Raw genomic sequence first — 115,343 nt, forward strand, 5'->3', positions numbered from 1 at the left:
GGTATTTCCGTCTCCAAAATCCCATTCCCATGATGTTGGGTTGTTTGCAGACAGATCTGAGAAGATAACAGCATCTCCCTGGTTAATGGTTGTTTTGTTTGCTGAGAACTCAGCAACCGGCACCAATGAGTTAACGGTAATATAATTGGTTTTAGTAATTGTATCTGCAGCAACACTATTGGCGACTATCAGTTGCACCGTATAAACTCCGGCTGTTGCATAGGTATGATTAGGATTTTGAACAGTGCTGGTATTTCCATCGCCAAAATCCCACAACCATGATGTTGGATTATTGGTAGACTGGTCCGAGAAGCTAACAGCATCTCGCTGGTTAATCGTTGTTTTATTAGCGGAGAACTCAGCAACCGGCACCAATGAGTTAACGGTAATAAAATCAGTTTTAGTAATTGTGTCTGCTCCAAAACTGTTGGTGGCTATCAGTTTTACGGTATAAACTCCAGCTGTTGTATAAGTATGAGTTGGATTTTGAACTGTACTGGAATTTCCATCTCCAAAATCCCATTCCCATGATGTTGGATTGTTGGTAGACTGATCGAAGAAGCTAATGCTACTACCTTCATTTATATTTTGTGTTGAAACATCGAAATTTGCTACAGGAAGATAGTTTGTTACATCAAAAATAAGGGTATAAGTTTTGTCTCCATCAGGTATGTCATGAATGGTTTCTGATACAATTTCTCCTGAATACCCGATAAAAGTAAGGCTGTCACCGGTTCTGTATTCAAAAGTGTTGTATAAATTACTACCAGATTTGATTTTATAATTCGTTATTGGGGAGTAGGAATTGTCAATCAATTTTAAATCGGCTGTTCCACTGCTTTTGTTACAAATTAACTTTGCTTTTAGTCGTAAATTTGGTGAATAGATCGTTAAAAAAAGCACTCCGGTTACATTAGATTCTAAAAATAATTTATTCTCCCCAACGCTAATAAAATCATTCCATTCCGCTATTTTCCTGCCATTTACAGAAAAAACGTTAATTTGCGCCCGTTCGTAGAAATTCGAATTAAAGATAATGTTAGCTGAATTGTCGAAGGGATTTGGGTAAACAACAATATTATTGTTTTCCTGGTCATCTAAAATTTCCAATGACGTTATTAAGATTGAAAAAATATTGCCGCTAACCAACGTATCTGTACCATTGGTATTGTTAATTATTTGAACGCTATCAATAGTTAATGGTGCATTATTAAAACTGTTTTCTCCCAAAAATGTTAACGTTATATTTTGACCAAAAGCGTGAATATTACAAATGGCAAATAGGATTGATAATAGTAACAAGTGTTTCATTTTTTGGTCGTTTAATGTAACATGAATGGTATACTGGATACATAAATCATCTTCTGCTATTTTGTCCAGATGATTTTCCTACTATGGTTATAAGTTTCATTTTTTATATTGATGATATAAACTCCCGGTTTGCCTGAGAAGCGAATCAAATTGTTATTTCCTTTGTAAATCTCTTCCGAAATCAGGATGCGTCCGGAAATGTCGATAACATTTACGCGAGCAGGTTTCTCTTCCGTGGAAATCACTTGAATGTAATCTTGTCGGGTGTTTGTTCTAATTTCAAAAGGATTGTTAAGTGCTACAACATCGGCACTGGTAGCTACATTACTACTGGTATGCAGAAACAGTTTCTCTGAATTTTTATATTCATCAGTATAGACAAAAGAATATTCATTTCCTTCTTTTAAGGAAGTAAAAGTTCCCTTCACTTTATCTTCAATGGTAATATGGCATTCTTCCGGAAGATTAAATGCTGCTGAAGTAAAATTGACTTCAACTCCTACCTGAGCATCAAGTCCCAATGGGATCACTAAATTATCGTAGTCAGGTGGCAGACATTGAACCGAAAAATCGACCCCATTATCGTCAACCAGTCTTGTATAAAGCACAAAATCGGGATTTGCTTTGAACATACCTGCATCGTAAGTTACGTCAAGACCAGTTGTCATTGATGCATTAAAGGTTACCAGTGTATTGCTAACGCTATTGCCGCCGGTTGCAGTAAGTTTTATTGTTGGCCACCCATTGTCTTCCGATTTTAATGGTATGGAGGTTTGATGAGCTTGCATCGCTTTTGAAATGCTAAAACTTCGGGAACTATTGTCTTTTGCGCGCACAAAAAAACCTTGACCTGCTTGTATGTAGTCCTGATTTAATGTGCCGTCTGGTGTTCCTCCCGAGTTGTTGATTATAACATACTGTCCGGACGAAGGATCCCATAAGTACAGGCCTGCGAAATTCGGATCCATATTTTCAACATTGGCATCTGATAAAAGACGATCAGTACCCGACGCAGCGTTGGTAGCAGCTACGGATGAAGTAAAAGGATTTCCCAATAAATTCCATCCTTTATTTACATATGAAATGGGGATATTAGAAATGTCACTTAAATTTATTTGTCCCGAAAAAGATACATAACCTGAAGTTTCACGTAGTGTCGAGTAGCCTTTGCCCAGCGTAAAGTTCATGCCCGGATCTATTGACGGGTAGTTGTCCCAATTGTCATTTTCTTCGATATAACTTGTAATTGCGTATTCTGATGAATTGGTGGCAATATTATTTTCTGTTGCAGTAGCCCATCCCCAAATATCCTGACCGGAAACCGGTGAGCTTATTAAGTGCCAGTTTGGATCACCGGATATATATTTTTCAAAGTTTATGGTTGCTTCAGACTCACCTTTAATTATCATTGAGCCGGAACTTGATTCGCTCGTGGAACTTACTGTAACAGTACCTTGATTAACTAAGTTGCCATTTACCGTTAATTCTCCTCCTCCGGTTATTGTTAAGTTACCACCCGGTTCAACAGTTAGATTTTTACAAATTACACCACTTGTGTTGATAACAGGATTAACGGCAGAATCAGGAATCAATGCATTGTCAAAAGCCGAAGGAATTGTATCCAATTCCCAATTGGATTTGGTAAACCAGTCATCGTCGGTTAAACCTATCCAACGGGTGGTAGGCGTGAATCTGTACAGTAATCCGTCATTAATGTAATCTTCCATATTGGTAAATCCAATTTCTTTATCAACAGTAAAACTATATGTTGGCTCTGGCCCGGGCGTTATACTCATAAAACTATAATCGCGTTCATCGTTTAACCCAATGTTTATTCCCGCGTCAGAAAACGACCACCAACTGTTTACCGATTCATCATCACCATATCTGAATTCGATTACATTTGTTCCTTCGTATAACCATACCTGGAATTTCAAGTGAAATCTTTCATTTTCATCCAACCAAAACGTCAGATCATTGAATTCGATTTTTAAGATTCTGTTACCTGCCGATCCGGTTAACTGGTATCTGATACTTCCGCCATCGTTAATTATAAAATCATCCCAAAGCGGAGCAATAACAAGCTTTCGATATGCACTTTCAAAGTAGTTCCAGAATAAATCTTCATTCCATCCAAAATTTTCATCCAAGGAAATAAAACCATTTGCGCACACTTTAAATTTTGTGTAGGGTTTATAGTTATATATAAAGGTAAAACCAATGGGAAGAGCTTCGGAGAGGCCGTCATCCCATGCATCATATTCAATATCATTGACAAATAATTCAATAGGAGGGGTGTTCAGGGTGTCGTATGTATTTCCCGTGCTATATGAGAAAGTATATAGTGGTTGTGCTTTCATACAAAGCGGAAAGAGTAATACAAGTATGATTAGGAAATGACTTAAATACGGTGGCTTGTTTTGGAATATTTTTACGAAACTTTCCATACACAAAGATTTAGTTATGGGTTAAAACTTTTTATAAATTTCGATTGGACTAAACTGAATATAGAGTTAGACCACTTATTTTTTATCTGATATAATTTAAGGATTATAAACGATTTTGCAAAAAATAACTTCTTGATTTTTAGTTTTGTACAACTAAGTACAACCGTGTTTGTGCCTGAATCATGGCCTTTTGGTCAGTATTGAAAATAGATATTGAAAAGAAACCGGAGAATGTTTTATTCCGGTTTATTGATCTTTTCTCTTCTTTTATTTAGTATTGAGAGGCCTGTTTGCTGTTGAATTTTTCCCTGATGTAAAGGAGCTGAATTTTTATACCTTGTCGGTAAATCAGGGCATAAAGGGCATGGATGTACCGCTTTCATTGAAAGAAAGATGCCATTGTATTTCTGAATGTTATAGCACAAATCCACTAAAGCATAATGAATATAGAATAAACGCTTATGAATTCTTTTTTCGTTTTACGCCACGTAATGGCTCTGCTTCCAACGGATTGTCCGGCCAGTGGTGTTTCGGATACCGTGCTTTTAACTCCTTTTTTACTTCGAAATAGGTGTTGGTCCAAAAGCTGTTCAAATCATCGGTTACCTGAACCGGTTTAAACCCCGGCGACAAAAGATGTAGTAACACTTTTACTCTTCCATTGTTAACGGTTGGCGTGTCGAGCAAACCGAATATTTCCTGCAGGCGAACAGCCAGAACCGGTGCTTCACCTCCTGGGCCATATTTTAGCTTGACATTTGATCCGCTTCGTACTTGAAGTTTCTCCGGTGCAAGTTTATCCAATAATTGCTGTAGTTCATAAGGTAGGTGATTTTGCAGCACTTTCTTCAGGTCTATTTTTTTCAGGTCTTCCGGCTTTTTTATAGCATTAAGGTAAGGCGAAAGCCATTCGTAGTTGGTTGTTAGCAGGTGGCTGGTACTAACATCAGGCCAATCATTCGCTGTGTCCCAATGCCTCAGACTGATTATGCGGTTTTGCCATTGTTCCACTTCCTGATTAAAATCGAGCAGCCAGGCACCTTCTTTTTTTACGGCATCAGAAATAGCCTTTATTTTCTGGTCGATATTATAATCCTGTAGCGGTTTTTGTTGCAGAATTATACTGCCAATTCGTAATTCTGCAAAAGCTGAAAAACCACCTCTTTTTGTATCCCAACTGATGGATTCAACGGTTTTAACCATCGGTGCAAGATCGCGTGGATTTAGTGGCGATGCCAAGAATATGCGGCCAACACCATCGCGGGCATTTATACTTGCGATCGACAGCCAATCTTCATGAGCAAGGTCGTCTTCGTGCCCTGCTGCAGCGATATTGCCGTTAGCCAGTTTGAACTGAGCATTGTTACCCGGAGTTGCGTGCGCGATTCGTTCAGGGTAGGCGTAAGCCAGCAATAAACCGGTCTCAAACGGATCTGTTGATGAATTGTCTTCATCAATATTGAGCATTTTCCGGTATTGCGCCGAAATTTTGGCAATATGTTTCAATCGTTTGTTTTTTAATGTCCCGCTGCGATAGCGTCGCAAAGCCTCAATACGCAGATTTATATCGATTCCGGCGTCGCGTTGTAAAGGATCGCGTTCTTCCAAAATAGCAGCAATATCGCATGCCAGTGCCGTTAAATCATCGTTTTGCGCCAGAAGTAACATGTGTGCCAGTCGCGGATGACATGGGAGTCTGTGAATCGCTTTTCCGTGTTCGATAATCTTTCCGCCTTCAATGGCATCCAGTTGCTCCAGCAGTTCATTGGCTTGCAGAACATGGCCTTTGGGTGGGGGAGTCAGCCAGGTTAATTTATTGATATCGTCAACGCCCCATTTAGCCATTTCCAGTGCAAGCGAAGCCAGATCAGCTTCCTCAATTTCGGGGGTGCGGTGTTTATTCAGGCGATGATGTGTGGCCTTTGTCCACATGCGGTAACAAACACCGGGGCCAAGCCGGCCGGCGCGTCCGGCTCTTTGGTCGGCCGAATCTAAAGTTATTTCCACCGTTTCAAGACGCGATAAGCCGGTGTTGGGATTAAATTTAAGTGTTCGGCTAAAACCACAGTCAATCACCACTTTAACGCCTTCAATGGTTAAACTGGTTTCGGCAATGGAGGTGGCGAGAATGATTTTTCGTCGTCCTTCGCGGCTCGGCATTATGGCAGCAAACTGCTTTTGCGGCGTTAACTGCCCGTAAAGCGGATGAATGGCAATTCCTTTGTGTTTGTTTCGTAAAATGGCCTCAGTATTTTTAATTTCCGCTTCGCCGGGCAAAAAAACCAATATGTCGCCATCGTGTTTTTCAACTGCTTTTGTAACTAAACGACTGGTTAACTCAGGAAGAAGTTTTAGGTCATTATCGCCTTCATAATGAATATCGACAGGGTACTGACGTCCTTCACTTACTACCGACGGTGCGTTAAGCAGTTGCGTTAGTTGTGGCATATTTAGCGTGGCCGACATGATCATGATGCGCAGATCAGGACGTAAAATTTGCTGTGCTTCGCGCGACAGGGCCAAAGCCACATCGGCAAAAAGACTGCGCTCGTGGAATTCATCGAAAATAACCATACCAATACCTTCCAAGGCATTATCGCTTTGCAGCATACGGGTTAAAATTCCTTCGGTAACCACTTCCAGTTGAGTGGATTCACTAACGCAATTATCAAAACGTATGCGGTAACCAACCCGTTTACCAACCGGCTCGCCTAAAAGATCGGCCAGGCGTGTGGCAATAGTTTTGGCTGCCAGACGACGTGGCTCAAGCATGATGATCTTTTGCCCGTTCAGCCAGCTTTCTTCAAGAAGCACGAGCGGAAGAACCGTACTTTTTCCGGCTCCGGGAGGCGCATGTACAATTAAGGTGTTTTCCTTTTGCAGATGTTGCTTTACCTCGCCGATAACTTCAACGATGGGCAAATTGGTTGTATGTGGATCGAAACTCAATTTCTCAGATTTTACTGTAAACTGCAAAAGTAGGGCGTTTTTATAAAACAACAGCGGATGAATAAAAACTCACCCGCTGAATAGTATTTATTTTTTGCGAATTAACCGGCAATTTCAATGCCTACAGGGCAATGGTCGGAGCCCATAACTTCGTTTAAAATATATGCTTTTTGTACATGCGGAATAAAACTTTCGGAAACGAGGAAATAATCGATTCTCCAGCCTACATTCTTGCCACGCGCTCCGGCACGGTAACTCCACCATGAATATTTATCGGTAACATCGGGGTAAAAATGGCGGAATGTATCAACCAGCCCGCCTTGCGTAAAGCGGTCCATTCCATCAATTTCTTCCTGCATATAGCCTGCTGATTTATTATAATTGGGTTTAGGTCGCGCCAAATCGATAGGGCGGTGGGCCACATTAAAATCGCCACACACCACAACCGGTTTAGTTTTTTCCAGGTCTTTCAGGTAATCGAAAAATGCCAGGTCCCATTCCTGGCGGTAGTCCAAACGCTTTAATTCGCTACCCGAGTTGGGTACATATACAGTTACCAAATAAAACTTTTCATATTCCAAACACAAAACACGGCCTTCCGTATCGTGAACTTCAATTCCCATATCGCGCGAAACGTTTAGTGGTTCTGTTTTTGAAAGGATTGCTGTTCCCGAGTAGCCTTTCTTTTCGGCCGAATTGGAGTAAATATGGTAGCCATTTATTGGCGCCAGCGTTTCAGCAACCTGATCATCCTGCGCTTTGGTTTCCTGCAAACAAAGTATGTCGGCATCCATTTGTTTAAAATCTTCATAAAAGTTCTTTTTGGTAACGGCACGAATTCCGTTTACATTCCACGATATGAGTTTCATTTCTTTTCTTTCAAATTAATATTTGCGGTTAAAATACTAATTACAGTTAAACCGGGGAAGAGTTCAAAATAAAAAGCAATAAAAAACCCGGACGAAAGCCCGGGTCAGAAATATACTATTTCTAAATTTTTGGAGTATGCTAAATTGTATTCGTTAGAACGAGAATCCAAGTTCCAATTCAAACTGGTTCATCTCAAGTTCAATCATTTGATTCGGAACCATGTTACCTTGCATTGCCTCTGTTGGGTCGAAATCCATTGGGTTGTAGCCTTTAGTACTTCCATTCATTGCATAATTTATGGCCACATGAAGTTGATTTCCGCTATTTCCAACTTCTTTAGAAAGCCCAAGTGCTAACTGTTTTTCAATTACACCAGGTGCAAGAATATTAAACATTACTTCTGATGAAGGGATTGGATTATCGCCAATTGAGAAACCTGCACGGAATTGCCAGGTATCAACTCCTGCGTAGTTAACACCAACTTTGTATACCATAACATCTTCCCATCCAAAACCAGAGCCATTGTCAGAACCCAGTGGAACATGGTTTGGATTAGGAGTGTAAGTTCCGTCAGGATTTTGGAATGCCGGCATCAGTTCGCTAAGATTCATCGGATTGGCAATCGACTTAACATCGCTGTACATAATCGACTTTACATCTCCCATAACGGTAAGATCCTCGATTACTTCCCACGAAAAACCTACAGTCCAGCTTGATGGGATATCAAAATCACCTTGCTCGGCAAATAAACCAGCGTAGTCGTCAAACTCGCTCATAAATACTTTCGACTGGTACATGGCACCGATAGCAAAATTATCAGTTATGTGTCCCATATAGCCAATTTTGAATCCGTATCCAAAACCGCTGTCAGTTCCATTTCCAGATAAAGCATTAGCATCAGCAGAAAAACCATACTGACCGAAAGTACTTAAACCTTTTGCCTCAAAATATTGATAGGCCAAAACACCTGTAACACCAACACTGTGGCGTTCGCCCAATTTTACAGAGTAACTAATATTACCAAACATTTGAGCCAGGTTAACGCCTGTTGTTGTTTCACTTTGGTCTCCGAAAGTTTGCGTAGGATAATCCGTGTTCATACCACCATTTCCGAATAAGGCCGCAGAAATACTGGAATTCTCACCAAGCATCCAGTTGGCACCTGCCGAAGGCATTAAAAACAGTCTGCTGTCGCTTTCAACTGTACCCGGCATTAAACCGAATGTACCTGGCATACCCGAAGGAGCTCCTGTTACGGTGTACTGTCTGTTCGGATTAAAGAAGTTAACTCCCAACTGGTATTCCGTTCCAAGGAACACGTTACCTGCAGGGTTTCCGTTTATTAACGATCCCTGGTAAAATGCAATACCGGCACCGGCCAATCCTTTATTAACTGTGCCATAGCCTACACTAAAATAACCATCGGTTGCAAATGTTTGTGAAGTAATAAAAAGACCAGCTACCAGAACCAGCAAAGCCTTTAGTTTTAAGTGTTTCATTTGTAATAATTTTTTGGTTTCGGTAGAACAGAATCAGGTTGTTAGTAACAGATATAATGATTTTATGTTTGTTATTGATTCGTTTACCTATTAATATTATTCAATAAAAGCTCAAAGATATTTCTGAAATTATTTTACTATTAAGAAGTGCCTATGATACATATCATAAGGGTAACATTGATGGGAAAGTCACGTATATCGGATGAAAAGCTAACCTTTTACATTTTGTTACAATAAGTCGCCTTTGGGTTAACAAATCAATAAAGAATTGCTGTTTTTAGGTTAATTCCGAAATTTCATTCAATCGATGAAACTTCAATTCTATATTTTTGTTTAAGGACTAGAAATATAATTATTATGAATAAAAAATCCGCTTCTTCTAAACAGACGAGAAGAGATCGCCGCGATATGATTCAATACATTAATCTGCAGTTGGCTTCTCTTGGTCAGCCTACGTTTAATGATGATTCAGACTCGGGCACTAAATATGCCAATTCTAGATTTCAGGAATTAACCGAAGGCCTGGTAAAAAGTTTCCAGGAAAAATCGCGCTTACTAAGCGAGCACATGTCTCCGGCCGATGAACGAATTCAGAATTTTATTGATGATTACCTAAAAGAGCTTGAATTTAATAAGCCTTATCGTTTGCCAAATAATACCCTGGTGTTGAACCAGAAAAAGATGGCACGCGAGCTGAGTTTGCCACCCAATGGCAATGAGTTTAAAAGCGATTTGTTGAGTTCGTACCGTTTAAAACAGGGTATTCTGAATAATCCTGCCAAGGATAAACGAACAACACAGGGAACTTTCCATATTGTACGTGGTGGACTTCCGGTACCTGCTGATAAAAAAGAAGTGCCGAAAATTACTTTTGCACACCTGCTGCATTACGCACTAAAACCTACCGATGAGTTAATGACTTTGCCTTTTACATCGGCGCAGGATGAAAAAGCAAAAGTGATGGTGTCGTTGTTGTTGCGCCCGGTTGTTTGTCCTGAAGTGCCCGGTATTGTTAGCGAAAAGAGTATGGAAGTGCGCTTTTTTGCACCGGGAAGTTTGGTGAGTAACCTCGACTTTGTTGAAACCATTTTTGGTAACGCCGGCGACCCGAACCTGGCTGTAAACGATGCGGCACTGGATGTTGAGCACTGGACCGGCCACACCGGATGTATAATTTTAGCACCACACCTAACTGCGCTTAAGAAAAAAGATGTTGGTCTGCCGCATTATGATGATGCTTCGGAGCGTCAGAAACGCGACGGCATGTGCTGGAAAGACGAGAATGAGTTGTATAATGATGGTTCGGCATTTAAACTTACTTGCCGCGATGAACGCGGGGTAGTGGTTACGATTATTGCGGATAATTATTACGGCTATTCGAAAAAAGAAATTAAAACACAGATTAGCTATTCGGCCAACCTTTATGGATTGGTGGAGGAAGAGCATGCAGGTGGTGCCATTGCTTTCCCGCGTGGAAATATGAGCGACAGTGTTTTTGGAACCAATTTTACCAAAAAGTTCGATCAGCCTTATTCTTTTGAGGAAGCGAAAAAGCTGCTCGGAAACCGAATAGAGTTGCAGGAAGGAAACTTCGCCATAGATAAAAAATATCCTGATGTGGTTTACATTCCTGAGAACGCCGACATTGATGTGGAGAAAAGTTCGGTAAGCTGGAAATACAAAAACAAAGATTACAGCCTGAAACTTTCGCCGAAAAAAGTTTACGTTCATCCTACCGGGCATAAATTTCAGTTGGTAAAACATCCAACACAAGCCATGTGGCGTATAATAGACACCGCACCCGAAGGAATGTTCTGCCATAAACCAAGTACGGTTTCAGGAGGTGGAAAATCAGAGATCTCCAAATCAATGCAGAATGCCATCAAATACGGGTCGTTCTACATCGAAAACCTGGAGCAGGTTGAAAACATGGTGGATGAGATCATTAATAAAGATTATTCTAACCGTTGGAAAAAGGTGCGTCCGGATGCCGATCCGTCACGCTCGTTCCTGAGTAAAGAACGTACCTTGGGTTCGGCGGTAAAATTATTAACGCCGTCTGATCAATACAGCGACGAGTACAATAAATTCTTACAAGATCTGCCTGACAATGTTCGTACGCTGGCCTTTTTCGTTAAACGCCATTACCGCGGTAACGAAGAAAAAGGATTAAAATGGCGCGAGTTATTTAATGTGGAAATTGTAAATGGCCGCCCCGGAAATGTGTTGCGCTACAAGCACAACCCAATTACAGCCAGCTATGTGCGTATCGGATTTAACGAAGAAGGACGCTGGTATTTACACAAACTGCGTTCTGATTTTGTTCCGTCGATGAAAATTCAAACCGAGGATGATATTTCGGCAACGATTACTGTGCCGTCAAACCGTTTGAAAGATTTGAATAAGGAATACAACAATCCGAGTGTAAAACTGGTTGCCAACTGCGAGAGTTACTTGTTCCAGCGCCCGGATGAAGCCGTAATAAGAGGTTACGATAAAGAAGCCGAAATGGAAATTGTGGATAATAACACATTCCTGACGAATTACGAACCGCTAACCCGCGAGAATGCTATAGAGCTGATTGAAGAGGCCATTAGTTTTGAGAAATATACCAAGCCGGTAAAAAACTTCATTAAAGAAGTGGCTGAGAGCGATAGCGATAAATACTTCGTTACACCTTCGCATCCGCGAATTGTCGATGGTGAACCAACTAAAAACCCGCGTTACCTGCAACGCAATATATTTAAAGAAGAAACACAAGACTCATACCTCGGAGAAATAGGTGTGCGTTTGTTCCGTAAAATAAAAGATAAAGATCCGGTAGTTTGGCCTGTAAACGCTGTATTGCCCGGACGAAGAAACAATCCGGTTGATAAAAAAGCAGGAATTCGCCCGCTGGCCGTTTATAATCCAATTCATTACCAGGAGTTGCCTGAATTGTTTATGGATTTTGTTGCAAGTATTACCGGAAAGTCGCCATCAACAACCGGTGCCGGATTGGAAGGTGCCCTTACCAAAGGGCCTTTTAATATGCTTGTGCCAACCACCGATTTGAATAACGCCTTGTTGTCGTACATTCTTACCGAATACCAGGGATTTAGTTCGGCAGCAGGTTATATTGGCTCGGAGAACCGTTTCGACCACGATATCAGTATTCTGGTTCCTGAAATCTGGGCACGTTTGGTTCCTGAAGATCGCGATCCGAAGAAGCTGATTGAAAATGGTTGCTTGGAGAAACTGGAGGACTTTGAATACAATGGGCAAAAAGTACTGGCCAGCCGTTTAGGCTATCGTATTACCAAAAACTTTGCTTTCCGTTGTATGAACCGTTTGTTTGATGAGCCGCTGGCGGTATTTAACGAGCGCATGTTAAAGCCTGAACTTCAGGGAATGGATGACTATGTTGATGGTATTAATAACATCACCGAAGCCATGCAACGAGCTGCACTGCCATTCTTTGAGGATGGAAGTGTTGAGTCTGCTATTCCGCCGCTGAAAGTGTTGCTGCATGTTATGGCTTATGGCCATTACGAAGGCAAAGATATCAGCGATCCGGAGCTGCGTAAACTTTTCGTAAGGGAAGAGGTACTAAAAAGCGACTGGTATAAAGCCCGCCTGAAACTAAAGCAAGACAAGGATATTGCTTTCCTTGTTGAGCAAATCGGTTACCTCGAGGACTTTAAAAACAACGAAAATAACGCTGCGCTGGTTGCCGAAATGGATATTGATGGTCGATTGGCAAAAGCAAAAGAGCGCCTGAAAAATGTAGAATCGAAACAGTACCTGAAAGATTTGGTTGGCACTATCGGTGCTGATCCGCTGTGTAAGTAAGAGATAGATTCTTTTATTAAAATAGTTAAGGTTCCGTTTGTTGATACGAACGGGACCTTTTTTTGTGCCTGCTTGTAAACATTTGGCAGATTATTGTGGTTATTATTCCGTAATTAAACTCCATTAACTAAATAGAAATGAATTCAAGAAAACTCTCGATCATTACCGGAATCAGCTACCTGATCATATTTTTTGCGGCCGTTTTTGCCAATTTTGTTATGTTGGAGTCGCTCAAACAAAATCCACTTGAAACGATCAGGCTTGATCATATGTCTGTGCGCTTTGGCATTTTAGCCTTTTTAATTACTGTGTTATTTGATGTGGTTGTGGCGTGGGGACTTTTTGGTTTGTATCGCAAGCATAAATTTACACGTTTAAGTACTTATTTCCGTCTGATGCATGCTGCAATAATGGGCGTTGCGGTATTTGCGCTGGTGCTTACTTTAAAACTTGATTCTGCAGATGAGATTTTATACCAGGTAGATGTGTTCGAAATTATCTGGCTTATTGGGTTGTTCTTTTTTGGTGCACATTTAATTCTTCTTTCCAATATCATACAAAAGCCAAAGTGGATTGCAGCATTTCTTTTCATTGCCGGAATAATGTATATGGTTGATACAACAGCACATTTTTTGTTGCCCGATTACGCCGATTTTGCCGGAATATTCCTTGCTATGGTAGCTGTGCCAAGTATTTTGGGCGAAATGGCCTTTACGGTTTGGTTGCTCGTAAAAGGCGGAAAGGACAAGGAGAAAGAGATTGAGAAAGATTGAATAGAGATTGAATATAGATTGAATTAGATTGATAAATTGTAATTTTTGGTCGTTTATCTTTTCTCTGTGAAACTCCGTGTATTCTTTGTGGACCTCTGTGGTAAAAAAAAATATCCAAAGCTCCTCCCATTCAAGCATTCCTCATTAACTCAATTCCTCATTTGCCAATTTGTCCTTCAACTTCTTCATAAGGTTATCTTTCTGAACCGAAGCCCCCGAAATCTGTTTCACCAACTCTTTTTTAATATTTTCAAAAAAAAAAATGTAACTATCCGTTTTTAGCTTTACTAAATAGGAAAAAACACTGAAAAGTGACGAAAGAAGAGAAATTTAACACGATTGTATCTGAGAATGGCGAGCGGATCCGCAACATCTGCAGGTACTACAATTCTAATGTCGAAGATCAGAAAGACATGTACCAGGAAGTGCTGGTAAATATCTGGAAAAGTCTCGACAGCTTCAGGGGCGATTCGGCCATGAGTACCTGGGTTTACCGGGTGGCTGTAAACACGTCGTTAACCTTTACCGGAAAGGCTTTTAGACACATGAAGTTGATGGTTGACAGCGACACCACAAACCTGAACTCCATACTTGACGATGAAAATCTGAAACAAAAACTGGCCGAAGAAAAGTTACTCGAACGTATGCAACTTGAGCTTAATCAACTGTCGGTAATCGATAAAGCATTGATATCGCTGCTACTCGAAGGACTGTCGATGAAAGAGATTGCCGAAGTGATTGGTATTACCGAGCCAAATGTAAAGGTGAAAATCCATCGTATTAAATCGCAATTAAAAGAAAAGCTGAAAGGAGAACAATTATGACCGCACACGAATTTGATACTAACCTGAGTAAATTAACCGGGAAACTGAAAAAAGAAGACAGGCATTATGCCACAATTGTAAAAGTGGTACAGATTTTTTACTGGATTTTTATACCGTTATTTATGGTAAAAACTGCGGTTGAGTATACCAACTCGCACGAAATTAGCGATATAATCAGTGGAGTTGCCCTTATTTTGGGATTTTTGTTCATTGCACTTTCTTTCCGAAAACTTTATAATGAATACCAGTATGTTGATTATTCGTTGCCTACGCTCGAAATGTTGAAAAAAGCAGTCTGCCGTTACCAGCCTTTTCAGAAAAGGGCATTGGGGATTTTACCTGGCCTTTTGCTAATGGATGTGGGTTTAACTTTCGAATGGATGGGTGAAGGCAAATCGGTGCTCGATTCCCAGCTGTTCTTTTTAGGAGCAATACTGTTTGGAGTGATAATTGGGCTTGTGATCTGGTATTTCAAATACAAACCCTTGCGCGATAAGATTCTCCATCTGGTCAGGGAAATTGAGCAGTAAACTAAGGGCGCGATTTTTTATTATTTGAGGTAATTATCATTCTAACCTTGGGTAAAAGCCTTCTACCTCAGGTAATAATCATTCTCCCCTTGGGTACAGGCCTTATCCCCTTGGTAAAAATCATTCTACCCTTGGTTACAGGCTTTCGAACTTAGGTAATTACTTCGCTACCCTTGGGTAAAAGCTTTCTACCCTCGGTATTACCCTTGTTACCCTTGGGTATCGTCCTTCTTACCTTGGTAATAATTATTATTCCCTGGCGCAGGATTGTTTTGTTTAAAATCCGGCAGCCTGCCCGTCTTTTCTTGATTCAGACGCTCCGAAAAATACTTTGTTTTCTTTGTCCCACATAATAGCCTGGTAGCCGCCGTAAGGTCCCAAAGCGTATCCAATCCGGTGTCCTTTGCTCATGAGTTCCCGAATGGTTTGGTAGTCAAAACCGCTTTCCAGTGAAACACGGCCCCCGTCGTTCATTTTTTCACCTGTTGGCTGGCTCGATCCATCGTGGCTTATACGTGGCGCATCACCGGCTTCCTGCAGGTTCATGCCAAAATCGATCAGGTTGCAGACGATTTGTACATGCCCTTGTGGTTGCATGGCACCGCCCATCAATCCGAAACTAATATAAGGTTCGCCATCCTTGGTAATAAAGGCCGGGATAATGGTGTGGAACGGACGTTTGTGTGGTTCGTAAACATTCATGTGGCCTTCCTCTAAAGCAAATAGTTCTCCTCGGTCTTGCAAAATAAATCCCAATTTTCCGGGAGTCATTCCCGAGCCCATTCCACGGTAATTACTTTGTATTAGCGAAACCATATTGCCGTCTTTGTCGGCAGTTGTCAGGTAAATCGTATTTCCCTGTTCAAGCTCTCCGGCAGGATAGGAGCGGGCTGCACGGTTTTCATTGATCAACGCTGCTCTTTCTTTTCCGTATTCTTTCGAGATCAGTTCATCGATAGGAAGATCGTTAAAATCCATATCGGAATAATATTTTGCTCGGTCTTCGTAGGCCAGCTTTTTGGCTTCAATAAAATGGTGCATGTATTCAGGAGAGCCAAATCCCATGCTGGCAATATCATAATTCTCCAGGATGTTTAACATCTGCAATACCGCTGTCCCTTGTCCGTTTGGCGGAAGCTCCCAAACATCATAACCACGGTAGTTGGTAGAAATGGGCTCCACCCATTCCGAACGATGGTCTTCAAAGTCTTTCATGCTTAAAAAGCCACCTTGTTCGCGCACATATTTTACAATTTTCTCGGCGATTTCGCCTTTGTAAAACACATCGCGGCCTTGCCCTGCAATCAGTTTAAAAGTGTTAGCCAGATATGGATTTTTAAATACTTCTCCTTTTTTAGGTGATTTTCCATTGGGCATAAAAATCTCTTCAAAACCCGGGTATTGACTTAAAAAGGCACTGCGCCCCCAGTAATAAGCAATAAGTTCGGTTACTGGAAATCCATTCTCGGCATACGAAATAGCAGGATACAGGACTTCTTTCATTGGCAGACTGCCAAATTTATTATGGAGTTCGAACCAGCCATCAACACAACCTGGAACTGAAACCGGAAGTGGCCCGTGCGATGGTATTTTTTCGTAACCGTTTTCTTTAAAATAATCAAGCGTTAAATCGTAAGGCGAGCGTCCGCTGGCATTTAAGCCGTATAGTTTTTTTGTTTTTGCATCCCAAACAATGGCGAACAAATCGCCGCCCATGCCGTTTCCAGTGGGTTCTACCAATCCCAGAACAGCATTGGCGGCAATGGCTGCATCGATGGCATTGCCGCCGGCTTTTAAAATATCAAGTGCCGCTTGTGTGGCCAGAGGCTGGCTGGTGCAAGCCATTCCGTTTTGTGCGATTACCTCGCTGCGGGTGGCAAAGTTGAGACCTGTAATACGATCTTGAGCGAACAATTGAATCGTTAGAACAAACGATAAGAGTGATAGTGCTATTTTTTTCATGTTGTGAAAGAATGATTTATACAAAAAGCTTATTACGAATGCTCTAATTTAAGAAAATTTTATTGCATCAATTTCTTGTTTATTCAGGCTAAACTATGAACTTTAAGCCCTGAACGATGAACTGAAGTATGGAACGATTTCTCTCGCAATGCGCTAAATTTATTTATCAAAAACATCAAAACGAGTTAAAGGATCTTTGTGTGGTTTTTCCTAACCGCAGAGCCGGCGTTTTTTTTACTCATTATTTGCAGAAAACTGTTGATGGTGCGGCGATTGGCCCCAATACGACTACGATAAATGAGTTGATGGCATCGTATTCTTCCATGCAAAAAGGCGAGAAGCTGCAGCTGATTTCTTTGCTTTATGATGTGTTTCTGAAGAACACCAAAACCACTGAAACCTTTGATGAGTTCTACTTCTGGGGCGAAATTCTGCTGGCAGATTTTAATGATATCGATCGTTACCTGGTTAATGCCAAAGATCTGTTTACCAATGTTTCTGATCTGAAAGAAATAGAATCGGTGTTTGATTACCTCACCGACGAGCAGAAAAAAGCGCTGGAGCAGTTTTGGGGAAGTATGGCCGTGGTGGATAAAAAAGGTTTCAAAGAAAAATATATATCGATTTGGGATAAGTTGTATCCCGTTTATCAGGATTTTAAAAAGCAGCTGGCCGAAAAACAATTGGCTTACCCCGGAATGCAGGATCGGGAAGTGGCTGAACATCTGGATGACGAAAAAAAGAGTTTCCCGTACAAAAAATATTATATCGTAGGCTTGAATGCACTGAATGCCTGCGAAAAGCGATTCTTTAAGCATCTGCAAAGTTTGGGAAAGGCAGAGTTTTTATGGGATTACGATGAGTCGTATCTCAACGATCAACAAAATGAAGCCGGCCATTTCTTGAGAACAAACTTGGTGGAATTTCCGCAGCCTGACGATTTTAAGTTGGACGTAACATGTTTTAATCATCGGAAAAATATGAAAATGGTTGCTGTTTCGTCGGTTTACGGGCAGGCGCAACAGATTCCTAATTTTCTGGATGAAACAAAAAAGTCGTACAAAAAAGAGTTTGACAATACCGCGATTGTGCTTGCCGATGAAAGTCTGCTGTTTTCGGCGCTGGGTGCCGTGCCGGCGAATATCGATAAGGTAAATGTTACGATGGGGTATTCGGTGCGAAATTCGGTGGTTTACGGCTTTTTAATGTTGCTGGTAACGCTGCTGAAGAACAAACGAAAAGAAGGCGATAATTCTGTGGCTTATTACCGCTATGTTACCGATGTGCTGAATCATCAGTTGTTGGGCGATACCGCGAGTGATGCTGCAAAGGCATATATTAACCAATTAAAAAATTACAACCGAATTACGGTGCCACTTGCCGAGATTGATTTCTCGCCATTGCACAAACAAATATTTACGCTTCCGGAAAAAACGGCGGATTACAGTTCGTACTTCTTAAATGTGCTTGCCGCATTTTATGGTCATTTAAAAGATAGTGAGATTGATAATGCAATGTTGCTGGAGCTTATCTATTCTATTTATCAGGCCATTGAAAAGCTAAAAGCCGTTGTTAATGACGTGTTGAGTGAGCAGCAGCGGGAAATTAGTGAGGCTGTTTATTTCCGATTGTTTTCGCAGTATTTGGGGCAGGTTTCGGTAGCTTTTGAAGGCGAACCGTTAAGTGGCATGCAGGTAATGGGAATTTTGGAAACCCGCTGTCTGGATTTTGAAAACCTGATCATTCTCGGGTTGAACGAAAATAAATGGCCACGAAAATTCACAGCACCGTCGTTTATTCCTTTTAATATTCGTTTGGGATTTGGATTACCGGGTATCGATGAACAGGATGCCATGTATGCCTATTATTTTTATCGTCTTGTTCAGCGTGCAAAAAATATTACGGCTACCTACAGTGTTGTGAAAGAAGGAATCGGAACAGGAGAGCTAAGCCGTTACGGTTACCAGTTGCAGTACGATTCAGTGCATAAACCTGCTATGCTGAACCTAGATTTTTCGTTTTCGAATGATCCGGTAGAGGAGATTCGCATAAAAAGTTCGAAAGAAGTAGTGGCGAAACTGCTGGCTAATAATTCCGAGGATCACCCGCTTTCGCCAAGTGCGATAAATACATACCTGAATTGTAAGTTGAAATTTTACTATCAGTATGTGGTTCGTTTACCGGAGCCTGAGGAAGTGAAAGAAGAAATTGACGGCGTTGTTTTTGGTAATATTTTTCACGATACGCTTGAAGAGCTGTATAAGCCGTATGTTGGTAGGGTTGTTGAGAAAAGTAATATCGAGAAAATTCAAAAAGACCGTGTGTGGCTGGAGAACGAGGTGACCAAACAGATTGCCATTCACTATTTGAAAAAGAAACTTCCGTTAAAAGGCGAAATTAAGCTGGAAGGTAAAACCTTGCTGATTTTCGAGAATGCTATAACCTACTTGCGCCAACTTTTGAAAATTGATAAGGAAATGGCGCCATTTACCGTTGTTAGTCTGGAACAGCGCTACAAACGTTGGATACAAGCCGGCGATAATAAAATATGTGTTGGTGGAATGATCGACCGTGTTGACCGTGCTGATGGCGTGACCCGGGTGCTCGATTATAAAACCGGAAATGTAAAAACAACGCGTTTTAAAGCGGTTGACGAGCTGTTTGAAAGAGATGCAAAAGAGCCGAAAAAGGAGATTTTGCAGGCTTTGATCTATTCGTGGGGATTGGCAACAGAAACAAATGCCGCAGAAATTCAGGCGGCTATTTACCCTTTGCGCAGTTTATTTGCCGAGAATTTTACGGCGGCAGTGCAAATGAATTACAAAGATTTTTTCTTTGACGAAGTAGCTGAAGAATTTGAAGGTGAATTGGCCGGTTTAGTTTCCGAAATCTTTTCGGAAGATAACGAATTTGCACAAACAGAATACGATAAAAAGTGCGAGTATTGTGCTTATCGCGGAATTTGCAGAAGGTTTTGATAAGCCTGAAGCACGAAGCTTGAAGAGAGGGCCTGAAAACTGTTTACTGAGACTGTAAACTAATAAACGGCCAACCAGTTAAAAATCTTTTCCGTTTTCTTGTAAATGCTTTCGTAATCTTCTTCGTCGTCGTATTCAAGAGTGATGGTAGGTATGTTGCGTTCAACACCGCAGTAAGTGCCAAACGATCCGGGAGTAGGGTATCCCAAGTCTGCAATTACCGGATAATCACAAAATTCCGAAATTTTCTCAGCCAGTTCTTTTGCCGGGCCATCGTAGTTCACACATTTTAATGGTGCATGGAGTGTAAGGATGATGTCGGGTTTTAATTCTTTCAATATCTCGGTCATCTGACGGGTTGTAAGTTCCGATGCCGCATGTGTTCCCGAGTAAAATTCATCTTTTTCCGTTTCAATCCAGTTTTTTGTGGGGTAGTTTCGGTTTAAATCCACACCATTTTGATTTACACGAACGCCGCGCTCTTTGCCCCAATGATTTAAACAGGGAATAAAAAACAAATGATTTTTTGTGTCAGACAGATTCCCGTTTTCAAGATATCTGTTGATTACATATTCTCCCTGAGGTTCCTCCCCATGAAAAACGCCAATTATCAGAATATTTTTAGCTTCAGTATGGTTCGAGCTTCTTTTAATTACCTCAATTGTGTTGAATGGTGCTGTATTTGGCATAAATTAATCTTCTCCTAAATACTTTTTGTATAAGTCGGGACGCAATGTTTTAGTTCGTTCAATAGCTTGGTCGTGTTTCCAGTCATCAACCAGTTTATCATTTCCGCTGAGTAGAACTTCTGGTACTTTCATACCTTTATATTCAGCCGGACGTGTATAAACGGGCGGACTCAACAGGTGGTCCTGGAACGAGTCGGTAAGGGCGGATGTTTCGTCGGAAAGTACTCCTGGCAAAAGGCGAACAACAGCATCAGTAATTATTGCTGCAGCAAGTTCGCCGCCGGTTAGCACAAAGTCTCCAACCGATATTTCTTTTGTAATATAGGTGTCCCGAATTCGTTGGTCGATACCTTTGTAATGTCCGCAAAGAATGATTAAATTTTGCTTTAGCGAGAGTTTATTGGCTTCCTGTTGGTCAAAAACTCCTCCATCAGGTGTTGTAAAAATTATCTCATCATAATCGCGTTCGGCTTTTAATGTCTCAATCGCTTTTTCAATAGGTTGAATGGCCATTACCATGCCTGCGCCCTTGCCAAACGAATAATCATCTACTCGTCGGTGTTTGTCTTCCGAATAATCGCGTAAATTATGAATATGTATTTCTGCCAGCCCTTTATCCTGTGCCCGCTTAATGATTGAATGACTAAACGGACTTTCAATAATTTCCGGTAAAACTGTTATAATATCAATCCTCATTTCTGGAAAAATTTTGCGCAAAGGTAATAACCTGAATTCAATTCTAAAATATTCTCACAGAAAGTCATAATTGCGTCAGATTTGTATTTTATTTTTTGCAGGAATAACGGGTTATTTCAAAAAAATTAAAATGCATAGATGGCGTAAGAAGGACTTTCTTTACAGGCTTTGCTCTTTTTGCCATAAACTTCCCCCAATTTTCTTGAATTATCTCGATAGTACTTCGAAAACCGGTGGAAGTTTCTGACTATAAATAGCTAAAGCTGTGACTTATTTTAGAATTGAACTCAGGTTAATAATATTTTCAGCTTTGATTGATCCTCATTAAACATCTATAAAACTGAACAAAGTGTCAAATAGGCATGATTTAAATAATAATTCGGTCAATATGACATTGTGTTTATGGTCAAAAATGATAAGATCGGCAGAAAAAGTTTGTTGGAACAGGAATTGATTTATGGCATGCAGTAATTTGAAAACAAAATTTTAAACAAGAATTTAAAATATTAGGAGGAAAAGTCATGAATTTAGTAAGATTTGAAAACCCACGTTACAACGTAAACAGAACTTTAGTTGATGAATTATTCAACAATTTCCTGAGAAACGATTACCACGAAAACTACGTAAATAAATGTGGTGCATCGCCCGCAACCAACATTTTTGAAACAGAAAAAGAATTTAAGATCGAAGTATTGTTGCCAGGTTTCGTAAAAGAGGATCTTCAGCTAAATGTTCACAAAAATGTATTGACCGTTAAGGTTGAAAAAGAAGAAAAGGAAAACGACGAGGTTTACAAATATGCACACCGCGAGTTTGGTGCAAAAAATTTCGAAAAGAAATATCGTTTGCCAAAATCGGTTGATACTGAAAAGATTAGCGCAAAATTTGAAAATGGAATTTTAAACATTGAACTTCCGAAAAAGGAAGAAGCGCTTAAAAAAGAGCCCGTTGAAATTAAAGTGTCATAATTGGTTTTTAGAGGAAAGTTAATAACGCAGAAGCCTGTTTTTGTAGAAATACGAAAGCAGGCTTTTTTATGTGTATGTGGTAGAGTCGAATTTCAGTGAACAATTGAAAGTATTAGTGTATTGAAAATAAAATGGCGGGAACCAATCAATTCTGGTTCCCGCCATTTTTATACAAGAGACAATTAATTATTCTTCAAAACAATACAGGCTTTCAAATCCTCTTAAAATAAGTTGGTTATCAACAAATACCGGCGATGCATGGAAGTCGTCATCAAGTTCGTTTGAGGCCAGGATTTCAAAATCCTCACCGGCTTTAATAACTAAACAGATTCCTTTCGCGGCAATGTAAATTTTTCCATCGGCTCCCGAAGGAGATGAAAAAATAGTGCTTATTCCTTCCAGTCTTTCTTTGGAGTAAAGAACGCTTCCGTCTTTTGCATCAAGACAGGTCATCACTCCATTGTTTGCACGTAAAAAATAAAGCTTGCCATCCATCAGCAGAGCACATGGCGTATAGGGTGTATCCTGGTTATATTCCCATATTATTGCGTCAGTTCCGGTGATATCGCCACTGGCTTTTGTTAAATCTATTGCCTGCAGAGCTGCTCCTCTAAAGCCACTCGTTACATACAACATGTTATTTTCAACCATTGGTACCGGTATTACATTGCCGGTCATTCCAGTTGACGACCATAAAACGTTTCCGTTCTCATAATCGTAGCTCCGAATTGCTGTTGTTGCACTGGTTATTACCTGAGTTTTTCCGTTGGCCTCCACAACAAAAGGTGTCGACCAGCTGGTGGGTTCGTCGCGTTCCATTTTCCAAATGTCGTTACCGTTTTTTTTATCAACACAATATATCCATGAGTCACCTTCATGATCCCATTGTATAAAAAGCCGGTCTTTGTAAAGGTATGGCGATGCACCATCGCCAAAGTTCATGCGCTTTTCCATTGTTCCGAAATCGCGTTTCCAGATAATATTCCCTTCGAAATCAAGGCAGTACAGTCCAAACGATCCGAAGTAGGCATAAATCATCTCGCCATCGGTACAGGGTGAATTCGAGGCCCAGCTGCTTAATTCATGAATTTTGCCTTGAGGAAGATCGGTGGCAACCGTTTTTTCCCAGATAATACTACCATCGTTTCGGTTCACCAGAACTACGTTAAAATTGTGATCGACATTAGGCGAAACTTGCGGATCGGCAGACGAATCAGTTGGAACAGCTGTTAAAATTATGATCTTGTCCTCGTAAACAATTGGTGTAGCGTTTCCTCTGCCAGGTATTGCGGTTTTCCATTTCAGATTTTTGGTTTCATTGAAATCAATCGGGGGATTTGCTTTTACCGCCACACCGTTGCCCAGCGGGCCTCGCCATTGCATCCAGTTATCGTCGGCCTGAGGTTGTGCTTTGCTCGTTGAAACAGCAAAAAGAAAAAGAAGAGAAAATAGAATGAACTGAGATTTCATGGTAAAAATTTTTGGTTTATTTTGATTTTGACTGAAAATACACTTTTTAGTTTAAAACCCTAATCGCTTTCTACTTCAAAACTGTTTACGGTTTCAAATTGCCAGATTTCCATCACCTGCGAAACCGCAATTTCGTAAGGTGAATAATTTCGGTTTAACGAAACCAGTAAGAATTTTTTATCTTTTAATCGTTTGTAAACCAGCTTAAAAACTACACCATCATCCTGAGTTACAACAATGCAGGCTTTGCCATCTTTAATGTTGGTCCAGTCTTCGGTAAACGAACAGGTTACCCACGAGTCTTCTTTTATGGGCAGCATCGAATCGCCCTGAATTTGGAAAGTGCGGTATGTTTTGTCTTCCGGAAGAAACGGGAGTCTGAATTTGGGTAGCGACGCAATAAAATCCAAATCGCCATAGCTGTTGGTATAACCGGCCTGTGCCTTTACCGGAACCATTTCAATGTTTTCTTTGCCTTCTTTATCCACAGAGATCGTCAGTAGCCGGAGTTTTCGTCCGGTAACATCTACATCAAATCCTTTTTCTATTTGCGAAAGTTGTTCTTCCGACAAAACTTCCAGCCGGTATTTTATCAGTGCATCGAGCGATACATTAAAGTACTCCGATATTTTTATCAGCACCGGAAAAGGTGGCTGCACATTTTTTTCGTACCCGGAAAGGGTAGTACGCGTTAATCCCAGTTCGGTTGCCAGATCCATTTGCGATCTTTTGCGCCGTTTACGTAGGAATTTTAGATTGTTTGCGAAATGCATAGTTTCTTGTTTTGCGCCATGCTTTAGCTTGGCGATAATAATTGACAATTAAAACAGGCTTTAGCCTTTAAAAACTTTAAAGCCATAAATTTTAATGAACTCCAGATATTCTTCCTCCCAGGTTTTCTTTTTATGATGGCTTTCCTGTGTATGAATATAATTTACAACTCTCTCTATTTGTGATTCACTTACACTCACCGCAAAGTATTCTTTTTGCCAGCTTAGTTTTATGTGATTAGAAATATTCTTGTTAAACCAGAAAGATGATTCCCCCTTTATTAATTGCATAATTTTCTCAATGGTTTGATCATTTTCAACCGAAAAAGACAATGTACATGGTTATTGTACCCTCCAACAGCTTCTATTAGTATCTCTTTTTCCAAAGCATTTTTGTGGATATGCTCAAAAAGAATCTTTCTGTTCTCTTCTGAAATTATTGGTTCCCGGTTTTTTACTGCCCAGACAGCATGAATCCAAATTTTAACGTACGACATAACTTAAGATTAAAGGCTAAAGCCGTTTCTGTATTGTATCTCATAATCACCGGGCTAAAGCCGCGGTGCAAAATTTTCTTATAGTGGTAATTTCCTTTTTAGCACCATGCTTTAGCTTGGTGTAAAGAGACTGTTCAATCCAAATATGGCTTTAGCCTTTAATCGCTTTTTGCCAGATTATCAGCTTTTCAAACTTAAATTCCATAATATATATCTTAAAGGTTACACTTACTAAAAACTTCCGTCTCCCGACTTCGGTCTTCAGACTTTTATTTCCAAATATAATAAAAAATGACTAAATTATAGTCGAAAAATTGACGAAAATATCGACATTTTGAATCGAAATATTGTACATATTGATCTGGACACCTTTTTTGTGTCGTGTGAAAGGCTGATGAACCGCGAGTTGATTGGCAAACCGGTGTTGGTTGGAGGTACCAGTGGACGGGGAGTGGTGGCAGCCTGCAGCTACGAGGCGCGACAATACGGTGTACATTCGGCCATGCCCATGCAAATGGCGCGCCGGCTTTGTCCCGAGGCCATTGTGGTAAAAGGAAACAGCTCCATTTACAGCAAATTCTCCGATGAGATAACGGATATAATTAAAGAGGAAGCACCGCTTTACGAAAAATCATCCATCGACGAGTTTTATATCGATGTAAGCGGAATGGATAAATTTTACGGCTGCTACAAGTGGGCACAGGAATTGCGCCAGCGCATTATCGATCAAACACATTTACCCATTTCTTTTGGGCTGTCGACTAATAAAACGGTCTCGAAAGTAGCCACCGGCGAGATAAAACCCAATAATTTTCAGCAGATTGAATACGGGCATGAAAAAGAGTTTCTGGCGCCGCTGCCGGTGAAAAAAATTCCGATGGTGGGCGATCAGACTTACAAAATGCTGCTGAGTATGGGAATCCGTTATGTGAAAACCATCCAGGAGATGCCTATCGAACTGATGGACAAAGTGATGGGAAAGAACGGAATTGTGCTGTGGAAAAAGGCGCAGGGAATCGATAATTCGCTGGTAGAACCTTATCACGAGCGAAAATCCATTTCGTCGTCGCTGACTTTTGAGAAAGATACCATTGATGTGCAGGCGCTGAAAAACCTGCTGCTGGCCATGGCCGAAAAACTGGCTTTTTACCTGCGCAACGGAAACAAATTAACGTCGTGTGTTACGGTAACCGTGCGTTATTCCGATTTTGATACCCGCACCCGGCAAAAGCGCATTCCGTACACTTCACTCGATCATACGCTTATTCAAACCACCATGGAACTTTTTGATCAGCTGTATACGCGCCGGGTTTTGGTGCGGTTGGTGGGCGTGCGTTTTAGTCATTTGGTGGGCGGAAGTTACCAGATGAAACTGTTTGAAGACGATACCAAACTGATAAATCTGTATCAGCGCATGGATAAGATACGCAACCGCTTTGGACAAAATGCAGTGCAGCGCGCCTCAACCATGGGAACCCGTGGTATCGGACAAATGAGTAATCCGTTTAACGGCCAGCCACCGGTAATTCCGGCCCACAGGAGGATGTGAAAGAAGCTGGAAGCACGAAGTTAGAAGACTGAAGAAAGCCGACAGCATGAAAGTAGCAAGATTGATTGTAAGAAAGATTGAAAATAGATTGAGATGATTGAAAAGATTGATGTTGGGAACAAGTACCCTTCGACTACGCTCAGGGTGACACTGGCTGATTTTGCATACTGCTATTTTGCCAATTGCCTATTTCTTTTGGGATTAGATTGATTCTTGAAGCTTGCAGCTTGAAACTAATAGCTAAAAACTCGTAACTAAAAATGCTACTAAATTGCCATACCTATTACAGCTACAAATTCGGCACGCTTTCCATCGATGAGTTGATTGATGAAGCTACCGGGAAAGGTTACAGTTCGCTGGTGTTGACCGATATCAACAACACTTCGGCAATCATCGATTTTATCCGCCGTTGCGAAGGAAAAGACCTGCGTCCGGTTGCAGGCATCGATTTTAGGAACGGAGCACAGCAACAATACATTGGCATTGCCAGAAACAACAGTGGTTTTCAGAAGCTAAATGAACACCTTACCATGCATTTGCATGAAGAAGCTGATTTTGCGGAACGAGCTCCGGAAATGGAGGATGTGTATTTTATTTATCCGGTTGGGAAAGTACATCCAAAACTGTTGCGCGAGAATGAATTTATCGGTGTAAAAGCAACGCAGATCAGCAAAATATTTGGCGACCTACGCAACCACCGGGAAAAACTACTTGTGTTGCAGCCGGTTACTTTTCGCAATAAACGCGACTTTAATATCCACCGGCTCTTGCGCACGATGGACAACAATACGCTGTTGAGCCGCCTGCCCAAAAGCGAAGAAGCCAGTCCGGATGAGATAATGTTTCCGCAGGAAAAAATACGGGACGTATTTCGCGATTTTCCGGATATTATTGAAAATACGCAGCGCCTGATTAACAGTTGTTCCATTCATTTTACCTTCAAGAAAGCCAAAAACAAAAAGTGTTTTACCAACTCGCCCGAAGAGGATTTCGAATTATTGACAAAGCTGGCGAACGAAGGATTGAAGTATCGTTACAAAAGTCCTTCGGAGGCTGTGGTGGCGCGAATGGAGAAAGAGCTGGCGGTGATTCGTCAGATGGATTTTGCCTCGTATTTTCTCATCAATTGGGACCTGGTGGAGTACGCCCGCCGCGAAGGTTGTTATTATGTGGGGCGGGGAAGTGGTGCCAACAGTATGGTGGCCTACCTGCTTCGTATTACCGATGTCGATCCCATTGAGCTGGACCTGTATTTCGAGCGTTTTATTAATCCTTCGCGGCAGAGTCCGCCTGATTTTGACATTGATTTTGCTTCGCGCGACCGCGATCATATTACGCGCTACATTTTCGAACGGCATGGCTGGGATCACACAGCGCTGGTGGGAACTTACATCACATTTCAGTACAAATCGGTAGTTCGCGAGTTAGGAAAGGTGTTTGGTTTGCCTGCGCATGAAATTGAGAAACTGCAAAAGGTAAAAGATTTCGGTAGTCTTGATGAAATCAGTCGGCTGGTGTTGCAGTACAGCAAACTCATTCACGGTTTTCCGAGCCATTTAAGTGTACACTCCAGCGGGATATTGATTTCCGAAGAGCCTATCAGTACCTATTCGGCTACTATTATGCCGCCCAAAGGTTTCCCTACTGTTCACTTTAGTATGCTTGAAGCTGAAGACATTGGTTTTGCCAAATTCGATATTCTGGGACAGCGTGGTTTGAGTAAAATTCAGGATGCCATTCAGTTGGTACAGGAAAATGCAGGTGCTGAAATTGACATTCACGACCTGAAAACGTTTAAGGAAGATCCACAAATAAAAGAGCTCCTGAAGCGTGGAAATACCATCGGGTGTTTTTATGTGGAATCGCCGGCCATGCGTATGTTGCTGACTAAGCTGGAGGCCGACGATTACCTGCGTTTGGTGGCAGCCAGCTCGATTATTCGCCCGGGTGTGGCACAAAGCGGAATGATGCGCGAGTATATTCTGCGTTACCGCGACCGCAGTCGTTGTGTGGCTGCCAAAGCCGAGGCTCCGGAACTTTACCAACTGCTGGAAGAAACCTTCGGCGTGATGGTTTACCAGGAAAATGTGATAAAAGTAGCGCATCTTTTTGCCGGGCTCACGCTCGCCGAGTCGGATATTTTGCGCCGCGGTATGTCGTGGAAATTCAAACAACGCAACGAGTTTGGAAAGATCAAGGATAAATTCTTCTCCAACTGTGCCGAACGCGGTTATGCCCACGATTTGGTAAAACGTGTGTGGGAGCAGATCGAGAGTTTTGCCAATTACGCTTTTTCCAAGGGGCACTCGGCGTCGTATGCGGTAGAGAGTTTTCAGGCGCTGTTTATAAAGGCCTACTATCCGCTGGAGTATATTGTGGCCACCATCAATAACGGCGGTGGTTTTTACCGCACCGAATTGTATGTGCACGAGGCACGTATGCATGGGGCAACGATCTTCCCGCCCTGTGTTAACCGCAGCGAAATGCAAACCGTGATCGATGGAAAAGTGATTCATCTTGGCCTGGGATTTTTAAAAAGCCTGGAAACGAATACGATAAATGCGGTTTTGAACGAGCGTTACCGTGGCGGTTATTACCACAGTTTGCAGGATTTCCTGGAGCGTGTGCCCATTTCGCTGGAGCAGCTGAGTATTTTGATCCGGATTGGCGCCTTTAATTTTACCCGCAAATCGAAAAAGGAATTACTGTGGAATGCACATTTTATTCTGTCGAAATCGAAAAAAACGGCGCCCGAGCGTACTTTATTCAAGCAGGAAGTGAAGGAGTTTAAAATTCCGGAGTTGTACTATCATCCGTTGGAAAATGCTTACGATGAAATTGAACTGCTGGGATTTCCGGTTACCTGTTCACCTTTTCATTTGCTGGAAAATATGCAGTTGCCGCCAACCACTGCCGCCGATCTGGCCTTTCTGATTAACCAGAACGTGGCAATTGTAGGAAGCCTGGTGCATGTAAAACGTACCCGCACCAACGATGGCAAAAGCATGAGTTTTGGTGTGTTCATCGATTTTAAAGGGCACTGGATCGACACGGTGCAGTTTCCCGAAATTGCCGCTCGTTACCCGTTTTCGGGAGGTGGCTGCTACCTGATAAAAGGAAAAGTGGTAGAAGAATTTGGCTTCCTCAGTATTGAAGCCACCCAAATCTACCGTTTGCCCAACGAAAATATGGAAGAACCGTCGACACGGTTAAAAGCGCCGGATAAAAGTAGGTTATTGGGGACAAATTATGTATAGAATGCGGATGTAGCAGGGAAAGTAGAATGATACATTTTAAAGAAGTGCGTTTAAACTGTTCTTTTTATTGTTGAAAACAAATTGTTAGTTGTAGGGTTATGAGATGGGGAATATGTACCTAAAAAACATATTTGAATTTATTGAATATTCGAAGCTATTTTATTTCATAGCTTCTAAAAAGCTGGCAAATGATAAATGACCAAATCAAAATATCAAAGATAGTTCAGAGTCGACATATTAAACCACAAGGTAATTACTACTCAATAATTTGGATTAGAGGAGCTGTGAAAGGAATACTGATTAATAAGGTTTTATATGAGAATATAGCCAATACCATGTTTTTTCTAAATCCCAGTTTCGAGTGGGAAATAATTAAAGAAAATGAAGCTCAATCAAGCGGATATATTATGTATCTGTCAGATCCTATTATGAATCAGCCAGTGTTAAGCAGACTTGAAATAAATGTGGTTAGAATTCTTCACTCCGATACAGTTCATCGGGCACAACTGGCTCCGGGTATAGAAATTAGGGTGCAAGCAGTTTTAGAGATGTTGGATGAATTATTAACCACAAATCTAAATCACAAAGAGGATGCAATAATGGGGCTCGTTAACACTTTCTTTGTATACTGCGATGGGCAATGCAATATAAAATCGCCAATAAGCAAACACAGCAGTAAAGCAACTTTGGTTTATAAATTTAAAAGACTCCTTAGTGAAAATGTTACCGAACTTCAAAAAGTTAACGATTATTCTGATAGGCTAAACGTATCATCAACCTATTTAAACGAGAGCATTAGAGAAGTGTTGGGAGTGAGTGCAAAAAGCCTGATTATAGAACAGCTTGTGATGCGATCCAGGCATGCATTAAAATTTACCGATAAAAGTTCAAAAGAAATCGCTTATGAACTGGGGTTCTCCTCTCCTGAATATTTTACTGCTTTTTGTAAAAAGCATATTGGTTACTCTCCTTTGGAGTACCGAAAATTATAATGATTTCCATTTTCTAAGATTTTACCCCGAAAATTACATTTACATACCTTATTGTCTTTTTATCTTTGAATAGCGCAAAAAGATAAATTAAAACACGTGAAAAGAGTACTCTTTATTGGAATTATTATATCTAAATAGTAAAATTATGAATAGAAAGACATTTATTAAAAGCACAGGAATTGGTTTAAGTTTAGCAATGTTTCCTGTCTTTTCTCACGCAGAAGTAAATTCAGATAAAAATTCAACATCAAGCAAACTCGATCCCAAAATAGTTCGAAATGAAGATGGGGAAATTCTTAATGTAATCGGAGATATTCAAACGCATAAATTGCTCGGAAGCGATACAAATAACCAAATTGTTGAATGGGTTGATAATGTTGAGCCCGGTGTTGGTATACCGCCACATATTCACACAAAAGAAGATGAAATTTTTCGTGTGATAAAAGGGCAAATTGAGATAATGGTTGATGGAAAAATTACAGTTTTAAATGCTGGTGATGTTGCTTTTGCCCCCAAAAACTTATCGCACTCATGGAAGGTGGTAGGTACAGAAAAAGCACAAATGATAACTAGTGCTTTTCCTGCAGGTATTGAAAAAATGTTTAACGAACTGTCTAAACTCCCTCCAGGTCCGCCCGATTTTGAAAAAGTTGCAAAAATATGTGCAGACCAGGGAATTACATTTGTTTAATATAAGTGCCTCTCAGTAAGGTTTTTAAATACAAAAAAAACGGTTCAATTAGTTGAATAAATCCTGAGTTTTTAATGCCGGAACTAATTATATGAATAAACTGAACCACATCAAAAATCTGAAAATCTTTAGCACTTTGAAATTACCGGCACTTCGCTGTTGAAAAGTCATGTAAGAGTGGACAATAATTTTTCCTTTTTCCAATTTCTTCTAACTACATTTGAGTTCGTCAAGATATTGTGAAACTTAAAAAATAGGAAAGATTGATTTGGGAGTTGGAGACTTTTCTTCAGACTTCTGTCTTTGGTCTTCCGGCTAATTCAAATGAAGGCTGTTTATTACGAAGAATTTCAGGGAAAAGTTGATATCAAGGAAGTTCCCAATCCAACGGTTTCTCCCGATAGTGTGATCGTTAAAGTTGGAGCCACCGGGCTTTGTCGCAGCGACTGGCACGGTTGGATGGGACACGACCCGGATATTGTTTTACCACATGTTCCGGGGCACGAATTGGCAGGAACAATTGCCGAAGTTGGATCGGAAATCAAAAACTTTAAAGTTGGCGACCGCGTTACTGTTCCCTTTGTAAGTGGTTGTGGATGCTGTCCCGAATGCCAGACGGGTAATCTGCAAGTGTGTGATAATCAGTTTCAACCAGGATTTACTGCCTGGGGATCTTTTGCCGAGCTGGTGGAAATAAAATACGCCGATATTAACCTGGTACATTTGCCCGGTGAGATTGATTTTGTAACAGCTGCCAGCCTGGGGTGCCGGTTTATCACCTCGTTTCGTGCGGTTATCGACCAGGGGAAAGTTACAGCCGGACAATGGGTAGCAGTGCATGGTTGTGGGGGAGTAGGTTTATCTGCCATAAATATTGCATCGGGTGCAGGCGCCAATGTAATTGCCGTTGATATTGATGATACAAAATTGCAACTGGCTAAAAAGTTAGGCGCAAACATTCTGATCAACGCAAAAGAAACACAGAATGTTCCGACCGAAATTATAAAAGTTACCGGTCGCGGAGCTCATCTTTCCATCGATGCGCTGGGCAGCCAGGAAACCTGTTTTAATTCCATTTCCTGTTTGCGAAAACGGGGAAAACATGTGCAGGTTGGTTTAACAACTGCCGATCATAAACACCCAAAAGTGCCAATGGATAAAGTAGTGGCTCACGAAATTGAAATTCTTGGAAGCCACGGTATGCAGGCATTTCGTTACAGCGCAGTATTCGAAATGATAAAAGCAGGCAAGGTACATCCTGAACTCATGTTGGGCAAAACTATTTCATTGGAAGAAGCACCTGAGGCTCTGGTGAATATGAACAACTTTGAAAATCTGGGAGTTACTGTGATTGATAAATTTTAATTTGCGCTTATCCGCTTAATCTGCGAGAAACAAAATGGAAAACCTAAAAATTACCGTCATACAACCCGATATAATCTGGGAGAATCCAGACGCAAACCTGAAAAAATATTCGGAATGGTTTGATAAAATTAACGAGACAGACGTGATCATACTTCCTGAAATGTTTACCACCGGTTTTTCAATGCATCCGGAAAAGTTAAAGGAACAAATGGATGGCCCATCTATAAAATGGATGCAGCAAGTAGCTTCGGATAAAAATGCGGCTGTGGTTGGAAGTCTGATCATCGAAGAGGATGGAAAGGTGTATAACCGTGCGATTTGGGCATTTCCTGAAGGTAAAACAGAAACGTACGATAAACGCCACTTATACAGCATGGGGCAGGAGCATTTGCATTATACGCCCGGAAAAGATAAATTGATTGTTGATTATAAAGGCTGGAAATTCTGTCCGCAAATTTGTTACGACCTCCGTTTCCCGGTTTTTGCAAGAAACCAGGAAGATTACGATGTGATATTTTATATTGCCAACTGGCCATCGCCACGGCATCATGTCTGGAAAAACCTGCTCATTTCAAGAGCTATTGAAAATCAGGCCTATTGTTTTGGTGTTAACCGTGTTGGAACGGATGGTACCGGTTTAAAATATCTTGGCGATTCGTCTTGTATTTCTCCAAAAGGATTTGCCGAGTTTATGGGAGAAAATGAAGCGGTAAAAACCTTTGAAATTTCCTATTCTCAACTTCACGATTTCAGGCATAAATTTCCCTTGCTTTCCGACAGGGATAACTTTAAAATTCTATAAGACAGCTCCTTTTTCGTAATTCCCACACAATCTATAACTAAAAATATAGTTCTGTAATAAACAGTAATACAGTCTATTGAGATGCCATAGTTTTAAATAACTAAGAATTTAGTTTGTAAACTAAAATATTAGTTATATGTTTGTTCAAGTAACGGATAACTGAAAAATGGCCATACAAAAGATGTTGTTTTTACTATTAATGAACGGTAAACTTTAGAGTAATAACAAAAATCTGATGATTATGGAATGTAAAAAGACACAGAGAGCAGATCTGGAAGGAAAACGAAACACCTTCTTTTTAGTTGGTTTAGTAGTTGCGCTGGGAACCATGTTACTGGCTTTTGAATGGACAACGTCGCCCAAAAAAGCAGATTCCCTGGGAATGATTCAATCGTTTGAAATAGAGGAAGAAATTATTCCCGTAACACGAGAACCGGAGGTGAAACCACCGCCGCCGCCGCCACCTCCTAAAGTAATTGAGGTGTTAAATATCGTTGACGATGATATTGAAATTGAGGATGAACTTTTAATAGAGGACACCGAAGCTGATGACGAAACCATTATTGAGGTGCAGCCAATAGTGGAAAGTATGGATGAAGAAGAAGAGGCCGTTGATGAAATATTTGTGATTGTGGAAGAGTCTCCGGAATTTCCGGGCGGTACCAAAGCCTTGTACCAGTACATCAATTCGCATGTACATTATCCGGTAATAGCACAGGAAAATGGAATACAGGGAAAAGTATATGTAAAATTTGTAGTAGATGAAAACGGAAAAGTTAACAATGCAGAAGTGCTGCGACCTGTAGATGCGTCGCTGGATAAAGAAGCACTACGCGTAATAAACAGCCTGCCTCGTTTTAAACCCGGTAAACAACGCGGTAAACCTGTTAAAGTGTACTACAATGCGCAAATAACATTTAAGCTGCAGTAAGCAATTTTAAAATAACCACTAATAAAAAGAATTATGAGAAAATTTGTTTTAATTATCTTGGGTTTGATGCTGACAATGAGCGTATTTGCCCAGGAGGACAATAAGGAAAAAGGCGTATTTCAAGTTGTTGATGATATGCCCGTATATCCGGGAGGAGATATGGCTCTTCGAAACGACATTGCATCGTTGGTAAAATACCCGGTTGTCGCTAAAGAAAATGGTATACAAGGTAAAGTCTACGTTTCTTTTGTGGTAAACAAAGAGGGAAAAATTGAAGATGCAAAAATAGCACGCGGTGTTGATCCGTCGATTGATAAAGAGGCATTGCGGGTAATTAATGCGCTCGACAAAACCTGGAAACCCGGTAAAGAAGACGGAGAACCGGTTAAGGTAAGCTACACGGTGCCTATTAAATTTGCCCTTGGCGAAGATAAATCAGACGAGAAAAAAACATACTACGGAGAAGGGGAAAACAAGGTATATTATATTGTAGACGAGATGCCTCAATTTCCGGGTGGCGACGAAGCGCTTAGAAAGTACATTGCCAATGCAGTCACTTATCCGGATGTGGCCCAAAAGAACGGTATTGCAGGAAAGGTATATATTTCTTTTGTTGTTGAAAAAGACGGTACGGTAGGTAATGCCCGTGTAGCACGCGGAGTTGATCCATCGTTGGATAAAGAAGCATTGCGTGTGGTAAAAGCTTTGCCAAAATGGAAACCCGGAGTGGATAAAGGAAAGCCTGTTCCGGTTGAATACACTGTTCCGATAAATTTCGCTTTACAGTAGCAGTGTTATTTAAACTGTACCTAAAAGAATAGTTTTTTAACTAATTTTTTAGGTACAGTTTTTGTAGTTTAGCAAAAATCATAAATAAACGAACAAAATGAAGGAACTTACCAAAGCCGAAGAGCAGGTAATGCAGTTACTCTGGAATCTTGAAAAAGCATTTGTTAAAGACATTATTGAAGAAATGCCTGTTCCGAAACCCGCGTACAATACGGTTTCTACAATTGTCCGCATTTTAGAAAAAAAAGGTTTTGTGGGGCACAATGCTTACGGTAAAACCCACGAGTATTTTCCTTTGATATCGCGAAAAGAATATACCCGTACGTTTATGAAGAATTTTATGCGAAATTATTTCAGTGGCTCATTCCAGGAAATGGTTTCGTTTTTTGCCAAAGAAGACAACATGAGTTTATCGGAACTGGATGAATTGATGGAGGATGTGAAACGCGATATAGAAAACGAAAACCGGAACACCGATGAATAATTTGATAAACTTTATTATCGAGTCGGGGATAAGCCTGTCGCTGCTGGCGCTCATTTACGTGCTGTTTTTACGTAAAGAAACATTTTTTCGTTTAAACCGGCTTTTCCTGCTTTTTTCCATTTTGTTTTCCGTCATTCTGCCATTTCTGCATTTTCGGGTTTACGCCCCTCAATCAAACATGCTTGCCGAAGTTACTGTAACACCATACCGAAATGTTTTAGAGGCAGTTACCATCTACGGTCAGGATCTTTCAGGTGCTATGGTAAATTCAATCAGTTCAAGCAAGATTATCATACTTATTTATCTGTTGGGATTGATATTCTTCCTTGGAAGAATGATTTTTCGGATCATTCAGATTTTAATGATCATCTCGAAAAATGAGATGCAACACATTGATAATTATCGTTTTGTGTTGGTTGATGAAGAAATCAGTCCGTTCTCATTTTTGGGTTATATTTTTATAAATCCGGGCATGAAAAAACAACCGGGTTACGAAAAAATGGTGACTCACGAAATGGAACACATCAAACAAGGGCATACATTCGATGTACTTATTCTTGAGATTCTTACCGTTTTTCAGTGGTTTAATCCTTTTATGTGGCTGTTAAAACGTGCAATTCGCGAAAATCACGAATATTTGGCCGATCATGCGGTACTGAGTTCAGGTATAAGTTCTGCTCAGTACAAACATTTGCTTTTAAGTCAGGCGGTTGGTATGCAGTTGGAAATTGCCAATAACTTTAATTCATCGTTGGTTAAAAAAAGGATCCAAATGATTTCAAAAATCCGGTCTTCAAAATTGGCCAACCTGAAATATATATTGGGATTTGTTTCGCTGCTGGCTTTGGTTATAATTTTTGCCTGCGAACAAAAAGAAGCACTTCAGGTAACTAAGGTTGAGGATAGTAACGAACGAAAAGTTACGGTTCGATTGCTTGATGATGGGATGAAGCTGGAGGGCAGCCAGGAAGATCTGGAATTGTTACATGCCATGCTGAATGGAAAAAGTAAATACGAATTTGATACCGATAGTACCGGATCAGTTTTTTTGGTAAAAAGCAAAGAACAAGAGCCGCGCCAGCTTGAGGAAGAAGATCAGGTATTTTTTATTGTTGAGAATATGCCGGAGTTTCCGGGGGGCGATCTCGCGTTACGCAAATACATTGCCAACTCAATTAAGTACCCGGAGATTTCTATAGAGAACGGAATTCAGGGCAAAGTTTATGTAAGTTTTGTGGTTACAGCCGAAGGCACAATTGCTAATGCTAAAATTGCCAGGGGAGTTGATCCGTCGATAGATAAAGAGGCACTGCGTGTTGTAAATACTTTACCAAAATGGAAACCCGGATATCAGCGTGGCGAGCCGGTTAATGTGAGTTATACCGTGCCAATTAATTTTGTTCTTCAATAACCTTTTGATGAATTAATACACCTCTTCAACCGATAACACTATTGAATAAATAAAAATTATGCGATTTAAAATTTTAACCCTATTGATTATTATGTTTTGTGCAGTTAGCAGTTCAATGGCACAGCGCAAAATTGATTTACTTTTAATTGAAAAGAGCTACGATAAAGCACTTCAGGAGATCGATAAAGAGTTGGTTGCAAATCCATCGGCCGAATTGTATTATAAAAAAGGTGTGGTGTATAAAAACCTGCAAAATTACCAACAAGCGTTGGAGGCTTTTATGCAAGGGCTTCAGTACGATGCCAATAATATTGTAATGCTGGAAGAAACGGCAGAGTGTTTTTCCATTTTAGGCAACAACCGCGATGCTATAGCTTTTTACGATAAAGCGCTGCAGGTTGAACCAAATAACCTGGCTATGGCCGGAAAACTCGGACGCGTTCATATTAACCTTGAAGATTATAAAACTGCTTACAATGTTTTCTCCGGTATTTATGAAAAAGACTCGTCCAACGTTTACTGGAACAAGCAGTTGGCTTATTGTTCGTACCGTGTTTTTCAGCGCGAACAGGCACGCGATCTTTACGAAAAAGTGCTTGAGGCAAATCCCCGCGATCATGGAACTTACATTAATCTGATACACTGCTATAACTGGAAAAAAGAGGCCAACGAGATAATGGCTACTATCGATTCTGGCCTGGTACAGTTTCCGGCTGATAAAGAGTTACTGTTTGAAAAAGCGATGTTTTTTTATAAAACAAAACGTTATGGCCCTGCAATGTTGCAGTTTGAAAAATACCTGGAACAGGAAAAACAACCGGCTTTTGAAACATTGATGAATTACGGCATTAGCACGTACTTTGCCGGGCACGAAGAAAAAGCGCTCGACATATTTGGCGACTTAAAACTGCTTAGTCCGAATGATCCGCTGGTGATGTACTACCAAAGTTTATGCAACCGAAAATTAAATAATTTCGAGGACGCTATTGAACTAATGACTTTTGCCATTGAAGCAACGGTACCTGATTATGTGTCGGAAATGTATCATCACCTGGGGCAAATGTACGGACAGCAACGACAGTTTAAAGAATCGATAGAAGCATTAAAAAAAGCCTACGAGCTGAATCCGGGAAAAACCGAAGTTCTTTTTGAAATTGCAACTACCTACGAAGAATACAATTCCAATAAAACGCTGGCAATGAATTATTACCGGATCTATTTGACCGAATCGGGTGAAGCGGCTAAAAATGCGATTTACGCACTTGACCGAATTGAAAAATTAAAAGAGGATCTCTTCTTTGAAGAATAACCGGGGGAGACACAGTTAAATCTCGCCGGTTTTTTCGCGAACCAGGTTGGCCAGTTGAACCCTGCTTTTTACTCCTGTTTTGGTGTAAATCCGATGATTGTGATCTTTTACGGTTTGCAAGGTGATAAACAGTTTATCGGCAATCGCCTTGTTTGATTTTCCGCTGCAAATTTCCTGAATGATTTCAGCTTCGCGTTTCGATATTTCGAAAAAGTTACAAAACGATTGAAAATCCATATTCTCATTTTCGTTTGCCGATTGATTTTTAAGGCGAACAATTGCCGGAAGTGCCAGGTTGCATGCAAATAAAAAAATTAAGGCAATACACGTAGAAATATACCCGAACCGGTTAAAAAAGAACATCACGCCTGAATAAAGTAAGGTACTGCCAATAATAATCAGTACCCGATTTTTGTTGAGTCCGCTTTCTTTTAAAATACCGGCATCTTTTGTTTTTCTGAAAAACGGTAACAGAAAAAATAAATAAACGATCAGGTTTAGCAGTACTAAAATTCGTACAACAAAAAGATCTGCATTATCAGGCACATCGATAAATTCTTTCTGAATAAGAAAAACCAGGGCAAAAGCCAACACTACAAAAGTAGGAAAGAAGGTAAAAATGAATGTTTTTGTTAGCCGGCGTCCGTTGCAATTGTTGGCAAACTTTAAAAGCATAAACCAACTTACCACCATAAACGGAATTCCAATAATGGGTATAAAAACGGCTAACTTGGCACTTAATGCATCGCTAATATCTAAATCCGCAATTACCATCCGCAAACTTATATTTCCCCAAACGCCATAAAACAGAAAGGAGAAAAGAAATATTTGCTGATACAGCAAAGTCGTGAAAATTGGCTTCTTGTTCTGCTGGTATTGCTGATAGGCAAGCATAATTCCCAAAGCCGATATTCCGGCCGAAATAATAAATGTAACTGTGTATGCTAAAATTTTAATCCACATAAAAACTACTTAAGTAGTGCATTGCAATTTTACGCACTTTGCCCGTGCAGCGCTAACTACGAAAGTAGTGAAATTACTAAATCCAACTTTAGTAGGAAGGATTTTTTTGAGATATACAGTAGATTTGAATAACAATTACAAAAAACAATGTTCAGGCGCCGAAAGGTGCCACTCAGAAAACAGAAAACAAAAACATTAAAAACAAAAACAATGGAAAGCTTAAAGTATTTTAATTTGGGACCATCGGCAGGTGGAAGTTTTAGTTACGCCTGGAGAAAAATGTTTGATAAATCATTCCTGACACTTCTGGTAGCCGTTATAATTACGGGGCTACTTAATGGCCCAGGATTTGGTTTTAGAGGCGAATGGAATGGAGGTGATTTTAATAACATTGGCCTATTGCTATTCCCAATAGCATTATTTGCATTGGCGTATGGTTTTTTATTTGTGCCTGTAATTAAATACGGCGAAAAAAAGCTGTTTTTAGCCGCCATGAGAGACGAAGAAACCGACCTAAAAGTAATGTTCGAAGGTTTTAAAACACAGTATTTAAATATTGTTTTAGCCAACTTAATTGTAGCAGCATTGGTAACGGTCGGAATATTTATGCTGGTAATACCCGGTATAATTGTGGCATGCCGACTGGTTTTTGTACCTTACCTTGTAATGGATAAGCAGCTGGATGCAATGAAAGCTGTTGAAAAAAGCTGGCAAATGACACGCGGTTATGGTTGGACCGTTTTTGGAATGGCTATTTTATCGTTCTTCATCATAATTGCCGGATTAATAGTGTGTTTCGTGGGAGTCATTTTCTCACTTATTTGGGTTCATGCTGCATTTGCAACACTTTACGCATCTATTGACGGTGAAAAAGAAGACGACAATCCAATCCCGATTTTAGGAGTTAACGAAGTAGAAGAATAAAAAACAAAACATGTTCAAGTTCAGGAGCCCGGATTTTTCTGGGCTTTTTGTTTTTATATAATTTCGTTTGTGTATTTTGGCATTTCATTTCCACTGATAAAATGAAGAAACTACTTTTATTACTTCTGGTCTTGACAACTTATGTTGTTCATGCTCAGTATTTCGATACGGGGCAAGATCCGGCGTCGTTGAAATGGCGCCAAATTAATACCACCAATTTTCAGCTGATATATCCCGATTATTATGAAGACCAGGCACAGATTCTGGCTCAAAAGCTGGAGATGGTTTACGATTTCGGAAGTTATTCGTTGAAATACAAGCCGGGAAAAATATCGGTAATTCTTCATACACAAACGGTGCAATCGAACGGTTTGGTGGCTTATGCCCCAAAACGCTCGGAGTTTTATACCACGCCGCACCAGGCCATTTATCCGCAAGATTGGTTGGAACAGCTGGCTTTGCATGAATTCCGGCACGTGGTACAGATCGATAAATTAAATGCCGAGTTACCAAAAATCATAAAAATTATATTGGGCGAGCAGGGAACGGCTTTATTGTTTGGAGCTTATCTGCCGTGGTGGTTTATTGAAGGTGATGCAGTGGTAACAGAAACAGTATTAGGCAACTACGGGCGCGGACGTTTGCCGTCATTTTTGGTGGAACATCAGGCGCAGGTGGTCGACAACAAAATATTTTCATACGATAAAGCTTACCTCGGATCATTCAAAGATTACATTCCCAACCACTATCAGCTGGGTTATTACCTGGTGGCTGGTTCACGAGAACGATATGGAAGTGATATCTGGGAGAAGGCCATAAAAAGAGTGGGCAGAAAACCTTTTTCGATCACTCCTTTCAACAGAGCTTTAAAGCTCGAAACCGGTTTAGGAAAGGTTCGGCTTTACGAATCGATATTTGACAGCCTCGCAACCGAATGGAAAAATAATGATACAAAATTCGTAGCCGATCCATCAAATCAACTTTCGAAAGAAAATAAAAGATATACGAATTATTTGTACAAACACTGGCTTAACGATAATGAAATAATTGCCTACAAAACAGGCTTGAATGTAGTTCCTTCATTTGTAAAGATCGATACAAAAACAAATAAAGAAAAGCGCGTAACAATTCCCGGATATATTTTTGAAGAGTCGGTAAATTTCAGAGGAGAATGGATCGTTTGGGCAGAAAAAGTACCTGATGTTCGCTGGTCGCACAGTGGACTTTCGCGAATTCGGATCTTAAATGCAGCTACAAAAAAAATGTATTCTGTTGCTCCTGAATTTAAGGCATTTGCTCCGGCACTTTCACCCGATTTAAAAGAGGTAGCAGTTGTGGAAACCGATTTTTCAAGTTCTAATTATTTAACGGTTTATGATATCTCGAGTGGAAAAATGAAATTCCGCTTCCAGACTGACAATAACAATTATTTCTTTTCTCCGGTTTGGTTAAACCAGCACGAATTAATATATGTGCTGCTGGATGAGAACGGAAAACATATAGCAAAAGTGAATCTGCAAAATAAGGAGCAAACTTTGCTTCCGGGAACAGCGTTGGGTGAGATTAAACAATTACAGGTTTCAGGAAACAACTTGTATTTTATTAGCAGCTACTCAGGCAAGAATGCCCTTTATATGTACGACTTAACCAGCTCTGAAATTCAACAAGTTTACGAACCTCGTTTTGATGTTGCTTATCCGGCGATAGGCCAAAGTGGAACAATTGCACTTAGCGATTATACAGGTGATGGTTTTCGGATTATTGAATTTCAACCGAAAAATGCATTACCGTTAAACGAGATTTCATCAGGCAACTGGCCATTGGCCAATACCATGCAACAGCAAGAGCCGGGCATTGTTGACTTTTCGAGTGTTGATAGCACTAACTTGTTCGCTTCGCAGACTTATAGTAAAACAAAACATCTGTTTAATTTTCATAGTTGGGCGCCTGTTTTTGTAGATCCCGACAACTATGAGTTTTTGCCCGGTGTTAGTCTGATGTCGCAAAATAAGTTGGGAACAGCTTTTACCACTTTGGGATATAGGTGGGACACCAGCGAAAAAACAGGAAATTTTTATGGCCGGTACACATATAAAGGCTGGTTCCCTGTTTTTGATTTTGAAGTAACTGGAGGTAAACGGGCATCGCAGTATTGGTTGATTCGGGAGTACCAAAACCAGGAAGGACAGGTGACAAAAAGAGATACCACGCTTCAGGATTATAAATGGAATGAAACGAATTTTAGTGCCAATATGCGTATTCCGTTAAATTTATCGAGGGGAGCATTTACGCGCTTTTTTCAACCTGAAATTGAATACCAGTTTACTCGCTACGGAAAAGAGGAGTCGACACCCGACGAGTTTAACACTGGCGATTATCAATCGCTTTCGTACCGCTTATATTATTACCAGCTTCTACGAAGAAGCCATCAGGATATTTATCCGAATTTTGGCTTTGCATTAGAAGGGAACTTTCGCCACTCGCCATGGCAATCAACCGAAATGGGGCGTTTGACTGCCGGCGCAGCCACGATGTATCTTCCCGGCCTTTTGAAAAATCACGGCATTCGTTTGTATGGAGGATTACAAGAAAAAAGTTCCGGTAATTTCTTTGGTTTTTCTGATGCGATTCGTTTTCCCCGCGGATGGACAAAAATAGAAACCGAACAATTACAATCCTTATCGTTAAATTATGCACTGCCCCTTAGTAATCCCGATTTAAGTATTGGCGGACTTACCTATGTGCGCAGAATAAGTGCAACGTTTTTTGCCGATTACGCTAATCTGCAAGGAAGCTACCATGGTGGAGAAACTCCAACAAAATTTAATGTAGATATTTCATCGTATGGTGTAGAGTTGTTGGGCGATGTTAATTTCCTTAGATTTTATGCTCCGGTGAAAATAGGAGTCAGAACTTCCTATCTTAAAGAACTGGAAGATTTTGGTTTCGATTTCTTGCTGTCTGTTGATTTTAATTCGTTATAGCCAAATTGTAAAAAAAGTATTCTACAAAATCCTAGTTTTTTAAGTAATTGATTTGAAAAAGTAGAAATTCATCGCTATTTATTCTATTTGCTCGTTTGTTTCATTTTCTTCTATTTTTCTCTAAGTGGTTAAATTATTGGTATTTATATCGCAAAATGGCCGTTTTAAAGCTTTTGAGAATTCGTCAGACCTTTGTTTGTGTGTAATGATGCGTAAATATTTACTGCATTTGACGCAATAGCACCAAAATGAAAAGGACAGGAGCTGTTTTAAATCGCTTAGCCGATGAAATTGAGTTTTACTAAAGTGTTAGCGAAAATATACCTTGTCAATAAACACTACATCAAAGCGATTGGAATTGTTACTACAACTTAGTGTCCACTTGTAAAATTTACAAATATATCTTAAACGTAGAATAATAATGTAAAAACTATTTAATACTAAAAGTATACATATGTTTCATGTTTGATTTTTTGACACACTACAAATGTTTTACATGTGTAAATCAAATCTCAGAATTTAGTACTTCATTTTTGAATTGAAATCAGGATGCAATTGTATATATGTAACACGAAATAGGGTAATGTTTAAATAAATAAAGACTAAATATACAAAGTGAAAAATTGTTGTCAATATTTGCTATGTATAAATATACACAAGATGCAAATCTATTTTTAAATCTCTATATCAATGAATTACAATAATCATATAAAGTAGTTTAGTATCAAAGTTTGACAAAATACACTATTAGTGCTTTATTGTAGCAACATCATCGTATTACATATTGATATCCTGTTACTTATGCGGTTTATATGAATTGGTTTATCGGCTAAATTAAAGGTTTTTGCAAGTAATTTCGTATTTACATTTTATGAAAAGTAGTTGTTATATTCGAAAAGAATATTTACATTTGTTTTTGAAGTATACACGAAGTCTGTTGGACGCATGACAAATGTATCTTTGCAACACACCTTAGAAAATGAAAGACCGAATTAAAAATTTTATCGAGGTAAAAGGAATTTCAGCCGGAGAACTGGCTGCTGTTCTGGATGTGCAACGATCTAACATCTCACATATTCTTAATGGAAGAAATAAACCAGGTGCTTCATTTATTGAGAAGCTACTACTGGAGTTCCCTGATTTAAACGCTCGCTGGCTACTCACGGGTGAGGGAGATATGTTTAGTGGACAAGTAACACCGGATAACAGTCCGCAACAAAAGCTACCAATAGTTGAAGAAACTATTAGACAGCAACCTTTGGCTGAACAGCCAGTGAAGAAGAATATAATACCGGAGGAGAATATTGATAAGACAATCTCGGCTCTTGATAGCGAAATAGATAAAATGGTTATTATATACCGTGATGGTACATTTAATATATATAAGCAACGCTAAGAAATTATTGAAGAAATGTATTAAGCAAGGCTTATAAAATTATATAATGCATTTACGTGCATGAAGTATATTAAATACAGATAGTTTAAAAAAGGATTTTACCCTATAGTTTTAGTTATAATTAGAATAAAAGCACTTGAATATTATATGTTGTAGAGAATTGTAATCGTTTTTACAAAAAGGTACTTGACCTCCAAACGGTGGTTAAACCAGAGTAACAAAGAGGGCTGTAGCAATACAGTCCTCTTTTGTTTATATGTAAATTTACCAAATATATAAATATAGTTTATATTTGTAACATGGTTAAACTATTGACATTCAATTGCCGAATAAACAAAAGTAAACTTTTTACAAAAATAAAATAAAAAAGATTTGCATATGTAAATTAATAGTTTCATATTTGTAACAGCAAAAGTAAACAACAATACGACAGGATGATTAAAACAATATAGATTCAATTTACAAACCCAATTTAAGTTGATAAATCCAGAAGTCGCTTGGCCACTAGAAATAGTGGCCATTTCTGGTTTATAAGAGTATGTTTTTTTCAAAATGAAGTTAAATGTAAAAAAAGTAAAGTATTATTTTGTAAATGTAAATTTTATTGATACATTTGTATACACGTAAACAAAGACCCTTATTTTTTACCTAATTTAAATATAACATAGAAGGCCGTTATTCAACGGTCTTTTCTTTTTGTATCAATTCATGGCGCAAAATTCAACGATTATTCTATTATCTTTGCGGCAAAATCAGAATACATGCCAAAAAAGTTTGTTAAAGAATTCACCGTAATTGAAAATAGCGCGCTAAACGCTACAAACTTTCTTATCAAAGTACAGTCGGATACCGAACTTCCGGAGATAAAACCAGGACAATTTGTAAATATTGAGATAAAGGAAGCGGAAGAGATCTTTCTTCGCAGGCCTTTTTCAGTGTTTGAAGTGGATTACGAAAAGAATGTAATCTCGATGATCGTTAAAATACTGGGGCGGGGATCGCGTAAACTAACAGAGATTAAAGCAGGAAGTAAACTAAGTATGGTTTATCCACTTGGAAAAACTTTTACGTATCCGTCAGCAGACGATAAAATCTTGCTGATTGGCGGTGGTAGTGGTGTTGCGCCAATGCTTTTCTTAGCCAAAGAATCGGGTTTACCGGTGGAGAATGTTGACATTTTACTGGGTGCACGATCAAAAGAAGACCATATAAATGTAGATAGTTATAAACAGTATGCGAATTTACATTATGCATCAGAAGATGGTTCGCTTGGTGAAAAGGGATTTGTAACACAACATTCGGTATTTACCAATAACTTAAATATATACACTAAAATATATGCCTGTGGCCCGGATGGAATGATGCGTGCCATTGCAAAAGAAGCAAAAGCGGCTGATGTATTTTGCGAAGTATCGCTCGAAAACCTTATGGCCTGCGGTTTTGGCGTGTGTTTGTGCTGTATCGAGCCAACCACGAAAGGAAACCTGTGTGTGTGTACTGAAGGTCCGGTGTTTAACATTAATGATTTGAAATGGTAGATTTAAAAGTAAAATTACACGATATAGAATTTAAGAATCCGGTAACACTGGCGTCGGGTACCTGCGGATTTGCACGCGAAACAGCTGAATTCTTTGAACCAGGCTTGCTTGGAGGTTATTTTCTGAAAGGTACAACGCTTAAAAACCGCGATGGTAATAACTACCCGCGAATGGCGGAAACACCTTCAGGTATGCTTAATGCGGTGGGTTTACAAAATAAAGGCATCGATTACTTTATTGAAAACATTTATCCTGAGATTGTTAACTATGATACACAATTGATTATAAATGTAAACGGATCTACTGTTGAGGATTATATTGCATTAACCGAAAAAGTTAATGAACTGGATAAGATAAATGCCATTGAGTTGAACATCTCTTGCCCCAATGTTAAAGAAGGCGGAATGGCTTTTGGTGTAAGCTGTCCGGGAGCCGAAATGGTTACCCGCGAGGTTCGTAAAGTATACGACAAAACGCTTATTGTAAAATTGTCGCCAAATGTTACCGACATTTCTGAAATTGCCCGTGCTGTAGAAGGGCAGGGAGCAGATGCTGTGTCGTTGGTAAATACCTTTTTGGGAATGGCCATCGATGCCGAAAAAAGAGAACCACTATTATCTACTATAACCGGCGGATTATCCGGTCCGGCAATAAAACCTATTGCATTACGCATGGTGTGGCAGGTTGCCAACGCGGTTAAAATTCCCGTTGTTGGAATTGGCGGAATAATGACTGCTTCCGATGCTATTGAGTTTATGCTGGCAGGAGCTTCAGTTGTTCAGGTTGGTACAGCAATATTTAAAGATCCGATGATTCCGGTGAAGATTGTTGAAGGCATTGAAGATTACTTGAAACGCCACAATATGCAGTCGGCCAGTGAATTAATCGGTGCTTTACAAGTGTAGTATACATTTGGTTCCGTATACTTCTGTATATTACTTTTGTCATTCGATAAAATCTATCTGAGATAAATACTATTTAGTACGAATTTGCCCGATTTTGATCGTTAAAATTCTTTTAACTCTATTTTTGCATAAATTTAAAATTGCAATCTGAACATTTCAATTTTAGTTCTGTTGTTATAAGTGCAAATAGCAAAACATAGATTAAAAGTATTTATTATGGCAAGTTTTAATATCGTTATGCCTAAACTGGGCGAAAGTATCCAGGAAGGCACCATTACTAAATGGTTCGTAAAAGAGGGAGACACTATTGAAGAGGACGATATGCTCTTCGAAGTTGCTACTGACAAGGTAGACTCTGAGATCCCGTCGCCGGTAGATGGCGTAATCACAAAAATTAATTATCCGGAAGATAGTCTGGTTGCAGTTGGCGAAGTTCTGGCTGTTGTTAGTCTTGATGGTGAAGTTGACGAAACTGAACAGGAGGAGACCGATAGCAAAGACGAAAAAGAAGCCAAAACCGACGAAGCACCTGCAAAAGCAGAAACAACCGATGCTTCGGTTGATGACAGTAGAAAACTTTCAAACCGTTTCTATTCTCCTTTGGTAAAAACCATTGCTAAAGAAGAAAATGTTTCGTTTGACGAGTTGGAAAGTATAGAAGGATCGGGCGTTGGAGGCCGCGTTCAGAAGAAAGATATTTTAGCTTACCTGGAAAGCAGAGACAGTTCAGCAGCCCAGCCGGAAGCTAAAAAAGAAAGCAAACCAGCTGCACCGGCAGCGCCTGCAGTAGAGAGAAAAGCTGCACCTCCGGTTTCAGTAGGAGCCAATGACACTGTTGTTGAAATGGATCGTATCAGAAAACTGATCGCTGACCACATGGTGATGTCGAAACAAGTATCACCACACGTAACTTCAGTGGTTGAAGCCGATGTTACCGATCTTGTAATCTGGAGAAATAAAAACAAAACGGCTTTCCAGGAAAGATATGGCGATAAAATTACGTTTATGCCGATATTTACAGAAGCAGTTGCTGCTGCTCTGGCCGAATTCCCAATGGTTAACTCATCAGTTGACGGGGATAAAATCGTAATAAAAAAAGATATAAACGTTGGTATCGCTGTGGCTAAGCCCGACGGAAACCTTATTGTTCCTGTAATTAAAAATGCTGAACAGCGCAACCTGGTTGGTTTAACAAAAGAGCTGAACCGACTGGCTAATGCAGCGCGTAACAATAAACTCGATCCGGCCGAAATTCAGGGGGGAACATTTACTATTACCAATTTCGGATCGTTCGGAAATATTATCGGAACACCAATTATTAACCAACCGCAAGTTGCTATTCTGGCAACAGGAATTATCGAGAAAAAACCAGCCGTGTTGGAAACACCAAGCGGCGATGTAATTGCAATTCGTCATAAAATGTACCTGTCGTTATCATACGATCACCGTATTATTGATGGTGCCCTGGGAGGCGCTTTCCTGCGACGCATTGCCGATCATCTGGAACAATTTGATATAAACCGCGCAATATAATTTATTATGAAGGATTTAAAAGTACCAAAGCAATATACAATTAAGAAAACTCCGAAGGAGACTTTAGAGAATTGGTACCGGTTAATGAAGATTGGCCGTGCACTCGACGAAAAAGCACCCAATTATCTGAAACAGGCTATTGGGTGGTCGTACCATGCTCCTTATGCCGGACACGATGGAATTCAGCTGGCTATCGGACAAAGTTTTGAGAAGAAAAAAGACCACTTATATATGTATTATCGCGATATGTTGACTGCTCTTGCAGGCGGAATGACATCGGAAGAGATAATATTAAACGGTATTTCAAAGGCAACCGACCCATCAAGTGGTGGGCGCCACATGTCGAATCACCTGGCAAAACCCGAGTGGAATATGCACAGTGTGTCGTCGGCAACCGGAAACCACACTTTGCATGCTGTTGGAACCGGCCGCGCTATTAAATATTATGGCGAAAAAGCGGTTTCTATCAGTAGCCAGGGCGAATCGTCGGTTAGTGAAGGTTACGTTTACGAAGCGATTACCGGTGCCGATAAAGAAGAATTACCGGTAATTTTTGTGGTTCAGGATAATGGTTATGGTATTTCGGTACCTAAAAAAGACCAAACTGCGCAACGAAAAGTGGCCAATAACTTCACAGGTTTTAAAAACCTGCGCATTATTCACTGTAACGGTAAAGATGTTTTTGATTCGATGAACGCCATGGCCGAAGCCAAACGTTATGCCATCGAGGAAAGCAAACCCGTATTGCTGCAGGCCAACTGCGTTCGTATGGGATCGCACTCTAACTCCGACGATCATTTGCTTTATCGTTCAGATGCGGAAAGAAACTACGTGGTGGAATACGATCCGCTGGCAAAATACAGAAGGTTGTTATTGCGTTACGAGCGATTTACTGAAGAAGAGCTGAATAAAATTGACGAAGAAGTAAAATTAGAAATAAAAGCTTCTCATAAAGCAGCAATGGCTGCTCCGGATCCTGATCCTGCATCCATTTTCGATCATGTATTTTCCGATCCATATGTTTCGGAGAAATACCCTGAAGGATTGCATAACGAAGAAGGAGAGAAGACAAAATTTATTACGGCGCTTAACGAGACTTTAAAGGCTGAATTCCGAAATAATCCTGATACGTTTATCTGGGGACAGGATATGGCGAACAAAGATAAAGGCGGTATTTTCAACGTATCAAAAGGCATGCAGGCCGAATTTGGCGAGAAGCGTGTTTTTAACGGCCCGATTGCCGAAGATTTTATTCTGGGAACGGCTAACGGTATGTCGCGCTACCACGAGAAAATCCGTGTTGTAGTTGAGGGTGCTGAGTTTGCTGACTATTTCTGGCCGGCAATGGAACAATATGTTGATACCAGTCACGACCTGTGGCGATCGAACGGTAAATTTTCGCCGAATGTGACTATTCGCCTGGCATCAGGTGGTTATATTGGCGGTGGAATGTACCACTCGCAAAACATTGAAGGTTCGCTGGCTGCCATTCCGGGAGTACGTATTGTTTATCCGTCGTTTGCCGACGATGCAGCCGGACTGTTGCGTACATCGATACGTTCAGAAGGATTAACCATGTTTATGGAGCCAAAAGCACTTTATCAGGATCCGAAAGCTGCAACAGTAGTTCCGGATGATTTTGAGGTTCCGTTTGGAAAAGCACGAATTCGCCGTGAGGGTAGTGATCTGACTATCCTTACCTACGGAAATACAACGCACTTAAGTCTTGACGCTGCTAAAAAACTGGCAGAAGAAGGAATTGCAGATGTTGAAGTTATCGATTTGCGTTCACTGATTCCGCTGGATGAAGAGACCATTTTGAATTCGATTAAGAAGACCAACAAGGTATTGGTTGTTCACGAAGATAAAGTGTTTGGTGGTTTTGGTGGCGAGTTAAGCGCTCTCATCAATGAAAAAGGTTTTGAATACCTTGATGCACCTATTAAACGTGTAGGTTCGCCATTTACACCGGTTGGTTTCAACCGTATTCTTGAACAGGCGATCTTACCAAATACACAGCGTATTTACACTGCAGCAAAAGAATTAATTGAATACTAAAAATCGGAAAAATGAGTAAAACCGCAATTATATACAGTTACAATACTCAAAAATCGAAAAAGGTAGCAGAAAAAGTGATTGCTGCTTTTGGCGAGAAAGAGATTGAAGCAATTAATGCAGAAGAACTGAGCAAAGATGTACTGAATAAATATGACAATTTTATTCTTAGCGCACCAACCTGGTTCGATGGTGAATTACCCAACTACTGGGATGAGTTTGTGCCGGATTTGGAAGAAATGGACCTTAAAAAGAAGAAGTTTGCAATCTTTGGATTAGGCGACCAGAAAGGATATACAGAGAATTTTTGCGATGCAATTGGTTTACTGGCTGAAATACTTGAAGAGTGTGGAGCAACTATCGTTGGGGAAACCTCTGTTGAGGGTTATACATTCGAAGCATCGCGTGCACAACGAGGCGACAAATTTATAGGATTGCCGATTGACCAGGAAAACCAGGCCCGTAAAACAAAACAACGGGTTGAAGACTGGGTAGCGCAACTTAAGAAAGAGTTTTAAAGTTAATAGTTATCGATTTTAGAGAAAAACGCTTGCTATATAAGGTTTTTCTATTTGCATAAAGGCCGTTGGTGTTGACCAATGGCCTTTTTTATGCTTTGTATACAAATGTGTAATTCATAGAAGTGTTGTTATATATAGCTTTTATAAATGTGGGGCAATAATGAAAAGTTTATTGCTACATATGTATCAGTGTATTGGTTTACAAATGTATTCACTTTTGTAAACAAGTTGATCGCTATTTCTGGCTAATTAATATTTTTTGATATTCGGAGTAACTGATCAGTTCATTTTAAATACGCTCAGGAAAACGATTTAATTATTGTTAAGCAGAATAAGGTTTTTAAAAGCTCATTGTTATTAACTATTTACTATATCGGTTAAATTGCCGGTTCATTAGTTTACGGTTCGTATTAATTGATTAATTTTGTGGCTTCGAATTATAAATAAATTTACCGTGCCTGAAACTAGATACATATTTGTTACCGGTGGAGTTACTTCGTCGTTGGGAAAAGGTATTTTAGCCTCGTCGCTAGCCAAGTTGCTACAATCTCGTGGTTATAATGTTACCATTCAAAAATTGGATCCGTATATTAACGTTGATCCGGGAACGCTGAATCCGTATGAACACGGAGAGTGTTTTGTTACCGAAGACGGAGCGGAAACCGACCTCGATCTGGGACATTACGAGCGTTTCTTAAATACTGCAACATCGCAGGCTAACAACGTAACAACCGGAAGAATTTACCAATCGGTTATTGATAAAGAACGCCGGGGTGATTACCTGGGAAAAACCGTTCAGATTATTCCTCACATTACCGACGAAATTAAACGGAGAATTAAAATTCTCGGATCAAAAGGTAAATACGATATTGTTATCACTGAGATTGGGGGTACGGTAGGCGACATTGAGTCCTTACCTTATATTGAAGCGGTTCGTCAGCTGAAATGGGAATTGGGAAGCCGGGCAATGGTTATTCACTTAACGCTGGTACCATACCTGTCGGCAACAGGCGAATTAAAAACCAAGCCTACACAGCACTCGGTTAAAATGTTGCTCGAAACCGGAGTTCAACCTGATATCCTGGTTCTTCGTACCGAGCACGATATTGAATTATCAGTTCGCCAAAAAGTTGCACTGTTCTGTAATGTTGGATTAGAATCTGTAATTCAATCGGTTAACGTGCCAACAATTTACGATGTGCCGTTAAAAATGTTGGAAGAAAAGCTGGATATCACAGTGCTGAATAAGCTGGGATTAACCATTAACGAAGAAATTGATCTTTCGGCCTGGAATGATTTCCTTGCACGCCATAAAAACCCTACACAAACTGTTGAAATTGGTTTGGTTGGAAAATATGTGGAATTACACGATGCGTACAAATCAATTGCTGAAGCCCTGGTACACGCCGGAGCTGAAAACAGATGCAAAGTAAATATTAACTGGATTCACTCGGAAGAATTGAATGCCGAGAATATTGACGAGCAGTTGAAACCGATGAACGGAATTATCATTGCTCCGGGATTTGGTCATCGAGGAATGAAAGGAAAAATTCTGGCTGCACAATATGCCCGCGAAAACAACATTACCTTCCTGGGAATTTGTTTAGGTATGCAGGTTGCCGTTATTGAGTTTGCACGAAATGTAATTAATCTTGAAAATGCAGACTCATCAGAAATGAATCCAAAAACGCCACATCCGGTAATCGACCTTATGGAACAACAAAAAGGTATTACTAATTATGGTGGAACAATGCGTTTGGGAGCATACGAATGTCGTATTATCGACGAGAACTCAAACGTAAGCAAAGCATACAATAAATTAACGGTTCACGAAAGACACCGTCATCGTTACGAATTTAACGAAACATACCGTCAGCAATACATCGACGCCGGAATGATACCAACAGGAATTAATCCTGAAACCGATCTGGTAGAAATTGTTGAAATACCAGAACACAAATGGTTTGTGGGTGTTCAATTCCACCCTGAATACAGAAGTACGGTATTAAATCCCCATCCGTTGTTTATTGATTTTATTAAGAACTCATTACCTGAAAAATAAAAAATGGATAGAAAGTCGATTATTGGAATCGTTTTAATCTTTGTGATTTTGGTTGTATTTTCATTGATCAACCAGCCATCAAAAGAAGAAGTTGAAGCTGCAAGGCAACGACGCGATTCCATAGCACAAGTTGAAGCACAGCAAGCGCTGGAGCTGCAGAAAATGCAGGAACAGCAAGAAATGCAAAATGCGGCTATGGAAGCCGACACTGCAGTTCAGAATCAAATAATGCAGCAAAAAACCGAGGAACTTGGTGTTTTCGGAGCCGCATCAGTTGGTACCGAAGAGTTTACCACCCTCGAAAATAACCAGGTTAAAATTACCTTCTCAAACAAAGGAGGACGTATTTATTCGGTGGAGTTGAAAGACTACGAAAGATATGATTCAACACAATTAGTTCTTTTTGATGGGCCGGAAACGCTGTTTGGTCTGAATTTCTTTGCGCAAAACAGAAGCATAACCACTGATAACCTTTACTTTAATCAGGTTGGTGGTGCAAAAGATGTTGTGGTAAGTGGTCCTAAAGTTCCAAAAGGAGATGAAGGAAGAACAAAGTTTAACAAAGAAAATCCGGGTGGAACCGAGTCGGTAACTTTCCGTTTGGAAGTTGCACCTGGTAAATTCATCGAGTACGTTTATACACTGGCATACAACTCGTTTATGGTTGATTTTGACGTGAATATGCAGGGGATGGACAGCTATATTTCACGAAATCAATCGTACCTGAATTTTAGTTGGGCTTTTGATGTGCCACGTCAGGAACACTATTCGCGTTTTGGCGAAGACCGTTATACTTATATGACCTATAAGTTTTTTGAAGACGAGGTCGACAACCTGGATAAAAACAAATCGGACGAAGAAAACCTTTCAACAAGTGTTAAATGGATCGGCTTTAAGCAGTTATTCTTTAACTCTACAATAATTGGCGACGAAGCATTCCCGAATGCCCAGGTACGCCAGGAGAAGTACGATTACGAAGACAACCAGAATTATTTGGGAAATTTTAAAGCTGATATTGCCATTCCTTTCAACGGAACACAAAGTGAAAAGGTTGGTATGCAGTTTTATTTTGGACCGAACCACTATCAAACCCTAAAACAATACGGGCTTGATATGGAACGCCAGATTGATTTGGGATACGCCATTGTACGTCCGGTAAACCGTTACGTAATTATCCCGGTATTTAACTGGTTACGTCGTTCTATCGATAACTTTGGTATCATCATCCTGCTGCTTACGCTGATGATTAAAGTGGTACTGTTCCCGTTTACCTACAAATCATATATGTCGCAGGCAAAGATGCGTGCATTAAAGCCTGAGGTTGATGAAATAAATGCCAAGTTTCCGGGGCAGGAAAAAGCAATGGAAAAACAGCAGGCAACTATGGCACTTTACCGAAAGGCCGGAGTAAACCCAATGGGAGGTTGTTTGCCAATGGTATTACAGATGCCGATTTTGTTTGCCATGTTCTTTTTCTTCCCAACCTCTATTGAGTTAAGAGGAGAAAGTTTCTTGTGGGCAAATGACTTATCAACCTATGATTCGATTCTGAGCTGGGATTTTACCATTCCACTTATCGGAGACTTTATGGGTAACCACCTTAGTTTATTTACCATATTAATGACCATCACAACAATCATTTCTACTAAGCTAAGCCAATCGGCTACTTCAAGCCAGGCAATGCCGGGAATGAAAACTATGATGTACATTATGCCGGTAATGTTCTTCTTCCTGTTGAACAGTTATCCATCAGGTTTGAGCTACTATTATTTCCTTGCCAACTTGATTACTATTGGCCAGACTTACCTGATTCGTTCGTTTGTTGATGATGAGAAGATTAGAGCACAGCTGCAAGCCAATAAAAAGAAACCGGCGAAAAAGCAGTCGAATTTCCAGAAACGTTTGGAAGAAATGGCGAAACAACGTGGGGTGCAGGCACCAAAGAAAAAATAATATACTACTAGTATAAAGCAAAGCAGCCGGCTGAGAAATTCTTAGCCGGCTTTTTTATGTTTCTTTTTTGCGTGGCAATTATCTGCTAAAACAGTAATCCCAGGCTTATTGATGCCATTTTGTTGTGCAGATCGGGTTCTGATTTATAGACTTCTACAAATCCCATATCGTAATTTAATCCTACCTGTAACGCTTTCTGATTAAATACCGGAAACTGCATTCCCAGTTCCAGGCCCAAACCGGCATCAAAATCTTTGGTATCGCTTTTCATATCGAATTTTACACCATCCAACTCACCGTCAGCATCAAGCATGTAGCTTAAGTAGGGGCCGATAGCAAAATACAGACGTTGTCCTTTTTTAAACCCGGCTTTTTCTCCTGCCGAAAATTCAGCTTTTATCGGCATCGATAAATACTGAAGTTTGTTTGTTACATCCACATTCTCTTCGGTAAAGCTGCGTCCTTTTTGTTGGTACTCCAAACCACTCTTTACGGCAAAACCTTCGGTAATCTGGTATTTTCCAACAAAACCAATAGTTGGGCTAAAACGCACATCGCAGTTATTGGCCAGTTCCAGTAAATCTGACTGGCAGGCAGCACCAGCGCCAATTTTAATTCCGTAACTCATCTGGGCTTTTGAGGCCAGTGAAAGCCCCATTGTTAAAACAACTATCAGCATTAAGCTGTAGAGTGTTTTTCCTGAATAATTTGTTTTCTGTTTCATTTTTTAATTCTGTTTTCTATTCAATACTAACTTGTATTATTTGAACTAATATCTAAAATATTCGAATGTTGATGCAAAAAAATTAAGTACAAATCCCGTAAAAAAACATGTCGATTACATTATTGATTTTTTTTACCGACTCTTCAGTAGTGTGGGTTTTGGTTAGTAAAGGAACCTCGAAACCAATCATGCAGGTAAGAATTGCTTCACCGGCAAAATTGGCGTCAATAGGTTTAAATTCTTTATTATCAATACCATGGCTAATTATTCCGGCAATCATTTCAACTTCAAAATCACGGTAATTATTCCGTATTTTTTCAATAAAAGCAAATGTTGCCAAAAAATTGTCGTTTAAGGCCGTTGCCAGGTTGCCCCTTTGTACAAAACGTTTCATGCGAATATTCACATAGCTTCTTAACTTATCGACTGCCGAGTGCGACGCATTTATTGCCTTGTTTATTTCGGCTACCAATTGTTTTGCTTCATGCGCTACAACTGCTTCAAAAACCTCTTCTTTATTCTTGAAATAATAGTAAAGCGAACTTTTTCCTTTGCCTGCGGCATAGGCTATGTCGTCCATAGTAGTTTTTTTAAAACCAAAACGTTCAAAAACAATTCCGGCAGCTTCAATAATTTGTTGTTTCGAGTTCGCGCTCATAATTATTTACTTTATTCGACGAATTTGTTCCAAATGTACAGGATTTTTAGTTCTTAATTATATAGCATTACCTGATGTGAGAATGTTTTTACCTGAATTGCCAATTTTAACATTTGAAATGAAAAGCGACATTAAATTATAAATTCTGTTAAGGAAAATATATTGTTTTCTATTTTTACATCCATGCAAAAATTGTACGTAATATTATTGTTGATTCTTGCAGGCACTAGCAGTTTTGCACAAGAGCGCTCATTTGAACTTTGGAACAAAAACCAGGTTGAGATAGCCCCCTGGGAAAAAATAAGCATTACTGTTGCCGAGAAAATGCATTATTCACCTAAACGAAATACACTCGATTTAAAATACGGTGAAATATTTATTGGTCACCAGGTTTTAAACTGGCTGGAATATGGTGCTGGTTTTCGTGTGAGTTCAACAAACCTTCAGATTGGTGAATGGTTGCAGGAGAACCGCACTATGGTTTATGCAGACTTCGGAAAAGACCTTAAAAATTTTGAATTCGACCTTTATAACCGCTTTGAATACAGAATCTATAAATCGCTCAATAACTATTTTAGATACAGGCATTCGTTACGAATGAAATTCCCTGCGATTACCGATTGGGGACTGCAATTTTATTTGCAGGAAGAAGCGTTTATTAAACTAAATGGTGAGGGCACACATTTGGCTCGTTTTTATTCGGGATTAACAGCTTTTGAAAAGGAGCACATAGAGATAAAAATTTATTATGCACTGCAAAAACGTCAAGTCCTGAATCATTGGCTATCTGGCGATATTGTTGGCTTAAATTTAAGTTTTGAAATTTAAGCTGTCTCCAACTGTTAAACTAAACATATCTCGTCTAGTCTAATCTCTTGATTTTTCACTTAAAAACAAGTCTCATGAGAAAATTAGCATTTTTATTGGTAGTTGTTCTGGTAGGAACAACAATGGCTATGGCCCAAAACAGGGGAGGACAACGTCAGTTTAACCCCGAGGAAATGGCGAAAAGGCAAACAGCGCAATTTAAAACGGATCTGGAATTGAATGATACGCAGGCTGAAAAAATGGAAAAAGTTCTGTTAAAATCATACAAAGACATGTCGACTTTACGCCAGGAAATGAACGGCGAAGAAGACCGAAGCAAAATGGGTGAAAAGATGCGCGAATGGAGAGAAAATCAGCAGAAAGAAATGAAGAAGATCCTGACGGAAGAACAATTTGCCAAATATGAAAAATTAATGGAAGAAAGAAGAGCCAACCGTAGAGGTGGACCTGGTGGGGGAAGACAATAATGCTGAAAAGTAGGAGAGTGGCCGATCCGAAAGAACAATAAATACAACTACATGGGCATAAAAAAAAGGAAGCAACATGGCTTCCTTTTCTATTTTATAAAACGATAATCGCTTATTGTAATTGTACTAAAACAACTGATTTTGATGGTAGCTCAACGGTTAGTTTACCGTTTTTTGGTTTGGCTACATCAAAGTCTTTTAAGCTTACCGTTTCCTGCCTGCCAAAATCGTTATAGTTATTCATCTTGTCAGAAGTGATAATTTGTCCGTTTGCTGATGAGAAATCATCTCCGGTCACTTCAATCTCGATCGATTCGCTTTCATTCGGGTTCAGGTTACAAAGGGTAATAGATACCACTCCGTCTTTTGTTGAAGCCGAAGCATGTACATTCGGTACTGATTTTCCGTCAGCTTCATATTTTCCTGTTTTCAGGTTTGCCGGAAGAAGCATTGCATCCTGGTGAACGCTGTACATTTTAAATACGTAATAAGTTGGTGTTAACACCATTTCGTTTTCTTTCGTAAGAATAACGGATTGCAAAACGTTAACAGTTTGTGCAATGTTACTCATTTTAACACGGTCGGCGTGGTTGTTAAATATATTCAGGTTGATACCTGCTACCAACGCATCGCGCAAGGTATTTTGCTGGTACAGGAATCCCGGATTTGTACCTTCTTCCACATTAAACCAGTTCCCCCACTCGTCAACGATTAAACCTACACGTTTGTTAGGGTCGTATTTGTCCATAATTGTTGAATGACGGTTAACAAGCGTTTCCATATTCAGCGTGTTGTTCAGAACCGAAATCCACTCTTTTTCGCCAAAATCGGTGGCATGTCCTTTATCTTCCCACGCAGTTGTAAAGGTGTAAGCATGCAACGAAACTCCCTGAACCAGGTGAGGATGACGCATGGTTTTTTGCATTAAAACTTCCATCCAATTGTAGTCGGCAACGTTCGGACCACCGGCAATTTTATATTCGGCACCGCCGCAGTAGCTGGCAAAACGATTGTAAAGATCAGAATAATATTCCGGGGTCATGTTTCCACCGCATCCCCAGTTTTCGTTACCAATTCCCCAGTATTTTACATCCCATGGCTCTTCACGACCGTTCTTTTTACGCAGGTCGGTCATTGGGCTAACGTTCGAAGAAGTAACGTATTCAACCCACTCCGAAGCTTCCCGTACGGTTCCCGATCCAACATTTATATTAATGTATGGTTCAGCACCAATTATATCACAAAAATCGAGGAATTCGTGTGTTCCAAAGCTGTTGTCTTCGGTAACTCCGCCCCAGTGAATATTTACCATTGAGGGGCGTTCGTCTTTCGGGCCAATTCCGTCTTTCCAGTGGTAGGTATCACCAAAACATCCTCCTGGCCAGCGCAATACCGGAATATCCATTTCCTGAAGTGCAACAATTACATCATCGCGGAAACCGCGGGTATTCGAGATATAGGAATTTTCTCCAACATAAATACCACCGTAAATACAGCGGCCAAGGTGCTCGGCAAAGTGTCCGTAAATTTCTTTGTTAATTTTTGTCTCTGCCTGATCGGTATGCAGCGTAAGTGTACTTTGAGCAAAAGACACCGAAACTGCAAACAGAAGTATAGCAGCTAATGTGATTCTTAATTTTAACATGATTCAGTTATTTTATATTTGTTTCTAATAGATTTTTTTACCCCACATAGCTTGGCCCTGAGCGTTTAACCCGGAAAGTACTATGGTAGCTTTTCTGGGCGAACTTTCCCAATTGTAACCATCGCGAACTATAAATTCCAGGTTGCCAATTGTTAAGATTCCTGTGCTGGCATTTAACGACCACTGACCCGACATAGTCCCACCTACTGAGCCATCGGAGTTCAGCTTAAAAGTTGTTGATGTTTGCTGGGTTTGGTATTCGTATTTCATGTTGATCAACTCGTAGGTTCCCCAAATGGCATCATCGGTAAGGGCCAGTTGCGGAACAGCGGCATAGCGTTCGGGCATTACCACCGGCCAACCATCTTCTGTCCATTCAATGGCACGAACCTGCCCCATCATTACTGCATTTGAAGCATTAATTCCGGGGACACCTTCCGGTAAACGGCCTTGCGACGAGAAGTACCATTGATCGGTTTCTGCATCCTGAAAAATACAACAGTGTGAAATTCCTACCCAGCCATTGCTGCCCGAAAATTTATACGGATGTGTGAGCATTGGCCAGCATTCATCTCCATCGGTAATGTTTCCGCCATTTATTCCGTAGTACGGTCCTGTAATATTCTCTGATCGGGCCACGCGTGTATTGTAGGCAACGGAAAGTTCATCGTAGGCCAGGAATAAGTAATAATATCCCGTTTCTTCGTTGTATATAATTTCCGGTGCCTCCAATGCCTGCCAGCGGTTTGTCGACACATCTCCACGACCTGCAATTCGAACACCATAATCTTCCAGTGTTTCAAGTTGATATGGTTTTCCGGTTTCCGGATCGAGTTGCACAGCAGCAATACCTGAGTGCCATGAACCGTAAATCAGCCAGTGTTCGCCTTCGGGCGTAACAATAAAACTGGGATCGATGGCATTAAACTGAAAATAGCCACTCCAATCGTTGCTACTGCTTCGAGTATACGTTTCCAAACCATCGGGCTCTGAACAAATAACCATGCCTTTGTCTTCCCAAACGTTTGATGCCAGATCGTCTGATTCGGCCAAACCAATAAAGGCACGTTCGGTCCAGGACGTTTCGGTTGAACTGCCCACAATCGGATTAGTTACCACTATGCTGTAATAAAAACGGTATTTATTTCCCACTTTGCGGATGCACGGTGCCCAAAATCCATAATCAGGATTTTCAATTGGAGGCAACGATGGTATCATTTGTGCCCGCTTATTGTTTAACGAATCTTTAACCCAGGCCGGAACGGTTTCAAAGGCCATTCCCATAAATTCCCAGTTTACCAGATCTTTCGAGCGGCGATACGGAAAATGTCCGTGCCCATCGTGTGCATTACCATATGAGGCATCGGTTTGATACATATAATAGTAATCGCCACTTTTTGTTATTGTGGGGTCGTGTACGTTTGCAAGATTCCATTGATCACGTGCCGCCCAGCTTGCAACTGAGGTGTAATTATCGGAGTATGTTGGCCCGACAAAATCCTCATTTCGTGGTGGTGATACTTTTTCCTCCGGCTCTGGTTCCGGCTCCGGATCAATTGCTGAGCCCGAATTGCAGGAAGTTGCGAACATGATAATTGAAAACAGGTATAGAATATATTTTTTCATGAATTGATTCTGTGCAATTTTACTTTACTATTTTGTCCGTCAATAACTCAAATGATTGAGAAGAAAGCATAGTTAAATTGTTCTGCTTTTTTCTATTCTACATCACTTCAACAGGCTTGTTTGGGTAAATCCAGTTTGTGGTTTTGAGTGGCTCTTTATCCAGCAGAACGTTATTTCGTTTGATCAACAACAGGCCAGTCGTTTTTATCCCAGCTAATTTCCTTGATAATCAGTTTTTGTCTTGCATTATCGTGCCTGTCGTAGCCATGGCAAACCAAATAATCTTTACCATCGAAAGTATAAGCGGCATTGTGCCCGATTGCATACCAGTCATCGTTGCCTTTTAAAACCAGTGAACCTCCTCCCTCAAGCATCGATTTTCCTTCTTTGTCGATGTACGGCCCTTCAATATTTTTCGCGCGCCCAACCATAATTTTATAGGTGCTTTCTGCTCCGCGACAACAATAATCAAAAGATACAAAAAGATAATAATACCCATTCTTTTTGAAGATAAAGGGTGCTTCAATGGCACCATCGCCAGCCTCGCTTTCATCAATTTCAATGCTTCTTGGTCGTTTTGCAATGGTGTGCCATTCCTCGGGCTGCGCAATGGTTTTCAGATCGTCGTTTAATTTTACAAGTTTCAAACCTCCCCAGAACGAACCAAACGACATCCATGGTTGCCCGTCGTCATCGAAAGCAATGGCTGGGTCGATGGCATTCCAGTCATCTCTTCCGGGTACTGACTGAACCACATTGCCATGGTCGACCCACTTATAATCCGGATCTTCCGGATCGAGGGTACGATTGGTAGCAACGCCAATGCACGAAGTATTTTTACCAAAAGCTGAAACTGAATAGTATAAATAATACTGATTATTGTGGAATATAATGTCGGGTGCCCACATGTGGCCTGCAAAATCATCCAGTGTTTCCGTAACCCATTGTGGAGTTTCCTGAAAAACACGGCCGTCTCTGGTCCAGTTTTTCATATCCGGCGACGACCAAATAGTTATTCCCAATCCTGTACTAAACAGATAATAGTTATCGTTATGTTGCGTAATAACAGGGTCGTGTACAAAGATTTGGGAAAATACCTTTCCTGAAAAAAGGATCAGGGCAATGAGTATGATTAATTTTTGTTTCATTTTGATGTCATATTTATTGAATTCCTTCTGAAGTCATGATCACCCGCTTCATGGTTCCATCTTCGTTGTAATAAAGCCGGTCGATACATACCGATCGGCGAAAGCTTCCACCGTGAGGTTGAATACCGCCGGTGTGATAAAAGAAGTACCAGTTACCCTTGTATTCGATAATGGCCTGGTGATTGGTGTTTGAATTACCGGCCAGCTCGTTTAAAATTCCCTTGTATTCCCATGGTCCGGTAATCGAACGACTCATGGCGTAAGCTGTTTTTTCAGGAAACTGATAGGCGTATGACAGGTAATACCAGTCGCCACGTTTATGAATCCACGGGGCTTCGGTAAAATTAGGCAGATCAACGGTGTGTATTTCACCATCCAGTTCGATCATATTATCTTTTAGTTTTGCCCAGTAACAAGCTGTATTTCCCCAATAAAGGTAGGCCTGACCATCATCGTCGATGTAAACTGTCGGATCAATATCGTCCCAGCTAATTTTTGTATGTTCCGTGGTCATATCGTTTGTTATTAGTGCTTTTTCCAAAGCATCTTTAAACGGACCGACAGGGCTGTCGGAAACAGCAACACCAATTGCTTTTCCATGAATACTTCCATGTTCAACGGTTACGTACCAATAAAACTTACCATCCTTTTCAATTACCTGAGCAGCCCATGCGCTGTGTGCCGCCCACTCAAAATCGGCAGGTTTTAACGGCACCTGATGTTCTTTCCAGGTCACCAAATCGGTTGATGAGTACACCAGCCACTCGTTCATCTCGTAAAAGTTCTTTTCAATCGGAGCCTGATCATGTCCCGCATACAAATAAACGGTATCGTTATAAACCAGAGCCGCCGGATCTGCTGTGTATTTATCGGTAATAATGGGGTTGTTAATTTGCATTGGAGTGCTATCCTTTGCAGTTGTTTTAAGCTCTGTTTTAACTTTTGTTGTACAGCCAAAATTAAGCGCAAATAGCAAAACGAATGTTGATGTAATGATCGATCGTCGCATGTTATTGATGAAAGAAAGAAAAGGCAGGCTATAACAGAGACCTGCCTTTTCTGTATTAATCTATATTCTTAAATTCCCCAACCCGGGTTTTGTGTATAATTTGGATTTTTGTCGCGTTCAGCCGGTGGAATAGGAAAGTATTCGCGACCTTCGATAAATCCTGAAAATTCTGAATCGTGGTCTTTTAATTCCTGAAGTCTGTCTGCATTGTATAACCAACCCCAGCGAACAATGTCTTCGAAACGAATTCCTTCGAAAGCAAATTCCAGCACTTTATCATGTGAAAGCTGATTGTAGAATTCTTCGCGCCCCATGCTTGCAATATCAGCAGAAATATCGGCTAAATCCGATCTGTCGCGTACCATCTGGATGTATTGTCCGGCTACTCCGGCATTTCCAAGTTCGTACTGACATTCTGCATACATCATCAATACTTCTGCATAACGCATTACTCGTTCGTTGATATCCGAACGCCAGTCGAATTCATTAGCTACTTCCGTAGAAAAGGCGTTTGTATATTTTCGAATATAAACATCGTCCCATCTCGACGCATCGAAAGCTTCTCTGAATGGAGTTCCGTACATCGTACATGCTGTTGTATCGTAGCTCATGCTAATAGTGGCACGTGGGTCAACTTCACCATCAACTGTTTTTTCAGCCATATATTCATCAAAAATCCATCGTGTTGCTGCAGCATCGCCAAAACCATAGCCTGTTGGAGCAAAAGTAATAGCGTGAGCCGATGTTTTCGACCAGTCGGCAGCAGGCTGGCTTACCCATCCTAATACTGTTCCACCTACATTTCGGTCGAGCTGAATTTCGAAGATCGACTCGGAATTGTTCTCGTTAGATGTGGTAAAGTTATCAGCATAATTAGGAACCAGGTTGTATACGCCAAGATCGATAACCTGTTTTAAATAATTCGATGCATTTTCGTAATCGTGGTTCATTAAATATGATTTGCCAACAAATGCAAGTGCGGCACCTTTTGTTGCGCGCCCCAAATCAGTCTCAGGATAAGTTGTTGGCAATAAATCGGCTGCGGCTTTAAAATCATCTATAACAGCTGCCCAGGCAACTTCAGGACTTACCTGTTCCGGATACAAGTCTTCTTCGCTTTGGTATGTGTTCATAACCAAAGGAATATTTCTGAAAAATGAAACCAGGTAATAGTTTGACAAACCTCTTAAAAATAAAGCTTCGCCTTTGTATTGATCGTAAGTAGCCTGGTTGGCAAACTCAACATTATCGATGTTTTCAAGAACCTGGTTGGCACGGTTAATTACACCATAGAATGCGGTCCATGGCCACTGCGCCATAATTGGGTCTTCATCCAGGTTAAATTTACCTGTTAAACTTAATACGCGCCATGGGCTGAAACTCTGAATATCATCGCCTTTCAGGCTTAAAGCAAAAGGTACAAAACGCAGCCAGGTGCCATCATAAAGTAATCCCATATAGGTGGCACTAACGCCGGCTTTTACATCAGCTTCCGATTGCCAGAAGGTTTCGGTAGTTTGCAGATTCGGGTTGCTTAACTCCAACCACTCTTCGTTACATGATGCCATGAACAAGGTTAAGAAGGCAAGAAAAATATATTTTAATTTCATGATAATACTTTTTAGTTATTATTAAAATCCAACTTTTACACCGAACAAAATTGTTCGTGGAGTAGGTAATCCACCTGAGAAATCGGTAAATGCTTTGTTTGCCGCCGCACCATTGTCGGTTCCGCGACTAAATAACCCGTCGTTATTAAATTCAGGATCGTAGCCCGAGTATTTGGTAATGGTAATGGCGTTTTGAACCGAACCATACAAACGAACTGATGACAGGTTTAAGAAATCGAGTGCTGATGCGGGTAAGGTGTATCCTAACTCGATGTTCGAGAATCGCAGGTAGTCGCCATCTTCCAACCAGAAATCTGACGCTCTTGTGTTACGGTTTGGATCATCTCGGATTATCCGTGGTCTTCCTGTATCGGTATTACCAGGTCTCCATCTGTCCATCAGGTCAGTGCTCATGTTTTCTAAACCGGCACCGGCACGAAGACCATTTCCAATGGCATTAACAACTTTGTTTCCGGCAGCACCTTGAGCAGAAACAGTAAAGTCGAAGTTTTTGTATTCAGCGTTGAAGTTAAAACCATAATAAAAATTTGGTAGTGCGCTTCCAATGTGTGTACGGTCGTCTTCCGTAATTTCATTGTCGTTGTTAAGATCTTTGAACATGAAGTCACCGGCATCGGTTAGATTTTCCTGGTAAAGACCGTCAGGAGCGTTGGCATCCAGTGCTTCAACTTCTGCTTTACTTTGGAATACTTTTTCTACCACGTAACCATACAGTTCACCTACCTCGGTACCAACATCGGTACGGCTCCAGTTTCCGTCAATTGGGTTAATTCCTTCACCCAGGCTCAACACCTCGTTTTTAAGGGTAGAGAAGTTAGCATTTACGCTGTATTTAAATTCTCCTTCAGCCTTACGATAAGTGGCATTAAATTCAAATCCCTGGTTTTTAACCGATAGTGCGTTTCTTACAGGTGATTCCCAATCGTACCACCCCAGGTGAGTTGGAGTAGGAATAGTTCCTAACAGGTCATCAACTCTTTTTATATAATATTCTGTTGTAAACAGGATCCTGTTTTCAAGAAGTCCGAAATCCAGACCAATGTTGGTGGTTTTCGATTGCTCCCATTTAATGTCGGTTGAAGCAGGAATAAACTGAGCTGCACCGGCAACGGCGTTACCATTTAATACATAACTTGCGTATGGGTTAATGTAGCCCTGGTAGCGGTAATCTCCAATGTTTTGATTACCCAGCACACCGTAACTTGCACGAACTTTTAACTGGCTGATAAATTCGCTTGAAGCTAAAAAGTCTTCCTGATGAGCTTTCCATGCTACTGCTACAGATGGGAAGTTACCCCACTTGTTTTGCGGACTGAATCGCGACGATCCATCGCGACGTATTGTTGCTGTCAGCAAATACTTGTCATCGTATCCAAGAATTACTCTACCGAAATAAGAAGCCAAACGTGACTGGAATTCATCGCCACTGCTTGTTCTGTCTTCTCCGTTACTGAGTTGTTTAAAATAAGGTTCTGAGAAACCTTCTGCATGGCCGAATGATCGTGACATGAATGTGTTAAGAGCACTTTGTCCAACCAAAGCATTCACTGTTAATTTATCGATTGTTGTATTGTACGACAAAGTATTTTCGATGGTACCTGTGTAGCCATAGCCGCGGTTATCATCCATTTTTGCAATGGTGTTTGAAAAACCGGCAAACCAACCCAGGTCGTAAAGTGGTTCAAAGTGGTAATCGCGCCAGTCGGTGCGCTCGTAACTTAAACTAAGCTTGTATTTTAATCCTTTAATGATTTCATACTCACCATAAACGTTTCCAATCAAACGATATCTTTTAGTATTACTCTCAATCAGATTATTCATTCCTATAACATTGGCAGAATAGGCTCCGTGCAAGTCGGCACTTGCCGAAGAGTAACCATTCATTTTAGTTTCGTCGTAAACCGGAAGTGTAGGAATAGCCGAAGCGGTGTAACCTAACATGGTTCCATCGTGCAGAAATGACATCAAATCACTATTAGCATAAGTGTAGTGTATCGATTCGCCTACTTTTAGTTTACCCAGTTTATGATCGGAGTTAACCATTATACCATATCGGGTGTAGTTGGGGCCGTTACCCTGAACCGTACCGGTTTGGTCAAAATAGTTGAGACTCATACTGAAATTCGATATCTCATTTCCTCCGCTAACCGAAATGGTTTGGTTATTAATATGGCCTGTTTTAAACAATTCATCCTGCCAGTTGGTGTTTACATTATCAACGTAATAAGGGCTTGATGGATCGTTCGCTGGGAAAATGTACAGCTCGCTGTATTCAGGATATGCTTTTGCATTGTTGGTTGACTCGTTAACCAGCGTTTGATACTGTTCGCGGTCGAGCACATCCATACGTTCTGTAATTTCCTGAAAACCGTAATACCCACTGTACGAAACGTTCATTTCGCCTTTTGTTCCGCGTTTTGTAGTAATGATAATTACACCGTTTGCCGCACGCGAACCATAAATCGCAGCTGCCGATGCATCTTTTAATACCTGAATCGATTCGATGTTTTCGGTTGGGATATCATTTGCCGGAGCAAAAACACCATCGATAACATAAAGCGGATCGTTATTGGTAAACGAAGTGATACCACGAATTTTTACTTTCGGAGCGGCTCCCGGGTCGCCCGAGCTTTGGATGGATACACCGGCCACTTTACCTTGTAAAGCTTTACTTACATCGTTTGTAGCGGTTTTGGCCATTTCATCGGTTTCAACAACAGAAATAGAACCTGTTAAATCCGATTTTTTCTGGGTACCATACCCAATGGCTACCACTTCTTCAATTCCAAATACATCTTGTTGCAGTTGTACTTCAATACTTGACTTTCCTTCAAGCTGAACCTCCTGAGCAACAAAACCAATAAATGAAAACTGAAGTGTTGCGTTTTCGTTTGAAACAGAAATATTAAAATTACCGTCGACATCAGTAATCGTTCCGTTTGTAGTCCCTTTTTCAACTACGTTAACTCCGGGAAGAGTGGTGTTGCTCCCAGCGTCGAACACAACACCGGTTACTGCGTGTTGTGCGAAACTTATTCCTGAAGTGAATAGGAATAAACACACTAATAGATAAGTTAAGTTTCTCTTCATAATTAATTAAATTGGTTTACACTTTAAATTCTGAGTGTAAAATTACGGTGGGAGGGTATCCAATATGGTGGACAATTTAATATTGATAGTGGACGATTGAGGAAATCTCGCTTATAGGGGATTAATAAGCTGATAACCAGCAAGTAAATTATTATTTAGAAAACTCACTCGGGCTCGATCCGTAGAATTTTTTGAAAATACGACTGAAGTATTTTGGGTCGTTAAAACCGGTTTTAAAAGCAATTTCGGATATGGACTGATCGGTGGTTTTTATCATCTCAACCGCCTTTTTCAATTTGTATGAATTGATGAAATCGGTAATGTTGAGATCGGTTAATGCCTTAATTTTTTTGTACAACAAACTTCGGCTTACAAACATTTCACGGGCAAATTGTTCCACCGAAAAGTTTGATTCGCTGTAATTTTTTTCCAGTACCTGGTAAGCTTTCGTAATAAACTCCTCGTCTAATTTGTTTGATGACAATTTTTCGGGAGCCACCTGTTCAGGGCTGCTGAATATGCTTTTTATTTTTCGGCGCGATTCAATGATGTTACGCATTTTTATTTGCAGAATCTGCAGGTTGAAAGGTTTCGGAATGTAGTCGTCGGCACCGGTTTCCAGTCCTTCAATCCAGCTTTCTACCATATTTTTTGCGGTAAGCAGAATAATGGGGATATGGCTGGTTTGGATGTTCTTTTTCAGGCGGCTGCACAGTTCAATTCCGTCCATAACAGGCATCATCACATCGCTGATAATCAATTCGGGCGAATATTTCCTGGCCATTTCCAGACCGATTTTTCCGTTTTCGGCACCCAATACCCGGTAATCCGATCGGAGTGTTTGTAACAGGAAGCTACGCAAATCGAAATTGTCCTCCACAATTAAAATGGTAGGTTTTGTTTTGTTTCCGGATGTTACTTCATCCAGTTCGTAGTTGGTGTTACGCGCCACAATATGCTCGGTAAGTACATTTACCCGGCCTTCAAGATTGATTTCGGTGGGCACATTGGTTTCGTTAATGGCCTCCGAATCAAAACGGTCTTTCGAATACGGCAAACACACCGTAAAGGTGCTGCCTTTTTTAGGTTCACTTTCCACTTTAATTTCGCCGCTTAAGGCCTGAACAATCTCGTAAGTAAGTGCCAAACCAATCCCAGAACTGGTAAAATCGGTTTGTTTTCCCGATTCTGTATCTTTATAAAAGCGGTTAAAAATGTGGGGCATATGTTCTTTGGAAATTCCGCGTCCGGTATCAATAACACTGATTGCCACAAACGGAGTTGGAATACAATCTTCCCGTTCTTTGGTAATTTTCTCAACTTTTAAAGTGATTGCCCCTGAGGCCGGAGTGTTTTTAAAGGCATTGGAAAGCAGGTTGTAAAATACGTTTTCCACTTTCTCTGCATCAAACCATGTTTCTTCGTTTATTTCGGTTTCAATAAAGCGGTAGTTAATTTTCTGGTGCTCGGCCAGGTCTTTAAACGACTCGAAAATACCATATAAAAATCCTTGCAGGTCGCCTTTGCTAACGTATAGTTGTAGTTTTCCGGTTTCAATACGGCGGAAATACAGCAACTGGTTAATAAGGTGCAGCAAACGTTGTGCGTTGCGGTTAATAATATTTAGCGTATTCTGAGTGTTAACGTCGGCTTTCATATTTTTCATTAACTGCTCCAAGGGGTCGATAATAAGCGTTAAGGGTGTGCGGAATTCGTGCGAAATATTGGTAAAAAACCGTAGGCGCAACTGATTAACCAGCTTAACCTTTTCGTTCAGTTCAATTACTTCGTCGCGCTGTTTGGCAATTTGTTGGTTTTGTTTTTCAAGTTCTTCTTTTTGCTCCTCAATTTTAAAAGTACGCTCTCGAACCTGCTTTTCCAGCTTTCGTTTTTGTTCTTTCAGGAATTGCGTACGGTAGCGAATGTAAACTAAAACCATTGCAATGATAAACAGCACCGCCAGTATTTGAAACCAGGCTGTTTCCCAAAACGGAGGAACAATGGTTATGGTAAGTGCGGTGTAGTTTTCCGACCAGATACCATCGCTGTTGGCAGCTTTTACCTTAAAAACATACTGTCCTCCTGAAAGGTTTGTGTAGTTGGCAAAACGGCGGTTCGATGAAACTTCAACCCAGTTTTGATCCACCCCTTCCATTTGATAGGCGTATTTTATTTTTCCCGGCTGAAAATAATCGAGTGCTGAAAACTCGATGGAGAAAACAGCATCTTTATAGGAGAGCGAAATTTCCTTTGTTTCGCTTATTGGTGCGTTCAGAATTACTTTTGAATGGTATTTTTCGCCAATAATCACCGGATCGCTAAATACCGAGAATTGCGTAAATACCGGCTGCGGAATATTTGGATACGATTCGAAATCGGCCGGGTTAAAATAGTTCAGGCCCTCTACACCGCCAAAATATAAATTTCCCCGGTCGTCGGAGCAGGAGGCCGACCAATAAAACTGATCGCTCAACAATCCATCACTTGAGTAGTAGTTCTGGAACGTTTCGCTAATCGGATCAAACTTCGATAATCCGTTATCGGTAGATATCCACAGATTTCCATCAGCGTCTTCTTCAATTCCATAGGCAACATTATTGCATAATCCGTTCTGTTGGTTGTAATTAATAAAGCTGCCGCCATTTCCGTTTTCAATGTATTTGCAAATGCCGTTTCCGTAGGTGCCAATCCAAATGGTTCCGTCGTGTGCTTCACAAAAAGAGATAACATAATTGCCGGCTAGCGATTCTGGATCAGCCGGATCGGTTAAATATTTCTCGAAATCGAATTGTTCGGTATTTTCGTCAAGAGCAAGTAGTTCTGATCGTTTGAAACGGTACAGACCATTTTCGGTACCCACCCAGACTCTGCTTTTGCTGTCGGTTAAAATACAACCAACTTCGAGCGCCTGATCGATGTTCATTTTTTCGTGAACATGCAGGAAAATATTTTCCCCGGGATTATAAATATCAAGTCCTCCTCGCGTACCTATTAAAATGTGTTTATTGTCGAGGTATTCGAGACTGGAAATAAAGCTGCTGCACAGACTTCTGTTGTCACCGGGTATGTTTATCAGAATTTCAAAACGATTTTGTTTTTCGGAGAGCAATTTGTTTAAACCGCCACCCCAGGTTCCCACCAACAGATGGTTTTGGCTATCGCGGATAAATGAGGTTACAAAGTCGCTGTTTATACTTTGGGGATTTTCGTCTGAATGTTGGAAATGGATTGTATTTAGGCCGTTGTCGCTAATGCGGGTTACTCCGCCACCGGCTGTTCCTACCCATAAAACATCGTCTTCAGCAAAGATGGAGTTGATGGTATTGTGGCTTATTGAATTAGGATCGGAAGCTTCGTGGGTAAGCGCATTAAATGGCTTTTGATAGGAGTTATAATGATTTATTCCTCCTTTTTCGGTACCAATCCAAATGTTACCCACCTTATCTGCATACAACGAATTTACAAATGGGCTGCTAAGTTTCGAATCGTTGGAAAGGTGCGAAAAAGTTTGGTTGTTTTGGTCGAAATAATTCAGTCCGCCAAGCGTGCCAATTATAACTGTCCCGTTCTGGTCTTCAATAATGTCGCGAATTGTCAGGTGGTCAAGGTCTTCTTCGCTTGTATTTGTTGCGCCAAAAAACTGAATACTTTTTGAACTGCTTTCGAAATAGTATAAGCCCACTTCAGATGTGCCAATCCACAGATTGCTTCTTGAATCCTGAAAAACAGACTGTATACTAATGGTTCCTATTTCGTCGATCAATGACGAATAGTTGTCAACGATTTTCTCTGTGTCCAACGAAAGCACTGCCAAGCCATTGTCGGTGCCAACAAACAGCCTTTTTTCGGGGCTGATAAAAATATGGTTTATATTTTCTGCCGGAAGCAAATCGCTAAAAGGTTTGCGGCATAATAATGTGTCCTCGTCGCTTTTTGTGATTTTCCACAATCCATTATCTTCAGTTCCAACCCAAATTGCACCTGTATCGTCTTTAGCGATTGTTGTAACTGAAGAGTTCAGTACTTCACTGCTCAACTCATTAACAGGTAAAAACCGAAACAACTGATAGTCGAAAAACGACAGGCCTTTATCGGTTCCAACCCAAAGGTTGCCGTCATCATCTTCACATAAAGCCTGGATCATATTGCCTTTCAACCATTCATGTTGTTGCTCATGAAAAGTTTTAAATGTGTAGCCATCGAAACGGCACAGGCCGTTCCATGTTCCAAACCACATAAACCCTTTGCTGTCCTTTGTAATAAAATCAACGGTATTTTGGGGAAGTCCGTCGTTTGTGGTAAGCACATTTAGCCTGATTTGCTCGATCGATTTTGCAAATACGGCATCTGTTGTAATACCACAAATGATGATAAGGAAAGTTACAAAGAATTTACCCGACAGTTTTACCATAAATATGCCCAGTTTAAAACCTGGTCGTAAAAATACCTATTCTGACAAGATTGACCAACAAGTAAGTATTTAATTCGGTTTTGATACGCGCTTTGCTGTTTTGGGAATCAAATCGTGTTTTCTTGTTGCGACACTATTCGGGCATGTAGGATAAAAACATGGAGCAAAATAAAAAGTGGGGAACTGTATTGTTTCATACTGCCCCCCACTTTGTTTTGCCTTTACGGCTTATAATCGTTTCAACTAAAACTCGAATATAGGTTTACCGTCAACATCAAATTTTACTTCGATCACCCGTGCATGGCGGTTTGGATCGTACAACGGATCCTCAATAATTTCTTCCAGCGGCCGCTTATCACTGGCAGTAACAACTGCAGGATCGCCAACAGCTTTCTCATAATCACGGGCATGATAGATACAAAGTGGCGTTACATCATCTTCAGCCACGGTAAAACAGTTGTGTCCCGGTCCATATATTTTCTTTTCGTAATCGGTTTCCAGAATGGGATATCTCGATTTCTTCCACGAATTACGGTCGAGCAGATCTGCATTTTCATCGGCTTCCATCATTCCCATGCAATAACAGGCGCCGGTGGCACTTGCCGAAAACGTAATATAGATTTTACCTTTATTTTTGATGACTGCCGGTCCTTCATTCACCCAAAAATCTACTCTTTCCCAATCGTAATCGGGCGTTGTGAGCATAAACTGTACGGTTTTCAGTTTAATGGGCGATTCCATTTCTGCTAAATATAAATTAGAAGCAGCAAATTGTCCACCGGTTTTTTCGGCCCAGCAAAAATAGCGTTTGCCCTTATTTTCGAATACTGTTCCGTCCAGTGAAAAGTCGATAAACGATTTCTCATCACCATCGGCGGCTTGCATCATTCCCAGCTCAATCCATTCATCTTTTAATGGATCCTGCCCGGTACACTCCAATACGTAGGGGCGTAACTTCCAAATGTCTTCTTCTTCGCTGGCGGCAAAATAAACATACCATTTACCATCAAGGTAATGAATCTCAGGAGCCCAGATATGGCGGCTCATTGGGCCGGTTTCGTGCTTAAACCACACATCAAAAGTTTGGGCATTTTTTAAGTCTTCAATAGTTTTTGCTTTCCGAAGTTCGATGCGGTCGTAAGTAGGCACCGAACCGGTGAAATAGTAATATCCATCAGTATGTTTATACACAAAAGGATCGGCGCGCTGCTCAACAAATGGCGCATTTTTATCAGTAGTATCCATCTTAAATATGAATTTTTGCTTTTATGGTTTCGTAATATTTGTCGGTGATTTTGTAGCGGTAAATCAACATTCCGTTGATCACATGAAAAACACCCGGAATTAAAGTTAGCATAATGGCCAGTCCGGTAAGTGCTGTTTTTGTTTGAATGGCATCGGGAATATATCCAAACGCATCAAGCAACAGGCCAACTACGGCTCCGGCAATTCCCATTCCTGCTTTTTGTGCAAAAGAAATACCTCCAAATGCCAGTCCTGACACACGTTTTCCGCTTTCTGCATGTCCGTGGTCAACTGCTTCGGCAATGGCCGACCAAAATACCGGTGCGTGCACATCAACCACCAGCGAGAGGATAAAATATAGCACGTAGGCCAAAAGTATACTGTCGGGTTGTGGTTTAACCAATACAAACATCAGAACACTTAATACACCCACGCCAAACTGAGACATCCAGAACAGCTTTACTTTACAAAAACGCTTGGTGATAAGCGTTGACAAAGGCATAGCCAAAATGGCCGCTGCCACACCGGTTCCCATAAAAGTGGATTGCATTCCGGCATCGCCACCCAGGTAATATTTTGCATAAAAAATAGCCACCGAACTACGGATTACATAACCGGTAGTTCCCGACAGGCACGATCCCCACAAAATAAGCCATTGTTTATTTTTGATCAGCAATTTAAATTGCTCGAGTAAGGGCTTTTTATCCACAACGTGTTCAATACGCTCTTTGGTGGTAAAGTAGCTGAACAAAAACAACAAAGTTCCCATAAGCGCCATTAGCCCCATAGCCAGCTGGTAGCCTCTTCCCATATCATCGCGTCCTAACTTTTCGGCCAGAATAGGAACCACAATCGACACCATAAAAGCAGCAACCTTAGCAAAGAAAAGGCGGTAGCCGTTTGCCGACAGGCGCTCCTGCGGATCGTTGGTTAAAACCCCAATTAGCGAAATATATGGAATGGTAACCGATGTGAACATCAGTGTTACAAAAATATAGGTAATGTAAGCGTATATCAGTTTTCCGGCATAATCGAAACCCGGCGTGGTGAAGGTCAGAAAAACCGAGATTCCGAAAGGAACCGACAGAAACAAAAAGTAAGGACGAAACCGGCCTCCTTTAAATTTATACTTGTCTGTTATTAATCCCATCAACGGGTCGCTGACAGCATCGATAAGCCGAACCAGTAAAAACATAAGGGCTACATCTTTGGGTTTAAGGCCAAAAATATCGGTGTAAAAATAAGTGATGATAAGGAACATGGAAGATATAACCACGTTAACGGCAGCATCTCCCGATCCGTAGCCAATTTTTTCCAGTAAGCTTAGTTTTTGATTCTTCATTGATTTATTTCTGATTGTTAGATTAAATTTAATAATACCGACGTCTGGCAGCCATAAAAACTTACGGTCAAAGATTGAAAACAAAAAAGAAAATAGGGTGGAGTATTGGGTAAAACAGGTGGACTATAAAGCACATGAACATGAAAAACAAGTGCTTTGTGCCCGAATCTTGATTAATTTTTACTGAAGTTGAGGAACTTAGCTGAAAATGGCAGGGTATATGTTTAGAAAGCGAAAGTGGGAGGGATACTCAACCTAAAACCTTTCTCTCACTTCGTTCGAAGCGTTTTCTTTTTAGAGTTTCACTTCGATTGTCATCCAGTTTTATTCCAAAAATAAAACCCTCCCGCAAGAGCGGAAAGGTTTCATGCTGTCGGGATGACAGGATTTGAACCTGCGACCCCGTCGTCCCGAACGACGTACGCTACCGGACTGCGCTACATCCCGAATAAGGCTGCTAATTTAAGTAAAAATTAAAAAATATTTTAGCACACGAATAAGAAAAAATTAGTTTCAATAATGTCTGTATTATTTACTATTTTGATCATCAGTTCAAAAGGCAGATTATGAAAGAATTAGAAAAAGTCGAATTGAGTATAATAGGTACGATTTCTACACCACATAAAACCATTGCAAACATTCCAATCCAGTCGGTAGGTGCAAAAGAGTACACCGGCATCATTGAGCTGGAACCTCAATTAACAGCTGCACTGGAAGGACTTGAGGGATTTTCGGATTTAATTTTGCTCTATCACCTTCACCGCATCGATGGATATAAATTAAAAGTACAACCTTTTATGGACGACAAAGAGCACGGTGTTTTTGCCACACGATCACCCAAACGCCCGTCGCCAATTGGATTGTCAACCGTTGAGTTACTTAAAATTGAAGGGAATAAAATATGGTTTAAAGGTGCTGATATGTTGGACGGAACGCCACTAATTGATATTAAACCTTTTTTCAGGCAAGTGGATAACAGGCCCGATGCGATTAGTGGTTGGCTGGATTCGAAAGACGATGATTTACCCGCCAAACACCGTTCCGATGATCGTTTTGTTTAATTTCTCTACTTGTCTTTTTTACTAAAAATACCTTTGATCTTTTTCCAGAGCTGACCTTTTTCTTTCTCTTCCGCTTTAACGTCTGGTCTGTCTTTCAGGTTTTCGTTTTCTTTCTTCCCAAAAATACCGGCAAAATCGAAGCCGTGTTTTTCAATGTCCAGTACTTCTTTGTATTCCGGTTCATTTAACATAGCCAGTAATTCCGGTTCAGGATCGGGGAAAGTGCTGTATTGCAGGTGTTCAAATTTTTTGTCGTGGTAAGTTTTATAAAAGAACTTTCCAACAATTGGCAAAGCCATGTATGCACCCTGCCCATAGGTTGTTGTACGGAAATGTACACGCGGATCGTCGGCGCCTACCCAGCAACCGGTTACCAGCTCGGGTGTAAGACCGATAAACCAGCCATCCGAGTTATTTTGTGTGGTACCGGTTTTCCCGGCAAAATCGCCCGGAATTTTATAAACGGTACGGATTCCTCGTCCGGTTCCGCCGTCAACAACTGCTTCCATCATATTTATTACCGCCCTGCAATTTTCGGGTGAAACCACCGGCTCGTAAGGCAAATCATAATTAAATGTTTCAAGAACTTTTCCGTTCTTATCGGCAATTTGCAACAGGTAATTTGCTTTTACAGGTTTTCCATCGTTTACAATGCCGGCAAAAGCTTCCACCATTTCTTTTAGTGAAACAGAAGCTACTCCAAGTGCCAGAGAAGGATAATCGGGGAGATCGGCCGAAATGCCAAGATCCCGCGCAATATCAATGGTTTCATCAATTCCGGCTTCCAATAATACATCAACCGAAACGGTGTTTAACGATTTTGCCAAAGCTCCTTTCATGGAGTAATAGCCGCCATATTCGTTGTGCGAATTTCGGGGTGCCCAGTCCTTATATTCCTCGTAAACCTTGTACTGATTTACAAAATAGGTATCTGCCGAAATATCTTCTTCCAGCGCTGCCAGGTACACAAACGGTTTAAATGTTGATCCGGTTTGTCGCGGAGCAGTAACATGGTCGTATTTAAAAAAACGGTAATCAATTCCGCCAACCCAGGCTTTTAAGTGCGAAGTGTGCGGATCGATAGCAATAAATCCGGCATTTAGCATTTTCAGGTAGTGTTTTAATGAATCGAGGCGCGAAACCTCCATATTTTCAACACCATCCCAGGTAAATAACGAGGCATGCGTTTTTGCCGAATATTTTTTCAACTCATCAGCGTAGCTGTCTCCGCTGGTATTCAGGTTCTGAATAGCACTTTTTAATACCTCCGGTTTCTCTCTGAAAATATCTCTCGATTTCCAGTGGTTGTCGAATACCGTTTGCAGGTTTTTCATGTACTCTTTAACCGACTGCTGTGCGTAACGCTGAAGATTATAATCAATACTTGTGGTAATCTTCAAACCATCGGTGTAAAGGTTGTATGGCTGGCCGTTTTCATTTACATTGTCTTCGCACCATTCCAGTAATTCGGGTTTTAAACGCTCCAGAAAATACGGAGCAGGTCCCTGATTATATGAAATCAGTCGGTAATGCATTCCAAGTGGCTTTTCTTTGTATTTGGCAGCATCGGCAGCATTCAGGTAATTATTCTTTACCATCAGGTCGATCACCACATTGCGGCGGCCTAAGGCACGCTCGGGATGAGTTCGCGGATTGTAATAGTTATTGGCTTTTAACATCCCCACTAAAACTGCCGCTTCATGCACATCCAGACTTTTGGGCGATTTAGAGAAAAAACGCTCAGCAGCTACCTCAATTCCAAAAGTGTTTTCGGCAAACGGAACCGTGTTAAGGTATAAAGCCAGAATTTCCTGTTTATTATAAATACGCTCTAAACGATAGGCAATAATTGCTTCGCGCAGTTTATTTACCGGCATCGACAATGGCCCGTAATCAACCCGTGGAAACAGGTTCTTGGCAATTTGCTGACTGATGGTACTTCCACCGCCGGCAGCATCGTTACGTAAAATAATCGATTTAAAAAGCACCCGTGCAAGGGCAATTTCGTCAATACCGCGATGCTCGTAAAAACGCGAATCTTCAGTGGCAACAAGGGCATTTATTACATTCGGTGAAATTTCGTCGAATGAGACATAACTTCGATTCTCGACGTAATACCGGCCAAGTATTTTTCCGTCAACAGAATATACTTCCGAAGCCAGCGGGTTATTGATCTGATGTAACTGCGTCTTTGAAGGAACCGGGCCCAATACGCCCAGGAAAACGAGGATAAAGAACAAACATCCGAGTAAGAATAATACTACTCCGGCTTTAAAAATAAAGCTGAGTAGCGGATATTTTTTACCTGTTTTCTTCGATTTCCCTTTTTTTCTGTTCACCGGCTTTTTGGTCCGGGAAGTTGTATTTGTTGTCTTTTTTGCCACGCGACAAAAGTATTATTTTAAACAATGTTCTTGTTTATCAAACTAAAATGAATTGAAAATATTATAAACGGGGCTTTGTTTATATTCTAATTGTTAAACAATCATTTCTTTTACGAAATACCAGGTCATCATTCCCGATGCGATAAGCTTTAGCAATGTCCCTGCCAAAAATCCCATAAACGATCCAAAACCCGATTTTAAGGCTGCTCCCGAGTCTTTCCCTACGGTAAGTTCTCCAATTACAGCACCAACAAACGGGCCTATTATTATGCCAAAAGGAGGGAAGAAGAACATTCCTATTACCAGGCCGATAATGCTGCCCCAAACGCCACGTTTACTTCCTCCGAATTTTTTGGTTCCCCATGCAGGAATCAGGTAATCGAGTGCATACACTACCACTGTAATTATAGCCCATATAATCAGAAACTTTGAAGAGAACTGATAACGTTCGGTGAAATGAAGCAACAAAAGACCAATATAACTTAATGGAGGCCCGGGAATAATTGGCAAAACGCAACCTAAAACTCCGCTGATAATAAAAACTGCTCCTAAAACGATTAATAGAATGTCCATATTTTTAAATTAATTACGGGCGTAAAAATAGTGTTTCCTCTTTATCGGGTTGAAAATTTTCGGTGAACAAGCGCTTATCGTCGGCGTTTGCCAAACCACGGAATACTTGTGAAATACATAAGCACAACAGAAAGGGCCATAACAAGTGCACTTAGAAGCAACAGGTTATTTCGCTCTAAAAGATAGATGGAATGTTCGCGAATTTGTTGCCAGTAGGTTACGGTTAGCAACACCATCGCATTATTTATGGAGTGACCGATAATAGCTACAAAAATATTATTGGTGCGCAACATTAACCAGCCAAGCAGTAACCCCAGCAGAAACGTAGCCGGCATTTGCCATGGATTTAAATGAAAAAGGGAAAACAAAAGTGCCGACATAAATACGGCAACAAAACCATTGTAATTCTTCCGGAAACCATTAAATATCAGGCCTCTGAAAATCAGTTCCTCAATAACAGGAGCAACAACAGCCACCTTCAGGAAAGCGCCCATAACACCATAGTCGCCTTCAAAAATACGATCGAAAAGTTCCCAAAACCAGGGTGGGGCAGGTAACAGCTTTTCACCCCATATGTTAACATCTTCAAGAATATTATGCGCACCCCAAAGAAATGTTACGATTGGAATAAACACCAAAGGATTAAAAAGTTTAATGGGGAAGATTTCCAAAACCGGAGCTTTTGCTTTTCGGATGCCATAAAGAAGGATAAACACTACAGAACCTACGCCAAGTGCAATTTTTTTGACGGGATTATAAAGGTATTCGGTGCCTTTGTAATAATCGATTACGGCCAACGGAAAATCAACAACGGTTTGAATAAAAATGTAAAGAATTACAAGGTGAATGCCCTGTAAAATGGTTGGATAATATTTAATACGGTACTCTTCCATACGGCTAATAAATATAGTACAATCCGCAAAACAAATGTTAACCAGAGTGATTTTTTACGAACGATTTCGGGCAGCAAGTAGTTTTTTGCCGGTTTTGAACGTAAAATAACGCTGAGCCACATAGCTGTAAACAATTACCAGAATGGTAGTTAACAGTTTCGATAGCGTGGCATACATGCCGCAATATTCAACAAAGAATTTCAGAAAAATATAGTTAAGCAGAATCGATCCGCCTACGGTAAGCAAATACCTGAACAGTTGAATGCGCCCTTTTAATTCCGACGCAGTAAAGGTTACATATTTCGCTAAAAAGAAGCCTGTTGTAAAGGTTATCGGAAAAACAATTAGAAAAGCGGCAATGTGCGGACTAATTGCAATAAAACCCAAATCAACGATTTGCATTTTGATTACATAACGGTAGAAGATAAAATACAAACTAATGTCGAGCAGCGTGTTAACTCCACCTGTGGCAGCATAGCGAAAGATTTCGCGCGGAAGAAATTGCAGGAACGGGAAATAAAACCAATCAACAAAGTTGATGATCATTTCACCTATTTTCTCCAGAATGTTACGCATGCTTTATTTTAAGATTTGAGCTGTAAAGAAACAAAAAATACTTTGATACCGGCAAACTACAAATCAGAATACAAAAAACAGGGGGTAAAGTCTGTGGTAAAATTTGGTACAAAACGACTGAAATATTTAAGAATGATGATTAACGATTTTTGATTGCAGATGTGTTTATTATTGGCTGTACACAGCTTCTTCATACAGTTTAACTTACGCTCAATTTAACAGTTTATCAATTTAACAGTTTATCAATTTATCAGTTTTTCAATTTCCCTAATTACAAATCAGGCCGTTGACGAAGTTGTTTTTTTGTTGAATGTTGTTTTTTCTTCTCCAGTCGTTTTAATTTCGATGAAATTGTTGGCTTTGTTTTTACTCTGCGTTTAACAGGAGTTAAGGCCTTTTCTATCAGCTCTATAAGTTTGGCGACGGCTTGCTGTTTGTTTTTTAACTGGCTGCGTTCGCTGCTCTCAAAAAGTACAATTACTCCATCTAAATTTATTCGGTTCTTTAATTTAGTGGCAAGCCTTTGTTTTTGAGTTTCGGAAAAAACAGCGGTGTCATTCAGGTCAAAACGCAATTCTATTTTAGTGTTTACCTTGTTCACGTTTTGTCCGCCGGGACCGCTACTGCGGATGGCCGAAATCTTTAATTCATTTATTATTTGGTCTTTCTGTGTTTCCGAAAGTCTCATATTAAGTGTGCTGTACCTATAAATTCTATGCAACAAAAGAACACGGATTTTTTTAATTATCAAATCATTATATGGAATAAAACAGATTACAAGTTTTAATACCGAGCCATGAAACCCTACTGTAACAGTCGGGTATACTGTAACCTTTATTGTAATTAAATGGTATATAACACATAAAAATACCGGACTCCGGTCCATTGGCAGTTCAAAGTATTAACCATTTTTCCTCCAGTACTTTTTTAGAAAGCTTTTCCCTCACACTTGTTTTGATAGTTAAACTAAACCTGGCGAAAGTGAATAAAAACAAAAACTTTAATATCGGTAATGGATCTAGAATTGCTGTTATTGGCGGTGGTCCGGCCGGAAGTTTCTTTGCTTATTTCGCACTTGGTTTTGCCGAACAAAGAGGAATCAACATTCACATTGACATTTACGAAGCAAAGAATTTTCATGTAGCCGGCCCGGCAGGCTGCAATCGATGTGGGGGAATCGTTTCAGAGTCATTGATTCAGGCCTTGTCCTCCGACGGAATTGTTCTGCCAGCGAACGTTGTACGTCGCGGAATCGAATCGTATAAGCTTCATATGGAGCAAGGTGCAACCTTAATTGAAACACCATTAAAAGACCAAAAGATCGCCTCCATGTTCAGGGGATTTGGTCCCCTGGGAAGTGAAAACATTGACTCGGTTAGTTTCGACAATTATTTATTGGAGCTCTGCCAGGATAAAGGAGTTCATACCATTTATGAAAAGGTAAGCGGTTTGGAACGAAACGAGACTGGTATTACTGTTCAAACGAAAACTAATTCAGCGAATTACGACCTGGTTGTTGGGTCGGTGGGATTAAATCCACGCTCATTTTCTTTGTTTAAAAAAGTTGCTCCGGCTTTTATTCCTCCTGAAACCACAAGAACTTATATCTGCGAATTTAAACTGGGCAACGAACTGATTAATCAATATTTTGGGAATTCGATGCACGTATTTCTTCTCAATCTGAAAAACATAAAATTTGGAGCACTCATTCCGAAAGGGCAATACGTAACCCTGGTTTTATTGGGAAAGCAAATTACCGGAGAAATTGTTGACAGCTTTCTATACAGCGAGGCCGTTCAGCGATGTTTCCCAAAAGGATTGGATATTGACAAAATTATGCCTTGTCAGTGTTTCCCCGGTATTAATATTAAGAATGCGCATTATGCCTATTCTGACCGTGTGGTGCTGATTGGTGACTCCGCATCATCAAAACTGTATAAAAACGGCATTGGAGCAGCCTATATAACCGCCAAAGCGGCCGCAAAAACAGCATTGTTCAGTGGAGTGTCCGAATCTGATTTTAAAAGGCACTATCAACCTGAATGTACCCGCTTAAACAGAGACAATGCCATTGGGAAATTTATTTTCTGGGTGACTACAATCATCCAAAGATCATCAGCGCTCAAGAAAGGAATATTTCGTATGGTAGTTAACGAACAGCAGAAGGTAAACGACAAACGAAGAATGAGTTCGGTTTTATGGGATACGTTTACCGGAAGTGCCCCGTACACTGATATTTTAAGGCGGGTATTGCATCCCGCAACAATTCTGTTATTACTGGCGAATACGGTAAATGGCATATTTAAAAAGCCAGAGAAGGGGACGGAGTAAAATATCGTTTTGAGAGGATTAGGAATCGAACTTAGAAGAGCTCAACTATAAATACTCCATATCGTTAGCCATCTTTTGCAAGCGCCATTCGCTTAACTGTTTAACCCGGTTTAAAACGTTTGAAGTAACCCGGTTATGCACACTTTCCCAAATTTTATTTACCAGCTTGTTGGCCTCTTTTTCTTTTCCGTAAAAATTAAAACTCACAGCAAATATGAGCTGGGATTGAGCAATTTCGCCCATCTCTTCAATCGGTGAACGTACGTACATAACAAAAATGCCAATAGGGTATCCTCCGGTGCAGTCGTACAATAAATAACGGGCATTATCAAAATCAAATGCATCGGGAGTGCTTTTAATTCGTATTGAATGCAGCTTAAACAATGGAATTAAGTTCATGCCCAGAAAGCTCTTTTTTAAACCAAAAGGATACTTTTTAAGACCAAACGGAAGAATCTCGATATTTTCGATCTCATTATTAATACGTTCAACTTTGGCAACGTGGTTGGGCCAGCAGGTTGAATCGCCGTTCCAGTTGAGTAATTCATTGAAGATATAGCCAACCGGGGCATTTACGCCAATTTTATGAACGTTTAAAACAAAGTTTTTATTCACATCGATACCTACACGCTGCAGCACCCGCCTGTTGTATTCTTTCCGGTTTTCTTCCGATTCAAATTTAATTAAAGTCGGCTTTTGGGGCTTATTTATTAGAAAATTCCTTATGTCGGAAAATACATTTTTACTCCTTGATGGTGGATTTAAATTAATCGGTGAAGATTCCTTATAATTGGTCATTTACGAGTAAAAGTGTTGAATTATTTCGAATAAATATGAATCTAAAAACTTCGTCAGTGACGTAATAATTTGATTTTCAAAGTACGAAATAACCGGGTGAAAAACAATGAAGTGATGAGATAATATAAATTACTTTCTCATTTAATATTAGCCGTTTTTGCTGATATTCAGCAATTGAGCCGCATCGTCAATAATAATGTTTTTGCCATTAAGTGTAACAATGTTTTCTTTCTCAAATTCTTTCAGAAACTTAATGGCGCTTTCTGCCGAAATAGACGCAAAATCAGCAATATCCTGACGGGTAAGAAACTCAAATATATTCTTCTTCAGAAACTCTTCCTGGCTTAGGTAGAGCAGGGCAGAAGCCAGTTTTCCTCGCATTTGTTTATACGAAATATTTCTGATCACCTCAAACAAATGCCTTTCGTTACGGTAGTTTTGCGAGGTAATCTTTAAGGCAAATTCCGGGTTTTCCAACAGAATCTTTTTCAGGCTTTCTTTTTCGATCATGCAAATTTGGGTGTTGCTAATAGCCTGTGCCGAATAGGTGTGAACCGGTTCGCCAAACACCGACGAAAACGCCAGAAATTCGCCTTCGGAAGCCACACTGATGCTCATGTTTTTATCAATTCCGGTTTGCAGGTATACTTTTACCAATCCCTCAACAACGTACATTACATAAGGTGCAAACGCCCCCTGTTTAAAAATCGTTTCGCCTTTTAGGTACTGAACGCGGGTTTTGTATGCATTCAGGTCGTCTAAGTTTTTTATGTTGTCCGTTAAATCCAATTCTGAATCTGATATTTCTCCAAATTTACATAAGAATTACGATTAACCAAGCTATACCAATTGTATTTCAAAGTGAGGCTTGGCGAAACTTTGAGATTATCCCGAAACTTCGGGAGTTAGTGCCGATAGAAAATAAAAGAGACTTTTGGAGTTTTCGAACAAAAGGCTCATTTTAATTTCTAATCAGTACCAAACTATCATACGACAGGAATGAAACTGTCAAATTTCAGTTTACGAACCGACAGACTTCAGGACCCTTTTCGTGGGCGGTATTTCTCTGCTGTTTATCTTTGTCGTATTGATTTTTCATAATGATATTGAGTTTAATAAGGATTGGATAGAGGGGAGATAAAACAGAGTTGCACTATTATTTAGGCACTCTGTTTTTTACAAGAAAAAAATGAAAAAAGTAGCCATACCTATAGCGAACAAAAAAATTAGTGAATACCTGTGCGGGTGTTCGCACTTTGCCTTTTATGATATGGACACAAAAAATACAACCATTTCTAAAAAAGAAGTTATCGACTTCTCCAATGCAGATGAAGTTCGCTTGTGGATTAAAAATAATGGCATAACCGACCTTATTCTTCACCGCATTAAGAAAGAATTGATTGGCATTTTTACTTCAGAGAAAATTAATTTGTTTGTAGGTGTGCCAATGGTTTCGGCCGGGCAAATTATTGAGGCCTATCGTTGTGGAAAACTGGAATCGGATAAAAAAATTATAACAGAAATAACAAATTAAAACGAACACAAATGAAACTTTTAAGAACAGGATTACCTGAAATAGAATCGGCAGCAGAATTGGAAAAAGTACTGGCCGAAAACGAAAATGTAATGGTATGTTGTGGCCGCATGGGCCCTATGTGTTTCCCGGTATACAATGTTATGGAACGTTTGGAGAAGGAGCGTAGCAACGTAAAATTTATGGTTATGGCTTTTGATAATCCCGAGGCCGCGCCAATTCGTAATGCACCTGAATGCAGCGGTTTTATGGGACTTCCATTCACCATGTATTACAAAAACGGAAAAGTGGCCAAAGCAACAACAAGTATCCAAACTCACGAGCAGGTTACAGCTATTCTTGACGAGCAGTTTGGTAATTAAAGAACCTATTTTAATATGGCAAAACAAGAAGTAAAAGTTAGCTGGAAAGATAAAATGGCCTTTGAGGCCGAGGTAGATGGACACAAAATAATGCTTGATGCAGCGGAGACTGTTGGGGGCGAGAACCGTGGTCCGCGTCCGAAACCGCTTATGCTTACGGCACTTGCCGGCTGCACGGGAATGGATGTGATATCGATTCTGAAAAAAATGCGCGTTGAGGTGGAAGACTTTAATGTAACTGTTGAAGGTGATTTAACCGACGAGCATCCGAAACAGTATTATAAAATGAATGTTATCTATACGTTTAAAGGTAAAGATCTTCCTTTGGAGAAACTAAAAAAAGCAGTTAGTTTGTCGGAAGAAAGATATTGTGGAGTAAGTGCGCTTTACAGAAAAGCAATCGAAATTACTTCTGAAATTAAAATTATAGAATAAAGTTATGTCGACTACACTAATTGTAATTGCGGTTGTTCTTGCCGCCTTGGTAGCATTAATTGCAGTAAATTATTTTCGAATGAAAAATGCCAAACCGGTGGCAAACAGCAAACGGATTAAAGTACTGAATAATAAAAACTTTAAAGCAGCAACAAAACGCGGAGTTGTATTGCTTGATTTTTGGGCTCCCTGGTGCGGACCATGCAAAATTATTGCACCTACCTTAAACGAAATTGCCGACAGCCAAACTGATTTTATGGTGGCAAAAGTTAATGTAGACCACAACCAGCAACTGGCACAAAAATTTAAAGTCCGCAATATTCCAACCATGCTGATTTTAAAAGACGGAAAAGAAGCCGGCCGTATTGTTGGTGTAAAAACCAAACGTACCATTTTGAAAGAGGTTGATGCTGTGATGGCAGGATAATCAGATAAATAAAAAACCACATATATCGAGAGCCGCTTATCATTTATATTGATGGGTGGCTTTCTCTTTTTAGCAGCTTTCTCATGTCTGGTTCAGAAAAGCTGATATTGGTTAGGCATTTTTACCGGTAATTTCAAACCTTTTAATAGCTGAAATTAAGAAGATTATTTGCTATTGCCCGCAGGGAATAAGCTATTTTTAAAGCTTAATTAAGAACACAAAACAAATCACAGATAGAGTCGCTTTCGACTAATTTACAAGCCTGAAATTTTTCAGGCTTTTTTATGCCTCATTACCAGCCCGAACACAATCAACAGCACTACTCAACATATTTTTCACATCTAACATATGAAGTGATTGCCGTATGAAAAAGATATTTATATTGCAGCACTTAACTAAACCAATAAATTTTCAGCATGAGGCTACAAAAAAGCCTTATAATTAGTATTTTAGAAAAATGAATGCAGAAAAAATTATTATTGGTAGTGAAGAGTGGTGTGGTTTGCCGCATTTAAATATTCCGGGAATAAAAGCCCGGATTGATTCCGGGGCAAAAACTTCAGCACTGCATGCAGTAAATATTAATCAGTTTAAAAAAAATGGCCAGCCGTGGATTAGTTTTGATGTACATCCGCTGCAAAAAGATGGAAAAACAACCATTAACTGTGAGGCACCATTATTAGACAAGCGTAAAGTAAAAAGCTCGAGTGGCAACAGCGAAGTGCGCTTTGTAATAAAAACTGTGCTGTCGATCGCAGGAGAAGCATGGGAAATTGAGGTTACGCTTACCAACCGCGACTCGATGGGTTACCGAATGCTGCTGGGACGGCAAGCCATGTCGGGGAAAATACTGGTCGACCCGGAAGAATCGTTCCATTTGGGCGAGCTTTCCAAAGAACGTATTGCATCGTATTACTATACAAATATTACTCGCCCTACAGGTTTAAAAATCGGACTGCTGGCCAGTAATCCCGAATTATACAGCAACATACGAATTATGGAAGCAGGGCAGGAGCATGGCCACGAAATGGAGTTTCTGAACCTGAAAGACTGTTACATAAAACTGGATGGTAAAAATCCTGAAATGCATTATCGTGGTGGCCGTGTTTTGAATGAGTTTGATGCCATTATCCCGCGAATCAGGCCAAGTGCCACCTTTTATGGTTGTGCGCTTACGCGGCATTTCGAAGCAATGGGCGTTTATACCTTGAATACCGCCTCGGCAATTACCCAGTCGCGCGATAAATTGTATGCCTTGCAGTTGCTAATCAATAATGGCCTACCAATTCCTACAACCGGTTTTGCCAACTCGCCACTTGATACCAACGAACTGATTCAGATGGTTGGCGGTGCTCCGCTTATTGTAAAACTGTTGGAAGGAACACAAGGAAAAGGAGTTGTGTTGGCCGAAACAAAAAAGGCTGCTGAGAGTTTGATTAATGCCTTTAAAAGCCTTCGCGCCAATATTTTGGTACAAGAGTTTGTAAAAGAGGCCGATGGTAAGGATATCCGTTGTTTTGTGGTGAATGGGAAAGTGGTGGCCAGTATTATGCGTACAGCCGCTCCGGGCGAGTTCCGTGCAAATATTCACATGGGAGGAACAGCATCGATTACCAAAATTACTGCTGAAGAACGGCGTATTGCAATTCTTGCAGCAAAAACTTTAAACCTGAAAGTTGCCGGTGTTGATATCATTCGCGGAAAAAATGGTCCGCTGTTATTGGAAGTAAATTCATCGCCGGGACTTGAAGGGGTAGAAGGAGCTTCGAATAAAGATATAGCGGGAAAAATGATTGAAGCTATTGAGCGGGACTTAAAATACCACAAGAGAGGCGTTTAAACGGCTTCCGGTGGAAATAAAAATGGCAGGAAAGGAAAACCTTACCTGCCATTTTTTATATGACAAAATTTTGCAATCGTACCGGGTTTAGTTAAACCAGGCGTCGATCATTGCTTTATTAGCATCGTAAAATTGCTGTGCGCCGGCTTCTTCTCCCGAGTCTGAAATTTTACCCATCAAATCGTAAAGCAGAGCTTCGTCAAGGTTGAAGTTTTTAAAGAATGTGCCTGCTTTAGGCATATCTTCAGCAAATCCTCTGCGCGAAATAATTGCACAAACATCTTTCGGATAAATTCCCTTAGGGTCCTCCAAATATTTCAGATCGTTTTTAGCCCATTTAAAGTGTGGTTTCCATCCCGTAATAGCAATCCATTCGTTGTTTTTAATCGCTTTTTCAAGGCTGGCAACCATTGCAGGTCCACTCGATGTAATCTGCTCGAAATCCAGATCATACTCTTCAATTGCTTTTTCAGTGTTCGCATGAATACCTGCACCACTACCAATTCCGATAATTTCTCCGTCAAACTTATCTTTGTTGGCGTTCAGCTCTTCAATAGAATTAATGCTTACATACGAAGGAACTACAAGGCCGGTAGTACCGTTACTAAACGACTCGCCTAATTTTACCAGTTTATCGCCATAGTCGGCCCAATAATCTTTGTGGGTATTTGGCAACCATGCATCCATAAAAACATCTCCTTTTGAATCATCTTTCGACAATTCGCCATAGATCAATCCAGGTTCCAGGTTGGTTAATTCTACCTCAAAACCGTTGGCTTCAAGTGCCACCTTTGCCAGGTGGGTAAAGGCAATACCTTCAGCCCAGTTTGGATACAAAATGTTTACTTCTTTTTTCTCAACTTCAGCAGATTTATTTTTCGATCCGCTGTTTGAACATGATGTAATTGCAAATAACAAAGTTGCAGCTACAAACAGAGTTCCTATTTTTTTAACGTTCAGCATAATATAATTTTTTAAAAGATTTATAATTTATTTTTTAGCAACAGCCTGAGTTATACGGTCGAGTATAATGGCCAGCACAACAATTCCAAGTCCAGATTCAAAACCTTTGGCAATATCGTTTTGCTGAATTCCCTGGTAAACGATGGCACCCAATCCTTTGGCACCAACCATCGATGCAATAACAACCATCGACAGGGCAAGCAGAATTACCTGGTTTATACCGGCCAGAATAGTTGTTTTTGCCAGTGGCAACTGTATTTTAAACAGAATTTGTTTATCGGTGGCACCAAAAGCATGTCCGGCTTCAATAACGTCTTCAGGCACATTACGGATTCCCAGACTTGTTAAACGCACAGCAGGTGGCAACGAAAAGATTACGGTTGCAATAACACCCGGCGTATTTCCAACACTAAAGAAGAAAATAGCAGGAATAAGGTAAACGAATGCCGGCATGGTTTGCATTAAGTCGAGAATTGGCCGGATAATAGCATTAGCCGTGTTGCTGCGTGCAGCCCAAATTCCCAATGGGATTCCGAACAGAAGCGCAATTATGGTAGCCACAATAACAAGTGTTGTTGTTTGAATGGCTTCTTTCCAATAGCCCATTGCCCAAATCAGCAACAATCCAAGCACAACAAACAAAGCTAAGCCAGCACCTTTTTTAAGACCTTCTTTTTTAAAGGCCTGTTTTCCTGCGTTTGCATAGTAGGCACCAAAAGTAACAAGGGCAATAATTACAACGAAAGGAATGGCCAGAAAGGTGTCGTTTAAAAATTCAACCGTCCATGAGATTACATCATCGATAGCTCCCCACAGGCCGGAAAGGCTTTCTTCCAGTACATTAATTCCCTGTTCAATATATTTTCCGAGGTCTATTAATTTATCCATACTATAATTCGTTAGCTTGTTCTTTTAATTTAATCACTTCTTTTTTCTCGAAGCGTGTAGCCTCAATAATGAGCGAGGTTTGTGTAACCAGGCCGAGGAATTTCCCTGTTTCTTCTTCAATTACCGCAAGCGGGTGCCTTATACCGGTAATCAGTGGCAGCATTTCTTCAACAGTATAGTGTCTGTAAACACTGGGGACATTGGTGTTTATTACTTTTTCTATCGATTTTTCCTGCTCTTTCTCCAGCTCAAGAACATCCTGCAACCAAACGTGGCCAAGAAATTTCTTGTGTTCATTAATAACCGGCAATTGATCTACAGCGATTGAACGCATTTTACGAACAGCACCTTTCGGCCCGTCTTTATGAACTTCCAGAGCTGTATGCTTTTTAAACATTAAAGTTTCTGCGGTAATAATCGTTTTACGGTCTACTTTTTCCACAAAAGCCTCCACATATTCGCTGGCGGGGTTCGTAAGAATATCTTCGGCAGTACCAATTTGTTCCACCACTCCGTCTTTCATAATAGCAATGCGGTCGCCAATTTTAATGGCCTCGTCGAGGTCGTGCGTAATAAACACAATCGTTTTGTGCAATTTGTCCTGAATTTCAAGCAATTCGTCCTGCATATCCGATTTAATAAGCGGGTCGAGCGCCGAGAATGCTTCATCCATTAGCAGAACTTCCGGATCGTTGGCAAGCGCACGGGCCAAACCTACACGCTGTTGCATACCTCCCGACAATTCGGCCGGATATTGCGCTTCGTATCCTCTTAAACCAACGGTTTCAAGAGCTGTTTTTGCTCTTTCGTCACGCGTAGTTTTTTCTTCGCCACGAAGCTCTAAACCAAAGCCTGCATTTTCCAGAATGGTACGGTGGGGAAGTAGTCCAAATTTTTGGAAAACCATACTCATTTCTGTTCTTCGTGTTTCCAGTAATTCTTTATTGGTATCGCGGGTTATGTCGTGATCATCGAAAAATACTTTCCCTGCCGTTGGCTCGTTCAAGCGGTTTAAGCAGCGAATTAAAGTCGATTTTCCACTTCCTGAAAGTCCCATGATCACAAAAACTTCCCCTTCTTTTATTTCGAAACTTGCACGATTTACACCAACGGTGCACTTCGTCTTTTTCAGGATCTCTTCCTTTGAAACACCTTGTTCCAATAACTTCAGTGCTTCTTGTTTACGTTTGCCGAAGATCAGTGTCAGGTCTTCGACCTTAATTTTTGTTTTTCTATTATCCGACATGATTAAATCAATTAAAAATAGTATCCAATGTTAATATTGAAACGGGTTTCCCACTCAGCATCAGGAGTTCCGGCTGCCAGACCATTTGTCCACGCCGGCCCAATCCACGGGTGATCTTTTCCCTGGGCCAAATCAACGTAGGTGTAAACGTTTCCGGCTGTTACCAAAACTCCGGTAGTATTCATAAAACTGTCTTCAAACGCATCATTGGCCTTATCCATGTAGCCAAAATCGTTATAAAACTGAAGGTTTGAAATTGGTCCCCATTCAACCGGAACAGAGTACGCTGGCCCAATTGTGTACGTTGTAGCTTCAGAAGCCACAAGGTAAGGCGCACCGTAAGCAGTCATCGCAAGCCCTTCGCTATCCTGATCGGCAGGGTTTTCAGGATTCATCTTGTATTTCGTAGCCTGAACTTTCAAATTGAAGTTTCCGGCATTTAACTCGTAATGCGCTGCAAGTGCGTAGCTATCACCTGTTTTCTCCGTGTCGAGGTTGTAAAGCCCACCATACTGTGCCGATACACCCAACATGTGCTTACTGTTACCCGATGAGAGTTTTCTGACCACCTTCAGGTTTAACTGGTTTACTTCCTTATTTCGGTATAAACCATCGGCTGACGAACCAACATCGTACGAATAGCGACTGTATGAAACATCGGAATTACTTCCAAAACGAAGTTCCTCGGCATTTTTAAAAAATGCGATGGCATACAACCAGTTCTCGTCGTTGTGGGTGTATTTTATACCCATGTCGTGGTCGTCTTCTAAACCAACGTAATAGTTAATACCAAAAAACCAGTTGTGCGAATTGTACTGGGTAATTCCAAAAGGCACTTGTGTTAAACCGATCTGAAGGTTGTTTTCAGGGCTGAAATCGTAACCAACCCAACCTTGTTTTAGCATTCCTCCGCCAAAACCTTCGGAATAAAGCCGGTACTCAGCATTTAGTTTTACCCCTTTGTACTTCGCTTTCGCATTAACTCTGAAAACATCGTAGCCAAAATCGCCACCACGGGTTTTCTGACCTTCTTTCCACGATGAAAGGTTGTAATTAAAACGAAGTGCTCCACCAATTTGAACCTCAGGTTTTTCCTGTGCAAACAAATTAGTTGTAAAAAATAGAATAATCAAAAATAATGAACTAAATTTTCGTAACATATAAAATAGTTTAATGAAAAAATCGGTAATACAGGGAAGGGGGTAAGAGAGAAATTAGAATAGAGTTACAGGCGGCACAAACCTGTCGGACCGCATCTTATAAGCCATTTTAATGGCCACAAATGCCCGCTGATTATTTAGTTTGTATGTTTTAATACGACTTTTAATCATGCGCGGCAAAAATAGATCTATCAATTGTAATAGCGTGTACTTTGTTGCGCTCCACCTGTTAATATAATGTATTGTTAACATCATTTCTGTACGAACAATTATTTAAAAAACGGAGAATGCAAATAGAATACACGCGTTTTACCAATCTAGGCAACAGATTTTAAATTCAGCAATAATGGTGTTTTTAGTTATACAACAATAAGTTGGCCTGCTTTTTATTACCGGAATTATATATTACCAGCTTCAAATATGTTTCTACAGAAATTAACATCAGAAATCACTAATTGTTTCGCGTCGCCATTTCCAACAGTAAGTAGCCAATTGATTATTAGATAATGATTCGTAAGTCAACCGGGAGAATCTTATTGGTTGCACCATATTTATTGGTGATGCTACATATTTTATATCTCGTAGCGAAACTTCACATTATCTGGCGCATAAGTTATTGGTGCTGCATCGGCGATTGTCGGACCTTTACATCAACAAAAATTAACAACAAATTATTAAAAACTAAAAATCATGAAAACAAAAAAGAGAAACAAAGACAAAAGTTTCTGGATAACAGGAGGAACAACAATGATGGGATTGGGAGTAGGATTTATCTTGCTAAAATATTCAGTAATGTATTTTCTGGCTTCATTGCTGATCGGGATTGCAGTTGGTCTGGTGGTCACACCTTTTTTACCCATACATTATAAAAGTGCAAAACAATTATGAAAACATTTATAAAAGTAACAGGAATTGCCATTTTATTTTTTGTTCTGGCTGCGGCTAGCTGCAACAGCACAAGTAAAAACTATTACTACCAGGTTCCGAAGCAAACAAAAGATGGGCTACAAGTTGAATCTCTGGAACGATCAGGCATTGATTCAACTTTGGTAATAGATGCTGCAAAACGGATTAAGAAGGGAAAATATGGAGAAATACATTCGATGTTAATTTATAAAGATGATAAGTTGATATTTGAAGATTATTTTGAGGGACATAAATACCAGTGGGATGCTCCTGGACATAAAGGAGAATCAATAACCTGGGATGCAACTACGCCACATGTTCTGCAATCGGCCAGTAAAAGTTTTGTATCGATATGTTTCGGAATTGCCATTGAAAAGGGATTTATCGAAAGTGTTGAACAGTCGATTTTTGATTACCTGCCAAACTACCAAAACAACAATGCCGACAATAAAGATTACGTGACAATAAAAACCCTGTTAACCATGACATCAGGCTTTCAATGGGATGAATGGAGCTCGTCATTAAGCAGTATCCAAAACGACGCAATTGGTATTTATTTTTCGGATAAAGATCCGGTGGAATTTGTATTGCAGCGACCGTTAATTGCTGTTCCCGGTACACATTTTACATATTCAGGAGGCGACATGCAAATTCTGGGTGAAATTCTAAAGAATGCAACAGGAATGAATATCGATGAATTTTCAGAGAAGTATTTATTCGAGCCACTTGGCATTGAATCAAATGACTGGTGGTTAAAATACGACACCGGCGAAATCAGTACCGGCGGAGGTTTAAAACTCACACCACGTGACATGCTAAAAGTTGGTGTACTGTTTTTAAACAATGGTGTTTGGAATGGTCAGCGGATTCTTTCGAAAGAATGGATAGATAAAAGCGGACATTCTTTTGGACCGAATTATGGCATTAAAATTCCCGGAGAAGATTTAGGAACGGTTGGTTACGGATACACGTGGTGGACCAAAACATACGAAGAATACGGACGTATGTATTGTGCTCTTGGCTGGGGTGGACAGAAAATTATGGTTTTCCCTGATTTAAATGCAGTTATTGTATTTACCGGTGCGAACTTTAAATCGAAGGTGAAGCAGAATCGCATTTTGGAGAATTACATTTTACCAGCTATTAATCAAGGAAATAAATTTTAATACAGATCTCTAAAATATCTAATAACTATTTCAGAAACCAAAAATTCTTAAAGCGCTGAGAATTGCCTAAAATATTTTTTGTGTATAAATGCTCAGGTTAGCAAATTCTCAGCAATTAAGATTTTGAATTGAATATTTGAAAAAAACTCTTTTGATGAAAGTATGGTATTAATTCAAGGTCGTTCGTTGTAAGAATAAGTATTAGAAACAAGAATATGAATGAATATTGAAGTTCAGGAAAACTTATGCCAGGTACTTCGTTATACTTTTACATAAAATCTGAACCGATATTTGCCGAAAACCGCCAAATATCTGATTTTATATAAACCAGCAGAGCTGGGCGTAAACATGCAAGGTATTCCAAAATATAATATAAATACGTTTGTCTTATAATTGATATTATGTTATTTATATAAATATAAAAAAAGGAGAGAATTTCCCTCCTTTTAATTATATACTATTGTCCTAACATTTCAAGAACTTCGTTGTACTTGTCCATATTTTTCATACGGTAGTACAAGTTTTTAAGCGACTCTAATGTCATTTCATCCTCCGGATTTAACTCATGACATTTTTCCATATAAGGAAGTGCTTTCTCAAACCAAGCATCAGCTTTTTTCAATTCAGCTTCGTATTTTTCATTTTCGTTAGCCGGAACTGCATTAGCAACTTCAATTTGTTTTACACCTTTATTGTAATAAAGTGCACCTAAATTGTAGTATGCGTTAAAGAATGTTGGATCAACTTCCGACGCTTTTTCATATGCGGCTACAGCATTCTCTTCTTCACCAAATTTTTCGTATAATGCACCTTTAGCAAAATAGTAAGTTACATTGTTTGGATCTTGCGCGATGGCCATATCCAGGTATTTCAATGCTTCTTCGTTTTTGCCTATTTTCATATAAAGGTCAATCATACTTGTCAATACGTTATTGTCATCCGGATATTTTTCAAATCCTTCCTGTACAGCTTTTAACGCATTTGTAGTGTCTTTCATCTGAATATAAGAGTCAGAAATTAAAGCGTATGTTTTTGCACCATTATAACCATATTTAGCAGCCTCTCCGTAATATTGAACTGCTTTATTATAATTCTGAGCATTGTAAGCAGCTAAACCTGAGTTAAATAAAATTACAGTATCAACTGCATCAGGGTTATCTTCTTTCACAACAGGAATTTCCTGAATATCAAGTATTTGCTCGAACGATTTTAACGCCAGTTCGTAATCGTTATTATTAAATGCTTCAACTGCCTGATTGGTAAGGTCGTTGGTTAATAGTGTTAATTTAATTTTTACACTTTTCGAGATCTTGTCATTATCATCCAGTTCAAGTGCTTTTTTATACGATTCTAACGCTGTAGTTAACGGATCATCACTTAAAGCTTTAACATTTGCGTCCTGGCTTGCAAAAATAGCCTGAAAGATTTCCCCTCTCACTTCCCATGTTTTTGGCCAGGGAATTGATTTTTCAGCCTTATCGTTTGATGGATCAGTTGCTTCATTGATCGCTTCCAACGCTTGATCTAATTTGCCTGAATCTTTAAGGTTCTGAGCACTTGTTACTTTCCCTTTCTGCGCAAATACTGCAGAAACTGAAAAAACCAAGGCCAGAAGAATGATAGTTTTTTTCATTGTTATACTTATTTAAAATTTTAAAATTTCGTTAAATAGCCCCCTTTACAGGCCACAAAAATATATCTTTTCAAATTTTATCAAAATTCCAGCAAGAATATTCAATAATTTATTCTTGTTCTAAGTTATTTTCTTCAGTATCAATACCTTCAGTATTCTCGTCTGTTACATCTTCAGAAGCTTCTTCTTCAACAGCAATTCGGGCAACCGAGGCAATTCTGTCGTCTTCCCGTAAGTTGATAACGCGTACTCCCTGTGTTGCTCTTCCAAGTACTGAAATGGTGTTAACCGCTAAACGAATCGTAATTCCTTTCTGAGTAATAATCATCAGATCATTATCGTCAGAAACACTTTTAATCGCTACCAATTCACCGGTTTTCTCAGTTATGTTCAGTGTTTTTACACCTTTTCCACCGCGGTTGGTAATACGGTAATCCTCAATTTTAGAACGTTTTCCATATCCTTTTTCGGCAACTACCAGGATATCTTCATTCTCATCCATTACACAAACCATACCAATTACTTCATCATTTTCGTGACCAAGTGTAATTCCGCGTACTCCGGACGCAGTTCTACCAATTGCACGAACGATACTTTCGTTGAAACGAATTGCCTTTCCGGAACGCACTGCAAGCATTACCTCGCTTTTACCATTAGTTAAACGAGCTTCCAGTAACTGGTCGCCTTCTTTAATGGTAATTGCATTAACTCCATTTTGGCGTGGACGCGAATAAGCTTCTAAAGTTGTTTTCTTAATAATACCTTTTTTGGTAGCAAGAATAATGTAGTTGTTATTGATGAATTCCTGATCGGCCAGTGTTTTTACTTTAATAAATGCCAACACCTGATCGTCAGACTCAATATTCAACATATTTTGAATTGCACGACCTTTTGAAGCCCTTGTTCCTTCAGGAATTTCATAAACTTTTAGCCAGAAACACTTTCCTTTTTCGGTAAATAATAAAAGGGTGTTGTGCATTGAGGCAATAATAATATGCTCCAGGAAGTCTTCATCGCGAGTCGTGCTTCCTTTCGAACCTATTCCTCCCCTGCCCTGAGTTCTGAACTCGGTAAGTGGCGTACGTTTTATATAACCTAAATGCGAAATAGTAATAACCATTTCTTCATCGGCATAAAAATCTTCAGGGTTGAATTCTTCGGCGTTAGGAACAATCTCAGTACGACGCTCGTCACCGTATTTGGCTTTAACTTCCTCCAACTCTTCTTTAATGATTTCCATGCGCAAGTTAACGTCGGCAAGAATGGCTTTATAATGTTCAATCTGTGCCATAATTTCGTCGTATTCTTTACGAAGTTTGTCTTGCTCAAGACCGGTTAACTGACGTAAACGCATTTCTACTATCGCACGCGACTGTACATCACTTAATTCAAATCGTTCGATCAATTTGTTTCGTGCTTCTTCAGGAGTTGAAGATCCGCGAATAATCGCAATTACTTCGTCTATATTATCGCTGGCAATAATAAGTCCTTCCAGAATATGAGCACGTTTTTCGGCTTGCTCCAGTTCGTATTGCGTACGGCGTGTTACCACTTCGTGACGATGATCAACAAAGTGTTTGATCAGGTCTTTCAGATTTAGAATTTTTGGACGGCCATGTACCAGTGCAATACTGTTAACACTAAACGAAGTTTGCAGCTGCGTATATTTGTATAGTTTATTCAAAACTACGTTGCTCATTGCATCGCGTTTTAAATCGTATACAACACGCATACCTTCACGGTCTGACTCATCGTTAACGTTCGAAATTCCTTCAATTTTCTTTTCGTTAACCAAATCTGCAGTTTTCTGAATCATTTCTGCACGGTTAACCATGTATGGAATTTCGGTTACAACGATTTTCTCGCGTCCGCCTTCATTTTCAATATGAGCTTTACCTCTTATAACAATACGTCCCCTTCCGGTTTCATATGCATCCTTAACTCCCTGATAACCATAAATTATACCACCGGTTGGAAAATCGGGAGCCTTAACGATATCGATCAACTCTTCCATCTCGATGTCATTATTGTTGACGTACGCAATGGTAGCATCAATCACATCACTAAGGTTGTGTGGAGCCATATTAGTGGCCATACCAACGGCAATACCCGATGCTCCGTTTACAAGCAGCTGCGGTATTTTTGTTGGCAATACAGTAGGTTCTCCCAACGATTCATCGAAGTTCGGTTGGAAATCAACAGTATTTTTGTCCAGGTCGGCCAAAGTTTCTTCCGAAATCTTCGACATGCGAGCCTCGGTATAACGCATTGCTGCCGGGCTGTCACCATCAACGGAACCAAAGTTCCCCTGGCCATCTACCATCGGGTAACGCAACGACCAATGTTGCGCCATACGTACCATGGTAAAATAAACTGATGAGTCGCCATGCGGGTGATACTTACCAAGTACCTCACCTACGATCCTGGCCGACTTTTTATACGGGCGATTGGAAAGTATTCCAAGCTCGTGCATACCAAATAATACCCGGCGGTGTACCGGTTTAAAACCATCGCGTACATCGGGTAATGCACGCGAAACAATTACCGACATTGAATAATCAATATAGGCAGATTTCATCTGCTCCTCAATGTTTATTCTGATAATCTTTTCACCTTCTGTCATTATATCTCCTTTCAAAATAAATTATCACTGTTTAAGACCCACAAAAATAGTAAAATCATTCGTGTAACACGTATATCTAGTAGTGTTTTACATACTTTTGACAAGAAGATATTAACATATCAACTGACAATTATGCATGATGTTTAGGTTACATTTGATAACTTCTGCCATTTCGATACATCCCTGCTTCAAATTTTATTTAATTTAGTCTTTCAACCTTTTAGGAATAGTATTTGTTAAACCAGAGATAAAAAGGAGACTATATATGGATTCACAATTTTCACCAAGAATTAAAGACATTATCGGATATAGCCGGGAGGAGGCAATTCGTTTGGGGAATGATTATATAGGCCAGGAGCATCTTTTTTTAGGAATTTTGAGAGAAGGCGAAGGTACTGCTACTGATATTCTTGAAAACCTGGGTGTTGACCTGGTTGAAGTAAAACAACTAATCGAAAGCAAAGTACGCACAGATAAAGATATTAATCAGAAAGCTGATTTGATTATGCTTAAATCAACCGAAAAGACCTTGAAGTTGATTTATTTGGAAGCACGATCGTTTAAAAGTGCAACGGCCAACAGTGGCCACCTCTTGTTAGCGATATTAAAAGACAACGACAGTTTGATAACCCAGATGCTTGTTGAATTGGGCATTAATTATTACATGGTTAAGTCGCAATTACAAGATTACCTGCAACCTGAAGCAAAATCGGATTTCCCTGAAAGCGACGACGATGAGCCGGGCGAAGGTTTTGGGAAAGGCCCGTCGGGCGGACAAAGTTCGAAAAAGGCCGCCGGCGCAAAATCAGATACTCCGGTACTCGATAACTTCGGTATTGACATTACCAAACTGGCAGAAGAAAACAGCCTTGACCCGATTGTAGGTCGCGAGAAAGAGATTGAGCGACTGGCACAAATCCTGAGCCGACGCAAAAAGAACAACCCAATTTTGATTGGAGAACCGGGTGTTGGGAAATCGGCCATTGCCGAAGGATTAGCCCTTCGTATTGTAGGTAAAAAAGTATCCAGAATATTATTCGACAAACGTGTTGTAAGTCTTGATATTGCCTCTATTGTGGCGGGTACAAAATACCGCGGACAGTTCGAGGAACGTATGAAAGCGATTTTGAATGAGCTGTCGAAAGTAAACAATGTTATTTTGTTTATCGACGAGATTCACACTATTGTTGGTGCCGGTGGAGCAACCGGATCGCTGGATGCTGCCAACATGCTAAAACCTGCTTTGGCACGTGGCGATATTCAATGTATTGGAGCTACAACACTTGATGAATACCGTCAGCAAATTGAAAAAGACGGTGCTTTGGAACGTCGTTTTCAAAAAGTAATGGTTGACCCTACTTCGGTTGATGAAACCATTGAAATTCTGAATAACATTAAAGAACGTTACGAAGATCACCACAACGTAACCTTTACGCCGGCGGCGATTGAAAGTTGTGTAAAATTAACCGCACGCTATATTACTGATCGTTATTTACCGGACAAAGCGATTGATGCGCTTGACGAAGCCGGTTCGCGTGTACATATTTCAAACATCAATGTTCCGGATAACATTGTTAAGCTGGAAGAAAAGATAGAAAAAACCAAAGAGGATAAGATTGCTGCAGTAAAAAGTCAGAATTTTGAGCTGGCAGCGAATTATCGCGATAAAGAAAAAAACCTGCTTACGCTTTTGGAAGATGCAAAAGAACAGTGGGAAAAAGACTTGCTGAATCATCGTGAAACGGTTGATGAGCACAAAGTAGCTGAAGTGGTTGCAATGATGTCGGGAATTCCTGTACAGCGTATCGCTCAGGCTGAAGGCAAACGCCTGATGAATATGGGCAACGACCTGAAAGGCAAAGTTATCGGTCAGGACGAAGCAATTGCGAAAATTGTTAAGGCCATTCAGCGTAACCGCGCAGGGTTAAAAGATCCAAACCGCCCGATCGGAACATTTATTTTCCTTGGCCCTACAGGTGTTGGAAAAACCCAGTTGGCAAAAGTTTTAACCACTTATTTGTTCGATAACCTTGATTCGCTGATACGTATTGACATGAGTGAATACATGGAAAAATTTGCGGTGTCGCGATTGGTTGGAGCGCCTCCGGGATATGTGGGTTACGAAGAAGGTGGACAGCTGACTGAAAAAGTGAGACGAAAACCTTACTCGGTTGTTTTGCTCGATGAAATTGAAAAAGCACATCCTGATGTATTTAATATTTTGCTTCAGTTGATGGACGAAGGACGTTTAACCGATAGTTTGGGACGTAATATTGATTTCAAAAATACGATCATTATAATGACTTCAAACATTGGATCGCGTCAGTTAAAAGATTTCGGACGTGGCGTTGGTTTTGCCACGGCAAAAACACCGGAAGAGGAAAACGAGCATACCAAATACATCATTCAAAAAGCACTGAAAAAGGCATTTGCTCCGGAGTTTCTGAACCGTATTGATGATGTTGTAATGTTCAACCAGCTGGAGAAAAAACACATTCACAGCATTATCGATATTGAAATTGATGGATTGTACAAACGTGTTGAATCATTGAATTACAAACTTAAGATTTCTCCGGCCGCAAAAGATTTTATTGCTGAGAAAGGGTATGATCCTCAGTTTGGTGCCCGACCATTAAAACGTGCTATCCAGAAATACCTGGAAGATGAAATGGCCGAAATTATAATTAAGGCATCAATATCCGAAGGAGATACTATTTCTGTAGGTTTTGATAAGAAAAATGAAAAGCTTCAGATGCGTATTTTATCGAATAAAAAAGCGTTGAAAGAGTAAGCATCAAAATACTTTAAATGAAAAAGGAGGTTTTTACCTCCTTTTTTTTATGCTTTGTAGTTAAAGACCAGCATGGTAATATCATCGGCTTGTTGAGCATGCCCCATGTACATTTTGAAACTCTTTTCTAAACGTTCAACAATTTCCTTTGGGCTTTTTCCAGTCAGTGATATCAGGTTATCAACAAGTTGATGGTTACTGTACTGCTCGTTGTTTTCGTTTAGCATTTCGGTAACTCCATCAGTATACAAAACAAGCGTATCATCGCGGTTCAGTTGAATTTTAGCTGAACCATAAGATTTGTCGGAATAAAGCCCTAATGGCAATCCATGCGACTGTGCCAATTCTTTTACTTTCCCGTTTTTGGTTAAAACATATCCGGGAGTGTGAGCGGCATTGCAGTATTCTAAAATGCCCGTTTTTACATTCAGAACGCCCAAAAACAGTGTTAAAAAGAACTGATGATAGTTGCTTGTACACAATTCTTTATTTACTTTTTCAACAATTATATTTGCTTTCGGCACCAAAGCATTTGTTTTAATCGTTGTTTGCGCAACACTCATAAAAAATGCAGCAGGAACTCCTTTCCCCGAAACATCGCCCATGGTTAAAATCAGGTGTTCATCATCAATAAAGAAGTAATCAAACAAGTCGCCACTTACTCCTTTTGCCGGTTGGTAAGATGAATACAGATCAATGTCAGTACGATCCGGAAACGCAGGATATATTGTCTTAATAAAACTTTGCTGTATTTCGGAAGCCTGATTCATATCTTCCTGTCGCCGTTGTTTTTTCTTTTGCTCGTCGGATTGTGTTTGCAGGTATTTTTCGTACCACGATTTCATGTAATTCAAACTCTCGGCAACCTGAATGATTTCATTTTCAGGAATATCCTTGTACGGTCCGGTTAGATTACTAAAACTTTTTAATTGTTTGGTAACCAAACTCAGTGGTTTTATTTGTTGGTTTATAATGTAAGTTACGGTTAAATAAATGATGAGAATTCCCAAAACGGAGAAAAACAACATCTGCAGCACTGGTAAATATAAAGGTTCAAACAGTTCCTTGTAGGGTAAAACAGAAACCAAAACCCAACCATTTTGCTGAATAGGAACATAATAGACAAGGGCTTTTTCGAAGTTAAATAATTCGGGATAAGCAATTAAAGTTCCCGGTTTGGTTTCGGCAAGTACCTGTTTGGTTGTTGCTGTAATATCTTCGCGAAGAACTTTTTCATGAACGTCATAAATGCTGCGGTTAAGAATCCAATCGTTTACGGGATGTGTAATATAAACACCGTCGTTCGACATTAGAAAAGCAAATCCTTCTTTTCCAATTTTCAAGCTATTCACCTGCTTGTTCAATTCATTTAACGACAACTCGCAGATTACTTCTCCAACCCTCTTTTTCTGCCCCGAAGGAGTTTCAACCATAATTGGTGAACAGTAAGCTGCAACAACAATATTGTTTCGTTCGCACAAATAGGGCTCCGACCAGCCTTCATCTTTCTTTTTAATCAGTTTCTCAAATTGTACCTGCTCATTCGCACACGACGAAATATTACGACTTCCACGTTGCACCGTTATAGAATCACGATCCCTGTATGTAAAATAACTCCAATACGGCAATTGGGTAACAGTTGAATCAATCTTCACATAAATGGCATTAATAAAGGGATACTTGATAACCAGGCTTTGAATAAACAAATCGGCATGATCTTGCTGACCATAAAAAATAACCTGATCGGCAATATTTCCGGCAACCTCAGATGTGGTAACAATGTAACGCTGCACCTGGCTGGTTACATGATTACTTTGCGACATTGCCTTATTTTTTACACTTTCTTTTATAAGTGATTGATTGAAGATAAAAAATATACCAATAAAAGCAATAAATACCCCTATCACTGCAAGGGAGATATAAACACTCAACCGATATGCAATTGATTTATTTAACATTATTCTTTTATTGTTCCCGAATAAAACAATTTACGGATTATTTTTCAGATGTCAGGCATTATGATCAAAATTTAACCATTTCCGTGTACCCTTAAAACCACAGGTAAACGAAGCCAATGCGGCTGCTTTTTGTATAGCGCTTTCGAAATCAGTGATTTCAAGAAAATAGTAACAAAAAGCACCATGTAAAAAATCTCCTGCACCAAGCGTATCTTTAACCTCAACTTTAGGTACAGTAACTCTCCCCTTCTTTTCTTTTGATAAAAATTCAATTTCAGATTCGCCGTTTGAAATAGCCACCGAAGATATGTTTTTATCTGTCATATAATTAAAAAGGTCTTCGCTGGTTTCACATTTTGGAGGCATAAAATCGGCTGAACATATGGCGATGTCAACATAGTTTAAAAGATGTGCAAACTGGGGCTTCCAGCTACCACAATCAGCAACTACGGGTATTCCCTGTTCTTTACAAATTCGCACACATTCCAAACTAAACTCAGGATAAAAACCATCTATAAGAAGAATCTGTGGTTCAACCAGGTCTATTAGTTTTTGGGGCAAAATCGTACTCTTAACTTCTGTTGGATTATGCGTAACGATGGTTCGGTCACCATTTTTTGAAGTTAACACGGTGGCTAAAATAGTTTCAAATTCCTGGCCGTATGCCAAATCAAAATGATCTACTCCAACACTGTTCAGATCCTGATCAATAAACGAGGAAAAAGCATTCAGCCCGCAAGGACTGGCCAGCGTTGCTGTTTTATTCAAATACGCAAACGCAACGGCTGCATTGGTTGCAGGGCCACCAACTAAAATATCCGGATTACCAGTTTTAATTTTAGTATTGGCAATCGGAATATCATCTATAAAATACTGAATATCAATTGTAGTGAGTCCTACAAACAAGGCTCTGTGTTTCATCAAACACAAAGAAACAAAAAAAGCTGCCCTTTCAGACAGCTTTTCATTATTTTATAACGTTTTTTATGTGTTCATTGCACCACAAACAGTAATAACCTGTCCGCTAACATACGATGAAAGATCGGATGCAAGGAAAGTAGCAACACCTGCAACTTCTTCCGGTGTTCCACCTCTTTTTAACGGAATTGAGGCTTCCCATGCTTTACGTGCATCTTCCGGAATTTTACCGGTCATTTCAGTAATAATAAAACCAGGAGCGATGGCATTTGAGCGAACACCACGAGAACCTAGTTCGCGTGCTATCGACTTGGTGAAACCAATAATACCAGCTTTGGATGCCGAGTAGTTCGACTGACCGGCATTTCCGCTAACCCCAACAACTGAACTAAGGTTAATGATTGAACCTGAACGTTGTTTTAGCATCGTACGCTGAGCTGCTTTTGTAAAGTTAAACACTGATTTCAGGTTAACGTTAATTACTGCATCCCACTGGTCTTCAGTCATTCGCATTAACAACGTATCTTTTGTTATACCTGCGTTATTTACCAATACATCGATACGGCCAAATTCTTTAACAATTTCGTTTACAACCCGGTCGGTATCTTCAAAATTACTTGCATCAGAAGCGTAACCTTTGGCTTTTACGCCATAAGTTTTTAATTCCTCTTCCGTGGCTTTCATATTGTCATCTTCAAAAAGATCGGTAAAGGCAACATCGCACCCTTCCTGTGCATACTTTACAGCAATTGCTTTACCAATACCGCGAGAAGCGCCGGTAATAATCGCTGTTTTTCCTTCAAGTAATTTCATTCGTTTATAATTTTAATTAAAATGGTAACATTTTAGCCTGATCAAGAAACCCTCGGCTAAAACCAAAGTTACCCTATTTGTTTTCGTAGCGCAAATATAAATTTTCTTCAAGTTATACCGAAAATGATACGTAGATTAATTGCTTTCAGGTGGAAGTATATGCCACGCTACAATAAAGTTCAAACATTTGGTTGAAAAGTTCAAAATAGCAACTCACCCAACTGATTTAAAACGTCGGTGGCTTTTCCTTTTAAATGAATATCGGTAATTGCCGAGGTAAAAATGGTTTCCTCCGGATTAATCTCAATAATTGTTGCCCCGGCTTGTTTGGCAGTACGAGGGACGTACGATGCCGGCGTTACTTCGCCTGTTGATCCAACAATAATGCAGACTTCAGCTTTTTCGGCCGCAGCGAACGAATCGGCATAAGCATCGTGAGGTATTCCTTCGCCAAAGAAAATAAAGTCGGGTTTTAGCACATCTTTATCATTTACACATTTGGGCGGAATATTTTCAAAATCAATATCTCTGGCATCATAAACCTGGCCGCACTTTAAACACTTTAGCTTTTTCGAATTTCCATGAAACTCATAAACTGTCTCACTTCCTGCTTCGTAATGCAGATTATCAATATTCTGAGTAACAACAGCATTCAACAGCTTATTTCTTTCCATTTGTGCCAGTATCCTGTGTGCATCGTTTGGTTTGGCATCAGCAAAAAAATCGTAAAATATCTCACGTATATAAGTCCAGCAGTGTGCTGAATTATTCAGAAAGTAGCCCAAATCAAGTACCTGTGGATTGTATTTGTTCCAAAGTCCGTGCTCTCCGCGAAACGGCGGAATTCCACTCTCAACCGAAATTCCTGCACCGGTAAACGCGAATGTAAAATTTGATTCTTTTATCAGCTTTGCTGATTCTTTTAATAATGTATTCATATATCCCGAATTGAACTTATCAAATAATAGCAGACATGAAAATAAGAAAAAAAGGGCACGTTTGGTTTATTACAATTCAAAGATTAGCTTTGTGCTTTTCTAAATTAGGACATGAACCCACAAAAAGAATTTAGGATATATTCATTCTTTTATAAACCCATAAAAGTTGACTTTCTCAACGACTCGTATATTACTGTTTGGGCCGGAAAAAATAACAGAAATGAAGTTGAAGGATTTTGTGGCGATGATAGCGGCGATCATATTTCTGCTAAAAATAATAACTATAGTGAGCTGACGGGCCTTTACTGGGTTTGGAAAAATACACAAACCAAGATTGTTGGAAGTTGTCATTATCGCAGGTACTTTACCACTGCCAAAGAGCCGTTAGCCTATCGAATAAAACGTTTACTTTATTTTCCGTCAAATTTATGGAAGAAACGTTATGGATTAATCTACACCGCTAATATCAACTATTGGAGAAAGCAACTATTAAACGAAAATGATGCACTAAAGATTTTAGAGGAATATGATGCCATCCTTCCGGTAAGACGCAAATTACGCCAAACTATAAAGCAGCATTATTCTAAATATCATAGTGCCGATGATTTAGTATTACTTGAAAATATTTTAAAGGAAAAATCTCCTGAGTTTATACCGGCTTTTAATAAGGTTTTAAATCAGAACCGATTATTTGCCAATAACATGTTTGTATTGAGAAGAGTTGATTTTGAAGAGCTGATGGAATGGCTGTTTGATACATTATTTAAATTTGAGAACAGGGTTTCGAATGAAAAATACAAAGGTTATCAGGAGCGGATATATGGTTTTCTCTCTGAACGACTAATTACAGTTTGGGTTGAACACAAAAAACTAAAATATAAAGAACTACCTTTAATATATTTCAAGAAATTGAAGAAATAATGAATATGCTCGATCAATCAACAATATGTGCCATATCAACATCGCCCGGAGTTGGTGCGATTGCCGTTATTCGTCTTTCAGGTAGTGATGCTATTGCAATATGCGACAAGGTTTACGAAAGTCCGAAAACAGGCAAATCACTTGCCGATCAGGCCGCAAACACCCTTCATTTTGGGAAAATCGTTTCAGCCAACGAAACGATCGACGAAGTGGTTGTAGCGTTGTTTCGTGCGCCTCATTCGTTTACCGGCGAGGATATTATTGAGATTTCGTGCCATGGTTCGGTATATATTCAGCAGCGTATTTTAAATGTACTGGTTGAAAACGGAGCGCGCCTGGCATTGCCCGGCGAGTTTACACAACGTGCCTTTTTAAACGGAAAAATGGACCTTTCGCAGGCCGAGGCTGTAGCCGATGTAATTGCATCGTCGAATGCGGCAGCACATAAACTGGCCATGAATCAAATGCGTGGTGGTTTTTCAAAAGAGATTGGCTCATTACGCGATCAGTTGTTACATTTTACGGCCATGGTAGAGCTTGAACTTGATTTTAGTGAAGAAGACGTGGAATTCGCCGACCGTACTGCATTGCGAAAACTTACAGAAGAAATTGAGGCTTTATTACGCAAACTTAAAGATTCGTTTCAGTTGGGAAATGCCATTAAAAATGGAATTCCGGTGGCCATTGTTGGCGAAACCAATGTTGGGAAATCAACGCTTTTAAATGCTTTGTTGAATGAAGACCGTGCTATTGTTTCCGATATTCACGGAACTACACGCGATGTAATTGAAGATGTGGTAAATATTCGCGGAACGGCTTTCCGCTTTTTTGATACAGCCGGCATTCGGGAAACAGAAGACCAGATTGAAACCCTTGGTATAGAGCGAAGTTACAGCAAATTAGAACAGGCAACGGTGGTTTTGTTGGTAGTTGACACCAATAACCCCTACCCGCTTGTTGAAAGTCGTATTCAGCATATTCGTGAGCGAATTGCCCCGCATCAAACATTGATTATTGTTGCCAATAAAATTGATTCCGGTTTGCGCGATACCATTCAGCAGATAGAAGTAATGGAACTTACCGATAATGAAAAAGCGGTATTTATTGCTGCCAAACAAAAGGAAAATCTGGAAGAGCTGATTGATTATATGAGTCATTCCATAAATCTGGAAGAAGCTGAGCAACAGGATGTAATTGTTACCAACGCCCGTCATTACGAAATCTTAAAAAATGCGCATGAAGCCATTTTTCGTGTACTAAATGGTCTCGATATGCAAATTACAGGCGATTTTCTTGCGCAGGATATTCGCGAATGTTTACATTACCTGGCTGAGATCACCGGAGAAGTTGGAACTGAAGAGGTTTTGGGACATATTTTTAAGAATTTTTGTATCGGAAAATAAATTCAGATATTCCTAATCACCAAAACACATAAGCACCTATCAGTCAAAGTATTGTTTTTCAGTACACTTAGAGAGAATTTCAGCTTTTAGCCATAATTCCTTAATGTTTCGCTCATTTTTGTACCTCATTTGTATTTATTCTGAATTTTACGTAATTTAGAAATATAATCTATGCAATATAATGTAATATTTGGACTAATATATACTATAGTTTAATAATATAAGTTTAAATAAGCGAAATGACTAAGAAAAATTTGGAAATTATAAAAACATGTATTTGGTGTAATAAAGAATTTATTGCGCAGAAAACAACTACAAAATATTGTTCACACAGTTGTAATAGTCAAGCATACAAAGCTCAAAAACGTGAAGAAAAGATTAGGAAACAAAAAGCTGACAATCTACTATCTATAAACACTCCATATCTGGAAAAACTTAATACAAAAGATTTCCTGAAAGTAAATGAGGTGGCTGATCTTTTAGGATTGTGTAAACAAAGTATTTATAATCTAATTCAATCTGGGCAACTTCCAGCCTCTCGAATTTCATCACGATTAACCTTGATAAAACGAAAAGACATTGATGAAATGTTTGAGAAAGGAAAGAATAGGATAATTCCTAATCAAGCTGGTGCCAGAGAAGTATCCACGACTTTTTATTCTATTTCAGAAATTGAAGAATTCTACAATATCGGAACGACATGGGCATACAAGATTATTCGGGATAATAATATTGTTAAAATAGTCAAGAAGGGCAAAACCTATTATAGCAAAAAAGACTTTGATAACTATTTTAAACGAAAGGGAAGAATTAATCATGAAGATATTACTGATTGGATTACAGTCCCAGATATATGTTCGGAATTTTCGATGACAAGTTCTGCTGTCTATACTTTTGTTTCCAGACATGATATTCCCAAAACCAAAAAAGGTAGAACGGCACTTTATTCAAGACGACACATTCTAATTGCCAAAGGGGAAAAGGCACCTTCTGAAATCCCCTATTATACTGTCCAGGAGGCAATGCAAAAATTCAACATTAGCCGGGACGGTCTGTATGGCCTAATAAAGCGAAATAATATCGATAAGGTCAAAGAAGGAAAATACATAAAGATTGCAAAAGATGAATTAGACAGAATTTTTTCACCAACAAACACTGAATAATTATGGCTTGTGTAAAAGTTACTTTAAGAAAACGTGCGATTTCAAAGGGAAGATTATCGCTTTATTTGGATTATTATCCTGCTATAAGGAATCCATATACGATGAAACTGACACGCAGAGAGTTTCTCGGCATATACGTTTACAAAAAGCCAAGGACGGAGCTTGAGAAGGAATATAACCACGAAGTACTGAACAAAGCTGAAGGTATTCGAGCAATCAGGGTACAATCGCTAATAAATGATCAATTTGGATTTCTGGACAAGCATAAACTTAAAGCAGACTTTTTAGATTACTTTTACAAAATTGCCCTAAAGAAAGATCAGAAGTGGATGATGGTATATGCTCATTTTGAGAAATTTGTGAATGGCAGATGCTTATTTGAGGATATAACGGTTGATTTAAGTAGGAAATTCAGGTCATATCTACTAAGTGCAAAACAGCTAAAACACACAAAATTTCCCATTTCTCAAAACTCTGCAGCCTCCTATTTCTCTACATATAGAGCTTTGTTAAAACTGGCTTATCGGGACAAATTAATATTTGAGAATATAAACGACTTTCTGGAAAGCATTGAAACCGTCGATACCAAAATTGAATACCTGACATTGGAAGAACTCAAAACGCTTGCAGCAACTCCTTGCGACATATCTGTTTTGAAGTCCGCTTCATTATTCTCGTGTTTGACCGGATTACGGATCAGCGATATTTTAAACTTAAGGTGGGATAATATTATTCCTGCATCCGAAGGTGAGTTTTGTATGCGGTTAAAAACAGAAAAAACCGATACGGAAACAACATTGCCTCTAAGCAATGAAGCTCTGCAATTATGCGGTAAACGCAGTAATGGAAGAGTTTTTAAAGATCTGGAGAGAAGCATGACTTTTCAACCGTTGAAGAATTGGGTTGCCTCGGCCGGAATAAAGAAGAAGATTACATTTCACTGTTTCCGACATACTTTTGCCACCTTACAGATAGCTCTTGGAACAGATATTTACACCGTTTCTAAAATGCTAACTCATAAAAACGTTTCAACTACTCAGATTTATGCCGATTTAGTTAATGAAAAGAAACGGGAGTCTGCCAACAAGATTAGTTTAAAATAGTTTCTATGACGATTAAGAAACCGGAAAATATTATTCTTATTCTTCTTGTTTGCTGTGCCATTTTGGTTTTGGCAACATTAACAAGGTATTTTTGCTTATTAACAAAGCTTGATTTGTTTACTGCGAATATCGTTTTCTTAATTGTCGTTGTATTTTCAGTGGCTGTGTATATCAGTATTAATAGCCTGATCGATTATTTTTTGCTACCCAGGATAATTTCTTCTAAAGTATTTGAGAGAAAAGAATCTGCTAAAAATGAGATAAAAACAGGTTTGAAATATATTCCCAACAACGTCCCGACTAATGAAATACGCGAAACATTTCAGGAAACATCAGATCAAAAAAAGCAAAAATTATTAAAACAAGCTCTCCAATATTCCCAAGAAGTTTTTGCTCCGTACGCATCAGATCCTGAACTTTTAAGACTGTGTACATTTGTAGAAATGTATTCAAATGGTGAAGAATTAAAATCGATACAACCAATAAAAGTTGACAAGCAATTAAAAGCTAACGACATCTATCATTATGGGTGGAATATTTGGAACCATTTTCGAATAACAGACCAACTATCCATCTCCCATTTTCTTAAAATGGTGTTTGCCCCTACCCTTCAGGAAGTGAGTCAAATCAAGACAATCAAGAAAAAACTTAGAATTCCTGATGCCAACTGCTATATTCCAATTAAGTACAAACTCGACGACTAAAACATTATAAATTCCCGGTGTTTCTAAGGTGTTTTTTTGGTGATTAACAGGCACCAGTAAAACACCTTTTTCATTTGTACACAAACAATTATAAACAGTTGCCATGTGTAAAGATGAAATTACATTCGAAAAGTTACCGGAAGCTGTAGGCTTTCTAATTCTTGAAGTAACGCAGTTAAAAAATCTGATCGAAGAAATCCAAAGGCCGGATATTCCGAAAAGGCCAATCGAGATCAATGAGGCTTGTAAAATTCTTATGAAAGCCAAATCGACAGTTTATACCCTTGTCCGAAAAGGAAGCATTCCCTACTACAAAAGTGGCAAGAAGCTCTATTTCTATGAGGATGAATTATTGGAGTGGATAAATACAGGCAGAAAAAATAGTTCAGCCGGTATCCATTCGCATATTCCTGCAATAATGACGCCTGAAGTTCTATCAGAGGATTATTCCATTCCATTTTCAAAAAAACGATAAACACCAGCTAAGATGAATACTTTTAGATTTAAACTTGAACCATATCATGGTTCTTCAACAAGACATACATGCCCTGCTTGTAATAAGAAGAATGTATTTGTAAGATATATTGATACAGAAAAGCAGATTACCTTTCCCAAAAATGTGGGAAGGTGTAACCGTGAAGAAAAATGCGGCTATCATTATACGCCCAGTCAATATTTTCAGAACAACAATTACATACTACCTAAAACACGTGAAACCTCCTTCCCTTCCAACAGTACTCCTGAAACCATTCAATCAATAAGTTTTATAGATAAGGAACTATTATACGAAAGCCAGAGGTCCTATAAGTATAATAATCTGTTTCAGTTTCTTTGTTCACAAATTGGAGAAACTGCAACTCTGGAACTATTTGCGAAGTACAAACTTGGAACTTCTAAAATATGGGATGGAGCAACAATATTTTGGCAAGTTGATTCCAATGGAAATATTCGCACAGGTAAAATTATGCAATACTCCCCAAAAACAGGGAAACGCATAAAACATCCGTTCAATCACATCTCCTGGGTACATTTCCGAAATAAGCACGAAGATTTTAAACTCAAGCAGTGTTTTTTCGGCGAACACCTGCTTAATGAAGATACTTCGAAACCAATTGGAATAGTAGAAAGTGAGAAAAGTGCTGTAATTGCTGCCCATTTTTTTAAAGATTACCGTTGGATCGCTTCCGGTGGAAAATATGGAAGTCTGAATACCAGTAATTTTAAAATCCTATCAGATCGAAAAGTGGTTTTATTTCCTGACCTGGGTGCTTTCAAAACATGGCACAGAAAAGCCAAACTTATGAAAAGATATGGCATCGATATTCGAATTTCTGAGTTTCTGGAAGGCTTAAGTAAAACTGAAAAGTTACCAGCCGGTTACGATATTGCAGACTATTTAATCGAAAAACTAACGCCGGAGACCAAGTACAGTACAGAGCAAATGATAAAGCAAAATCCAGCTTTAAAATTGCTGATTAAAAAGTTTGAACTAGTGCCGGACGATAGTCTGAAGGAGGAAATCACGTTGAATTTTTCTCAACGAAAACAACTGAAATTATAAGGCCTCAAAAGCTAATACCCTGTCAGTTTTATGCGAAGCAAGTTTATGTTTTGGTATTACCAAAACCCTTGCTTCTGCATCCCGCTGGTCTAAGTAGAAGAAAATGAACAGTTATAAAAAAGGTGGTAGACCCATAAAAATTGTCTCCGAAAAGAAAACTTATATCGTCAGTTTGAAGATGTCAACTGAAGAATATTATACGCTAAAAGGTAAAGCTTCAGAAGCCAAAACATCAATGAGTGAGATTATCCGACAGTCTATTGCTTCATGCACAATAATTCAGAGGTTGACACCTGAGCTGAACAATCAAATCAGAAAGCTTTGCGGAATGGCTAACAATCTAAATCAAATAGCGAAGAAGGCTAATGCGGGAGGATACAAAAATGCCAGAACAGAGTATCTGTATTTAGTCGGTGAGATTGACAAAATCATTGACCAAATTAAATGATCGCAAAAATTATCAAAGGAAAAGGTTTTAAGGGAGCGGTGGAATATGTACTTGACAAAAAGAAGGCAGCCGAAATTCTTTCGACAGATGGAGTTAGAACCAAAAACTCAAAAGCTATTATTCAGAGTTTTATACAACAGACAAACCTGAATACCAGAGTGACCAAAACGGTTGGTCATATTTCTCTTGATTTTTCTGCTCAGGACAAGGATAACCTTAGTAATCCTAAAATGGTGAAAATTGCTCACGAATATATGGAGAGAATGGATATTAAAGACACCCAATATATAATCGTTCGCCACTATGACAAGGAACATCCACACGTTCACCTGGTCTTTAACAGAGTAAACAATCAAGGCAAAACCATTTCAGATAAAAATGATCGCTTTCGCAGCGAAAAGATCTGTAAAGACCTGACTTTTGATTTCGGACTCTATTTCGCGAAAGGAAAAGAGAATGTAAAAGAACACCGTCTGCGAGAGCCGGATAAAACCAAATATGAAATATACAATACACTAAAAGAGGTTGTTCCTAATTGCAAGTCATGGAATGCCTTGATTCAAGCCTTGAAAGAACAAGGAATAGAAACTTCTTTTAAATATAAAGGGCGCACAGACGAGGTTCAGGGAATAATATTCGTAAAAAACAACTTCAAATTCAATGGATCTAAAGTTGACCGGCAATTTAGTTTCTCCAAAATAAACAGGCAAATACAGCAAAATATTTCGCGTGAATCCAGCATCAATACAAAATATAGTTGTGGACATGAAATGAATCCATTGGTAGATCTATCATTATCGGCATATAAATACAGGCATATTGACAGAGAAAACCATAGTTCTTCTGTAAATCTGAGGAAAAAGCGAAAGAACAGGGATCGAGGATTAAGCAGGTAATTAAATAATTGAATATGAGTAACAATAGTTTAATAGCAGCCATGTTTGAGGAAATCAAAAAGAGGCTGTCAACAATTGAAAAAGAGATGGGAAACTACAATACTGATCAAAAGCCCAAAGAAGATACTCCAAAACAAGAGCAACGGCAGAAGTTTGTTTCGGCCCATACATTTTTGAATCAAATCCAACGGATCATAGAAACCTCGTTTCAAAGAAAATTTGATACGACTAACTCAGAAATTCAGCGAACTAAATCTGACATTACAAATAGCATTAAACAGTTAGAAACAAGTATCGAAAGTTTAAAATGTTTTCCCAAAAAGAAGAAAAAGCTGATTACTGTCGATTCTTCTAAAACCTTGAAGATAGGTTCTATTATGATTTTAGTATTGCAATTTATTAGCATTGGCGGTCTGATGATCCAAAACTCAAGACTGGCTGACAACGATCTGAAATATAGATATATTAATTCCCTTCAAGGAATTGATTCAAAAGGTTTGAGAAATATGGAAACAGTATTTCATATCAAGCGAGACAAAGAATTTATAAATGACATTCGAAAAGCTGTGGAAACATACGAATTGAATATTAAAAAAGCGCTTAAGGACAAAGGAAATGTTATCTA

88 protein-coding genes, 1 tRNA gene and 1 pseudogene (1 of these 90 running past the window's edge) are annotated in these 115,343 nt (G+C 39.8%); 49 read left to right on the plus strand and 41 right to left on the minus strand.

What is annotated here, in order from left to right; genetic code table 11:
• The 5 genes from LH29_RS18955 to LH29_RS18975 all read right to left on the minus strand — a co-directional run.
• Window positions 1–1,311 (minus strand): PKD domain-containing protein (locus LH29_RS18955; RefSeq protein ID WP_157493764.1); only part of this gene is annotated, 1,311 nt, incomplete at its 3' end.
• A 56-nt stretch (window positions 1,312–1,367) separates the two neighbouring features.
• Entirely contained in the window at window positions 1,368–3,758 is a 2,391-nt protein-coding gene (locus LH29_RS18960; RefSeq protein ID WP_082063841.1) for a T9SS type A sorting domain-containing protein, read from the minus strand.
• A 459-nt stretch (window positions 3,759–4,217) separates the two neighbouring features.
• On the minus strand, window positions 4,218–6,734 hold the full coding sequence (hrpB, locus tag LH29_RS18965) for an ATP-dependent helicase HrpB (protein ID WP_232302864.1): 2,517 nt from the start codon (window positions 6,732–6,734) through the stop codon (window positions 4,218–4,220).
• A 74-nt stretch (window positions 6,735–6,808) separates the two neighbouring features.
• The gene (locus LH29_RS18970) at window positions 6,809–7,576 is read right to left on the minus strand and encodes an exodeoxyribonuclease III (RefSeq protein ID WP_045032849.1); all 768 of its coding nucleotides are present in this window, start codon (window positions 7,574–7,576) and stop codon (window positions 6,809–6,811) included.
• A 153-nt stretch (window positions 7,577–7,729) separates the two neighbouring features.
• The gene (locus LH29_RS18975; protein WP_052671088.1) at window positions 7,730–9,076 is read right to left on the minus strand and encodes an OmpP1/FadL family transporter; all 1,347 of its coding nucleotides are present in this window, start codon (window positions 9,074–9,076) and stop codon (window positions 7,730–7,732) included.
• 357 nt (window positions 9,077–9,433) lie between these two features.
• On the opposite strand from LH29_RS18975, the gene LH29_RS18980 reads away from it, so the two are divergent.
• From LH29_RS18980 to LH29_RS18995, 4 genes are all read left to right on the plus strand, one after another.
• Window positions 9,434–12,907, plus strand: a complete 3,474-nt coding sequence (locus tag LH29_RS18980; protein WP_045032850.1) for a hypothetical protein — start codon at window positions 9,434–9,436, stop codon at window positions 12,905–12,907.
• A 137-nt stretch (window positions 12,908–13,044) separates the two neighbouring features.
• Window positions 13,045–13,680: a DUF4386 domain-containing protein gene (locus LH29_RS18985; protein WP_045032851.1), complete on the plus strand. Its 636-nt coding sequence runs from the start codon at window positions 13,045–13,047 to the stop codon at window positions 13,678–13,680.
• 311 nt (window positions 13,681–13,991) lie between these two features.
• The gene (locus LH29_RS18990; RefSeq protein ID WP_045032853.1) at window positions 13,992–14,504 is read left to right on the plus strand and encodes an RNA polymerase sigma factor; all 513 of its coding nucleotides are present in this window, start codon (window positions 13,992–13,994) and stop codon (window positions 14,502–14,504) included.
• Entirely contained in the window at window positions 14,501–15,034 is a 534-nt protein-coding gene (locus LH29_RS18995; protein WP_045032855.1) for a hypothetical protein, read from the plus strand. The genes LH29_RS18990 and LH29_RS18995 overlap by 4 nt, the downstream gene beginning before the upstream one ends.
• 276 nt (window positions 15,035–15,310) lie before the next feature.
• Here the strand turns inward: LH29_RS18995 and ggt are convergent, their stop codons facing one another.
• Window positions 15,311–16,996, minus strand: a complete 1,686-nt coding sequence (ggt, locus tag LH29_RS19000; protein WP_045032857.1) for a gamma-glutamyltransferase — start codon at window positions 16,994–16,996, stop codon at window positions 15,311–15,313.
• Window positions 16,997–17,124: 128 nt separating this feature from the next.
• Between ggt and LH29_RS19005 the strand changes: the two genes are divergently transcribed.
• Complete coding sequence (locus LH29_RS19005; protein ID WP_045032859.1) at window positions 17,125–19,974, plus strand: PD-(D/E)XK nuclease family protein; 2,850 nt, start codon at window positions 17,125–17,127, stop codon at window positions 19,972–19,974.
• A 59-nt stretch (window positions 19,975–20,033) separates the two neighbouring features.
• Here the strand turns inward: LH29_RS19005 and LH29_RS19010 are convergent, their stop codons facing one another.
• Complete coding sequence (locus LH29_RS19010) at window positions 20,034–20,663, minus strand: M14 family zinc carboxypeptidase (protein WP_052671089.1); 630 nt, start codon at window positions 20,661–20,663, stop codon at window positions 20,034–20,036.
• Window positions 20,664–20,666: 3 nt separating this feature from the next.
• Window positions 20,667–21,359, minus strand: a complete 693-nt coding sequence (gene trmD / locus LH29_RS19015) for a tRNA (guanosine(37)-N1)-methyltransferase TrmD (RefSeq protein ID WP_045033187.1) — start codon at window positions 21,357–21,359, stop codon at window positions 20,667–20,669.
• 521 nt (window positions 21,360–21,880) lie between these two features.
• On the opposite strand from trmD, the gene LH29_RS19020 reads away from it, so the two are divergent.
• Entirely contained in the window at window positions 21,881–22,327 is a 447-nt protein-coding gene (locus tag LH29_RS19020) for an Hsp20/alpha crystallin family protein (RefSeq protein WP_052671090.1), read from the plus strand.
• Between the two features lie 186 nt (window positions 22,328–22,513).
• On the opposite strand, the gene LH29_RS19025 is transcribed toward LH29_RS19020, so the two are convergent.
• The 3 genes and pseudogenes from LH29_RS19025 to tnpA form a co-directional block, all read right to left on the minus strand.
• Window positions 22,514–23,797 (minus strand): outer membrane protein assembly factor BamB family protein, encoded by a 1,284-nt coding sequence (locus LH29_RS19025; protein ID WP_045032860.1) that lies wholly within the window; start codon window positions 23,795–23,797, stop codon window positions 22,514–22,516.
• Window positions 23,798–23,856: 59 nt separating this feature from the next.
• Complete coding sequence (locus LH29_RS19030; RefSeq protein WP_045033189.1) at window positions 23,857–24,570, minus strand: XRE family transcriptional regulator; 714 nt, start codon at window positions 24,568–24,570, stop codon at window positions 23,857–23,859.
• A 60-nt stretch (window positions 24,571–24,630) separates the two neighbouring features.
• Window positions 24,631–25,064: pseudogene (gene tnpA, locus LH29_RS25165) on the minus strand (IS200/IS605 family transposase).
• Between the two features lie 334 nt (window positions 25,065–25,398).
• Between tnpA and dinB the strand changes: the two are divergent.
• The 11 genes from dinB (at window position 25,399) to LH29_RS19090 (ending at window position 38,644) form a co-directional block, all read left to right on the plus strand.
• On the plus strand, window positions 25,399–26,613 hold the full coding sequence (gene dinB / locus LH29_RS19040; RefSeq protein WP_045032862.1) for a DNA polymerase IV: 1,215 nt from the start codon (window positions 25,399–25,401) through the stop codon (window positions 26,611–26,613).
• A 260-nt stretch (window positions 26,614–26,873) separates the two neighbouring features.
• Entirely contained in the window at window positions 26,874–29,870 is a 2,997-nt protein-coding gene (locus tag LH29_RS19045) for a DNA polymerase III subunit alpha (protein WP_045032863.1), read from the plus strand.
• A gap of 188 nt (window positions 29,871–30,058) precedes the next feature.
• Window positions 30,059–30,862: a helix-turn-helix domain-containing protein gene (locus tag LH29_RS19050; protein ID WP_045032865.1), complete on the plus strand. Its 804-nt coding sequence runs from the start codon at window positions 30,059–30,061 to the stop codon at window positions 30,860–30,862.
• Window positions 30,863–30,977: 115 nt separating this feature from the next.
• Window positions 30,978–31,553, plus strand: a complete 576-nt coding sequence (locus LH29_RS19055; protein ID WP_198152514.1) for a cupin domain-containing protein — start codon at window positions 30,978–30,980, stop codon at window positions 31,551–31,553.
• 324 nt (window positions 31,554–31,877) lie between these two features.
• Window positions 31,878–32,918: a zinc-dependent alcohol dehydrogenase family protein gene (locus LH29_RS19060; protein WP_045032868.1), complete on the plus strand. Its 1,041-nt coding sequence runs from the start codon at window positions 31,878–31,880 to the stop codon at window positions 32,916–32,918.
• A gap of 34 nt (window positions 32,919–32,952) precedes the next feature.
• Window positions 32,953–33,720 (plus strand): amidohydrolase, encoded by a 768-nt coding sequence (locus LH29_RS19065; protein WP_045032870.1) that lies wholly within the window; start codon window positions 32,953–32,955, stop codon window positions 33,718–33,720.
• Between the two features lie 241 nt (window positions 33,721–33,961).
• Entirely contained in the window at window positions 33,962–34,651 is a 690-nt protein-coding gene (locus LH29_RS19070) for an energy transducer TonB (RefSeq protein WP_045033190.1), read from the plus strand.
• A 33-nt stretch (window positions 34,652–34,684) separates the two neighbouring features.
• Window positions 34,685–35,440: an energy transducer TonB gene (locus LH29_RS24975; protein ID WP_052671091.1), complete on the plus strand. Its 756-nt coding sequence runs from the start codon at window positions 34,685–34,687 to the stop codon at window positions 35,438–35,440.
• A 97-nt stretch (window positions 35,441–35,537) separates the two neighbouring features.
• Complete coding sequence (locus LH29_RS19080; protein WP_045032872.1) at window positions 35,538–35,924, plus strand: BlaI/MecI/CopY family transcriptional regulator; 387 nt, start codon at window positions 35,538–35,540, stop codon at window positions 35,922–35,924.
• Window positions 35,917–37,335, plus strand: a complete 1,419-nt coding sequence (locus LH29_RS19085; protein ID WP_045032873.1) for a M56 family metallopeptidase — start codon at window positions 35,917–35,919, stop codon at window positions 37,333–37,335. Before LH29_RS19080 ends, LH29_RS19085 begins: the two co-directional genes overlap by 8 nt.
• A 58-nt stretch (window positions 37,336–37,393) precedes the next feature.
• On the plus strand, window positions 37,394–38,644 hold the full coding sequence (locus LH29_RS19090) for a tetratricopeptide repeat protein (protein WP_082063845.1): 1,251 nt from the start codon (window positions 37,394–37,396) through the stop codon (window positions 38,642–38,644).
• Between the two features lie 15 nt (window positions 38,645–38,659).
• Here LH29_RS19090 and LH29_RS24070 read toward each other — a convergent pair whose 3' ends face one another.
• On the minus strand, window positions 38,660–39,607 hold the full coding sequence (locus LH29_RS24070) for a helix-turn-helix transcriptional regulator (protein WP_052671092.1): 948 nt from the start codon (window positions 39,605–39,607) through the stop codon (window positions 38,660–38,662).
• 210 nt (window positions 39,608–39,817) lie between these two features.
• On the opposite strand from LH29_RS24070, the gene LH29_RS19100 reads away from it, so the two are divergent.
• The 10 genes from LH29_RS19100 to yidC all read left to right on the plus strand — a co-directional run bounded on the left by LH29_RS19100 (window position 39,818) and on the right by yidC (window position 55,478).
• Complete coding sequence (locus LH29_RS19100) at window positions 39,818–40,531, plus strand: hypothetical protein (protein ID WP_045033193.1); 714 nt, start codon at window positions 39,818–39,820, stop codon at window positions 40,529–40,531.
• Between the two features lie 101 nt (window positions 40,532–40,632).
• On the plus strand, window positions 40,633–43,515 hold the full coding sequence (locus LH29_RS19105; RefSeq protein WP_045032876.1) for a TolB family protein: 2,883 nt from the start codon (window positions 40,633–40,635) through the stop codon (window positions 43,513–43,515).
• Window positions 43,516–44,494: 979 nt separating this feature from the next.
• Entirely contained in the window at window positions 44,495–44,911 is a 417-nt protein-coding gene (locus tag LH29_RS19110; RefSeq protein ID WP_045032877.1) for a helix-turn-helix domain-containing protein, read from the plus strand.
• A gap of 761 nt (window positions 44,912–45,672) precedes the next feature.
• Complete coding sequence (locus tag LH29_RS19115; protein ID WP_045032878.1) at window positions 45,673–46,449, plus strand: dihydroorotate dehydrogenase electron transfer subunit; 777 nt, start codon at window positions 45,673–45,675, stop codon at window positions 46,447–46,449.
• Window positions 46,443–47,354, plus strand: coding sequence for a dihydroorotate dehydrogenase (locus LH29_RS19120; RefSeq protein ID WP_045032879.1), 912 nt, complete (start codon window positions 46,443–46,445; stop codon window positions 47,352–47,354). Before LH29_RS19115 ends, LH29_RS19120 begins: the two co-directional genes overlap by 7 nt.
• A 216-nt stretch (window positions 47,355–47,570) precedes the next feature.
• Entirely contained in the window at window positions 47,571–48,887 is a 1,317-nt protein-coding gene (locus LH29_RS19125; RefSeq protein WP_045032880.1) for a dihydrolipoamide acetyltransferase family protein, read from the plus strand.
• Window positions 48,888–48,893: 6 nt separating this feature from the next.
• Window positions 48,894–50,945 carry an alpha-ketoacid dehydrogenase subunit alpha/beta gene (locus LH29_RS19130; RefSeq protein ID WP_045032882.1) on the plus strand — a complete coding sequence of 684 codons (2,052 nt, stop codon included), beginning with the start codon at window positions 48,894–48,896 and terminating at the stop codon, window positions 50,943–50,945.
• 11 nt (window positions 50,946–50,956) lie between these two features.
• Window positions 50,957–51,460, plus strand: coding sequence for a flavodoxin (locus LH29_RS19135; protein ID WP_045032883.1), 504 nt, complete (start codon window positions 50,957–50,959; stop codon window positions 51,458–51,460).
• Window positions 51,461–51,917: 457 nt separating this feature from the next.
• On the plus strand, window positions 51,918–53,525 hold the full coding sequence (locus LH29_RS19140; RefSeq protein ID WP_045032885.1) for a CTP synthase: 1,608 nt from the start codon (window positions 51,918–51,920) through the stop codon (window positions 53,523–53,525).
• A 3-nt stretch (window positions 53,526–53,528) separates the two neighbouring features.
• A complete protein-coding gene (yidC, locus tag LH29_RS19145) occupies window positions 53,529–55,478 on the plus strand; it encodes a membrane protein insertase YidC (protein ID WP_045032886.1) in 1,950 nt (649 codons plus the stop codon).
• A gap of 85 nt (window positions 55,479–55,563) precedes the next feature.
• Here yidC and LH29_RS19150 read toward each other — a convergent pair whose 3' ends face one another.
• Window positions 55,564–56,202, minus strand: coding sequence for an outer membrane beta-barrel protein (locus tag LH29_RS19150; RefSeq protein WP_045032887.1), 639 nt, complete (start codon window positions 56,200–56,202; stop codon window positions 55,564–55,566).
• Window positions 56,203–56,284: 82 nt separating this feature from the next.
• Window positions 56,285–56,860, minus strand: a complete 576-nt coding sequence (locus LH29_RS19155; RefSeq protein ID WP_045032889.1) for a TetR/AcrR family transcriptional regulator — start codon at window positions 56,858–56,860, stop codon at window positions 56,285–56,287.
• Window positions 56,861–57,043: 183 nt separating this feature from the next.
• Between LH29_RS19155 and LH29_RS19160 the strand changes: the two genes are divergently transcribed.
• Complete coding sequence (locus tag LH29_RS19160) at window positions 57,044–57,688, plus strand: DUF2490 domain-containing protein (RefSeq protein WP_045032890.1); 645 nt, start codon at window positions 57,044–57,046, stop codon at window positions 57,686–57,688.
• A gap of 74 nt (window positions 57,689–57,762) precedes the next feature.
• Window positions 57,763–58,155: a hypothetical protein gene (locus LH29_RS19165; RefSeq protein WP_052671094.1), complete on the plus strand. Its 393-nt coding sequence runs from the start codon at window positions 57,763–57,765 to the stop codon at window positions 58,153–58,155.
• A 112-nt stretch (window positions 58,156–58,267) separates the two neighbouring features.
• Here the strand turns inward: LH29_RS19165 and LH29_RS19170 are convergent, their stop codons facing one another.
• From LH29_RS19170 to LH29_RS19215, 10 genes are all read right to left on the minus strand, one after another.
• On the minus strand, window positions 58,268–59,800 hold the full coding sequence (locus tag LH29_RS19170; RefSeq protein WP_082063847.1) for an alpha-N-arabinofuranosidase: 1,533 nt from the start codon (window positions 59,798–59,800) through the stop codon (window positions 58,268–58,270).
• 24 nt (window positions 59,801–59,824) lie between these two features.
• Window positions 59,825–61,426 (minus strand): arabinan endo-1,5-alpha-L-arabinosidase, encoded by a 1,602-nt coding sequence (locus LH29_RS19175; protein WP_045032892.1) that lies wholly within the window; start codon window positions 61,424–61,426, stop codon window positions 59,825–59,827.
• Window positions 61,427–61,596: 170 nt separating this feature from the next.
• The gene (locus LH29_RS19180; RefSeq protein WP_045032893.1) at window positions 61,597–62,574 is read right to left on the minus strand and encodes an arabinan endo-1,5-alpha-L-arabinosidase; all 978 of its coding nucleotides are present in this window, start codon (window positions 62,572–62,574) and stop codon (window positions 61,597–61,599) included.
• Between the two features lie 13 nt (window positions 62,575–62,587).
• The gene (locus LH29_RS19185) at window positions 62,588–63,583 is read right to left on the minus strand and encodes a glycoside hydrolase family 43 protein (protein ID WP_082063849.1); all 996 of its coding nucleotides are present in this window, start codon (window positions 63,581–63,583) and stop codon (window positions 62,588–62,590) included.
• A 68-nt stretch (window positions 63,584–63,651) separates the two neighbouring features.
• On the minus strand, window positions 63,652–65,193 hold the full coding sequence (locus tag LH29_RS19190; protein WP_045032894.1) for a RagB/SusD family nutrient uptake outer membrane protein: 1,542 nt from the start codon (window positions 65,191–65,193) through the stop codon (window positions 63,652–63,654).
• Window positions 65,194–65,214: 21 nt separating this feature from the next.
• Window positions 65,215–68,304: a SusC/RagA family TonB-linked outer membrane protein gene (locus tag LH29_RS19195; RefSeq protein ID WP_082063851.1), complete on the minus strand. Its 3,090-nt coding sequence runs from the start codon at window positions 68,302–68,304 to the stop codon at window positions 65,215–65,217.
• 151 nt (window positions 68,305–68,455) lie between these two features.
• Window positions 68,456–72,715 carry a hybrid sensor histidine kinase/response regulator transcription factor gene (locus LH29_RS19200; RefSeq protein WP_052671096.1) on the minus strand — a complete coding sequence of 1,420 codons (4,260 nt, stop codon included), beginning with the start codon at window positions 72,713–72,715 and terminating at the stop codon, window positions 68,456–68,458.
• Window positions 72,716–72,958: 243 nt separating this feature from the next.
• Window positions 72,959–73,960: a family 43 glycosylhydrolase gene (locus LH29_RS19205; RefSeq protein ID WP_045032896.1), complete on the minus strand. Its 1,002-nt coding sequence runs from the start codon at window positions 73,958–73,960 to the stop codon at window positions 72,959–72,961.
• Between the two features lies 1 nt (window position 73,961).
• Window positions 73,962–75,302: an MFS transporter gene (locus LH29_RS19210; RefSeq protein WP_045032897.1), complete on the minus strand. Its 1,341-nt coding sequence runs from the start codon at window positions 75,300–75,302 to the stop codon at window positions 73,962–73,964.
• Window positions 75,303–75,675: 373 nt separating this feature from the next.
• Window positions 75,676–75,749 (minus strand) — tRNA-Pro (locus tag LH29_RS19215).
• Between the two features lie 119 nt (window positions 75,750–75,868).
• Here LH29_RS19215 and tsaA point away from each other — a divergent pair.
• Window positions 75,869–76,363 carry a tRNA (N6-threonylcarbamoyladenosine(37)-N6)-methyltransferase TrmO gene (tsaA, locus tag LH29_RS19220; protein WP_045032898.1) on the plus strand — a complete coding sequence of 165 codons (495 nt, stop codon included), beginning with the start codon at window positions 75,869–75,871 and terminating at the stop codon, window positions 76,361–76,363.
• A 5-nt stretch (window positions 76,364–76,368) separates the two neighbouring features.
• On the opposite strand, the gene LH29_RS19225 is transcribed toward tsaA, so the two are convergent.
• The 5 genes from LH29_RS19225 to arfB all read right to left on the minus strand — a co-directional run bounded on the left by LH29_RS19225 (window position 76,369) and on the right by arfB (window position 81,477).
• Entirely contained in the window at window positions 76,369–78,747 is a 2,379-nt protein-coding gene (locus LH29_RS19225; protein ID WP_052671097.1) for a penicillin-binding protein 1A, read from the minus strand.
• A gap of 93 nt (window positions 78,748–78,840) precedes the next feature.
• On the minus strand, window positions 78,841–79,320 hold the full coding sequence (locus tag LH29_RS19230) for a DUF456 domain-containing protein (RefSeq protein ID WP_045032900.1): 480 nt from the start codon (window positions 79,318–79,320) through the stop codon (window positions 78,841–78,843).
• A 74-nt stretch (window positions 79,321–79,394) separates the two neighbouring features.
• Window positions 79,395–80,213, minus strand: coding sequence for a CPBP family intramembrane glutamic endopeptidase (locus LH29_RS24075; RefSeq protein ID WP_052671098.1), 819 nt, complete (start codon window positions 80,211–80,213; stop codon window positions 79,395–79,397).
• A 54-nt stretch (window positions 80,214–80,267) separates the two neighbouring features.
• On the minus strand, window positions 80,268–80,789 hold the full coding sequence (locus tag LH29_RS19240) for a GtrA family protein (protein WP_045032901.1): 522 nt from the start codon (window positions 80,787–80,789) through the stop codon (window positions 80,268–80,270).
• A 271-nt stretch (window positions 80,790–81,060) separates the two neighbouring features.
• Window positions 81,061–81,477 carry an alternative ribosome rescue aminoacyl-tRNA hydrolase ArfB gene (gene arfB / locus LH29_RS19245; RefSeq protein ID WP_045033201.1) on the minus strand — a complete coding sequence of 139 codons (417 nt, stop codon included), beginning with the start codon at window positions 81,475–81,477 and terminating at the stop codon, window positions 81,061–81,063.
• 293 nt (window positions 81,478–81,770) lie between these two features.
• On the opposite strand from arfB, the gene LH29_RS19250 reads away from it, so the two are divergent.
• Window positions 81,771–83,120 carry a geranylgeranyl reductase family protein gene (locus tag LH29_RS19250; RefSeq protein WP_157493765.1) on the plus strand — a complete coding sequence of 450 codons (1,350 nt, stop codon included), beginning with the start codon at window positions 81,771–81,773 and terminating at the stop codon, window positions 83,118–83,120.
• 45 nt (window positions 83,121–83,165) lie between these two features.
• Here the strand turns inward: LH29_RS19250 and LH29_RS19255 are convergent, their stop codons facing one another.
• A complete protein-coding gene (locus LH29_RS19255) occupies window positions 83,166–83,918 on the minus strand; it encodes a hypothetical protein (RefSeq protein ID WP_045032904.1) in 753 nt (250 codons plus the stop codon).
• A gap of 147 nt (window positions 83,919–84,065) precedes the next feature.
• Window positions 84,066–84,707, minus strand: coding sequence for a Crp/Fnr family transcriptional regulator (locus tag LH29_RS19260; RefSeq protein WP_052671100.1), 642 nt, complete (start codon window positions 84,705–84,707; stop codon window positions 84,066–84,068).
• Window positions 84,708–85,107: 400 nt separating this feature from the next.
• Here LH29_RS19260 and LH29_RS19265 point away from each other — a divergent pair, with 400 nt between their 5' ends.
• From LH29_RS19265 to rimK, 5 genes are all read left to right on the plus strand, one after another.
• Window positions 85,108–85,452, plus strand: coding sequence for a NifB/NifX family molybdenum-iron cluster-binding protein (locus LH29_RS19265; RefSeq protein ID WP_045032907.1), 345 nt, complete (start codon window positions 85,108–85,110; stop codon window positions 85,450–85,452).
• 11 nt (window positions 85,453–85,463) lie between these two features.
• Window positions 85,464–85,814 carry a thioredoxin family protein gene (locus LH29_RS19270; protein ID WP_045032908.1) on the plus strand — a complete coding sequence of 117 codons (351 nt, stop codon included), beginning with the start codon at window positions 85,464–85,466 and terminating at the stop codon, window positions 85,812–85,814.
• A gap of 15 nt (window positions 85,815–85,829) precedes the next feature.
• The gene (locus tag LH29_RS19275) at window positions 85,830–86,249 is read left to right on the plus strand and encodes an OsmC family protein (RefSeq protein ID WP_045032909.1); all 420 of its coding nucleotides are present in this window, start codon (window positions 85,830–85,832) and stop codon (window positions 86,247–86,249) included.
• A 4-nt stretch (window positions 86,250–86,253) separates the two neighbouring features.
• A complete protein-coding gene (gene trxA / locus LH29_RS19280; protein ID WP_198152515.1) occupies window positions 86,254–86,676 on the plus strand; it encodes a thioredoxin in 423 nt (140 codons plus the stop codon).
• Between the two features lie 457 nt (window positions 86,677–87,133).
• Window positions 87,134–88,516, plus strand: coding sequence for a 30S ribosomal protein S6--L-glutamate ligase (gene rimK / locus LH29_RS19285; protein ID WP_045032910.1), 1,383 nt, complete (start codon window positions 87,134–87,136; stop codon window positions 88,514–88,516).
• A gap of 87 nt (window positions 88,517–88,603) precedes the next feature.
• Here the strand turns inward: rimK and LH29_RS19290 are convergent, their stop codons facing one another.
• The 4 genes from LH29_RS19290 to LH29_RS19305 are packed head-to-tail and all read right to left on the minus strand — an operon-like array spanning window position 88,604 to window position 92,773.
• Window positions 88,604–89,479, minus strand: a complete 876-nt coding sequence (locus LH29_RS19290; RefSeq protein ID WP_045032911.1) for a glycine betaine ABC transporter substrate-binding protein — start codon at window positions 89,477–89,479, stop codon at window positions 88,604–88,606.
• A 27-nt stretch (window positions 89,480–89,506) separates the two neighbouring features.
• Window positions 89,507–90,367: an ABC transporter permease gene (locus LH29_RS19295; protein WP_045032912.1), complete on the minus strand. Its 861-nt coding sequence runs from the start codon at window positions 90,365–90,367 to the stop codon at window positions 89,507–89,509.
• A gap of 1 nt (window position 90,368) precedes the next feature.
• Window positions 90,369–91,613 carry a quaternary amine ABC transporter ATP-binding protein gene (locus tag LH29_RS19300; protein ID WP_045032914.1) on the minus strand — a complete coding sequence of 415 codons (1,245 nt, stop codon included), beginning with the start codon at window positions 91,611–91,613 and terminating at the stop codon, window positions 90,369–90,371.
• A gap of 11 nt (window positions 91,614–91,624) precedes the next feature.
• Entirely contained in the window at window positions 91,625–92,773 is a 1,149-nt protein-coding gene (locus LH29_RS19305; protein ID WP_045032915.1) for a hypothetical protein, read from the minus strand.
• 690 nt (window positions 92,774–93,463) lie between these two features.
• On the opposite strand from LH29_RS19305, the gene LH29_RS19315 reads away from it, so the two are divergent.
• Window positions 93,464–93,661 carry a hypothetical protein gene (locus LH29_RS19315; RefSeq protein WP_045032918.1) on the plus strand — a complete coding sequence of 66 codons (198 nt, stop codon included), beginning with the start codon at window positions 93,464–93,466 and terminating at the stop codon, window positions 93,659–93,661.
• A complete protein-coding gene (locus LH29_RS19320; protein ID WP_045032919.1) occupies window positions 93,658–94,845 on the plus strand; it encodes a serine hydrolase domain-containing protein in 1,188 nt (395 codons plus the stop codon). The genes LH29_RS19315 and LH29_RS19320 overlap by 4 nt, the downstream gene beginning before the upstream one ends.
• Before the next feature lie 457 nt (window positions 94,846–95,302).
• Here LH29_RS19320 and LH29_RS19325 read toward each other — a convergent pair whose 3' ends face one another.
• Window positions 95,303–96,478 (minus strand): tetratricopeptide repeat protein, encoded by a 1,176-nt coding sequence (locus LH29_RS19325; RefSeq protein ID WP_045032920.1) that lies wholly within the window; start codon window positions 96,476–96,478, stop codon window positions 95,303–95,305.
• 109 nt (window positions 96,479–96,587) lie between these two features.
• Complete coding sequence (gene gyrA / locus LH29_RS19330) at window positions 96,588–99,101, minus strand: DNA gyrase subunit A (protein ID WP_045032921.1); 2,514 nt, start codon at window positions 99,099–99,101, stop codon at window positions 96,588–96,590.
• A 265-nt stretch (window positions 99,102–99,366) separates the two neighbouring features.
• Between gyrA and LH29_RS19335 the strand changes: the two genes are divergently transcribed.
• The gene (locus tag LH29_RS19335) at window positions 99,367–101,892 is read left to right on the plus strand and encodes an ATP-dependent Clp protease ATP-binding subunit (protein ID WP_045032922.1); all 2,526 of its coding nucleotides are present in this window, start codon (window positions 99,367–99,369) and stop codon (window positions 101,890–101,892) included.
• Between the two features lie 47 nt (window positions 101,893–101,939).
• Here LH29_RS19335 and LH29_RS19340 read toward each other — a convergent pair whose 3' ends face one another.
• The 4 genes from LH29_RS19340 to LH29_RS19355 all read right to left on the minus strand — a co-directional run bounded on the left by LH29_RS19340 (window position 101,940) and on the right by LH29_RS19355 (window position 106,519).
• A complete protein-coding gene (locus tag LH29_RS19340) occupies window positions 101,940–103,850 on the minus strand; it encodes a SpoIIE family protein phosphatase (RefSeq protein WP_045032923.1) in 1,911 nt (636 codons plus the stop codon).
• A 51-nt stretch (window positions 103,851–103,901) separates the two neighbouring features.
• A complete protein-coding gene (locus LH29_RS19345; protein ID WP_045032925.1) occupies window positions 103,902–104,771 on the minus strand; it encodes a PfkB family carbohydrate kinase in 870 nt (289 codons plus the stop codon).
• A 63-nt stretch (window positions 104,772–104,834) separates the two neighbouring features.
• Window positions 104,835–105,581: a 3-oxoacyl-[acyl-carrier-protein] reductase gene (fabG, locus tag LH29_RS19350; protein ID WP_045032927.1), complete on the minus strand. Its 747-nt coding sequence runs from the start codon at window positions 105,579–105,581 to the stop codon at window positions 104,835–104,837.
• A 200-nt stretch (window positions 105,582–105,781) separates the two neighbouring features.
• Complete coding sequence (locus LH29_RS19355; protein WP_045032928.1) at window positions 105,782–106,519, minus strand: SIR2 family NAD-dependent protein deacylase; 738 nt, start codon at window positions 106,517–106,519, stop codon at window positions 105,782–105,784.
• Between the two features lie 111 nt (window positions 106,520–106,630).
• On the opposite strand from LH29_RS19355, the gene LH29_RS19360 reads away from it, so the two are divergent.
• The 10 genes from LH29_RS19360 to LH29_RS24085 form a co-directional block, all read left to right on the plus strand.
• Window positions 106,631–107,440 carry a DUF4422 domain-containing protein gene (locus LH29_RS19360; protein ID WP_045032929.1) on the plus strand — a complete coding sequence of 270 codons (810 nt, stop codon included), beginning with the start codon at window positions 106,631–106,633 and terminating at the stop codon, window positions 107,438–107,440.
• A complete protein-coding gene (mnmE, locus tag LH29_RS19365; RefSeq protein ID WP_232302866.1) occupies window positions 107,440–108,843 on the plus strand; it encodes a tRNA uridine-5-carboxymethylaminomethyl(34) synthesis GTPase MnmE in 1,404 nt (467 codons plus the stop codon). The genes LH29_RS19360 and mnmE overlap by 1 nt, the downstream gene beginning before the upstream one ends.
• Before the next feature lie 239 nt (window positions 108,844–109,082).
• Window positions 109,083–110,006 (plus strand): helix-turn-helix domain-containing protein, encoded by a 924-nt coding sequence (locus tag LH29_RS19370; RefSeq protein ID WP_045032930.1) that lies wholly within the window; start codon window positions 109,083–109,085, stop codon window positions 110,004–110,006.
• Window positions 110,007–110,008: 2 nt separating this feature from the next.
• The gene (locus tag LH29_RS19375) at window positions 110,009–111,109 is read left to right on the plus strand and encodes a site-specific integrase (RefSeq protein WP_082063853.1); all 1,101 of its coding nucleotides are present in this window, start codon (window positions 110,009–110,011) and stop codon (window positions 111,107–111,109) included.
• Window positions 111,110–111,114: 5 nt separating this feature from the next.
• The gene (locus LH29_RS24080; protein WP_052671101.1) at window positions 111,115–111,813 is read left to right on the plus strand and encodes a hypothetical protein; all 699 of its coding nucleotides are present in this window, start codon (window positions 111,115–111,117) and stop codon (window positions 111,811–111,813) included.
• Window positions 111,814–111,916: 103 nt separating this feature from the next.
• Entirely contained in the window at window positions 111,917–112,288 is a 372-nt protein-coding gene (locus LH29_RS19385) for a helix-turn-helix domain-containing protein (protein ID WP_045032933.1), read from the plus strand.
• Window positions 112,289–112,300: 12 nt separating this feature from the next.
• Window positions 112,301–113,374: a DUF6371 domain-containing protein gene (locus LH29_RS19390; protein ID WP_052671102.1), complete on the plus strand. Its 1,074-nt coding sequence runs from the start codon at window positions 112,301–112,303 to the stop codon at window positions 113,372–113,374.
• Between the two features lie 103 nt (window positions 113,375–113,477).
• Window positions 113,478–113,822, plus strand: a complete 345-nt coding sequence (locus tag LH29_RS19395; RefSeq protein WP_045032934.1) for a MobC family plasmid mobilization relaxosome protein — start codon at window positions 113,478–113,480, stop codon at window positions 113,820–113,822.
• Entirely contained in the window at window positions 113,819–114,718 is a 900-nt protein-coding gene (locus LH29_RS19400; protein WP_052671103.1) for a relaxase/mobilization nuclease domain-containing protein, read from the plus strand. Before LH29_RS19395 ends, LH29_RS19400 begins: the two co-directional genes overlap by 4 nt.
• A gap of 14 nt (window positions 114,719–114,732) precedes the next feature.
• On the plus strand, window positions 114,733–115,343 hold the 5' portion of the coding sequence (locus LH29_RS24085; protein ID WP_052671104.1) for a hypothetical protein. It continues 43 nt past the right edge of the window; only the first 611 of its 654 coding nucleotides appear in the window; its start codon is at window positions 114,733–114,735; the stop codon falls past the right edge of the window.

It is taken from the genome of Draconibacterium sediminis, assembly GCF_000949475.1.
Classification (GTDB): Bacteria; Bacteroidota; Bacteroidia; order Bacteroidales; family Prolixibacteraceae; genus Draconibacterium; species Draconibacterium sediminis.

Bases quoted from the DNA above. Each gene is read 5' to 3' on its own strand.
- LH29_RS19315 (WP_045032918.1), top strand. From the start codon at position 93,464: ATGAAAACAAAAAAGAGAAACAAAGACAAAAGTTTCTGGATAACAGGA.
- LH29_RS19290 (WP_045032911.1), bottom strand. From the start codon at position 89,479: ATGCTGAACGTTAAAAAAATAGGAACTCTGTTTGTAGCTGCAACTTTG.
- LH29_RS19305 (WP_045032915.1), bottom strand. From the start codon at position 92,773: ATGTTACGAAAATTTAGTTCATTATTTTTGATTATTCTATTTTTTACA.
- LH29_RS19240 (WP_045032901.1), bottom strand. From the start codon at position 80,789: ATGCGTAACATTCTGGAGAAAATAGGTGAAATGATCATCAACTTTGTT.
- LH29_RS19005 (WP_045032859.1), top strand. From the start codon at position 17,125: ATGGAACGATTTCTCTCGCAATGCGCTAAATTTATTTATCAAAAACAT.
- LH29_RS19150 (WP_045032887.1), bottom strand. From the start codon at position 56,202: ATGAAACAGAAAACAAATTATTCAGGAAAAACACTCTACAGCTTAATG.
- LH29_RS19205 (WP_045032896.1), bottom strand. From the start codon at position 73,960: ATGGATACTACTGATAAAAATGCGCCATTTGTTGAGCAGCGCGCCGAT.
- LH29_RS18980 (WP_045032850.1), top strand. From the start codon at position 9,434: ATGAATAAAAAATCCGCTTCTTCTAAACAGACGAGAAGAGATCGCCGC.
- LH29_RS19010 (WP_052671089.1), bottom strand. From the start codon at position 20,663: ATGCCAAATACAGCACCATTCAACACAATTGAGGTAATTAAAAGAAGC.
- LH29_RS24975 (WP_052671091.1), top strand. From the start codon at position 34,685: ATGAGAAAATTTGTTTTAATTATCTTGGGTTTGATGCTGACAATGAGC.
- trxA (WP_198152515.1), top strand. From the start codon at position 86,254: ATGTCGACTACACTAATTGTAATTGCGGTTGTTCTTGCCGCCTTGGTA.
- yidC (WP_045032886.1), top strand. From the start codon at position 53,529: ATGGATAGAAAGTCGATTATTGGAATCGTTTTAATCTTTGTGATTTTG.
- LH29_RS19270 (WP_045032908.1), top strand. From the start codon at position 85,464: ATGAAACTTTTAAGAACAGGATTACCTGAAATAGAATCGGCAGCAGAA.
- LH29_RS19375 (WP_082063853.1), top strand. From the start codon at position 110,009: ATGGCTTGTGTAAAAGTTACTTTAAGAAAACGTGCGATTTCAAAGGGA.
- LH29_RS19395 (WP_045032934.1), top strand. From the start codon at position 113,478: ATGAACAGTTATAAAAAAGGTGGTAGACCCATAAAAATTGTCTCCGAA.
- LH29_RS18995 (WP_045032855.1), top strand. From the start codon at position 14,501: ATGACCGCACACGAATTTGATACTAACCTGAGTAAATTAACCGGGAAA.
- LH29_RS19125 (WP_045032880.1), top strand. From the start codon at position 47,571: ATGGCAAGTTTTAATATCGTTATGCCTAAACTGGGCGAAAGTATCCAG.
- LH29_RS19210 (WP_045032897.1), bottom strand. From the start codon at position 75,302: ATGAAGAATCAAAAACTAAGCTTACTGGAAAAAATTGGCTACGGATCG.
- LH29_RS19175 (WP_045032892.1), bottom strand. From the start codon at position 61,426: ATGAAAAAATATATTCTATACCTGTTTTCAATTATCATGTTCGCAACT.
- arfB (WP_045033201.1), bottom strand. From the start codon at position 81,477: ATGAGACTTTCGGAAACACAGAAAGACCAAATAATAAATGAATTAAAG.
- LH29_RS19080 (WP_045032872.1), top strand. From the start codon at position 35,538: ATGAAGGAACTTACCAAAGCCGAAGAGCAGGTAATGCAGTTACTCTGG.
- LH29_RS18975 (WP_052671088.1), bottom strand. From the start codon at position 9,076: ATGAAACACTTAAAACTAAAGGCTTTGCTGGTTCTGGTAGCTGGTCTT.
- gyrA (WP_045032921.1), bottom strand. From the start codon at position 99,101: ATGACAGAAGGTGAAAAGATTATCAGAATAAACATTGAGGAGCAGATG.
- LH29_RS19385 (WP_045032933.1), top strand. From the start codon at position 111,917: ATGTGTAAAGATGAAATTACATTCGAAAAGTTACCGGAAGCTGTAGGC.
- LH29_RS19050 (WP_045032865.1), top strand. From the start codon at position 30,059: ATGATAAATGACCAAATCAAAATATCAAAGATAGTTCAGAGTCGACAT.
- LH29_RS19045 (WP_045032863.1), top strand. From the start codon at position 26,874: ATGCTACTAAATTGCCATACCTATTACAGCTACAAATTCGGCACGCTT.
- LH29_RS18985 (WP_045032851.1), top strand. From the start codon at position 13,045: ATGAATTCAAGAAAACTCTCGATCATTACCGGAATCAGCTACCTGATC.
- mnmE (WP_232302866.1), top strand. From the start codon at position 107,440: ATGAATATGCTCGATCAATCAACAATATGTGCCATATCAACATCGCCC.
- ggt (WP_045032857.1), bottom strand. From the start codon at position 16,996: ATGAAAAAAATAGCACTATCACTCTTATCGTTTGTTCTAACGATTCAA.
- LH29_RS19160 (WP_045032890.1), top strand. From the start codon at position 57,044: ATGCAAAAATTGTACGTAATATTATTGTTGATTCTTGCAGGCACTAGC.
- LH29_RS19105 (WP_045032876.1), top strand. From the start codon at position 40,633: ATGAAGAAACTACTTTTATTACTTCTGGTCTTGACAACTTATGTTGTT.
- LH29_RS19030 (WP_045033189.1), bottom strand. From the start codon at position 24,570: ATGCATTTCGCAAACAATCTAAAATTCCTACGTAAACGGCGCAAAAGA.
- fabG (WP_045032927.1), bottom strand. From the start codon at position 105,581: ATGAAATTACTTGAAGGAAAAACAGCGATTATTACCGGCGCTTCTCGC.
- LH29_RS19020 (WP_052671090.1), top strand. From the start codon at position 21,881: ATGAATTTAGTAAGATTTGAAAACCCACGTTACAACGTAAACAGAACT.
- LH29_RS19120 (WP_045032879.1), top strand. From the start codon at position 46,443: ATGGTAGATTTAAAAGTAAAATTACACGATATAGAATTTAAGAATCCG.
- LH29_RS19110 (WP_045032877.1), top strand. From the start codon at position 44,495: ATGAAAGACCGAATTAAAAATTTTATCGAGGTAAAAGGAATTTCAGCC.
- LH29_RS19165 (WP_052671094.1), top strand. From the start codon at position 57,763: ATGAGAAAATTAGCATTTTTATTGGTAGTTGTTCTGGTAGGAACAACA.
- LH29_RS19335 (WP_045032922.1), top strand. From the start codon at position 99,367: ATGGATTCACAATTTTCACCAAGAATTAAAGACATTATCGGATATAGC.
- LH29_RS19170 (WP_082063847.1), bottom strand. From the start codon at position 59,800: ATGTTAAAATTAAGAATCACATTAGCTGCTATACTTCTGTTTGCAGTT.
- LH29_RS18970 (WP_045032849.1), bottom strand. From the start codon at position 7,576: ATGAAACTCATATCGTGGAATGTAAACGGAATTCGTGCCGTTACCAAA.
- LH29_RS19390 (WP_052671102.1), top strand. From the start codon at position 112,301: ATGAATACTTTTAGATTTAAACTTGAACCATATCATGGTTCTTCAACA.
- trmD (WP_045033187.1), bottom strand. From the start codon at position 21,359: ATGAGGATTGATATTATAACAGTTTTACCGGAAATTATTGAAAGTCCG.
- LH29_RS24075 (WP_052671098.1), bottom strand. From the start codon at position 80,213: ATGGAAGAGTACCGTATTAAATATTATCCAACCATTTTACAGGGCATT.
- LH29_RS24070 (WP_052671092.1), bottom strand. From the start codon at position 39,607: ATGTGGATTAAAATTTTAGCATACACAGTTACATTTATTATTTCGGCC.
- LH29_RS19065 (WP_045032870.1), top strand. From the start codon at position 32,953: ATGGAAAACCTAAAAATTACCGTCATACAACCCGATATAATCTGGGAG.
- LH29_RS19360 (WP_045032929.1), top strand. From the start codon at position 106,631: ATGAACCCACAAAAAGAATTTAGGATATATTCATTCTTTTATAAACCC.
- LH29_RS19295 (WP_045032912.1), bottom strand. From the start codon at position 90,367: ATGGATAAATTAATAGACCTCGGAAAATATATTGAACAGGGAATTAAT.
- LH29_RS19400 (WP_052671103.1), top strand. From the start codon at position 113,819: ATGATCGCAAAAATTATCAAAGGAAAAGGTTTTAAGGGAGCGGTGGAA.
- LH29_RS19190 (WP_045032894.1), bottom strand. From the start codon at position 65,193: ATGAAATTAAAATATATTTTTCTTGCCTTCTTAACCTTGTTCATGGCA.
- LH29_RS19025 (WP_045032860.1), bottom strand. From the start codon at position 23,797: ATGAAATCTCAGTTCATTCTATTTTCTCTTCTTTTTCTTTTTGCTGTT.
- LH29_RS19325 (WP_045032920.1), bottom strand. From the start codon at position 96,478: ATGAAAAAAACTATCATTCTTCTGGCCTTGGTTTTTTCAGTTTCTGCA.
- rimK (WP_045032910.1), top strand. From the start codon at position 87,134: ATGAATGCAGAAAAAATTATTATTGGTAGTGAAGAGTGGTGTGGTTTG.
- LH29_RS19100 (WP_045033193.1), top strand. From the start codon at position 39,818: ATGGAAAGCTTAAAGTATTTTAATTTGGGACCATCGGCAGGTGGAAGT.
- LH29_RS19370 (WP_045032930.1), top strand. From the start codon at position 109,083: ATGACTAAGAAAAATTTGGAAATTATAAAAACATGTATTTGGTGTAAT.
- LH29_RS19155 (WP_045032889.1), bottom strand. From the start codon at position 56,860: ATGAGCGCGAACTCGAAACAACAAATTATTGAAGCTGCCGGAATTGTT.
- LH29_RS19130 (WP_045032882.1), top strand. From the start codon at position 48,894: ATGAAGGATTTAAAAGTACCAAAGCAATATACAATTAAGAAAACTCCG.
- LH29_RS24080 (WP_052671101.1), top strand. From the start codon at position 111,115: ATGACGATTAAGAAACCGGAAAATATTATTCTTATTCTTCTTGTTTGC.
- LH29_RS19135 (WP_045032883.1), top strand. From the start codon at position 50,957: ATGAGTAAAACCGCAATTATATACAGTTACAATACTCAAAAATCGAAA.
- LH29_RS19060 (WP_045032868.1), top strand. From the start codon at position 31,878: ATGAAGGCTGTTTATTACGAAGAATTTCAGGGAAAAGTTGATATCAAG.
- LH29_RS19300 (WP_045032914.1), bottom strand. From the start codon at position 91,613: ATGTCGGATAATAGAAAAACAAAAATTAAGGTCGAAGACCTGACACTG.
- LH29_RS19195 (WP_082063851.1), bottom strand. From the start codon at position 68,304: ATGAAGAGAAACTTAACTTATCTATTAGTGTGTTTATTCCTATTCACT.
- LH29_RS19090 (WP_082063845.1), top strand. From the start codon at position 37,394: ATGCGATTTAAAATTTTAACCCTATTGATTATTATGTTTTGTGCAGTT.
- LH29_RS19345 (WP_045032925.1), bottom strand. From the start codon at position 104,771: ATGAAACACAGAGCCTTGTTTGTAGGACTCACTACAATTGATATTCAG.
- LH29_RS19230 (WP_045032900.1), bottom strand. From the start codon at position 79,320: ATGGACATTCTATTAATCGTTTTAGGAGCAGTTTTTATTATCAGCGGA.
- tsaA (WP_045032898.1), top strand. From the start codon at position 75,869: ATGAAAGAATTAGAAAAAGTCGAATTGAGTATAATAGGTACGATTTCT.
- LH29_RS19180 (WP_045032893.1), bottom strand. From the start codon at position 62,574: ATGAAACAAAAATTAATCATACTCATTGCCCTGATCCTTTTTTCAGGA.
- LH29_RS19355 (WP_045032928.1), bottom strand. From the start codon at position 106,519: ATGAATACATTATTAAAAGAATCAGCAAAGCTGATAAAAGAATCAAAT.
- LH29_RS19185 (WP_082063849.1), bottom strand. From the start codon at position 63,583: ATGCGACGATCGATCATTACATCAACATTCGTTTTGCTATTTGCGCTT.
- LH29_RS19320 (WP_045032919.1), top strand. From the start codon at position 93,658: ATGAAAACATTTATAAAAGTAACAGGAATTGCCATTTTATTTTTTGTT.
- LH29_RS19115 (WP_045032878.1), top strand. From the start codon at position 45,673: ATGCCAAAAAAGTTTGTTAAAGAATTCACCGTAATTGAAAATAGCGCG.
- LH29_RS18960 (WP_082063841.1), bottom strand. From the start codon at position 3,758: ATGGAAAGTTTCGTAAAAATATTCCAAAACAAGCCACCGTATTTAAGT.
- LH29_RS19070 (WP_045033190.1), top strand. From the start codon at position 33,962: ATGGAATGTAAAAAGACACAGAGAGCAGATCTGGAAGGAAAACGAAAC.
- LH29_RS19085 (WP_045032873.1), top strand. From the start codon at position 35,917: ATGAATAATTTGATAAACTTTATTATCGAGTCGGGGATAAGCCTGTCG.
- LH29_RS19200 (WP_052671096.1), bottom strand. From the start codon at position 72,715: ATGGTAAAACTGTCGGGTAAATTCTTTGTAACTTTCCTTATCATCATT.
- LH29_RS19340 (WP_045032923.1), bottom strand. From the start codon at position 103,850: ATGTTAAATAAATCAATTGCATATCGGTTGAGTGTTTATATCTCCCTT.
- LH29_RS19265 (WP_045032907.1), top strand. From the start codon at position 85,108: ATGAAAAAAGTAGCCATACCTATAGCGAACAAAAAAATTAGTGAATAC.
- LH29_RS19255 (WP_045032904.1), bottom strand. From the start codon at position 83,918: ATGACCAATTATAAGGAATCTTCACCGATTAATTTAAATCCACCATCA.
- LH29_RS19275 (WP_045032909.1), top strand. From the start codon at position 85,830: ATGGCAAAACAAGAAGTAAAAGTTAGCTGGAAAGATAAAATGGCCTTT.